This window comes from Nocardia sp. NPDC051756 (assembly GCF_040681495.1).
In the GTDB taxonomy this organism is placed as follows: Bacteria; Actinomycetota; Actinomycetes; order Mycobacteriales; family Mycobacteriaceae; genus Nocardia.
Genome location: NZ_JBFAYV010000001.1, coordinates 111,864 through 224,876 on the forward strand (window position 1 = coordinate 111,864; position 113,013 = coordinate 224,876).

The following is a 113,013-nucleotide window of genomic DNA, read 5'->3' on the forward strand; positions in this document are numbered from 1 at the left end:
CACTCGTGGGGTGTGCGGTACGACGTCGGGGTGCCGCTCGGCGATGTGGAGTCGATGGATCTGCCGCCGGAGGTGTCGTTCCGGATGATCTGGGCGCCGATCCTGATGACCCGCCCGGACGGGTCGCGGTACGGACTGCACCTGCATTACCAAATCGTCCAGCTGGACGGGTTTTTCAGCAAAACGGTGATGGGTGGGATCGAGCACGCGGACGGCCGGTTCGAGAAGTGGAAGGATCTGGTGCCCGAGCTGTCCTTCGATCCGGACAATCGGCGGCTGCGCGGCGGTGAGATCCACGCGACGTCCGAGGACGGTACCGAGCGAGTGCTGACCTTGGAAGCGGTGTCGGACACCGGATTCCACCTCGGGGCCGGTCTCTACTTCGGCTTCGAAGGGCGGCACCACGGTTCCTGGCTCGGTCCCGGACTGCACGTAGACGGCGAGCGGATCGAGGACTGCTCCACCTATGAATCCGCCCGCCGCTTACATCAGATCCGCGACACCGTGGTCCGGGTAACCGATTCCACCGGCGCGGTCGGTGTCGGCAACTGTCAGCCGATCATCACCGGGGGTGACGAGTCCCTTGAGTTGACCAAGGAGTCGTCGTTCATGTGAATCGTCGACCGCGACCCAGTCGTCGGTGTCCTACTCGGCGACGAACTTCAGGTTGCTTTGCTTCGCATTGAACTCGATGTCATCGGTGAATGACACGGTGACGTTGCCCATTGCGCCCTTCGTCCATTTCATCTCGTCATCGGGCTCGACGGTGACGGTCAATCGCTGCGGCTCGCCGTCGCACCCCGGCTTCTCCACGTTCTCCTTCTTTTCATCGTCGTAGTCGGTAACGACGAGCTTTGCGGTACCCACGTTTTTGGCGACGACCTTGCCGTCCTTGTCGAGTTCTTCGACCAAGACAGCGAGCATCTTGTGCTTCGCGCCGGCGGGGCAGGTGTAGAGGACGTCGACCTTCAGGTTGTCACCATCGAGAGCGGCGGCGGCGATGCCGAGGGACTCGCCGTCTGCGGCCGATGCGATACCGCCCATGCCGATCTGCATCGCCGCGGCAATCGCCATCGCGCTGCCGACCAGGACCTTTGATGTGCGCATAGAAACGCTACCTCCCATTGCTGTTTCGGCGACGCCGGTGGCCGAGCCAAGAGCTCCCGCGCGTCATGGATTCTCGGCAGAAGCTGCCGGCTGAAACATTTGAAGCAGGCTCTGGGCAATGCTCGTGCGAAATGTGGAACGGCGTCCATCGCATTGTCCGGGGCCCGATTGCCGGGCGTTATCGCGGCGGCAAGGGCAGGCGATGCGCGGCGGCCGCATGCCTGAACGTCGGAACTCGATGGATCGCGCAAAGGTTAGCGCACGCTGTATGGCTCGGCAAAATGCCAGGTCAGGGGTTGTTTATGGGGGTAAGCGCAATGATCGGAAATGACCGGAAATTACACCCATCCAGAACTGTCGCGGCAACGAATACGTTAGTGAAGTTCGAATTGCTCGTTGACTGAATCGAACCTCGCCGCTATGGCGTCCGCGGTGGTTCGGCCAGCGCTGCGCGGACCTCGGCGATACTCGGATTGACGAGCTCGTGTCCGTTCGCGATCACGGTCGGCGTCACCTCGTCCCCGCCGGTGATCGCCCGCACCTCCGCCGCGGCCTTCGGGTCGCGGATATCCACCCGGCGGAACGGAATCCGCGCCAGCCGCAGCCGCGCGCCGAGCCGCAGGCAGAACGGGCACCCCCAACGCCAGTAGACGGTGATCGGCGCGGACGGGGCGGAACTGGTCATCCATCGAGCGTATACCCGCTTTTCGCTCGTGTCGGCCTGCGCCCGCGCGAAATTCGATCGATCTGGGCTGACGATGGATCTACCTTCGGGGCGTGATCGATCGAGCTCCGGACCATCGGCAAGCCACCGCAATGCTCGGCTCGGTCTGGCCGGATGTGGTGGTGACCGATGTCCGTATTCGCACAGGCGGGCAATTGAGTTCGGTCTACGAAGTGCGGTGCGCGGAGCCCGCGGAGCCGGTGATCGTGAAGGTGTATGCCGATCAGTGGCGGTGGAAGCAGGCCAAGGAGGTCTTTGTCTACCGTTTGTTGCGCGCACACGGGATCGGTCCGGTGCCGGAGATTCTGCGGGTTGAGCAGGACATCGACGCGTTCGGTGGTGCGTTCACCGTGATGACGGTGCTGCCTGGTCGGCCGCTTTCCGAAGTCAGTGCAGATCTCGATGAGGTGCAGATCGCCCGCGTCTATCGTGAGATGGGCGAGACGTTGGCGGCGATCCATCGGATAGTGCAGCCGGCCTACGGCTATCTGACCACTCGAATACTCGATCCGGAACCGGACAACACCGCCTATATGACGCGTCAGTTCGCGAAGAAGCTTGCCGAATTCGAGGAACTTGGCGGTGATCCGGCACTGTATGCCGGTATTCACGCCTATGTCGCGAACCGGATCGAATTGTTCGGTCGCTGCGAAGGTCCGGTGTTGTGCCACAACGATTTCCACGAAGGAAACGTGCTCGTCGAACGCAATGCGGACAACTGGACGATGACCGGTTTCATCGATGTGGAGAACGCGCTGGCCGGCGACCCACTCCTGGATCTGGCGAAGGCCGATTACTACTCCGTGCACGGCGACCCGGTAAAGCGAGCGGCCCTTGCGGAAGGTTATGGTCGCCTCCCGGCGGACTGGTCCGCGCGATCGACGCTCTATCGCCTCTATCACGCGCTCGAACTCTGGGACTGGTTCGCCTCGATCGGTGACAAAGCGCCACTGCCCGGTATCGCCGAGGACATCCGGCGAATGATCTGAAACATTCGGCGGTTTGTGTCACGCCGATCGGTTCGGCGAGTGAGGATGCAAGGTATCTCGCCGGTGCGTGGTGCTCCGGTGCCCAGGACTGAGGACCAAATTCATGACGGATAGAACCATCTGGATGCGAGTCGGGGTTGTTGCGGGAATGGTGGGGGCCGCGGCGGTATGTGCCATGCCGGGGGCGGGTGCGACGGTGACGCAGGTCGGTATGTCGCCGGGGATCAATTTCGGGTCCGCGACCAATTACGGGACCGGCTGCACGTATCAGGCGAAAGCGAAGCTGACCGATGTGGTGCAGCCGGTTGTGTTCTACGACAACGGAATTCCGTTCGCCCTGGTGAAACCGTCCGGCGGTGTCGCGCTGGTGGATTGGGTGCCCGCGACGCAGGGCCTGCACACGATCAGCGCGGTGCAGGCGCCCGACGACACCGTGATCGCGAGTGTGGACCTGCGGGTCGGCAACGGCGTGCACCTGGGCTACGGCTGCAATGTCTTCGGCGGCTGAGCCTGGCTCAGTCCCGGTCGACCAGATGTCGCAGGTAGCGGTCCGGTTCGGCGAGGAAGTCCCTGGTCAGCCGGACCGGTAGCGCCTGATCGAAGGCGACCTCGGCGATGTCACCGTCCTCAGCGATCTCATAGATGGTCGCGCCGGGCAGCGCGAGCAGGATCGGGGAGTGGGTCGCCACCACGAACTGGCAGCCTCGGGCGGTCAGGTCGGCCAGCAGCGCCAGCACGGTCATGCAACCGCGAGGTGACAGCGCTTGCGGGTACCCCACTTGACCACCAAATGGTCGCCGAGGACGGACTCGGTCGATCGAGTGCTGAAGCGGTAGTGCTGGCTGCCGCCTTCCGGATTCATCCCGACGGCCACCGCCAGCGCCTCGACGAGAGTGGACTTGCCGCTGCCGTTCTCGCCGACCAGGAAGGTGACGCCCGGCGACAGGGCGAGGCCGCCGGCCCGCGCGAGCTGGGTTACGGCAGGCAGGCAAAACGGATATTCGTCCATGTCGACGGCGTTCGGCGCGAGCCGCAGTTCGCGGAGGAATCCGGGTCGGTCGACGTGGTTGCGCACACCCCATCGTAGGAGCGAACAGGACAGTCGGAATTGCCTGGTCAGAATTTGTTTCGCCGAGTGGTGAGCGCGGCGGAGCGGGGCTACCATCACCCCATTCAGAAGGGGACCGTCATGATCAAGGTCGAGCTCGATATCCATGCCGACCAGCCCAATCCGAAGTGGCTACTGGCGCCGGGGGACGAGGCGCAGCTACACGGGTTGATCGCCGCGGCGCCGCGGGCGAGCGCGGGTGACGGCGAAAACGACGGTGCCTACAAGGGTTTCGTCGCGCAGCTGTCGGACGAGGAGACCGTGCGGGTGCAGCGCGGGGTCATCGAGATCGCGCGCGGTGCGGAACGCACGTATCGCACCGATGGCGATCGCGCGGTCGAGCGGTGGTTGCTGGCCACCGGACGGTCGACGCTCGCGCCGTGCGACTACCAGACCGTCGTTGCGGCGCTGTGGGATTGACGCGCGCGTAGCCGCTCACTAGTTCATATCTTCGACATCAGGTCGGCTATCGCACTCTTGACGCATTGAACAAGTTGACGCAATATGTTCAATATGAGCAGTGTGGCGCCGGAGGCACCCCGGGGTGAGGCCTCGATCGAACTGGTCCTCGGCGCGGCGGAATGCGTTCGGCGCCACGGGGTCAACGGATTTCGGCTGACCGAGGTGGCCAAGATCGCGGGGGTGTCCCGCGGGACGGTCTACAACGGCTTCGGCGACAAGGAAACCGCGATCAACGCCGGGCTCGCCTACCTGTGCAACGCCTTCATCGAGGGATTGGCGGCGGGCGTCCGGCCGCTGCCGACGCTGCGCGAGCAGATCGGCGAGGCGGCGGCGATGATCTACGACCACGTCAAGACGCCGCAAACCTTCTCACCCGCGCTGCGCACCGAGAGCATCATCGCCACGCTGCTCGAACACTACGGCGACCACCTGTGCCACAGCTGGGCCGCGTTCTGGGCGACGCTGGTGATCGAGGCGCAGGAGCGCGGCGAGATCGCCCGCGGGCTGGAGCCGTTGCACGCGGGCGACTGGATCGTCCGGGTGCTGCTCAGCCTGGAGATCCTGCCGTTCGTGGTGGCCGATTTCGCCGGCCCGGACGACGTGCGGGCGCGCACCGGTGACTTCCTGCTCAACGGTCTCGCGCCCCGCAATACCTAGAGAGTGCAAACAACATGGCAAGTGACGACTTCGAGGTCGCAATCATCGGCGCCGGTCCCGGCGGAATCACCGCGGCCTATCACCTATTACGTTCCGGGATAACGAATTTCGTCATCCTGGAGCGCGCGGGCGAGTTCGGCGGCAGCTGGCGCGACAATGTGTATCCCGGTCTCGCCGTAGATATTCCGACGCTGTTCTATCAATTCCCGTTCGCCCGCAAGGCGGATTGGTCGCGGCTGTTCCCCGAAGGCGCCGAGATCCAGCGGTACAACCAGCAGGTCGCCGAGGATCTGCACCTGTACAAGTACTTTCGCGGCAACTGCGCGGTGGAACGCGAGGTGTGGGACGAGCAAGACCAGGTCTGGGCGCTCGCCATCGCCGGCGACGAGCCGGTCCGGGCGCGGTTCGTCATCAACGCGGTCGGCGGATACATCAACGCGAAGTCGACCGACGCCATCCCGGGCGCCGACGAATTCGGCGGGACGATCCTGCGCCCGAATGCCTGGGATGCCGAATACTCGTGCTGCGGTAAACGAGTCGCCGTGATCGGGACCGGATCCAGTTCGGTGCAGATCGTCGCGGCGGTCCTCGACGAAGCCGAGCAGGTGGATGTCTATCAGCGCACACCCTCGTGGATCCTGCCCAAGCCGGACTTCGCCTTTTCGCCCCGCGCACAACGGATTCTGGCAATGCCAGGAGTGGCCGCGGCGATCAACGGAGCGGTACTGGCGGCCATGGAGCTACCGCTGCAACTGATCTGCAACGTCCTTCCGCTCCTGCCACGCCGGCTACTGGCCGCCGTGCTCCCGCAGTACGACAAGATCTGGCGCGGACTGTACCGAGTCCTGTTGCGGCGCAAGATCAGCGACGACGCCGACCGGGCGGCACTGGTCCCGCGCTACGGCATCCTCGCCAAGCGTCCGGTGTTGTCCAGCAGCTTCTTCGCCGCCCTCGAGTCGGACTCCGCGTCGCTGGTCGCGAACCCGATCGAACGAATCACCGCCGACGGCATTCGCACGGCCGACGGCACGGACCGCCCGTACGACCTCATCGTCCTGGCCACCGGCTACGAGCTGTTCACTGATCCGGAGACCTATCAGCCCGGAACAACTTTGGGCCCCAACGGTTTCGACCTTGCCCACGAGTATCGCGGCAACGGCCTACGCAGCTATGGCGGGTCCTCGCACCCCGGCCTGCCCAACCGCTGGGCCCTCGTCGCACCCCAGGGCTTCGTCGGCGCGGCCTGGCACACCTTCGTCGATCTCACCGCGCGCCACGCGGTCCGGGTGATCACCGAGGCCAAGCGTCGGGAAGCGGCTGTCGCACAGGTCCGTACCGAGGCGTTCGCCCGCTGGGTCCGCAAGATGAACCGGCACGGCAAGGTGATCAGCACCTACACCGCCGACTGCAATCCCGGCCTGCGCACCTATTTCGTCAACTCGCAGGGCGAGGCGCTCTATTACCGGCCGCAAACCATCAGTGGCGCAATGTGGTTCAGCCGGTTCTCGTCGATCGACGACTACTCCTTCACCTCCCACAACTGAATCCATCGAGAATCGAGGGAACACTATGACCGCACTCGCCGGAAAAGTAGCGCTGGTGACCGGAGCCGCTCGCGGACAAGGACGTTCGCACGCGGTCCGGCTGGCCCGCGCCGGCGCCGACATCGTCGCCATCGACGTCTGCGCGCAGAGCGCGAAGTTCAGCGGCTATCCGATGGCCGAGCCGGAGGATCTCGCCGAGACCGCCCGCCTGGTCGAGGCCGAGGGGCGCAAGATTCTGACCAAGCAGGTCGACGTGCGCGACCTGACCGGACAGCAGGACGTCGTGGCCGAGATCATCGCCACCTTCGGCCGCCTCGACATCGTGGTCGCCAATGCCGGCGTGTGCAGTTGGGGCCGGCTCTGGGAGATCTCCGCCGAGCAGTTCCAGGAGGCCATCGACGTGAACCTGGTCGGGGTGTGGAACACGGTCAAGGCGACGGTGCCCGCGATGATCGAGGCGGGCAACGGCGGCTCGATCATCACCGTGAGTTCCTCGGCCGGGGTCAAGGCGCCGCCCGGCTGCGGGCATTACACCGCAAGCAAATTCGGCGTCGTCGGCCTGACCAAGTCGCTGGCCGTCGAGCTCGGCGAGTACGGCATCCGGGCGAACACGGTGCTGCCGTACGGCACCAACACCCCGCTCGGCAACGACACGTCGATGTACTCGATGTTCGAGCAGCACCCGACCTTCGTCTACAGCTTCCCGCCGAACCTGCTCAGGACCGACGGGCTGGTCGAACCGGAGGAGATCTCCGAGGTCGTGGTGTGGCTCGCGGGGGACTCCTCCGGCGTCATCACCGGCGCTCAGATCCCTGTCGACAAGGGTTTCCTGGCCAGATAGCCCGGCATGACATGTGTCATGCCGTAGTCGTGATGGTTGACAGATCTGCGCGCCGGCCGGTCTCCGTAGCGTCAATTCTCGTAGCGCACCGCTGAATACGCCGACGAGGAGCATCCGATGACCATCACCGCATCCGACACCAGCAAGATCGACCAGCCGGTCGAGTCGCCGGTCAAGCAGTACGCCTGGGTGGCGTCGATCGCCCGCGACATCGCCGTCCCGGTCGGCGCGTACTTCGTCCTGCACGCACTCGGCTACAGCGATTTCGCCGGGCTGCTCGCCGGCACCGTGGTCTCGGCGCTGATGGTGATCGGGCAGGCGATCCGGTCCCGGCGCTTGGAGCTGATGTCGGCGATCATCCTGGGCGGCTTCGTTTTCGGGCTCGTCGCGTCGCTGATCAGTGGTGACCCGCGGATGATGATCGTCAAGGATTCCGCGGCGACGGTGCTGATCGGTCTCGCGTTCCTGATCAGCGCCATGATCGGCAAGCCGCTGACCTACCTGGTGGCGCGCAAGGCGGTCAGCGCGGGCGGTCCGGCGAAGGTCGCCGAGCTGGAGACGGCCTACCGCACCGATCCGGCGAAGCGCCGCGCCTTCACCGTGCTGACCGTGCTGTGGGGCGCGGGCCTGATGTTCGAGGCCGCGATCCGGATCGTGCTGGCCTACCAGCTGCCGATCCACACCATGGCGTGGCTGTCGCCGGTGCTGATGATCGCGGTGGTCGGGCCGCTGATCGCGCTCAGCATCGTGGCCCGCAATCGGGGCCGCCGCGCCTGAGGTCACGGCGGTGCAGGCCCGGTCCGACGCGGACCGGGCCTTCCGCTTATGACCTCGGCCACTCGGGTCACGCAGGTAGTGTCGGTTTCGTGGAGTTTGCTACCTAACGGAATGGAGAAAGCTGTGCAGATCCAGATCAATACCGGAAGCGGCATCCACGGCGGCGAAGACCTGATGCGGTGGGCGGAAGCCGAGATCGCTTCGGTGCTCGACCGTTTCAGCGAACAGCTGACGCGGGTCGAGGCCCACCTGACCGACCAGAACGGCGACAAGGGCGGGCCGGAAGACAAACAGTGTGTGCTCGAGGCCAGGCCCGCCGGACAGCATCCGGTCGCGGCCACGCATCGTGGCGAAACGCTGGAAGAGGCGGTTCGCGGTGCGGCCGACAGCATGGCGCACCTGCTCGACAGCAAGTTCGGCCGGCTGCACCACGCCAAGGGCGGCGAGACGATCCGGCACATGGCCGCCCCGGAGTGATCAGGCCCCGGTAGTCGAGCCCGGCCGGACGATCATCAGCACGGTGACGACGACCCACAGCAGGTTGAAAATGCCTGTGTCCATGCCGAGTCGGCGGATCAGCGTCGGCGTCGCGCCGGGCAGATCGGCGAGAATTTTGTGCTGGCCCGGCAGGATCAGCAACGCGAGCACGCCGGCGGCGGCCGCGGTGAGGCCGATCGCGATGACGAGCCAGGTGTCGGTGAGCACGCCGAGGCTGAGTGCGGTGAGCGCGCCGAAGACGGGGACCAGAATCCCGAGGTAGGCGTAGACGCGGCAGATGCGGTGCAGCGTGCTCAGCACGGCGGGTTCGCTGCCGGGTTCGGCCAGGGCTCGGCGCGTGGTCGGCGGGAACATGCTTGCCGCGACCGTCACCGGTCCCACGGCGAGGATCACGGCCAGCACGTGGACCGACAGCAGAAACTTCGTCACAGCGGCGAGGCTAGCGGCGAATCGACCGGCGAGGAATGGGCGAAACTGCCACACACCGGTCGATTCTCGCCAAATGCTCTGGCCTGGTGATCTGCTTCATATGTGCAGTTCAGAGGTATTGGCTCGAATCCGGCGGCCACCTATCCTGGCGTCATGCATGTCGTGGCTGTGCTCGCGCTGGACCAGGTCATCCCGTCAGACCTGACCACCCCCATCGATGTGTTCGGCGCGGCCCGGCTGCCCGGCGGGCGACCGGCCTACCGGGTGCGGGTCTGCGGTGTCACGCCGACGGTGGATGCCGGGGCGTTCACGTTGCAGCCGCCGTTCGACCTGACCGGATTGGCCGACGCGGACACGATCCTCGTGCCGGGCCGCGCCGACCTCACGCTGCCGGTGCCGGACGAGGTCCTGGCCGCGCTGCGGCAGGCGGCCGCCCGGGGCACCCGCATCGCCTCGATCTGCGTCGGCGCGTTCATCCTCGCCGACACCGGCCTGCTGGACGGACAGCGCGCGACCACGCACTGGGCCGCGGCCACCGAGTTCGCCGCCCGCTATCCGGCCATCGAGGTCGACCCCGACGTGCTCTACGTGGACAACGGTCAACTGCTCACCTCGGCGGGCGCCGCCGCGGGAATCGACCTGTGCCTGCACCTGATTCGGCGCGATCACGGGTCGGCCATCGCCGCCGACGCCGCCCGGTTGTCCGTCGTGCCGCTGGAACGCGAAGGGGGACAGGCGCAGTTCATCGTGCACGACCAGCCGCCGACTCCGCGCGGCTCGGTGCTGGAACCCGTAACCCGTTGGCTGCAAGACAATTTCGCCAAGGATCTGACCCTCGACGATATCGCCGCGCAGGCCGGGATGAGCACCCGCACGCTCAATCGCCGCTTCCGTGAGCAGACCGGAACCACCCCGTTGCAGTGGTTGCTGCGCGCCCGGATTCGCCAGGCGCAGTACCTGCTCGAATCCACCGCGCACCCGGTGGACCGGATCGCCGGACAGGTCGGTTTCGGTTCGCCCACTGCCTTCCGGGATCGGTTCAAGCGGGTCGTCGGCACCAGCCCGCACAGCTACCGCGCGGCCTTCCACGGGTCCACCGTCGGCGGCTGAATCGCGGCGAAAGCATGTCACGTCAAACCGGAGACACTTACTCCGTTTCTGGTTAGACTTCATCCGTCGAATTCCCGATCCACCATCAAGGCGAGGGACAGGTTAGTGATGACTGACAATGACGGAACACCCGCGATCGACCCGTCGAGCATCGATTTCGAGCAGGCCTATCAGGGCGGCACCATCGTGGAGGGCCTGGTCATGGACCGGCTGCCGTGGGAGATCGGCCGACCGCAGCCGCTGCTCGTCGAGTTCGAGCAGGCGGGGCGGATCACCGGCGACGTGCTCGACATCGGTTGTGGCCCCGGCGATACCACGATCTATCTGGCCGGCCTCGGCTACCAGGTGACCGGCTTGGACTTCGCGCCGACGGCGATCGAGAAGGCTCGGGCCAAGGCGACCGAAAGCGGTGTCGCGGCGTCGTTCGCCGTCGCGGACGCGACCGTGCTGACCGGCTACGACGACCGGTTCGACACGGTGGTCAGCAGTGCGCTGGCGCATTGCCTCGATCCGGAACAGCGCATCCAGCACGTGGCGGCGCTGCGCCGGGTGATGCGACCCGGCGCGCGATTGATCCAATTCTGTTTCTCCAAAGCCGATTTCAGCGAGACCTACGCCCCGTACTCGATCGGCGAGGACGAGCTGCGCGCCACCTTCAGCGCGCCGGACTGGAACCTCACCGAGCTGCGGAACGACAAGCTGACCGCGATCAAGCCGTCGCCGGAGTTCCGGGCGGTGATGGACCGCAGCGGGGCGAACCTCCAGTTCGATGCGGAGGGTTCGATGCTGCTGCCGATCTGGGTAGTGGAGGCTGAACGGGTCTGACCCGCGGCACCGATGATTTTCCGATCACCGCTCCGTCAGATCAGGCAACACCGGCACTACTGATCCAGGAGATGGACAATGAGGAAAATCACCGCAGGCATGTTCGTGGCCCTCGACGGCGTGGTCGCGGACCCGCAGGACTGGCACTTCCCGTACTTCAACGAGGAGATGGGTGCGGCGGTCTCCGCGCAGCTGGGGACCGCCGACACGCTGCTGCTCGGACGGGTGACCTACGAGGGCTTCGCGGCGGCCTGGCCGGACCGCGAGAACGCCGGCGGCGAGGACGCGGGCATGGCCAAGTCGATGGGCGATGCCCGCAAGATCGTGGTCACGCATCAGGACCTGGACCTGCCCTGGCGCAACTCCGAGGTGCTGAAGGGCGATCTGGTCGAGGCGGTGACCGCGCTGAAGAACGAGCCCGGCGGCGATATCGGCATGAGCGGGTCGGTGTCCGTGGTTCGCCAGCTGCTGCGGGCGGGACTGCTGGACGAGCTGCATCTGCTGGTGCACCCGATCACGGTCGGCAAGGGCCTGCGGTTGTTCGACGAGAGCGATTCGACGCTGCCGCTGCGGCTGCTCTCCTCGGAGACGTTCAGCACCGGTGTGCTGCACCTCGTCTACACCAAGGACGACGCCGCGCCGACCGGCGGTTACGAGGAAGCGAAAGCCGCTCTGCCCAAGGATCAGTAGTCCCACCGCGGCGGGCTGTCCTGGACGGCCCGCAGCGCGGGGGCGAGCAGGTGCGCGAGCTGCTTGACGTACTCGGTGGCGAGCACCGCCTGCCCGGCGGTGGCGAAGTGAATACCGTCGGCGCTCAACAGGTTCGGGCGATCGTTGAGCGGGTGGTGCCACATGTCGATCACCGTGGCGTCGAATTCCGCGGCGAGCTTGCGGGTCAGGTCGTTGACCCGGCAGACGCGGTCGCGCCAGTCCGGAAAGACCGGTACGACATAGGCTTTGCCGAGGGTGAAGGCGGTCAGCCGGGCGCCCGTGTTCGCCGCCATCCGGTACATGTCGCGCAGAATCTGTTCGATCTCACCGAAATCCGGTGTGCGGCGGACGATGTCGTTCGCGCCGGACGGTAGGTGCAGGAGGTCGGGGGCGAACTCCAGCATTCGATCCGCTTGGTGCCGAAGGGTTTCCGGGGTAGTCGCGCCGATCTCCGCGGTGTTGAGATACGCGAGATCGGGGTGCACCCGGCGCAGGACGTCGGCCACGCGGTCGCTCCAGCCGAGGGTGGCGTAGCCCGGGCTGGGGTCGCCGGTGCCGGCGGACAGGCTGTCGCCGATGACGGCGAATCGTTGCCAGGGGGCGTCGTAGATCAGTGCCGCGGCCGCCAGGGGTGGCAGGCAGAACGGATCGGTTTCTTCGGTGGTGGGGATGGCCACGGTCATGAAACAAACAATACGTGCGTACGTATGTCTATTTCAAGAGGTCAGTCCTCGGTCATGGCGTGGAGTAGATCGCGCAGGGCCTTCTGCTGCGCGGCGGTGAGCGAGGTGAGTGGGGACTCGGCGCCGAGCAGCTCGACCGCGTCGGCGCGACGCTGCCGGCCGGCCGGGGTGAGCACGATCTGTTTGGCCCGCCGGTCGGTTGGATGAGGTTCGCGGCGGATCAATTCCTGCTGCTCGAGTCGATCGAGGACGAAGGTCGCGTTGGACGGCTCGCAGGACATCCGGGTGGCGAGCTCGCGCGCGGTGATCGGTTCCGACAGTTCGCGCAGCGCGATGACCTGGGACGGGGTGAGTTCCAGCTGTTCGGCGACGCGCCGGACGTGCACGTCGAGCCGGTGGGTGAACTGGTGCACCAGCTTGCAGACGTCCCGGTCGAGCTCGGTGTCCACGGCCGGCGGGGGCTGGCGGGTCATTGCTCCGAGTCTAGCGCTCATGGTTCGAACTGTGATAGTTCTAGTTCATATCATTTGAGTTAGAACTATATTAGGGATGCTGTGATGCGACCGGCTGTGTTTTCGTTGATGTTGGTGGTGTTCAGTCTCACGACCGGGGAGTTCGTGATCGCCGGGATTCTGCCGGAAGTGGCTGCGGGGCTGAATGTTTCGGTGTCATCGGCGGGGATGCTGGTGACCGCGTATGCGATCGGGATGATCGTCGGCGGGCCGATGGTCACCGTGTCGACGGCGCGGGTGGGGCGCAAGCGGCTGGTCGTCGGGCTGGTGCTGTTCGCGGTGCTCGCGAATCTCGGTTCGGCGATCGCGCCGAATTACGCTGTGCTGCTGGTGATGCGGGGCGCGGCGGGGTTGGTGGTGGCCACGTTCTTCGCGGTGGCGATCGCTACCGCGGTGTCGACCGCGGTGCCCGGTAGGGAGGCCGCGGCGGTGGCGCGGGTGGCGCTCGGGATGAATCTGGGGATCGTGCTCGGGACGCCGATCGGGGCGGTTATCGGCCAAAGTCTGGGTTGGCGGGCGACTTTCGTCGCGGTGGCGTTGTGCGCGGCGGTGGCGTTGCCGTTGGTGATCCGGTTCATGCCGGATCTGCCCGTGGCGGACGGATCGGTGTTCGGCGAGTTGCGCGTCTTCGGCGACCGCGGGGTGTGGTGGGCGATCGGGCTCACGGCGCTCGGAAACATCGGCGTGGTCACCGTATTCACGTTCATCACGCCTTTGCTCACCGAGGTCGGCGGGTTTGCCGCGAGTGCGGTTCCGGTGCTGCTGTTGGTGTACGGCGTGGGTGCGGTTGTCGGCAATCAGGCAGGCGGGTGGTTGGCCGACCGGGCACTGTTCCCCTCGGTGACGGGACTGCTGGCCGCTTTGGCCGGTGCGCTGTTTCTGTTCTGGCTCGTCGGTGGGAACCAAATATGCGCGGCGATAACGACTTTCGTGATCGGCGCGCTGGCGTTCGCGATCATTCCCGGGATGCAGACTCGGGTTGTCGCGGCGGCGGTCGCGGCGCCGACACTGGCTGTTGCGGTCAACGCCTCCGGGTTTCAGCTCGCGGCGGCATTCGCCGGACGGGTGGGTGGCGGAGTCATCGGTGATGGATCGGGCTTGCGATTGATTCCGTTGGTCGGCGCGGTGCTCACCGTGGCGGGTTCGGCGCTGGCGGCCTACCTGTGGTGGCGTGAGCGCAGCACCGCATCCGAACGGACGCGGGCTGTCGCCGAGAACCGTTAGGTCGCCAGTGCTTTGGCGACGATGCCGCCGGTGATCGCCTTGGTCAGATAGTTCGTCGAGTCGTGCGGGCTCGCGCCGTTGTCCAGCGGTTCCTCGGTGATCGGGGCGACGTCGGCGCCGGGGAACGGCGGGAAGTACGGGACGAGGTCGAGGTGGGCGGCGACGAGATCGTCGCGGTCGACCAGGTTGTGCCAGCTGGCAACGGATTTCGGCACGGTGGACGGTTGTGGGCGGAGCCGGTCGTAGATGACCGTGCGCAGGCCGAGCGGCGAACCCATGGTCAGCAGCGCCACCTCTTGGTCGACCCGATGCAGCGCCTCGTAGGCCACGACCGAGCCGAGTGAGTGGGCGATGACGAGCTTCGTCTCCGGGCCGATGTGGGCGAGCACCTGCTGCTGCGCGTACTCGCGCACGGCCGGATCGGTGAAGTAGCGGGTGACCTGGGAAAGCGCACGCACCACGAACTTCTCCGCGAGCCCGACGCCGAACGGCGCGAACCAGCGCAGCCGGACCAGCGCGTTGAGGGCCGGGCGCAGTGCGGCTTTCGCCCCCTGCGCCTTGGCCTCCGGCGGCGGCACGGCGCTCAGCCGCTGGGCGGTCACCCGGTCGCGTTGGTCGCCGGCGAATTCGGCGGCCGTCGCCAACCACTCCTCGGCCAACTGCTCCATGAGCTCGAGCTGCTCGTCGCTGAGGTCGCCGACCGCGGTGCCCTGCGCGCCCTCGGCCAGGAACTGGTTGCCGTAGAACGCCATCCTGGTCGAGATCTCACCGGGTAAACCGTTGCGCCACAGGCGATCGGCCAGTTCGTTGTCGCCGTGGTTGCGCACCCCGCCCGCCAGTCCCGGCAGCCACTGGGCTTCGAGAGTGTCGGCCGCGGCCTGCTCCTGGGCGATCCCGTGCACGAGGACGATGGTTGCCAACGCCCCACCCCTTTCGTTGGACGGTCAAGTCCGGCCGACGGCATACATTCTCGCCGAGTCGGCGCCGATTGTCGCGTGCTGATTCAGTCCGTGCGCCATTTGATCGAGCAGCCCATGCTCGGCCGGTGCGGTTCGGGCACCGGCTTGCCGTCCAGGACCGCTTCGATCGCGGCGCGCAATTCGTTGCCGGTCAACGGTTTTCCGTTGCCCGGGGTGGATTCGTCGAAGGCGCCGCGGTAGGCGAGGGCGAGGGTCGCGTCGTAGAGGAAGAAGTCCGGGGTGCACGCGGCCTGGAAGGCGTGGCCTACTTCCTGTGACTCGTCCACCAGGTAGGGGAAGGTCCAGCCGGCGCGAATGGCCTGGTCGCGCAGCCGGATCGGGGAGTCGTCGGGATAGCTGACGATGTCGTTGGTGCAGATCGCCACCGTCGGGATGGGGAGCGAGTCGACGAGTTCACCCAGCGCCGCCTCGAGATGCTTGACGTACGGGCAGTGGTTGGACGCGAAGACGACGAGCAGGGCGGGCCCGTCCGCGAACTCCGCGCGCGAATGCGTCCGATGATCTAGATCGGGCAGCGTGAAGTCCGGTGCCGGTGTGCCGAGGGGAACCATGCGGGATGCGAGCGCCATGGAAGTGCTTCCGTCGGGATCGAAGACGGCTACGAGCGTAACTCGGCCCGAGGGCGTTCGCTGGGGATCAGGTGGCCAGATCGGCCGGATCGGTATTCGCGCCGCACACCACGACGCACACCTTCTCGCCGGGTTCCGGCCGGAAGGCCGGCGAGGTGACACCGCCGCGCAATGCGGCAAGCGCTGTGGCGGCGCCGTATTCGACGGCGAGGCGACGGTCTTCCCAGAGGGCCCGGCGGGCCGCGACGATGTCGGCGTCGTCGACCAGCACCGAGGTGACGTCGTAGTGCTGTGCGGCGAACAGGGCCAATTCGGTGGCCCGGCGGGCGCCGAGCGAGTCCGCGGCGATCGAGTCGATGTCCTCGTCGACCAGCTCACCCGCCTCGATCGAGGCGTTGAGGGCGCGGCAATGCGCGGGCTCCACCGCGATCGTCCGGACGCCGTAATGCTGTGCGGCGGTGGCTATTCCGGCGAACAGGCCGCCGCCGCCCACGGCGACCACCACGGTGTCCAGGTCGGGGAGCTGCTGATGGATCTCCTCCATCAGCGTGCCCGCGCCCGCGGCGATCAGCGGGTTGTCGTAGGCGTGCGAGAGCAGAGCGCCTGTCGTGGCGGCGAATTCGCGACTGGCCGCGAGCGCGTCGGCGTACTGCGTGCCGATCAGCGTGACCTCGGCGCCGTAGGAGTGCAGCCGGTCCACCTTCACCTTCGGCGCGGTGGCCGGCAGGAACACCGTGGCCCGCACGCCTTGACTGCGCGCGGCCCAAGCACAGGCCAGCCCGGCGTTGCCGCCGGAGGCGATGGTCACGCCCGCGTCCGGCAGCGTGCCGTTCTCCCGGTGGGTGAGCAGGAAGTTCAGCGCGCCTCGGGCTTTGAAGCTGCCGGTGTGCTGGAGGAACTCCAGCGCGAACCACAACTGCCCGTCGTCGGCGGGGGCGATGGCGATCGGCCGGACCTGGCCTGCCACCCGTTCGACGGCGGCCTTGATCTCGCTGTGGGTCAGTTCCATCGGCTTCCTCAGTGTTCGCGGCGGTGCGGGGCGAACTCCAGGGTAAGCAGGGCGGCGGCGGCGATGACCACCTCGCGCCAGCGGATCAGCACGTATCGCTGATCGGTGAGCGCGTGGAACTTGCGCAGGAACCGATACAGCGATTCCAGCCGGATCAGCGGATCACCCAGGTGCACAGCCACATAGATAAGCTTCGCCGTGCGCGACTTCTCCTTGTCGGCGAACAGCTCGGGGAAAGGCGCGAAGGCCAGCGAGATCCGGTGAACGTCGTGCTCGCGGGCGTAATCGATCAGGTCGATGATCATCCGCTCGTCCAGGCCGTTCGGCGCGTCCTTGCGCCGCCACGGCACGTCGAGGCTGAGCTCGCGGCCGCGGTTGGAGACGCCGTAGCGCTGGAAGCCGGCCAGCGTTCCGTTCTCGTCCTTGGCCATGACCACCAGCATGTTCGGGTTCCGCCCGTCGAGCAGGTGGTCCAGGATCATGGAGAAGCCGCGGGTCTGCCTGCCGTGGCCCCACGAGTCGACGATGGCGAGCAGCTCGTCGCGCTGCGCGTCGGTGAGTGCGGACTCGTCCACGATCTCGGTGGTGACGCCGAAGTTGCGGGTGCGGCTGACCGCCTGCCGCAGGTTGCGGAAGTGCCGGCCGACCATCTTGAACTCGTCCACGTCGATCACCACGTCCCGGCCGATCGGGACGGCGTGCAGCCCGCGATGGTCGAGCGCGCGCCGCCGCCACATCTCGGCGAGCTCCGGGCTGGCGCCGAGCACCGCGACCCGCCAGCCCTGGTTGATCGCGAATTCGGAGAACTCCGTGAGCAATTCGGGGAAGGCCGCGCGGTCGCCGATCGGATCGCCGGCCACCACGGCGATGCCGAAGCGGGTGCGGTAGCCGATGCCCGCGGTCGAATTGCCGTTGAAGAAGTAGGTTTTCGAGGAGTGCAGGGCGAACGGGGCCAGCGGATCCAGCTCGGTCCGGCCGACCAGTTCGGCCACCCGGTACAGCTGTTCGGGCTGCGGCCGGCTCGACTGCGGCAGCACCATGATGAATCCGCTGGCGGCGAGCAGCACGAAACCGACGCCGGAATGCTCGGCGCGGTAGGCGAGGCTGGCGATCGCGAGGACCAGGACGGCGACCGCGAAGTGCGCCAAGGTAATCGGCCGGCGCAGGTGCAGCCCGCGGGCCACGAACACGCCCGCCACCGCGATGCCGAGGAACCACGCGTGATCGGCGCCGTCCTTCGCCGCGGGGTGGGCCGCGTACACCAGCAGCACGCTGACGACCAGCGCGACGCCGATGAAGACCGGTCGGGTAGACGAGGTGGTCGTCAGCGCGGCCTGGCGGTACCCGGTGAAGGTCGAGTAGCGCTGCGCGGCCGCCGCCGTTCCCCGGTCGTCACTCACGCCGAAACTCCGCCCCGTTGTCGCGTTCCTCCATCCACAACAGCATCGCCATGTGGTCCTCCCGTGATCGCCTACTCACAACACTATGCGGAACCGGCGGTTCCAGCGGCAACGACCCCCTGGAAACCGTCCGGTTGGTCGCGTGACGGGCACAAGGCGATCCGGCGGCTGGAGTCGATGCCGACTCCAGCCGAAACATCGGATGATATGGCCTTTATTCCGCCTGGAAGGAACGATGTAGCAGCGAAAGCAGATCGTCCAGGTGGCGCTGGTACGCGTCCTGGCGATACGCAGGCGTGTCCCGCATGGTGAAACCGTGCGCGGCGTCCGGGTAGACGACCGAGGTGTGGCGCACGCCGGCCTTGTCCAGGGCTTGCTCGAGGCGGGTGATGTCCTCGGGCGGCATGGACCCGTCGTGGTCGGCGTGCGCGACGAACAGTTCGGCGGTGATGTCGGCCGCGGTGTGGTGCGGGCTGTCCGGTCGGTCATCGGCCGCGAGGTAGCCGCCGTGGAAGCTGGCCGCGGCGACGATCTGGTCACCGAAGGTGGCTGCGGTGCGCAACGCGAGCCGGCCGCCCATGCAGTAGCCGGTTGTCGCCAGCGCGCCGGGCGACACCAGTTCGTTGGCGGACAGCCACGCGAGGTAGCCGTGCGCGTCCTGCATCGCCTTGTCGGGGGTGAGCGCGTCGCGTGCCGGAGCCAGGGCGGTGAAGAAGGCGCCCATCGCTTCCGGTTCGCTGAAATCGGGGAGCGGCACCACCGGGGCGCGACCCGAGCGGTAGAAGAAATTGGGCGCGAGTACGGCGAATCCGTGCGCGGCAATGGTTTCCACCATCTCGCGCAACCACGGTCGCAGGCCGAGCGCGTCCGGATAGAACAGCAGGCCCGGATGCGCGGCATGGTCGGCGGGGTGGGCGAAGTAGGCGTCGGCGGTGCCGTCGGGCAGTGGAATTTCGACCGCGTTGAACGCGACGGGTGAAGTCATCAGACGAGTCTCCGTGGAGTAATGGTGACAACGAACGAGCCAACATTACTCCGGCAAATTACTGAATAAATCGGCGATTTCGGGCGCGTGTACTCTCCATTCGACTCCGAAGTTGTCATGCTCTGTCTGTTGGCGGCGTGCACGTGGTCACGAGACGCACCCCGCAGTTCGATCGCTGATCGGTACCAATCGCCTGGTAAGTGGGGCGCGACGAGAGGGTTTGATCTGTGAAATTGATTTGGCTGGTGGGTCCGGCGCTGGTCGCGGTGGTCGTGTCCGGATGTTCCGACGACAAGTCCGCGAGCAAGGAATCGTCCTCGTCGAATAATCCGGGGACGTCCAGCTCGGAAGAGACCACGCCCGCCGCGGGCGACGACAGCGAAACCGGTGGCGGCGTGCGGATCGCGCTCGGCGAGACCAAAAAAGTCGCGGTGCCCGCCGACGCGGTGATGGATATCCGGGTGCCCGCGGAGTGGGGCGCGGCGGCGAATGACCTGCGCTGCACGGTGGTCGACAGTTCCGGCCGGAACGAAGATCTACGGTCCTCGGATGTGAAAAAGACCGAATCGGTGAATGGCAAGGACTGGATGACGGTGTGGACGTTTTCCGCCGCCCCGGTCGGTGATGTCACGGTCGGTTGCAAAGACCCCGACTCGAAAATCGCCGCCGCGCATCCGGACGCGTTCGTTCGCGTCGTCCCGCGCGGGGTAATGCCGATGCCCGCCCAGCGCTGAGCTTCATCGCTGGGCGGCGGGGCGTTCGGTCACGCGGCCTCGGCCGGGGTCGGGCGATAGACTCGGGCGGCCATGGACTGCAAGACCGACAGGCGGGTCAGCTGGTTGCGCAGCCAGATGTGGCTGCGCGCCGCGGGAATCAGCATCGCGCTGCTCGCGCGGACCGAGCGCTGCCGCTCGAGCACGGTCGGGCGCAGCTTGTCCTGGTAGCGGGTGAACGCGACCCGATGGTCACCGTTCGCTGCCGCCAGCTCGCCGGCGAGCAGGTGCGCACCCTCCAGCGCGAGGGCGGCGCCCGCGCCGGACAGCAGCGTCGCGCAATAGCCGGCGTCGCCGACCAGCGCGACCCGGCCGTTCGACCAGGTCGGCATCCGGACCTGGCTCACCGCGTCGAGATAGAAGCCCGCGTCGGCGCTCGCCTGGTCCAGCAGGGTGGGCACCTGCCAGCCCAGATCGTCGAAGTAGCGGTGCAGCAACGACTTCTGCGCGTCCTGGTCGCGATGGTCGAAGTCGAGCACGCGGGGCTCGCGGAAGGCGAAGAACGCGGTCGCCAGGTCGTGGTTGCCCGAGCGGTAGACGCCGGCGACCTTGCCGGGCGTGTTGTACAGGACCACCGAGCGCGGGCGGCCGAGGTCGGCGGCGACGCGGGCGGTGGCGAAGTAGATGCCGAGATGGTGCAGCGCGTCGGCTTCCGGTAGGACCGCGAGATTGCGGACCCGCGAATGCAATCCGTCGGCGCCGATCACCAGGTCGAACTCGGCTTGCTTGCCGCTGTCGAAGGTGACGTCCACGCCGTCGGGGCGCTGGGCGAGGGTGGCGATCGAATCGCCGAACGTGTAGTCGACGTCGTCGGCGGTGGCGTCGTAGAGCACCCGGGCCAGGTCGCCGCGCATGATCTCGAGGTCGCCCTCGGTGTTGAAGGTGCTGGTCGGCATGCCCGCGACGCGGCGGTCGGCGGCGTCGACGAAGGTCAATTCGCGGATGTCGGTGGCCCGTTCGCGCAGGGCGGGCAGGATGCCCATCTGCGTGGCGATGCGCACCGAGTCGCCGCGGAGGTCGACGCCGTTGCCGCCGTCGCGCAGGGTGGGGGTCCGCTCGACCACCGTGGGCCGGAAGCCGTTGCGCGCCAGCCAGAAGGCGAGGGCGGGGCCGGCGATGCTGGCGCCGGAGATGAGAACGCGGGGGTTGTTCGGCACGGTGGCCTCCTCGATATCGATACTGACCGTTGGTCAGTCCTGAAGGTAGATCACTGACCGACGGTCAGTCAAGCGGTAGGATCGAGCCGTGAGTGAAGAAACGACGCCGAATACCCAGGCGCGAATCCTCGAGGTGGCGATGGCCTTGTTCGCGGCGCATGGCTATCACCGCACCTCGGTGCGTGCGATCGCCGAGCAGCTGGGCCTCAGCAAGGCCGGCGTGTTGTACCACTATCCGAGCAAGTACGACATCCTGGCCGGGCTGGCGGAACCGCTGCTCACGGCCATGGAGTCGACCGTCGCCGAGGCGCGGCATCCCGATCCGTGCGAGGCGCGGCGGCGGGTGATCCACGGGTTGCTGGAGACGTTCATCGACTATCGCTACCTGCTCCGGCTGAACGTCAACGATCTCGCCTTGGCTGCTCCCGGAAGCATTTTCGATCGTTTCCGGGACACCATGATGCAGGCGAATCTGCTGGTCGCCGGGCCGAACGCGACCTTCGCCGAACGGGTGCGGGCGAGTCAGGCGATCGCCGGACTGAGCGATCCGGTCGTGCTGTACGCGGAAGCGCCGGTCGAGGAGTTACGGACCGAGGTGCTCGAAGGTGTGCGGCTGCTGTTGTCCGTCGATCCCACGCCGGCGACCGGGCAGCGGGGGCGTCCTGCTGCGATGACTCCCGACCTGGTCGCGCAGGCTCGTCACCTGCACGAGGTGGAGAAGCGCAGCGTTCCGGACGTCGCGCGGGTGCTCGGGGTCTCGCGCGCGACGGTCTATCGCTATCTCAAATAGAATATATTTTTGAGACGATATTTTTGAGACAGTGCAGCGGCTTCGCGGCGCCGCTGGAGGGTGTCGGTGGGCGGCGGTAGCGTCGGGATATGGACGAGACCTCGGGCGGTGACGGGTACCGGGAGTGGCCGTCGCGGTTCGGGCAGGCGGTCGTGTGGACGCGGACGGTGCGCGCGCAGGACGCCGGGATGCCGGTGTTGCCGGACGGCTGTATCGATCTGTTGTGGGTCGGCGGACAACTCGTCATCGCCGGGCCGGATACCCGGGCCTTCCGGCCGCGGGCCGCGGTGGGGACGCGGTACGTCGGGATCCGGTTCTTTCCCGGGACGGCGCCGGCGCTGCTCGGGGTGCCCGCGGACGAATTGCGGGATCGGCGGATCGAATTGGCCGACGTGTGGTCGTCGGGGACGGTGCGGCGGCTGAGCGAGGAACTCGGCGAGGCCGGCGATCCGGCGTCGGCCCTGGAGCGGATCGCCCTGCGGCGAGCCGCGGAGGTGTCGCCACCCGATCCGGTGCTGCGTCGAGTGGTGACGGCGTTGGACGCGGGTTGGTCGGTGGGTGCGACCGCCGATGCGGCCGGGCTCAGTGCGCGGCTGTTGCATCGGCGTTCGCTGGCAGCGTTCGGTTACGGACCCAAGACCTTGGCGCGGGTATTGCGCATGCAACGCGCGCTGGCGGCGGCGCGGCGCGGGGTGTCGTTCGCCGACACCGCGGCCGCCACCGGCTTCGCGGATCAGGCCCATCTGGCCCGGGAGGTGCGTGACCTCACCGGAATGCCGTTGGGGCAGGTGCTGACTCGGTCGGGTGCCGCGGCGTCGGAACGCAGCGGCTCGCTGTCGACGGTGATCTGACGGGCCGGAGCACCCGCCGACGATGTGACCGATCGGTCAGCGAATGCCGCCCGGCTTGCGCGGTTCAGTCGGCGGTGGGGAGCGTCGCGTAGAGGTCGACGCCGTTTCCGTCCGGATCTTGAATGACGGCGTAGCGCTGGCCCCAGAACGCATCCCACGGCTTCATCTCCCCGTGGTATCCGGCCTCGACGAGTTCCGCGTAGACCGAGTCGACCTCGGCGGGATCGGCGCAGCGGAAAGCCAATCCGATGCGGCCCGCACTGCTCGGGGGCTGCCAATCGGTGTGGAAGGACTTGATCGTGGCCTCGGTGTCGAGGGCCAGCCGGAAACCACCCGGCAGCACCGCTTCGGCGTGCGGCGCCGTCGCCGAACCTTCGGGAAAGTCGAGCCCGAGGCGGCGATAGAACGCGACCGAGGCCCCCATATCGGAGACAACGATGCCGACGACGTCGAGTTGTGGAGTCATACCCGAACCGTAACCACTCCGCCCCCGCCGGTCTTGAACGAATCGGACAGCACCCGGGTTGCTTCGCACACGCGGTTCGCGCGGCACACACGCACCGGCATGCGGCGGGTGTGTGCCGAACGAAGCGGATGTGCGAAGCCGCTCAGCGGGCGAGCGCGGGGACCAGTTCGGCGATGAGGTTTTCGACGAGGATTTGGATGCGGTCGCGGATGGTGCGGATTACGTCGATGGTTTGGCCGGAGGGGTCGGGTAGGACCCAGTCGCGGTAGCTGATGCCGGGGAAGAAGGGGCAGGCGTCGCCACAGCCCATGGTGACTACCACGTCGGAAATGCCGACTGCGTCCATGGTCAGGGGCTTGGGGGTGCGGGCGGAGATGTCGATGCCGACCTCGGCCATGGCCGCGACGACTACCGGGTTGAGCGCGTCGGCCGGCGCGCTGCCTGCCGAGCGGACGTCGATCCGGTCGCCGGCGAGCGTGCTGAGAAACCCGGCGGCCATCTGCGATCTGCCCGCGTTGTGCACGCAGATGAACAGCACGCTGGGCTTGTGCGGCATAGAAGCGCCTTTCGTGAGCTGACCTGAAGCAAGGATTGTCTGTGCTGCCAGATAAGGGTTATCCGGCGTGTTGGGGCCGAAACGCTGTCGAAGCGTACGGGATACGTATACCAGCGCGACGAAGATCGTTACTGCGGACAGGTCCTCGTCCGCATTGACGCCCCTTGACGGGCCGGGTCTTCGCACCCGATTCGCCTCGAAAGCTGTTGTTGCACAGCCCTTTATAGGATAGGTGCGGATCGCGCCGGTGTCGCGTTCGCGGAGCGCGATCGGACAGAGTTACCGGACTGGTCGGTTTGTGGGAGCCCCGAAAGCCATTGCCACACAAACAAAAACGGCGCTGCGGCCGGTAGTGGCCGCAGCGCCGTCGAGGGGAGCCTCAGATCGGACGGAAGTCGATCATCTTGCGCAGCCGCGCCCGATCCCGCTCCAGGCGACGGGCCTCGTAGGCAATCGGGAAGTATCGCACGCGTTCCGGCAGCAGCGGAACGGCCCGCGCGATCACCCAGCCGAGCGCCCGCAGCTTGCGCTCGTCGGACTCGCTCCAGGTCAGTCCGAGCTTCGCCCTGGCGACCTCGGGGGTGGTGCCGACCGTGACGAAGTACTGCATCCGGCCGACCGGCGCGACCGCCCGCCGCCAGATCGGCGCGAAGACGCGCGGCAACTGCTTCGGCGGCGCGACGGACCGGATCACCCGCAGATAGTCGCGCGCGGTCCCGGTGGCCTCCAGTTGATTCGCCACCATGTCGTTGAAGAAGGTCTCGAACTCGGCGTAGCCGGCCGGAATCTCCTTGGGCGCCACCGAGAAGTTGCGCATCAGCTGCACCATCTCCTGGTAGACCGCCTCCTTCTCGGCCGCGGAGAGCGGGTTGCGGGCGAAGTACTTCGCGTTCTCGGCGAAGGCGAACGTTCCGGTGTGCAGCACCCAGGCCCACGGCCCGGAGGCGAGCGCCTTGTGCCGGACGCCGTGCGCGTCGGTGGTGTTGAGCGAGGCGTGCATGGTGCGCAGCCGATCCGCCTCGGCGAGCGCCTCCTCGCCGCCGTAGATCCACATCATCACCGACGCGATGCTGCGCAGGGCGCGGCCCATGGGGTCGGTGCGGAAGGTGGAGTGCTCGTCGACCACCGCGGAGATGCTCGGTTCCATGGTCTGCAACAGGAAGGCCGAGCCGGCGGTCAGTGAGAAGGTGATCAGGCCGGTTTCGTCCCAGAGCCGGGTGCCCGGTGCGAACGGGCGGCGCGGCGCGGGCGTGTGCGCGCTGGTGGATTCGAGGGCGGACACGGTCATCGTGATCTCCTTTGATCAACACCTAAAGCGATGAGAGGATTAGCGTAACATTCTCTCATCGTCTTTCGTAAGGTCAATCGAGCCCGGGTGACCCGGTGACGCCCCCTAGGCTCGGTGTCATGACGAGCGAGTGGCGCAGCCGCGACGGCCGCATCGGGGTGCTCACCGGGGCGGGCATCTCCACCGACTCCGGTATTCCCGACTTCCGCGGCCCGCGCGGCGTGTGGACGAAAGACCCGATCGCCGAACTGCTTTCGACCTACGACAGCTACCTGGCCGACCCGGAACTGCGGCAACGCGCGTGGCTGGCCCGGCGCGACAACCCGGCCTGGCAGGCGCGGCCCAACGCCGCGCACGTCGCGCTGGCAGAGCTGGCGCAGGCGGGGCGCGCGGTCACGATCATCACCCAGAACATCGACCGGTTGCATCAGCAGGCCGGATCGCCGGCCGACCGGGTAATCGAGATCCACGGCAACATGTTCGAGGTGGTTTGCGTCGAATGTGATTACCAGACCACGATGGCCGCGACCCTCGACCGGGTCGCCGCGGGCGAGGCGGACCCGCCGTGCCCGCAGTGTGGCGGCGTACTGAAATCGGCGACCGTCATGTTCGGTCAGCAGATGGACCGGCGCACCATGCTGAAGGCCGCGCTCGCCGCGCAGACCAGCGCCATCTTCCTGGCCATCGGCAGCTCACTCCAGGTCGAGCCGGCGGCCTCGATGTGTGCCGTCGCCGTCGAGAACGGCGCGGACCTGGTCATCGTCAACAACGAAGCGACGCCGTACGACTCGATGGCCACCGAGCTGGTCCGCGAACCCATCGGCGCCGCGGTCCCGCGCCTGGTCGCCGAGATCCTCGCCGCGCGTGGCTGATTCCGTCAGTCGATCGGGCCGAGCACCCGGTTCAGGTAGGCGTTGCTGAACCGGCCCTTCGGGTCGAACCGGCGGCGCACCTCGGCGAAGCGGTCCCAGTCGGGGTAGCGCTCGCGCAACGTGTCCGCGGTCTGGAAGTGCCGCTTGCCCCAGTGCGGGCGTCCGTCGTACTTGTCGAACACCGCCTCGCAGGCCCGGAAGTACGGCTCGTAGGCCATGCCGCGGTACTGGTGTACCGCGATGTAGCAGGTGTCGCGCCCGGTGGCGGGGGAGAGGAACGCGTCGTCGGGCGCGACCCAGCGGATCTCGATCGGCATCGCGGTGTGGAAGTTCGTGGCGACGTTCTTGATGTCGCGGATCGCGGCGGCGGCGTGCTCGCGCGGGATCGCGTATTCCATCTCGGTGAAGCGGAGCAGGCGCGGGGACGCGAAGACCCGGTAGGAGCGGTCGACCTGACGACGGTAGCTGCCCGCGTAGGCGGCTCCGCGCTGGATCATCGGCACCAGTCGAGGCTGCCAGCGAGCGAGCTTGCACAGCGCGTCGAAGGTGTAGTTGGACACCAGGATGTCGGTGAACCAGTCGGCGGCCTTGCTGCGCGGCTGCTCGACCAGTTCGACCGGGTTGTTGCGCTTGGTCATGGCCAGCGGGCTGTGGCCGAACATGTAGAACTCGAAGTGCTCGTTGTCGTCGACGTAGGAATCCAGGTCGGCCAGCAGGTCCTCGACGGGGACTGGGCGCTCGATGCCCTCGAGCACGAACGACGGCACCAGTTGCAGCGTCACCGCGGTGATCACGCCGAGCGCGCCGACGCTGACCCTGGCCGCGCGCCAGCCGTCCGGGTCGGTCTCGGCGTTCAGCTCGACCCGGCTGCCGTCGGCGAGCATCAGCTCGATGGAATGCATTGCGGCCGAGAGGTTTTGCAGGGTGGACCCGGTGCCGTGGGTGGCGGTGGCGGTCGCGCCGGCCACGGTCTGTACGTCGATGTCGCCCAGGTTGGGGAAGGCGAGGCCGTGCTCGTGCAGCTGGTTGCTCGCGGCGTTGAGGGTGATGCCCGCTTCGACCCGGACGCGTCCGGTGGCGGTGTCCACGTCCAAGACGCGGTTGAGCGCGGCGAGGTTCAGCAGCACGCCGTCGGTCAGGACGGTGTCGGTGAACGAGTGTCCGGCGCCCGCGACGCGCACGATCTGGCCGGCGTCACCGGCCCGGCCGAGGATCTCGGCGACTTCATCAGCAGTGCGCGGGGCGGCGATGGTCGCCGGTGCGCACTGTTGATCGCCAGCCCAGTTCACCCACGAGTTGGTCATGTGTCCAACTGTAGGGGATCATTGTGTGATCTGGCCTACCTATAACGCAGTTGTTACCTTTTGCGTCCCTGGCACGCGCCCTTCGCCTGTTCCACCTCGGTGTCGTTCAGCGGCGGTACCAGCAGTTGCTGCGGCGGGGTGCGATCGGAGCGCACGCCGTTGAGCACGATGGCCATATAACGCTGCCAGACGTCCGGGTTGACCGGCCGGGCGAACTCGGCGATGCCGTCGACCATGTGGATCAGCGCGAAGAAGTCGGAGGGCTCGATGCCGGGCGCGAGCACGCCGGCCTCGCGGGCCCGGTCGACGATGCCGGTGACGGTCGGCTTGATCCGGTCGCGCACGACGACGAACCGGTCGACGTCGTCCTCCAGTTCGAGCATCACCTCGCTGAAGCCACGGTTCTTCGCCATATGGCGGCAGGCGTATTCGAAGAACTCGACGAGGCCGAACCAGGGATCGGCGTGCCGGAGGGCGGATTCGGCCGCCTCGGCGAACTCGGTGATGCTCTGTTCGAAGACCTCGGTGATCAGTTCCTTTTTGTTGGCAAACCGCCGGTAGACGGTGCCGACGCCGACGCCGGCGCGTTCGGCGACGTCGTCGAGGGTGATCTCCAGTCCGTGGTCGGCGAACAGTTCGCGCGCCGCGGCGATGATCCGCTGTTGGTTCCGGGCGGCATCGGCACGCAGGCGCCGGGGTGGAGAGAGGGCCGTGGCGTGATTCACACCCACATCCTATCAAGTATCGGGATTAAGCGGAGGCGTTCTCTCCGTTATGGTGGTAGCTTCTAACAGTAACCGGAGGCGTCAACTCCGCATCAATACTTGAGACAAAGGGGACACATGACTACCACGTTCGACCGTGGGGCACCCGCCCCCGCGAAACCGGATCAGGGCCGTCGCGGCTCGCACGCCCTGCGTTGGTGGGTGCTCGCCGTCCTCGGCGTGGCGCAGCTCATGGTCGTGCTGGACGCGACCGTCGTGAACATCGCCCTGCCCGCCGCGCAGCGCGACCTCGGCTTCAGTGACGGCGACCGCCAGTGGGTGGTCACCGGTTACGCGCTCGCGTTCGGCAGCCTGCTGCTGCTCGGCGGGCGGCTCAGTGACCTCTTCGGTCGCCGCAACACCTTCATCATCGGCCTGATCGGCTTCGCCGGCGCCTCCGCGGTCGGTGGCGCGGCCACCAGCTTCGAGATGCTGGTCGCGGCCCGCGTCGGCCAGGGTGTGTTCGGCGCGCTGCTGGCTCCGGCCGCGCTCTCCCTACTTACTGTCACGTTCACCGAACCGAGTGAACGAGCCAAGGCGTTCGGCATCTTCGGTGCGGTCGCCGGCGCCGGTGGCGCGATCGGCCTGCTGCTCGGCGGCATGCTCACCGAGTGGGCCAACTGGCGCTGGGTGATGTTCGTCAACCTGGCCTTCGCGGCCGTCGCCCTGGTCGGCGCGGTGCTGCTGCTGGCCAAGCACGTGACCACGAACCGGCCCAAGCTCGACATCCCCGGCACCGTCGTGGTGACCGCGGCCCTGTTCGGCATCGTGTACGGCTTCTCCCACGCCGAGTCGACCAGCTGGACCAACCCGGTCACGCTCATGTTCCTCATCGGCGGCGCGGTGCTCATCGCGGTGTTCGCCTTCCTGGAGACGAAGGTCAAGCACCCGCTGCTGCCGTTGCGGATCGTGCTGGACCGCACCCGCGGTGGATCGTTCCTGACCGTGTTCGTCATGGGCATCGGTATGTTCGCGATCTTCCTGTTCCTTACCTACTACATGCAGCTGAGCATGGGCTACTCGCCGATCAAGACCGGCCTGGCGTTCCTGCCGATGGTCGCGGCCATGGTCGTCTCGTCCACCACGGTGCCCTCGTTCGTGCTGCCGAAGCTCGGCCCGAAGGTCGTCATGTCCGGCGGCTTCCTGATCGCCGCCGGCGGTATGGCCTGGCTGACCCAGATCGGGCTGGAGACCGGGTACTCCTCGCACATCCTGCCCGCGCTGATCCTGCTCGGCCTCGGCCTCGGTGGTGCGATGTCCACCGCGTTCCAGGGTGCGACCTCCGGGGTGCACCACGAGGACGCCGGTGTGGCCTCGGCGATGATCAACACCAGCCAGCAGGTCGGTGGCTCGATCGGCACGGCGCTGCTCAGCACCATCGCCGCCTCGGCCGCCACCGACTACCTGTCGACCCGCACGCCGGATCCGCTGACCGTCGCGCAGTCCGCGGTCGAGAGCTACACCACCAGCTTCTGGTGGGCGACCGCGATCTTCGTGGCCGGCGCGCTGATCACCGCGGTGCTGATGCCGAACACGGCGCCGGTCCCGTCGGAGGGTGAGCCGGTGCTCGCGCACTGACGTTCCGCTCGAACGACACAGCGCCCGCATTCGAATCCGAATGCGGGCGCTGTGCTGTGTACGGACTCAGCAGTTACTGGGTGCGGGCAGGCCCGCGAACCGATCGCCGAGGTAGTTGAACGCGTTGATCGCGCCCGGTGCGATCGCGGTGCCGTGGTCGGCGCCGGGGATCAGGTCGAGCTGGACGCGCACGCCCTGGCTGCAATACCGGCCGAGGACGTCGCGCACGAGCTGCGGGGACACCTGGTCGTTGGCGCCGTGCCACTCGTAGATCGGGGTGCGCGGGACGCCGGGGTAGATCTCGATGCTGTTCTCGTGCAGGATCCGGACCACCGTCGGGTCGGCATCCATCGCGCCGTAGAAGACATCGCTGAAGCTCTTGTTCGCGCCCGCGTCGATGATCTGGCTGGTGCAGGCGTTGGCGATCTGGTCGCGCAGGGCGTAGCCGGCCGGGTTCAGGATCCGGTCCATCTGCAGCTCGGCCGGGTACTCCCGCTCGAGCCCGATGGCGGCGGCGAAGCCGAGACCGAACAGCGGGCTGCGCTGCAACCCGACGTCCTGGGCCAGCTTGCCGATGTTCATCGGGACACCGCCCTGGGCCGCGCCGACGATCGGCAATTCCGGCGCGTACTCCGGCGCGAGCGCCGCGGCGAATCCGGTCGCCATGCCGCCACCCGAGTAGCCCGCCATGCCGACCGGGCTACCGCCGAGATCGGCTGGGCCGAAACGCTTTACCGCGCGAATGCCGTCCAGGGTCAGCCGGCCGCCGAGCTTCGCGGCGCCGTAGGCGCTGGTCGGTCCGAGATGATCGGGCACGGCGACCGCCCAGCCCCGGGCCAGCAGCATGTTCAGCGCGGGCCCTTCCTGCATGGTGCCGTTGAAGATGCTGTGCGAGGGCGCGCACTGCATGCCGAGCGAGTTGACGAACGGCTGATACGACACGACCGGCCGGTTCATCCCGCCGCCCGGCGGCAGCAGCAGCGTGGTCATCGCGCCGATCGGCGCGTCGGCCGAATTGGTCGACCGGTAGAGCAGTTGCCAGGCCGTCGCGCCGGGGAAGCCCGCCGCGGGCACCTGCCTGCTGCGCATCACGTCGCCCGGCTGGAAGTTCGCGACATCCGGTGGCGCGGAATAGAAGCCGTCGCCGTCGGGCACCGGATAGATCGGGGCGGCCACCGCGGGAGCCAGGTGTCCGAGCCCGGCGGCCGCCGTCGCGAGGGCCACGATCGAGAGTCGACGCAAAGTGCGGCCGACGGCTAGTTGCCGTCTGCCTGATATTTGCTGAAGACCCGGTCGGCAGGGTTCCGCCGTTTCCGGGTGCGCATTCGGTTGTGCCCGCTGTGCCACCATCGTTGCTCCGACCTTGTGAGTGAGGGGTGGAGGCAACTTCGGCCAAACCTTCAGGCCATTCGTACGCGGAACTCGCCCCAATGTCAATGAACAACGCTGTTCGTAGGGCTGTGACCCGCAGGGTCCGGCTGAACGGACCGTCCGGTACACCCGATAACATGACTCGGGTGGCGTTCGCGCGGAGGGTCCCCTGGTCGACGCTCGGGGTAAATGTCATGGGATGCTTTGCTATCGGGATTCTGATGGTTCTGCGCATCGGGGTGTGGGTAGCCCACAGACTGCTGCGTCCCGTTCTCGGTATCGGAGTGCTCGGCGGCTTCACCACCTTTTCCACCCACCGGCTCGAGGTTCGTAGACTGCTCGAATCGGGCGCCGCGGTCCAGGCGCCCGGCTCCCGCGGGGGAGCGGTGGTGGCGTCGTCGGGGTGGACAACTGGATTCACTCGGCAGGCAACGGCACGACGGAAGGGGGCCAGGCAGTGGGAGAAGCAGGACAGTGGCAACCCGCGGCGCGACTGACGGTGCTGCTCGACGAGGACGACAAATGGCGGCACACGCCGCTGTACGCGGAGATCGTCCGGCGCGCCCGCGACACCGGCCTGGCCGGCGCGAGCGTGTGGCGCGGCATCGAGGGGTACGGCGCGTCCTCGCGGATCCACACCACGCGCGTACTGGACCTGGCCGACCATCTGCCGCTGGTGCTGATGCTGGTCGACGAACCGCTCCGGCTGCGCGCGTTCGTCGAACAGAACGCGGAGCTGTTCACCACCCTGAATGTCGCGCTCTCGCCACTGGAACTGTGGCAGGGAGCCGCCCGATGACCCTGCCGCTCGTCGGGCCGGGCGCGGTTGCGCACCGCGTAGACCGTGTCGTACCAGCACGTTTCGCTTCTCTGCTGCCACTGGGCGCGCTGACCGTTAGCATTGTCGGTTCGGCGCTGCTCGGTGGATTGATCGGCGCGGGTGCGGGCAACCGGCTGCTGGGAACCAGTGTCGCGGCCGGCCTGATCGCGGTCTTCGTCGCCGCGTCGACGACACAGTGGTTGTGCCCATGATTCTGATGACGAGCAGGGCACAGCCGATACGGAAGGGAGACCCGAGCATGGCCCATGATCGAGCAGGGCGACTCGCGCGTCCCACCGACCTGGAAGACATCGCACATCTGGTCACGGCGTACTACAGCCGGATTCCGGATCCGGAGGTTCCGGCGCAGCAGGTGGTTTTCGGTACGTCGGGACATCGCGGCTCCAGCTTGGACACCGCGTTCAACGAGGCACACATCCTCGCGATCACCCAGTCGATCGTGGAATACCGTGCCACGCGCGGGATTACCGGTCCGGTGTATCTGGCCAGGGACACGCACGCGCTGTCCGAGCCGGCCATGGTCACCGCGCTCGAGGTACTCGCCGCCAACGACGTGACCGCGATGATCGACGCCCGCGACCGGTACACGCCGACGCCGGCGCTGAGTCATGCTGTGCTGCGCCACAATCGGGGCGGCACCCGGAACCAGGCCGACGGCATCGTGATCACCCCGTCGCACAATCCGCCGCGCGACGGTGGCTTCAAATACAACCCGCCGCACGGTGGTCCGGCCGACAACACCGCCACCGACGCGATCGCCGCGCGCGCCAACGAGCTGTTGCGCGACCGCATGTCCGAGATCAAGCGGACCACGCTGCAACACGCGCTGGAAACCAACGTCCAGCGCTACGACTACCTCGACCACTACATCGCCGACCTGCCGAATGTGTTGAACCTGGACGCGATTCGCGGCGCGGGCATCCGGCTCGGCGCCGACCCGATGGGCGGCGCGAGCGTCGACTACTGGGAAGAGATCGGCCAGCGCTACGACCTCGAGCTGGAGGTGGTCAACCCGTTCGTCGACCCGACCTGGCGATTCATGACGCTGGACAGCGACGGCAAGATCCGGATGGACCCGTCCTCGCGCTACGCGATGGCCTCGCTGATCGCGATCAAGGACGACTACGACCTGTCCACCGGCAACGACGCCGACGCGGACCGGCACGGCATCGTCACCCCCGACGGCGGGCTGATGAACCCGAACCACTTCCTCGCGGTGGCGATCGAGTATCTGGTCGCGAACCGGATGGGCTGGGACGCGCTCACCAAGATCGGCAAGACGGTGGTCACCTCGTCGATGATCGATCGGGTGGTCAGCGTGCTCGGCCGCGACGTGCACGAGGTGCCGGTCGGCTTCAAGTTCTTCGTGCCCGGATTGTTCAGCGGCAGCCTCGCTTTCGGCGGTGAGGAGAGCGCGGGCGCGTCCTTCCTGCGGATGGATGGCACCGTCTGGACCACCGACAAGGACGGCATCCTGCTCGCGCTGCTGGCCGCCGAGATCGCCGCGGTCACCGGCCAGAGCCCGTCCGCGCGCTACGTCGAACTCGAACGCCGCTACGGCAGTCCGGCCTACGCGCGGATCGACGCCGCCGCGACGGCGGAACAGAAAGCCCTCCTGGCGAAGTTGACTCCGGACATGATCACCACCAAGGAGATCGCCGGTGAGCCCATCACGTCCGTGCTCACCCGAGCGAAGGGCAACGGCGCGCCGCTGGGCGGCCTCAAGGTGACCACGGAGAACGCGTGGTTCGCCGCCCGGCCGTCCGGCACCGAGGACAAATACAAGATCTACGCGGAGTCGTTCCACGGACCCGAGCACCTCGCGCAGGTGCAGGCGGCCGCGGAGGAAGTGGTGGGACAGGCGCTAGGCGGTGAGTAGATCGTCGGCAGTCGGCACGGCCCGGTCCCACGGCCGGGCGGAGCCACTGCCCATCGAGATCTGGGTGCTGGTCGGCGGCGCGTTCGTCATCGCCATCGGGTTCGGGCTGGTCGCGCCGGTGCTGCCGCAGTTCGCCCGCAGCTTCGGCGTCGGGGTCGCGGCGGCCTCGGCGATCGTGAGCGCGTTCGCGTTGATGCGGTTGTTGTTCGCGCCGGTCAGCGGGCGGTTGGTGCAGCGGCTGGGGGAGCGGTCGGTATATCTCGGCGGTCTGTTGATCGTCGCGGTGTCGACCGGTGCCAGCGCGTTTGCCCAAAGTTACTGGCAGCTGATGGTTTTGCGGTCGCTCGGCGGAATCGGGTCGACCATGTTCACCGTGTCGTCGCTGGCGCTGGTGATCCGGATGTCGCCGCCCGCCGCGCGCGGCCGGGTGTCCGGGCTGTGGTCGACCGGCTTCCTGATCGGGTCGGTCAGCGGGCCGCTGGTCGGCGGGGCGTTGTCCGGGTTCGGCCTGCGGATGCCGTTCCTGATCTATGCGGCCGCGTTGCTCGTGGTGACCGTCGCGGTGTATCTGGCGCTGCGCAATTCGCAGCTGGCCGCGCCGGAACCCGTTGGCGGACTGCGGATGATGTCGTTCCGGGAAGCGTGGGCGCGGTCGGAATATCGGGCGGTGCTGTGGTCCAACTTCGCCAACGGGGCCGCGATATTCGGTGTGCGCATGGCGTTGGTGCCGTTGCTCGTCGTCGAGGTGCTGCATCAGACGCCCGGCATGGCCGGGGTCGCGCTGACCGTGTTCGCGGCGGGCAATATCGCGGTGCTCTTCCTGGCCGGGCGGTACTCCGATCGCTGGGGGCGCAAGCCCTTCCTGATCGCCGGCTCGCTGATCTGTGCGCTCGGCACCGCCGGACTCGGTGTGGCGGACACGCTCTCGTGGTTGCTCGCCACCTCGTTCGTGGCCGGTCTCGGGGCGGGCATGTTCACGCCGACCCAGCAGGCCGCGGTCGCCGACATCATCGGCCCGAACGCCCGGGGTGGGCCGGTGCTGGCCGGCTTCCAGATGGCGGCGGATCTCGGGACGGTGCTCGGTCCGGTCGCGGTCGGTGCGCTGGCGCAGCAGGCGTCGTATGGTTTGGCGCTCGCGGTCACCGGTGCGCTGCTCGCCGTCGCCGCGGTGGCGTGGGCGGTGGTGCCGGAGCCGTTGCGTAAGCGGGAAGAGCCGGTGCGTAAGGCGGAAGAGTGCGACCACATCTGTGGTGCGGACGGGGCAGATCATCAGTTGGCCGGGCAGGATGCCGAGGTCGAGCACGCGGTGAACGACGTGGCCGGCGCGCCCATCGCCGACAGCCCGGTGCCGCCGATCGCCGAGCCGGTAAGCGCTGACCGCGCAGAGACGGGCAGCGGCCCAGCTCGACGCGATGCCGACGTGGACACCGAACCCACTGCGCGCGATTCGGTCGCACGGTAATTTCTGCGCGTCGCGGCAACTGAAGGCGGCTTCCGCTCCGTCGACGCGAGACCATGCGCAGGCTCAGCCAGATGTGCGGAATTTCGCAGCTGGTGGGGGTTGGCGACGGGGTTCCGCCTCGGTTGCGGCAGAGTGTTGGGGTGAGCGAATCGCGTTCGAACTACACCCCGCGGCCCATGTCCAGCAAGACCACCTACGCGTTGGGCGCCGTCGCCCTGGCGCTGATCGTGGTGATCGTCATCTTGGCGATCCGTGGTGGGCACGACGAGGCGAGCGTGCGTAACGACGGGTACGGGTCCGCGCATGATCCCGGCGTGCGCGTGCTGCTGGAACCGGACGGTTCGATTCTGCTCGGCCAGCCCACCGCTGTGAAGACGATCGATATCTTCGAGGATCCGATCTGCCCCGGTTGCGGGAACATGGAGCGCATCTACGGCCAGGAGATCGCGCAGAAGATCGACGAGGGCAAGCTCGCGGTGCGCTACCGGCTGGTCAACTTCCTCGATCCCCGCTCGCGCAGCAAGGATTACTCGACGCGGGCGGTGGCCGCGAATCAGTGTGTCGCAGAGGGTGGTTCGGGTCCGGTGTATTCGAAATTCCACACGGAACTGTTCACCAGCAAGCGCCCGAGTGAAGGCGGTGCGGACCTCAGCAACGACGAACTCGCCGCGGTCGCCCGCGTCGCCGGCGCCCCGGAATCGGTGTTGCAGTGCATCTCCACCGGCGCCAAAGTCGATGGCGCCCGCACCAGCGCGAACGCCACGACCGATGCCCTCGGCGCGGCGCTGAATGGCTCCGCGGCTACCCCCGCCGTATTCGACGGGAAGACGAAAATCGATGTGAACAACGAGGACTGGCTGCAGGTTCTCGCTCCGTGATGTCGCTTTGACACAGATCGGTCAAATGCGCCGCGCGGTATCCACTTGCGTGGCTACGCTTTTTGCAAAGCGGTCAAGTGTCCGGTATCGCGCGTAAGCGTAAAGGGATGAACGATGACGAATTCCGAGTCGGCCCCAGTCGAGTTCGACGTGTCCAAGCCGAGTATCTCGCGGGTCTACGACGCGCTGCTCGGCGGCAAGGACTACTACCCGTCTGACGAACACGTCCTAGACCATTTGCGCGCGACCATGCCCGAGGTCGATGAACTGGCCAAACTGAACCGGGCCGTCCTCGGTCGCGGGGTCAAGTACCTGGCCGGCGAGGGTGGGCTGAAGCAGTATCTCGACCTCGGCGCGGGGCTGCCCACCATGGAGAACACCCACCAGGTCGCGCAGGCGTTGCAGCCGGAGGCCAAGGTCGTCTATGTCGACAAGGACCCGATCGTGCTCGCGCACGGGCGCGCGCTGCTGGGCGAGAACGGTCAGACGCGAGTCATCACCGCCGACCTACGCGACCCCGCCGCCGTGCTGGCCCATTCCGACGTGCAGAGCATGATCGATTTCTCTCAGCCGGTGGCGATCATGCTGGTCGGCATGCTGCATCACCTGCACGACGACGAGGATCCAGAGGGTGTCGTCGACGGATACCTCGACGCCGTCCCCGTGGGCAGTCATCTGTTCATCACCCACTTCCTCGACACCGGCGACGAATCGCGGGCGCTGGAGAAGTCGTTCCTCGACTTCCTCGGCACCGGGCGCTTCCGCACCCGCGAGGAGATCCTGCGGTTGTTCCGCGGCTGCGAACTGGTCGAGCCCGGCCTGGTGCCGTTGTCGCATTGGCGACCGGACGGCATCGTGCGGGACAAGTTGACGCTGGTCGAAGAGATCATCGTCGGCGGGATCGCCATCAAGTCCTGAGCTCGGGGGCCGGACCGGACACACCACCTGGTCACGGCCCGGCCCGCTCGACGCGGGCGATCCGACTCCAGGAGTTCCCCGGGACCGCGGACGCCGAGCATTCGGTTGGTCCGGGGGCCGAGCCGGCGACCGTGTCGCAGACTCGGCCCGCTCGGCGCGGTATCCGGCTTCCCCAGTCAGCCGGACAGCCGCGCGCCGAGCATTCGGTGGGTCGGAGGGCCGGGCCGTCGCATCCACCACCGACGACCCGGCCCGTTCGACGGGCGCGATCGGATGTTCCCCCTGCATCGCGCGCGTCGTTTCGTGGGGCCGAGCCGCCGACTCCACCAGCCGGCGGCTCGGCCCGTTCGACGGCGCGGTCCTGCTTCCCCAGTCGGCCGGGACCGCCGCGCGTCGAGTCTTCAGTTGGTCTGTGGGGGAGGGTATTTCGCATCTGTCCGGACCCTCCCTGTTGTCTACGCCGGGTTGATCGCGGGAGTTGTTGCGTCGTCGGGGATTTCGTCCTCCGGGGTGATTCGGCAGAGTTGGCGGTGGACCAGGACGTGGCCTCGGAATGGGTAGGCGACATCGTCGGGTCGGTCGATCGAAGGTGTTGGTGCGCTGACCTTCTGGGTGACCGGCAGGTCTATATCGTTGTGCGGGAACAGGTATCGTGCACCTTCACGGGACGTGGTGTATATGTCGCCGGTGGGTGCGGTCCACTGCAACCGATCCGGGTCGGCCAGCCAGGTACCCCACGGCACTTTCTTGTTGTCTGCCAACGTTTTCAAGCGTTTATGACGGGCGCACAGCACCGTTGCGTCGGTGGTCGCGTCATCCAGTTCGGATTCGGCGGCGGGCATCGTGCACCCCGGGAACCGGCACATCCCGTCCAGCGCACGCACTTCCCGATCCAACGGCGGTGTCTCCGGATCGTCGGAACCCGGTCGCTCCGAAATCACTTGGAACCGAGCATGTTCCGCGATTGTCCGGGCCAACGCGGCATCGATCGGCCCGTATCCCGCTAGAAACGCGGGCGCGTCCCGCATATCCAGCAATGCGTCCGCCGCAATCCCGATCTGGATCAACGGCCGCCGCGGGGCCGCACCCGTCACCTCCTTCTGCGGACATCGCGCGCCACGCCCGCACGCGCACCGCAACTGTCCCGACCCGTCCGCCAACGCCACCAGCGCGTCCGCCCGCCGCTGCGGCATCGTCCGCGGATCGGCCGCACACACCTGCAGACTCATCTCCCGCAGCCGCATCGCCACCGTCTGCGCGCCGGCCGCGGGCAACAACCCGTCGAACACCGCCATACAGTCCTGCACCGCCCGAATCCGGACGTCCCGATCATCCTGCCGCCGCTCCCGCCGCCGTTGCGCCCCAGCGGGATCCAGCCGCCCCGCCCACCGCCGCGCCGCCTGCCGCAACCGCACCGGCGTCGTCCGCTCCGCCGTCGCCAGCAACCTCGGCTCCAACTCGCCGAGCACCTCCCTGGCCACCGCACGCGTGTTGTCGATGATCACCCGCACCTTCGCCAGGTCGATCCGCCCCGCCGCGAACTCCGCCCGCGTGCGCGGCAGCCAATCCTCCAGCGCCAGCCCGACATCGATCATCGCGGCCGTCGACCCCTCGTCGACCCGCAACGCCACCGCCGCCTCCGTCGCCGCGAACTCACCCGCCCGCACCCCACCGGGCCCAGGCTCCGCACTCACCGCCCGATGCCGCCGATACAGCTCCCGTACCGCGAACACCTCCGCCGCCTGCGCCGCCGCCGACGCCCCATGCGCAGTCCGAAGAGCATCGATCAGCCCCTCATCGCTCATGGCCTGAAAGTCCAGCACCGAGAGATCGCTTCCTTCGAACATGTGTTCGAGTCTACGACGCTCAGCCCCTCGCCGCTACCCCCGATTCAACGCGATTTGGCCGCCACCGCACCCGTGGTGTAACTTCGTTCAGGCAGTCAGGGAAACCTGAAAGCAACCCACTCGGGGCTATGGCGCAGCTGGTAGCGCACCACACTGGCAGTGTGGGGGTCAGGGGTTCGAGTCCCCTTAGCTCCACTTAAATCCCAGCTTAGGCTGGGATTTTTGCTTTCCGGCCGGAGTGCGTGACGGCCGAACTTCCAACTAATTCACAACTAAGCCGCTCGACGTGCTCGCGGTCACTCGTTGCTGACCGCCCGGCCCAACGGCAAGCAATTCGGCTTGCTGATAGCGATCGTGACACCTATGGCCGGGGTGTGCTTTCGGCACCCGGATCGCAGCATCGGTCACGTCGAGCGCCCGGGCCGCCGGCGCCCGACACCTCTCAGGGTGCAGGCGTCGAACTGCTCGAAGGTAGACGACGCGAAACCGGCGTGGAGTCGACCTCGTCTGTAGCGACGATCAAGACCTCCGCGACCTGGCCGTCCACCTAGACATGGGCACTAGGCATCCTCGGTCTGGCAGCCCGAATCCCCCCACAGCCGCAGAACGATCGCGTTGTGTCTGTCTGGTCTGCCAAGATTGATTCCGTAGGTGCAAACTGATCTACGGTGACCCATCCGCGAGCCACCGAGAGCATTGGAGTAAAGCCGATGGCGCGCGTTCGCAGAATTGATCCGAGCAAGCAGAACGTGAGACCCCATCGCATGGATGACGGTATCGACGCCGAGTACCGCGTGATCCGGGACGCCGACGGCTCCAACCTGGTGCACCTGACGGCTTTTGGCTCAAGCAGCCGGGGGAGCACACGCAAGAGCAGCCAGTCGCTACAGTTCGACAGGACCACTGCCGCGGAGCTACTCCGGATCTTCCTAGAGGCCGACCTTGTCTCCGACCTGGCCGCAGCCAGCTCTGCTGTGGCCGATCAACCCGAACCCGAGCAGTCCGTTCCCGACCTCGCCTACGTATCCGAAGGCAGCGAAGAGTCCGACTCTCCTAATGTCGGCGTCACCGAAGGGCTTGTGTGGGGGAAGCTGGACGACAGCGGATTCGAACGACTGCTCTTCGACCTTTTCAGGAGATTTCCCCGCTACCAGAATGTCGAGTGGCTGACGCATACCCGAGCGCCGGATCGTGGTCGAGACCTATCGGCTGAGCGGGTCATCGTCGATGACGGCGGAACGACGCGTACCGAGAGGGTGCTGATCCAAGCCAAACACTGGAAAACGAAGTCCGTAGGGCCAGTAGATATCTGTACGACGCTCGCGCCCATGCCGCTGTGGGAGCCTCCAGTGATTCGTGGATTGATTATCGCAACCAGCGGCCGCTTTACTGCCGACGCTGTGGCTCTTGCCGAGAAACACAATAATGACGGCAAACTGCCCTACCTCGAGCTGTGGCCCGACAGTCGCCTGGAAGCTCTGTTGGCAAACCATCCCGACCTGGTTTCGCGTCACGGACTTCGGAGGCAATGATCCGGCACAAACCCAGCCAAGGGCGACCGGCCCGGGATTCTGCCGATCGTTTCGTTCCTATCTGGTCCCCTTGAAACCGGCTTAGGCTGGGACTTCTTGTTCTCGGACCACCTTGGTGGCGGCCGAACATCCAACTGATTCACGACTAAGCCGGTCGGCTTGCTTGGCGGTCACTCGTTGCCGACCGCCCGGTCCAACGCGGCTGCTGCGGCAATGTGAACCCGTCCACGGGCCATGTAGTGACGCTGTGTCATGGCCGGGTCCGCGTGGCCGAGCATGTCCGCCGTCACTCGCGCCGAGAGCCCGGCGTCGTCGAGAATTGTTGCCACCGCACCCCCGGAAGCTGTGCGCCGTCACGTCATCGGGAATGGCGAGTGCATCGCGGACTCGCTGCCATTCATGGCCGACATTCTGCGGGTCGCGCAATGTCCATGCCGCAGAAGGAAACACCAGATCCAGGTTCTCTGTCTCCTTGGGCGGCGATGCCAGCTTTCGTGCTGCCAGATGCTTACGGCGACGCTTCAACATCTCCACTGCGAACTCAGGCAGCGCGATGGCACCCCGCCGGATCTTCGGGTCGTCTTCGCTCTCCACCCGCACCAGGCCCTTGCCCTTGATGCGCACAACTTTCCCGCTGGCTTGCAATGTGCGGCCATCCAGGTCGATGTCAGACCACAGCAGGCCCAGCGCTTGGCTGCGTCGCAGGCCGGTACCAGCGAGCAGCGTCACCCAGTCGGCCAGGTCAGCACTATCGCAATACTCCGACACCGAGGGCGGCGTGTACGACTTGACCGGTGTCTTCCGATCGCGTTCAGCGCGGGACAGTTTCCGTGGACACGGAACGTGTGATGTGCGCACCGCTGCCAGGATGAACGCAGCTCATCGACTGTGATGTCGCGCGAACCGCCGGTCCGGCCCTTAGCTTCGATGTTCTGTGCCAGCTCGGATTCGCGAACGGGGTTGACGCTCAACGCATCCCTGCGGACCGCGTAGCGGAACATCCCCGAGAGGACATTGCGACCCGTCCGCATCGAGGAAGGTCCCTTGGCGTGGCCGATCTCTTTGAGGAACGCCTCAACCGATGATGTCGTGACTTCCAGTAGGCGACGGCCGCCGAATGCTGTGTTGAACAGCTCCGCTGCCACGTCATACTGATCGATCGTTGTTTGGGATCTGCCCTGTTCGATCAGGTACGTCCGGTACTTGTCCCACAGTTGCCGAACTGTGGTGGAGTCCGACAGGTCTCCGCCCGCATCGACCCGGATACTGCGTACCGCAGCGAGCACGGCGTCCACCGCACGAGTGCCGTTGCGGTCTGGAATGTTTCGTCCTCGCGCGTCGAGCTTGGTAGGGGAGACGCGGACCAAGTCCCGCCGTTCGCCGGACGAGTCCCGCACCAGCACCCGGGCCTTCCACCGGCCGGGGGCAAGCTCGGTCAGCATCAGCTTTCCTGGCACGCCGATCGGGCGCGGTGGCCTTCCGCGCCTCATTTCGTCAGTCCGTGTCGACGTCCCGAGCGTCCAAGGCTGCGTCGAGTGCGTCTATGTCCCACCGGAAGTCCTTTCCGACCCGGCACTGACATACTGCCGCACCCCTTCGGGGCTTGCCATCTAGGGACCACGCAGACTCTATTGTTTTTCGGCAAGCGTGACCGAAATAAGACGCCGAGTCCTCTTGCCGAAGCTTGTTCTATGCCAAAATTTGAGGCGAATTCGGAAGGATAGAGAAACTATCACCAGCAGTGAAATGGACACGACCAGTACGTAGATATTTAGAACTGCATCGTTGCGACCTCCGAATATGTCGTCGATGCGAGCAGTTAGGGCTGCCCCCCAACCGCCTTTTTGATTGAACTCTTCGAGAGTATCGGATATTCGAGGCAAAAGAGCGAATAGGACTACCAGGAATCCGGCCGCCGATATCGCTACGGATCGCCGATTTTGCATCCGCGAGTATCTAGCAGAAACTAAGCTCTCGGAAGATTTCACCCGATCAAGCAGCCTGGAGTAAAGGACATGTGAGTCAAGTTTATTCAGTATCGCATCTACAATCGCAGGGCCGTCGACTCCTGTTAGGAAGTTTCTTCTATATTCTTGCAAACCTACCGCCAACATTTTCTGGGTCTTGAATAATTGACGATCTTTAATGACTGAGTTCGAGGTGATGCTGTCTATCTGTTCTAGCTGCTTGTTCTGTGAAAGTGCGGATTCTATCGGAATAAGCACGTACATATCATCTTCATAGTCCGGCTCTCGTCCGGTCCAGTCAATGTAGATAGCATTCCCGACGGATACCCAGAGTTCCTTGCTTGCAATCTTTAGATGATTTTCCAGCAGGCTCTCTATCGAGGATTCTTGGATTTCGACGTCACGCCTTAGTCGAAGCATCAGTGCCCCGAAGTCTTTCCGGTGCACTGCTTTTGCCTCGTTCCCTGCGCAGCATGCAGGCGCTCCTAGGGATAGTGTCGTATAGCAGGTCCAATCAACAGCTGCGCTGCGATTAGCCAGCTCCTCTACCGCACCTAGATAGTATTGGAAAATCGAACGTATAGTCAGCGGTCCGCGTTGGGACTCCGTTTCTCCTTCCCCTGGAAGTCTAATCCAGCGCTGGTTCTCAAACTGCTCGAGACCCAGGCCTTCTATGGATTTCTTGCTAGGTTTAACTCCATTCTTCCTCAAGTATTTGTCCATGACGGCAAAGGAAATTTTGGCAAAGTTTAGATGACGCATGCTGCTGTACATCGCTGCGCGAGCTTGGTTTACATTGAGCTGTTCCGCGAGTCCCGAACTGAGCGTCAACGAGCAAATTCCAGACCGGTGAATCATTAGTGATATTTCGATTGCATCTTCCTCCATATGATCCTCGCCGAAGAAAACTCTATTCAAAGCGAGTCGGAGGTACGGCTCACTCTCAAAATAGCGCGGAAAGTGTGATTCTTGTTCGATGCGTACGCGAAAAGCGCCGTCTATATGCTGGTTCACTAGACCAGATCGAACTAAATTGGACGAATCCTTGGCGGTTCGTAGGATATCTGAATACTTGGCATCCGCTTCCGCCTCACTCATTCTATTTTCATGACGCGATACAAGAAAACGCCACAGTAAACTGATCAAGGATATCGGCGAAATGCGCGCCAGTCGCCAGAAGCTCGGAGTGCCTCCCTCAATCTCTGCGACGAATGCCTCAAATTTCTCGGCCTTGTCGAGAAGTCGTTCCGATTCGGCAATTCTAGCGCTAACCTTCAGGTCGTCAGCGGCGGGACTCGCTGCAATCGAGGCGATGTTATTTTTCAAAAGGCGATCGGCTAGCTTGTAGATATTCAGCTCTGGTCCGAGATCGAACAGATACGAGTAGTGCGCGGCTCGGCCGGATAGGACTAGCGAATGACTCTGTACTATTTCGGCCTCTCGACGACTAGCGAGCGATTTTATCGGATTAGGTATCTTCATCGTTGTGAAGACCGCCGCGTCTTGCTAGCAGCCTGCGTGCAATTGCTGGTCAAGATGTTGGCCCTCCCTCTCGGCGTATTCGATGCGCATGACCGCGAGTATGACAGGTCGCACCGACATCACCGCGGGTCTCCATATGAATAAGCGTCCTGTGACGTTTACAGTACTTCGCGGTAGCTCGTCACCTTAGCCGAGCCAAGTGCCGAGTCGACCAGCGCGGAGAACCCGAGGTAGAGGTGAGCTAGCGAGATCATCGAGTTCAGGACGCAGTACTTGTAGAAGAGATCGTGGTCCTTCTGCGAGGTCAGATCAGCCAGCTCGTCACGGTGCTTGCCCCAGTGGATCGTGTCGCCATAGTTGTACTTGAGGATCAGGTCATCCGGTTCGACACCCTGGAACGACAGCACGGGCAGCGCCTTCTTGCGCGGGGTCTCGCGCCACTCCTTGTCTACGCGTTCGCATATCGCGGTCGCCATCGTCTTCTTCATGATCACCTTGCGGGCGGCGCCCCACTGGTTCAGCTGAGACTTGACCCGTGCTTTCTGGTCGGTGTCCAGCCCGCTACTGTCGAGTGCTCGCTGTAGAGCGGACATCGCCTTCGAGAACGACGCTTCATCACCGGTGTTGTGAACCTGGCGGAAGGTCGTAGACATGCCGCTGAACCTTTCATGGCTTGGTAGGGTCGCCGTCACCTTCGGCCCATCGAGGGTAAGCGACACGTTGAGCTTGCCACCCGAGGTGTTCATGACCGAGTAGCCGGCGAGTTGGCGACATGTATCGATGAACCGCTGGAGCACCGGAAGATCCGCTGGCCGCATGAAGCCGCGCAGTGTGGGGAAGTCGGCGGGTTCAGGTAGATCGAACAGGTAGATCAGCTTCTCCCAATAACGCGTGAAGCCAGATCGGTTCTGTGCGCATTCCAGTAGCGGGTGGTGGTGCTTGACCGTTACAGGATGAATCGTTTCTTCTACCAGCGACACTGTGTACTTGGACTCGAGCCGAGTCGGGAACCTCTGTACGTCAAGGACTTTCAGGACGAGATGAACCGGCCCCGTGTTAACCTGCACGATATCGCCGACCTCGGGCCGCTTCTCGGCTTTCTTCTGCTTGCGCTTCTGACGAGTCTGGTCCCTGAGCTGCCGCTGTTCACGGCGAAGACTCTTTTCGGCACGTTTGTTTCCCATTGCTGCTCTCTGCGTGTAGGGAGGCTGTCCGCAACCGATCAGTTTATCGGCGCAGCAGGAGCATGTAGCCCAGATGCAACCCGAGCAAGTGCGGCGATATCTGCCCTGCGCAGTCCGGGGGTGCCACCACCCTCATGTCAGCGTCGGTGCATCGCACTGGATCGGGATCGACGCGCTCATTGCTGTTCAATAGCTGCGCCCGATTGAAAGCTGGCGTGTCGTGCCTTCGACACGCAGAAGGAGTGGCAGGGCTGGTCCCAACTAAGTCCCAACTATGTTTCTCGACGCCATCCTGAGTCGAACGTCTATTCGGTTGTCACGGGTAGTCGATAGTTGCCATATCGCCAGTTCAGGCGTTATTTTCTTCTCGCTCTTGTAGTTCAGGATTGCTGGTGGTAGTCCTCACTTCTGGCAGTGTGGGGGTCAGGGGTTCGAGTCCCCCTTAGCTCCACTCCACTCGTAGACGGCCCATGCGCATGGAGAGCATGAGCCGTTCTCGTTTCGTCATGTTTGTGGGGGCGAAGCCCCTACGCCTCGCCCGGCGGGCTTTACCCCCGGGACCCCGTCCCGGTCCGCCAGTCCCGAAGCCGTGCCTGGTCGGTGATGTCGGCATCGGGTATCGCGAACAGTATAGGCGGCGTGCAGTTTCCGGTCGTCAACGCGACTGGCGGCCGCGTCCTGGTGCTCATGGTCGACGAGCCGGCGGTGTCTTGCCCCGGCCCTGCGGGTTCAGCGTTGATGAACTTCGAGGGCGGTGCGCACGGCGCTTTCCAGCGCGCCCTCGATCCAGGCCGGTTTGAGGCTGGTGTGGTCGCCGGCCAAATGGATTCTGCCCTCGATGGTTCGGGTGGCGGCGTGGTGTTCGTGTAGCTGGCCCGGGGTGGGGATGACGGCCTCGCCGAGGGCGTAGCGGGCGCGTTGCCAGGACTGGGAGACGCCTACGCCGGTGAATTCGGTGTCGACGCGGGGTCCGAACATGCGGCGCATTCCGGCGAGCGCGAAGTGCACGCGTTCGCTGTCGGTGAGCGAGTCCCAGCGCATGGCGTCGTCGGACCAGGTGTAGCTGGCCAGCACGACGCCGCCCTCGGCCTCGGGTACGTGGGAGGGGAAGTAGGTGAAGCGGTTGGGGCAGTCCGACACACAGCCGCCGCCGCGGAAACCAGTCGGGCCCTGCTCCCAGAACCTGGTCTTGAACTCGAGCAGCACTTTGGTGGCGGCGTCGTGATGCAGTTCGGTGATGGCCCGCCGCGTCGGGTACGACAGTGGGGGATCGAAGGTGCAGAAGCGGGTGGCGGTCAACGGAATCGCGAGAATGACGTAGTCACCCTCGAAGGTTTCGATCGGGTCGATCGGTGCGCCGTCGGTGTGTTCGTTGCCGGTTTCGGCTGTCGTCCATACCTTCACACCGCGGTCGTTCTGCTCGATGTGGGTCATGCGCTTGCCTTGATGCACCGCGGGACCGAGGTGTCGGGTCAGCGCGTCGGTCAGCGTCGCGGTGCCGCCTTCGAGTTCCCAGTAGCTGGCATCGGGTCGGATGAGGGCGTGGTCGACCATCGCGGAGATGACGCCGTAATGCAGCCGGGAGGTCAGATTCTCCAGGGTGCCCACCGCGGCCAGATGCGACAGACTCCAGCCGTGCTCCATCAGGTAGCGGTGGGTGGAGTAGTCCTCGTAGGTGTTGAAAACCTTTGCCCAGCCTTCGATCCGGCGTTCGATCGGCCAGTCGTCGGGCACGCCGACCTTGTGCAGCGCGCGGTCGAGCGCGGCCCGGGCGGGGGTGGTGAGGTCGATGCCGAAGCCGCTGTGCACCGCGCCGGGATCGCTCGCGTAGGCGGCGCGGCTGACGAGCTTGCCGTTCGTGTCGATCAGGGTGCGTCCGGCCGCGGGCGGCGGCCGGAACTCGGCGGCGGGACCGTTGGTCCACTGCTCGCCGGTGAACGATCGATAGGCGACCGGGGTGACCGGCGCGGAGCGGGCTTCGGTCGCCACGTCGGCGTTGTGGAATTGCCGCCGCCGCAGACCCAGCTTGTCGGCCAGGGCGAGCACCATCGGATGTGCGCTCGGCAGGCGCATCGCCCCGGCCTCGGCGTAGAGGGCCGGATCGGTGAACACGCCGCGGAAGGTCTTGACCCGGCCACCGGTTCGGCTGCCGTTGGCTTCGATCACCGTGACCTGATGCCCGGCGTCGGCGAGCAGCGTGGCGGCGGTCAACCCCGCAGGTCCGGCGCCGATCACCAGAACCCGTTTAGGTGTCGCGGCTTTCGGCAGGCCGGTGTCGATGAGTGTCCGCAGATACGCCAGCTTCAGGTCCTTGCCGTCCGCGTCGACCTGCAACATCTCTCTGGCCAGTTCGACACTGCGGTCCATCGACCGTATGGAATCGGTTCGGGCCGAAGGAGTTCCGCAGGCCACGGTCGATGCGCCCGCGGCCAACGCTCCCGCGGCGACCGCGGTACCGAACAGTGCACGCCGCCCGATCACAGTCTCTGCCATGCCCCGACCGATCCTCTCCACGGACCTCGACCCGGCTACTGGTTGCGAAGCGATCCGGACGCTACCGGACCGCCGGGCAGGTCAGCGGGAATGACGTTCGGCGCGTCGAGGCGACTGACGAGTGCATCGCTGCGCCGCAACATTCACCGATAGCCGCCCGCGGCATGGACGTGCGCCCCGACCATTGAGGGGGCAGGACCGGGTGCGCGGGCAGAACGGATGAGCCGATTCAGCCGAGTACTCGGGCCCGTAGTTGTGTCGTCCATTGCACGTATTCGACCTGCGTTCCGTCGGGGTGACGGAGGTAGGCGAATCGGCCGGTTTCGCCGTCGAAGGGGCCGCTGATGATGGTGGCCGCGGCCGCGGTGAGTTCGGTGATCACCTGGTCGATGTCGTCGACGATCACCGGGCCGATCGTCGCGCGGTATCGGTCGGTGTGCTCGGGCGGGCCGGCGATGAGCAGGAAATCGCCGATCGCAGCGATTTCGGCCTGCTCGAAGTCGAACCGGAGATCCGCAGGAGTGCCGACGAGCTTTTCGTAGGTCGGCAGTGCTGTGTCGAGATCGGCGACGAACAGCCGGGCGTAGGTCTTCAGTATCTGCACGTTGGCGAAGCTACTGTGGAGTCGCCGGGGAGCGGCAGTACGCACTTGAAGGTGAGCGGTAATTCTCGATGGGTGATGAGCAACTCGGGCACGACGTGGCGTGGCGGGTGTTCGTCGCGGTGTCGACGAAATGGGGCCTGCGGGTCCTCGAGGAACTAGCAGCGGGCCGGTCCCGCTTCCGCGAACTGTACCGTGCCGTCGAGGGCATCAGTTTCAAGATGCTCACCCAGACCCTGCGTGAACTCGAAAACCACGGCCTCGTGGCCCGATACGACCACCGCAGCGCCAACCCGCGGGTCGACTACACCCTCACCGCGGCAGGCGCCGGGCTCGTCGAGACGATCCACGCGTTGTGTGGATGGTCGCGCGACCACTTGGATCAGCTGCTCACCGCCCCCGCGTACCGGTCGGACTCGTCGATATCCGGCTGACGAACGCGAGCGAGCCGTCGCATGGTCGGCACCGGAGGCCTTGCCTGCCAACCGATCTGGTGACGTCACCGGGTGGTTGTTCGGTACCCGACCCACCGAGACCGGCCCCCGTGGCCGCTCAGCTCGTGGGCGGGTTTTCGGGTGTGCGGTCGTCGAGGGCGTGCTGGAGGTCGGTGTTGATACGTCGGGCTTCGGTGAGTTGGTCTTCGAGGATCACGATGCGGCAGGCGGCCTCGAGCGGGTTACCGGCGTCGACGAGTTCGCGCACGCGTGCGGCGATGCGGAGTTGGTAGCGCGAGTAGCGGCGGTGCCCGCCCGGGGATCGTTGCGGGGTCAGCAGTGCGGCGGCGTCGAGGCCGCGCAGGAAGGCCTGGGTGACGCCGAGTATTTCCGCGGCGCGCCCCATGCTGTAGGCGGGGTAGGTGTCGTCGTCGAGTTTGTCGGCGGCGCTGGGGCCGTCTTCGGGGTCGGTGTTCGGTTGCGGCACAGCACCTCTCGGTTTCAACGTCGGTAGGCCCCGGCGCGTGTGCGCCGGGGCCTTGATCTGGGAAGAGGGGGTTGACTTCAATTCTGTGCACCGGCCCTGTGGGCCGATGTCGTGCATCGCATCCGGCGTATGCCGGGACACGGAACCGATAGATGACTACTCAGTGACCACCTCCTGCATTGCCGGTCTAACCCACGCGACCGTTGTCGGCCTCGTTTGTTCGTCCCCCTCCGGCGGTCCGGCCGAGTGCGCCGGGCTTCTCTTCTCCGCCGGAGGGGACGGGGTGGAACTTCACGTTCCAGGCAGTTCACCTGCCCGGCCTCTTGACCTTCTCTTCGAACGACACCGACTGTATACCGCCTCACAGAGAATGTCTACACTCGCCACAATAGATTTTTTCGGTCCGCGGGATTGGGTTATCTGGACCGCACTGCCATCGAGGAGACTGCTTCCGTGAAGCTGCTCGTTACCGGCGGCGCCGGATACATCGGCTCCGTCGTCGCCCACCAGCTCGTCGACGCCGGCCACGAGGTCGAGATCCTCGACAACCTCTCCACCGGGTTCGCCACCAACCTGCCCACGGGCGCACGATTCCACGAGATGTCGGTCCACCGGGTCGCCGACGTCCTGACCCCGGCTGCCGGGTTCGACGGGGTGCTGCATTTCGCTGCCAGCATCGAGGTCGCCGAGTCGGTGATCGATCCAGACAAGTACTGGCACAACAACATCGAAGGTTCCCTCGCCCTGCTCCGCGCGATCAGGGCAGCCGGCACCCCGCGGTTGATCTTCTCGAGCACCGGTTCGATGTACACCGGAGACGGCACCACCGCGTTCGACGAGACCGCCGAGGTCCGCCCCAAAAACCCCTACGCCGCAACCAAAGCCACGGTCGATCAACTCATCACCGGAGCATGCGGGGCCTCCACCACCTTCGGCGCGGTGACCCTGCGCTACTTCAACGCAGCCGGCGCCGTCCGCACTGCGGACGGTCACCACCTCGGCGAACGCCACGACCCCGAATCGCACCTCATTCCGATCCTGCTCCAGGCCGCCGGTGGACAGCGAGACGTGTTCACCCTCTTCGGCACCGACTACCCGACGCCGGACGGCACCTGCATCCGCGACTACATCCACGTTTCCGATCTCGCCGCCGCGCACCTGCTGGCCCTCGACGCCATCGCGCCGGGACGCCACGACATCTTCAATCTCGGTAACGGACAAGGGCATTCGAACCAGCAAGTCCTCGACACCGTCCGCACTGTCACCGGAGTCGACTTCCCCGTCCGCATCGAAGGCCACCGCCCCGGCGACCCAGCAATATGCATAGCCTCCAGCGAGAAAGCCCACCGCGAACTCGGATGGCAGCCCCAACGACCCGACCTGGCCGACATCGTCGCCGACGCATGGGAATTCCACCAGGCGATAACCGGTCAAGCGATGGCACCGCCTCGAGCAAGATCCTGATGCCGAGGCAAACGGGGGAATGGCCCGGACAGCGGTCGTGGTGAGGTGGACGGACACGAATTCAGTTGTCGTGACCAGGCGTTCGAGGTGGCGCGGTAATAGTTGGATGCTCTGTCTCGATCGGATCGGGCGGTTCGTCCTCCCGAAAACCGCGAATTACTATCAAGAACTGGACTGCGGCACACAGGAATTTTATCAATAGCGTCCAGTCGATCTTGTCGCACTCTTCCGCGGTCGAAACGACGATTTCAAGTATTGGCGAGAGTGCGGCATAGAACGCTTTTTTCGTCGGTCGGCACATCTTGATCTCCGATAACAGAGGGCTGTAGTAGTTGTCGTGCCATCAATGTTGTCGGCGTTCCGGCGGACCTGGCGAGGAGCTAGTATGGACATCAACCGGACATCATGGGGACCGCGTGCGGACAATGCTCCTCATGCGTGGTGCGATCTTTGTACTGTTTGGGGTGACGGTCGAAAAGAGTTGTAATGGCTGGACGAAGCTCCCACGTTCCGCGGACTGTGCTCGAAAAGCTGCTCCGCGAACGGGATCGAACCTACGACGAGGTCGTACAGGATTTCGAAGCGCTGGCCCGCAAGCTGGACGAGCACGGGGTGAGCATCACCGCGCGGCATCTCCGGCGGCTGGCCTCGGGCGAGCGGGCGGGTACGACGCCGGCCACGCGCCGAGTCCTGCAGGCGCTGTTCCAACTGCCCATCGACGATTTGCTGAAGCCATGGTCTCCGCAATCGGGCAACTCCATCTCGACCGTCGACCAATCAGTCGGACAATCTGGTTTGGAGCTGTTGACGATGGCTGCGGAGCAATCACGCAAGTTCTCCCTTCAACAACGAGTGGTGACGAACGCCGAAGAAATAGATCTGCTGACCGACGAAATCCGGGAACTGGCCTCGATGTACCAGCGTGAGCCGCTGCCGCTGATACTGGGGAATCTCCTGAATGCACAGGAGGCTGTTTTCTGTTCGCTCGAGCAGCGGCAAAAACCCGCGAATGCGCGACAGTTGTATTTTCTCGCCGCGATAATCGGCGGCATGTTCGCCTACGCCTGCGAAGATGTCGGGCGATTCCAACTCGCGCTCACTCACTCGCGGACCGCTTATATGTGGGCGGAATATGCCGATCACAACGGATTGCGCGCCTGGGTTCGAGGTATCCAGTCCTATATCTGCTACTGGGATAACAAACCGTGGGATGCGGTTCGCTACGCCAATTCGGTCGCCGATCTGGCCGCCGGTACGCGCGGTACCTCGATTCCATGGCTCTACTCGAATGCGGCCCGGGCATGGGCGGCACTCGGCAATATCGAGAAGACCGCCGAAATGAACGATCTCGCCGACGCGACGTATGAGCGTTCGGAGCACGATGAACTGGACCGCTTCGGCGGCATCTGCACATTCGGACACTCCAGGCGCCTGTACTACGCGGCCCGAGGATTGGCAGCCCTGGCCGCCCCACCTCCGATGACGGAGGCATACTGCGTTCGCGCAGTGGACGCCTATCGGGATCCGAATCAACCCGGCTGGGACTTCGATTGTGCAGCGGAGTCACGAATCAGCCTGGCGCTCACCCGGTTGGCCGGAGGCGACCTCGAGGGCGCTCAGGAACCTCTGGACCCGGTATTCGGCCTGGCACCCGAACGACGAACAAACGACCTCGTCAAAACGCTCGGTTTGCTCCATCGGTCGCTGAACGATTTCCAGGTCTACCAGGCACACGAGCTTCAGGAGCAGATCGAGGCATTCACCCACACATCATTGCGTGAGTTTCCGATCTGACCGCGATCTCAACATGCCCTACCTGGTCGACCTTCCGGGATACGTTGTGGCAGCGCCGATCCGATGGATCGGCGGTATTCACCGACGAGGAGTTGCAGTAGCTTCCGGACGCCGGCGGTACGCCGCCGTGGTGTCAGCCGAAGTCGGAGTCGATCCACAGTGTCGGTTCCGGGGGAGTCGGGTCGCTGCGGTCGGTTGAGCGGAGGAGCAAGAGGATCGCTATGGCTGCGATGAGGATGCAGATGCCTGTCGCGACTACCCATTTGCGTGCCATGGTGTCGAATACTCCTGTGCTGCTGGTGTTTCAGTCGAATACCTTGCTGGGTTCATCGGTGATCTGGACCTGGATCAGGTGTGGGCCGGGGGTGGTGAAGGCTTGGTTCAGGGCGTCGGCGAGGTCGTTGGTGGCGCCGACGGTGCGGGCGGGGACGCCGTAGCCGGTGGCGATGTCGGTGAAGTCGATGCCTGGCAGGTTCAGGCCGGGGAGTTTGTCGGCGTGGAGCCAGGTGCCGTAGTCCTTGAGGACTTGGTAGGCGCCGTTGTGCACGATTAGGTAGGTGATGTCGAGGTTGTGCTGGGCGGCGTTCCATAGGCCGGTGATGCTGTAGTTGGCCGAGCCGTCGCCGATTAGTGCTATCACGGGTCGGTTCGGTTGGGCCAGAGCGATTCCGGCGGCCGCGGGTAGCCCGTAGCCGAGGGCGCTGGCGGCGCCGCAGAAGAAGCTGTTGGGTTCGGTGATCGGCAGTTGGTCCCACCACGCGCCGAGTGAGGGTGCTTCGTATACCCACGCGGCGTTCTCGGGATGGTGCTCGGCGAGGACCTGGAGGAACTGAGCTTCGCTGATCGAATCTGTGTGCTGCTCCGAGATATCCACCGGTGCAGGTTGTTTCATCGGTGCGGGCAGTGGCCGGGTGGTGGTGACCAGGTCGGCGAGTCGGGCGAGCGCTTCGGCGGGGTCGCCGATGAGGGCGTTGCCGAGTGGTGCGCGCGCGGCTTGGTCGGGATCGGGTGTGACGAGGGCCAGTTCGGTGCCCTCGCGCAGGTATCGTCCGGGTTCCCAAGCATGGTAGGGCAGGACCGCGCCGCCTATCCAGGCGATGAAGTCGTAGGGGGCGAGTTGATCTCGGACCTGGTCGATCCTCGCTCCGAGCGTGCCCTGGTAGCAGGGGTGCCCGGTCGGGAAGGAGATCCTCGGGTACTCGTATGTCCCGAATTTGACTGGTAGTCCCGCCTTTTCGGCGAGGCGCACGGCGGCATCCCAACCGCCGTAGGCATCCACGTCGGGTCCGAGGACCAGAACGGGATTCTTGGCAGCGTCCAGTCGCCGGGCGAGTTCACGCAGCGCCACTCGCTCGGCGATCGGCCTGCCTGCCACTCGTCGTCCCAAAAGGTAGGGCAGGTTGTCCGTGTCGGCGGGTTCGTTCCAATCCGACAGCGGCACAGAGAGATACACCGGACCGATGGGTGCGGTCATCGCGCAGGCGACGGCCCGGGCCAGCGCGGCCGGGACCGCTTGCGGAGAAGGCGCTTCGAAGCTCCATTTGACCAGCGGTCGCGGCAGCGTCGTCGCGTCGTGGTTGGTGAGCATGCCCTGCAAGGTGATCAGTGGTCGGTACTGCTGGCCGCTGATGAGCACCAGTGGTGTTCCCGCTTGCCACGAGTTCACAAGGTTGCCCATCGCCTGGCCCACGCCCGCCGCCGAGTGCAGGCTGACCAGCACAGGTCCGCCGGTGGATTGCGCATAGCCGTCGGCCATCGCGAGACCGGCGCCTTCCTGGAGGGCGAGGATGTAGCGGAAATCGTCCGGAAATTCTTGCAGGAACGGCAATTCGTTCGATCCCGGGTTGCCGAAGAAGGTGGTGACTCCCAGCGATCGGAGGACCTCGTAGGAAGCTTCTCGTACCGTCGTCACGTGCACTCCTTTCTCGAGCCTCGCAGGTCAGTCGAGCGGAATAGTGAGCTTGTGGTGGAACAGGTTGTCGGGGTCGTACTTGCGCTTGATGGCTTTCAGCTGCGGTAGGTGCTCGCCGTAGTAGCTGTCGAACATGTCACGGCCGCGGTCGCCCTCGGCGTAGTCGTCGTCGCCGATGTAGCCGCCGGTGGTGAACGGATAGAAGATCTCGTAGGCCTGGTCGAGCCACTGTTCGTAGTTCTTGCCGGTCGCGGCCATCGTGGCGATGTCACCGGCGTCGCTGAGTGGCACCCAGCACGACATCCCCATCAGCCAGGGGCAGTCGCGGTTCTTGATAGCGGTAGCTTCCGCCGCAAGTCCGGAGTTCGGATCCAGGCCCAGTATCTGGATCCGAAGTCCTTCTGTGGGTTGGGTGATGGCGAATTCGCCGAGGGTTTCGATGAATTCGTCGGTGAACGGTTCGGGGACGAATCCGGCCTTGATCTTCATGTAGCGCAGGTGCTCTCGGCGTTCGCGCCGGACATCGCTGAGGTCGGGGTAGTACGGCGCGGAGGTGTCCTGGAGGCCTTGGATCCGCATGGTTTCCACGTAGTCGGCCGGCTGGATGTCGAATTGGTCGGTGGGCGGGAGCTTTTCGCGCATGTCCGCGACCAGCGCGTCGCGTTCGGCCGCGGTTTCGGTGGCCAGGGAGCCGAGGATTTCCAGATGCCCGCGCCAGATGACGATCATCGGATTGAACGCGGGCGGCGCATCGAGCGAGTACTCCTGCATCGCCTTGAACGTCGACACGAACGACGCGGCGTCGGTCAGCGGGTACTTGATGAAGAAGTTCGCGGGTGCGGCCGGAGCTTCGTTCAATTGAACAGTGAGACTGGTGATTACGCCGAACGAGCCGGTGCCGCTGCCGCGGATCGCCCAGAACAGATCCGCGTTGGTGTGCTCGTCGACGACGACCGCCGACCCGTCGGCCAGCACCATCTCCGCCCGGAGCAGACGATCGGTGAGAATGCCGTAGGTGCGGGAGTAGTGACCGTAACCGCCGCACTGGATTTGACCGCCCATGCCGACGGCGATGCATTCGCCGGTGGGCAGCATGAGTCCGCCCTGTTCGAAGGCCGCCACCATCAGGTTGCCGGTGAGGGTGCCGCCGCCGACGGTCGCGGTCCGGGCGTTGCGGTCGATGGTGATGTCGTTCATCTCGACCATGTCGATCACGACCGCGCGACCGTCTCGGCCGCCGAGGCTGGCGCCTTCGAAGGAATGCCCGCCCGAGCGGATGGCCAATTGCGTCACTCCCGCCTCGCGGGCGCAGCGGATGATTTCTTGCACCTCCGCGGTCGAACGCGGGGCGACCACGCCGACCGGCTGTGCGTCTGCCAGATAGTTCCAGGTCGCGGTGGCCTCGTCGAAGGTGGCGTCCTGCGGGAAGGACGCCGGGGTCGAGGGAAGTCGATCGTGCAGCAAATCCTGGAAGCTCCGCGACGTGGCGGGCTGGTGTCGGGGGTGCAGCTCGGCGATGTCGGTCATAGCTACCTCCTGTTGATTTACATCAAATTTAATGTAATCTCTACAGTAGCTGAACTGTTGCAGAAAGGGGATGTGATCATGGTCGCGCGCGGCGAGTCGGCAGACTCCGAACATATGAGCAGGTGGGAAGCTGACGAGATGAAGGCATGGTGGTCGCTGGTGTTCACCGGTCGATTACTGCTCGATCGTCTTGATACCGACCTTAAGCGTGGGCACGGACTGACACTGGACGAATACGGCATTTTGGTCGCGTTGGAGGCGGCACCGGATTCCCGCGTGCGGATGAACGATCTGGCCGAAGCGGCCTTGCTTTCCCAGAGCCGACTGTCCCAGCAGATCAAGCGCATGCAAGCACGTGACTTGGTCGACCGGCAGCAGGCCGCGACCGACAAACGTGGCGTCGAGGTCGTGCTCACCGAGACCGGCCGCGAACTTCTGCTCGCCGTCACCCCCGCGCACATCGACCGGGTACGCCGCTACTTCCTGCAACACCTGACTGCCGACGACCGCGCCGCCCTGGCCACGAGCCTGCGCCCGGCGCTCGATTCTCTGGCCACCTCGCCGGCCTTGATTCGCATGCTCAAACCCGTCCTGCACGGCTAGCTCACCCATGCTCCGCCTCGACGATCGGGAAGGAACGACATGACGAACTTCGCGGATTACACCGAACTGGAGGACAAGGCGCGCACCACGATGGCGGCCAACATCTGGTCCTACGTTTCACACGGCGCGGGTGACGAATTCACCCAGTCCAACAACGTGGCCGCCTTCCGGAAACTCGCCGTGCTTCCCCGGATGCTCCGCGCGAGCGAACACCGCGATCTGTCCGTGGAGCTGTGCGGCATCTCCCTGCCGACTCCGTTGTTCATGGCCCCGGTCGGAGTGATCGGCCTGTGTGATCCGCACGGGCACGGTGAGATCGCGACCGCGCAGGCCGCGGCCCGCACCGGAATACCCATGATGGCCTCGACCATGGCCGTCGACCCGCTGGAAACCGTTGCCGCACATATGGGCGACACGCCGGGCATCTTCCAGCTGTACACCCCGACCGATCGGGACTTGGCGCAAAGCCTGGTGCACCGCGCCGAGGCCGCCGGCTTCCGCGCACTGGTGGTAACCCTGGACTGCTGGCACACCGGCTGGCGACCCCGCGACCCGTCGTTGACCAACTCGCCCCGGTTGCGCAGCGAGTGCCTGGCGAACTATCTCACCGATCCGGTGTTCCAGAAGCTGCTGCCGACCACCCCCGAGGACGATCCCGCGGCCGCGCTGGACACCTGGAACTCGATCTTCGGCAATCGACTCACCTGGGACGACCTGCCCTGGCTCCGTTCGTTGACGCGTCTTCCGTTGATACTCAAGGGAATCTGTCACCCCGACGATGTCCGGCGCGCCAAAGACGCGGGCGTGGATGCCGTCTACTGCTCGAATCATGGTGGCAGGCAAGCCAATGGCGGCCTGGCCGCGATCGATGCACTGCCCGGCGTCGTGGCGGCCGCCGACGGAATGCCGGTGCTGTTCGACTCCGGCATCCGATCCGGCGCCGACGTCGTCAAGGCGCTCGCGCTCGGCGCGACCGCCGTCGGCATCGGCCGTCCCTATATCTACGGCCTTTCCCTGGCCGGCGCCGACGGCATCGTCAGCGTCCTCGACGCGCTCCTGCAAGAAACAGACCTGCTCATGGGCCTCGACGGCTACCCGGCCATCGCCGACCTGACTCCCGAGGCACTCCTGCCCACCGGCCGATGACCGGATACCGGCTCCACCATGCGGAATCGACCTGCGCACCAAGTTCGACACAGACCGGAAGGTGTGTCTTCACTTGCGAATGGTGCTCGGGGCGTTGGCGTTTCGACAGTTAGCCGGGACCGGTTCGCGATACCGGCTAATGTGACGTGTTGACGGACAACAGGCCTCAGTGATCCAGCTCGGTTGGTCACCTGGGACTGAGGCAGGTCTGTCGAGAGTTGTGAGGAGATCGTTGCCCGACACGCTGATCCAGGAGTTGGCTATGACTGACCTAGCCGGAAGAACCGCATCTCCTCGACCGGGCCGTCGCCCGGTGCCGTGCCGTAGACGGTCCGAAGTCTCTGGGTTCGAACCTGCCGAGCGAAAGGCGACTTGCAGTGGATCTTCGTGACGTCCCGTGCGGACCCGGACGTTTGCCGGTGGTCGGACACGGTTGGCGAATGTCGCGTGATCCAGTCCAGTTCATGGTGGATCTGGTCGACGTCGGGAAAATAGCCCGGGTCGATATCGGCAGTCTCGTTGTCTATGTCATCACCGATTTCGAGTTGCTGCACAAGGTGTTGGTCGAGAATTCCGATGGCTATGAACGAGGGCTCCTCTTCGAGCGCATCCGGCTCATATTCGAGGAATCGTTGATCGTCGCGGATGGTCAGCAACACCGGGATCTTCGTCGTATGTTGCAGCCGGCGTTCCATCGGACGGAGCTGGACACCTACGCACAGATCATGAAGCGCAACGCGGATGCGATGGCGAGTTCGTTGCGGCCGGGTCAGATTATCGAGGCCCGTTCCGCATTGTTGGAGGTGGTGATCGCCGACCTCGTCGGGTCCCTGTTCTCGCACGAACCCGATTCCGCGGAGATAGCGCACATCTCGGGTCTGATCGAGGCCATCGGCGCAGGCGCGATAGTGGGCAGTGTGCTGCCCAAGCGGCTGGCGAGCCTGCCATTACCGGTGAACCGCAAATTCCTGTCGGCGGGAAAGCAATTACTGAACTACTGCCGGGAACTGCTCGTCGCGCGGCGGGTCAGCGGTGAGCGCCACAACGACCTGATCGACATCCTGCTGCATTCGCCGGCTGCGGCAGGCCGTAGTGACAAGTACCTGGCAGAGCAGGCCGTGACTGTTCTCTTCGGCGGGATCGACGCCTCGACCGCCACGCTGACCTGGGCGCTGCACGAGCTGTCCACGCGTCCGAAGGTTGCTTCGATACTGAAGAACGAGATCTCCGAGGCAGGCGAAGTCGGCCCCCGAAACCTCGATGAGCTCGACTACCTGAACCGTTTCCTGAACGAGGTCACGCGCACCCATTCGCCACTGTTGCAGACCAGACGCAGCGTCACCCCGGTCGAACTCGACGGCTTCACCTTTCCCGCCGGGACCGATATCGGCTACAGCATCGCGGCTATTCACCGCAACCCGAAGTTTTTCACCGATCCGGACACTTTCGACCCCGACCGGTGGTTGCCGTCGAACTCCGGGGCGAAATGCCGGAGCTTCGTTCCGTTCAGCATGGGCAATCAGATGTGTATCGGCAACAATTTGGCGTGGGTGACCTTCCAGACGACTCTGCACAGCCTGCTGTCGAAGTGGGAGTTCCATCCGGTCGCGGCCAAGAAGATCCCGCGAGCCATGGGTCCGATCCCCGGGCCGAGAAGGCTTTCGCTCGAGGTTCGTCCGGTCTCCGGGTAATTCGCCAGCGCTCAGGTCGTGCTTGATTTGGCGAGCGCCGTCCTGCGATACCCGGACATCCGGCGAACGAGGATGGGCAGGACGGCGGTGACGATGAAAAAGCCGACGGCGACGAGGATGAAGTAGATCAGCGATCCGTTGCGGCCGAAGCGGGGCAGGAAGGCGACTTCCTGGCCGGTCGCGGCGACGGCGTTGAGGAACGGCGCGTAGGCCTGTATCGCGGACCCGTGGGGCAGCAGATTGACGGAAATCTCCGCCACATAGACCCAGAACAGAAGAACGGCGACGGCGGCGGACGGCGTCCGAATCAGGGTCCCGACCGCGACGCCTATCCCGCACGCGGCGAACGCGTAGCACGGGACGGTCCAGAGGAACCGGATGCCGGCGGAGTCGGTGATGTCCACGTTTCCATAGATTTGCGGGAACTGGAGCGGCAGCGTCACCATGACGACGACGAGCAGCACAACTGTCGCGATCGCCGTGATGACGCCGTAGTAGATCCACCGCGCCACCGCGACCGTCCAGGACCGGGGAAACAGGAAGGCGTTGAGATCGCTTGTCTGGCCGCGCCATTGGGTGGCATGGGCGTAGGCGGCGGCGACCATCATGACCGCCACCGACAACGTGATCACCCAGTACACGGAGTTGGTGGTGGAGACCGTGGCAACGTAACTCTGTCCAGGGAGATCGGCGAGTCGTTCCGCGACGGCGGCGATGGCGAGGGTGACGATCAGCGGCAGCGCGAAGGTGAGCGGGACCGCGACGGTCCACAGGAAGCTGCGTCCGGTGGTGCGGGTCCATTCGGCGGCGATGCCGCGGCGAATCAGGGTGGCCGGACCGGGGTTGGTCATGGGGCCACGCCGAGCGCGACGTCGGCAGGCAGGCCGGCGATTCGCAGGTAGGCGTCTTCGAGGCTGGTCTCGCCCGGACCCAGGGTGCTCATGAGGTGGGCGAACGGCTCGTCGGCCAGAATGCGCTGGTTTCCGAGGACGACGATGTGGTCGGCGTTGCGTTCGACCTCATCCAGCAGATGCGTGGCCACCAAGACGCAGGTTCCGGCATCGGCGAGCCGGCGCAGCAGTTCGCGGATCCAGCGGATGCCCGCGATGTCGAGGCCGTTGAGCGGTTCGTCGAGCAGGAGGGTTCGTGGCTCGGAGAGCAATGCGGCGGCGATGCCGACCCGTTGGAGCATGCCGAGCGAATAGTGCCCCAGCCGGCGATCGGCGAACCGGACGAGGTCGACGAGTTCGAGCACATCGCCGACCCGGCTGAGGGGTAGCCCACGGGCGCGGGCGATCCAGCGCAGGTGTCGGCGTGCGGTGTGGCGAGGGTCGAAAGCTCGGTAGTTCAAGTGCATTCCGAGCGTCGCCGGTGTGGTGTGGTGGGCCCGAATGTCGATGCCGTCGACCCGGACGGTGCCGGCTGCAGGCGCGATAACACCACAGACACACCGCAGCAGCGTGGTTTTGCCGGTGCCGTTGAGACCGATCAGATAGGTGAGTGCCCCGTCTGCCACGGTCAATTCGGGGACCTCGAGGACGGTGACGCCCGGATAGCTCAGGACGAGGTCACGGATGTCGATCACGGGCGTCGGCAGCCGGTCAGAAGTCGCAACCCATTGCCAGCCCGACGGCCTTGACACCCTCGCACACGGAGCTGTTGGACAGCTTCCAGACACCATCGATCCGCTTCCACACCACGCGCGCAACGAGATCCGGCTGTCCCGCCGACTTGCTGCGCAACATAGCGGTGTGCACGTTGCCCTCGTGGGTTTCCGGACCGGTGATGTCGTTCGACCCGCGCGGGGCTCGGTACCAGCCGATGTTGTAGAGGGTGCGCGCGACCACGACCGCCCGCATGCCGCCTTCCATATTGGCGGCCTTGGCCTCGTCGGAGGCTGGGGTTTCGATCAGGAACGCGACCTGTTCGTCGAGGTCCTCCAGGGTGGGCACTTCTTTGGTGATGAGGAATTCGCCCGGAGCGGCGGAAGCGGCGGGGGCATTGACAACCGAGGCGCCGGTCGTGACCACGGCGACCGAAACGATCGTCGACACGACTCCAGCGACAGTTTTGAGGGTCTTCATTGTTTCAACCTCTGAATCGACTGGGACAGCACCTGACGCACGCTCGAATGTGCAGGCGGCCAATAACAAATAGGCGGGTTAGAGATTACTCCTGTTGCGTCGGATCCTCACGGTTTGCGGCCGATCGCACCGTCCATGACCATTCGAGTTTCCGGCAGGTCGGGGCGGAGCCATTGCTGCACCGGCACCACACCGGGTTCGAGCACCTCGAGGCCGTCGAAGAATGCCGCCGTCTGGGTTCTGGACCGGAAGGACACTTGCGCAGACGTGCCTTTGGTGCCTTCGAGTACCTGGAGCACCTCCGGGGAGGAGTCGAGGGAGCCATGCGCGATCGCCAGGTAACTACCCGGTGCCATCTGGTCGCGGAAGGTGGCGACGACGTTGCCGGGGTCTTCCTCGTCCATCACGTAATGCAGTACACCGATCAACGTGATGGCCACCGGTTCGTTGAAATCGATCAGGGAGTTGCTCTTCAGCTGATCGAGGATGTCGCCGGGATTACGAATGTCGCCCAGCAGGGCCGAGACACCGCGCGGCTTGGCCAGCAGCGCGTCGCAATGCGCGTGCACGACCGGGTCGTAGTCGACATACACCACCCGCGCCGTCGGCTCGATCTCCCGAGCGACCTCGTGCACGTTGGGCGAGTTCGGGATACCCGAGCCGAGATCGATGAACTGCCGGACACCGGCCTCCGCGGCCATCTCGACCGCTTTGAGCGCGAAACTCCGAGCGAACCAGGCCAAGGTCTTGATTTCTGGTGCGCGAGAGAGCATTTCATCGCCCATGCCCCGGTCGATCTCGCGACTGTCCTTGCCCCCCAATAGGTAGTCGTACACCCGGGCGGAGTTCAGCTGACCAGGTTCGAACGGCTCCGGCGTTCGGCTGGTTTCCGACGCAGGCCCCTCAGTTCCTTCGACCACAGGTGACACGGTAGCCGATCGCCACCTCCGCCGGGAGTGCATCCGGCGATCTGCCCGCCGAATGTGGTGCATTGTCCGAACGCGGCGCTGCTCCGCCCGCCCGAACCGGCCCTCCGGTTTGAATCATCGGCGAACCCTGTTCCAACACAACATGTTCCAACATCCCACGACTGCTTTGGCGCTTACTTCCGACCGCCGTCGGCGATGGGGTTCGGACGCGCACGGAACCGGTTCCGCGTCACGGACTCGTTTGCGCCAAGGCGACTGCGTGTGCCACCGCGGACCGCGCCGAGTCGACGGTCTTATAGCGGCCGAGACCGCAGGGGGATGCGACGTCCAATTGGTCGCCGTAGGCCGACTCCGCGGCGGCCAGCCCCTGTCGTGCTTGCGCGAGCGGCTGCGCCGAATGCGCAAGCCCGGCGACAACCCGCGTGGTGGCAGGCAATTCGAGGCGGGCCAGGGGCGCATAGTACTGCGGCCGAACCGGCGCCTGTTTGCCGTTGCCGAGGGGGAAGTGGATGAAATCGAGCTGCCTTCCCGCAGGCCAGTAGCGCGCTATCGCGTTGGCCAGCGCGACGACCGGGGCCGCCGATCTCGGTGCCACCACCGGCTTGTCGTCGAGGCTCCCGTAGCACAGGTGTACGCCGAAACGGGAACCATGCGGAGCCCGTGCGACTAGGCGTGCGATCGCTCGACCCGCCGCGGTGGCCGGGCCCTGCCGCAGGACTCCGGGTGTCCCCGTGCAGATGAGCGTCTCCGCCGGCATTTCGAGTTGGAAGACGACGTTGTCCCCCCACGCTTCCTGGATACGGACGATCTCCCGGACCGTGGCGTCGACAATCGGGCGGTAATAGGGGAAGGCTCGGTCACCAGGGCCGACCGAGCCGCGACGCCGCGTGAGCATCCGCGCCTCGAAGGCGATGAAACCGATGACAAAGGGTGTCGGTATGCCTACCTGCAAGCGAAGTCCGGGATCGGTTCGACGCACGTCGGCCAACGCGTCCATCGCCCGTCCGGCCTCCGCCGCATAGCCGAGCGCGGCGTCGACATCGCCTTCGGCCAGTGATCGTCCGGCCCGGAGCTTGAAGGTGTCGCGGGACCGTAGCGTCGACCAGTCACCGTGGCGCGCGGGTGCCAGCGCCGGGATGGTGCCGAGCCGGTCGATGATCGGTCTGACGTACCACTGGGCGCGATACGGATCCGCTTCACCGCCCGGAACCAAGCCGTCGAGGAACTCACCCGCGGTGTCGACGGCGAACGCCATTGCCTTCTCTGGAGTGTCCAACTGCGGGGGCAAGCTGCCCACGAAGTGAACCTTGCGCTGAGGCTGCACAGCGTCAGTGTTCCACACCGGCCGTCCAGACACCGCCCATCCACGATTCGTCAACGGAGCGTGGATGTTTGACCGACCGGGACCGGATGAGGGGCACCGGTTACGGGACTTGGTCCCGTCAGAGGTGTATGGTGATGGTACCAAGTCTCATCACCATGTTGTGGAGGTCTCATGAGTCGAGCGGTCATCTACGAAAAGTTCGGCGGTCCCGAGGTTTTGGCGGTGCGGGAGGTTCCGGAACCGCACGCCGGGCCGGGCGCGGTCCGTGTTCGAGTCACCGCCGCCGGTCTGAATCCCATGGACTGGGGTATCGCATCGCGGCCTGAGCTGGCGGCACAGTTCGGCATCACCCTGCCCGCCGGCTTCGGCTACGACTTCGCCGGGATCGTCGACGAGGTCGGCACCGGCGCAACGGGTTTCGCGGTGGGCGATCGGGTCCACGGCGGCGCGATGGGTAGGGCTGTCGCCGATTACCTGCTGGTCGAAACGCCCCCGTCGGCGGCCGAAATGCTGTGGCACACACCAGAAGGCATCACCGACGAGGTGGCGGCCACGCTTCCGGTGGCCGGGATGACCGCCGCGGCCGCGCTGGCGGCGATCGAGCTGCGGTCCGGCGACACCGTGCTGATCGGCGGCGCCGCGGGCGGAGTGGGTGTCTTCGCCGTCCAGCTCGCGAAACTGGCCGGCGCCAACGTGATCGGAACGGCTTCGGAAAGCACCTTCGAGTTCTTGCGCGGGTTCGGCGCGCAGGCCGTGGCCTACGGCCCGGGATTGGCGGACCGGGTGCGGACACTGGTTCCGGCGGGCGTGACCGCGGCCACCGATCTGTTCGGCACCGAGACTGCCGAGACCGCGCTCGCGCTCGGTATCCCGCCCGAGCGGATCTCCACCGTCGCCGCGGGGCCCAACCCACCCGGCGGTGTGCGCGGGACCGGTGGCTTCGACGCCAGTCCGGATGCCATGGCGCACCTCTGCGACGCGATCGTGGCCGGCACGCTCACCGTGCCGATCGCGGCGACCTTCCCGATCGAGCAGATCCGCGATGCCGTGACCCAGCAGGCCGGCCGCCACGTCCACGGCAAGATCGTGATCACGATCTGACCTTGCCGCCGTTCGGGTTTCAGCCCCGCAGGGTGGCGATGGCCTTCTCGATGCGCCGTTGGCGGGTCTCGGGCTTCTTCGCGCTCTCGATGGCGTGCACGTGTTCGCGCTTGCGGCTGTAGGCGAGGTTGTCGTAGGCGGCGCGGGCGACCGGATCGTCGTCCAGGGCCTGGACGAAGTCGGCGGGCTCGACGATGACGCGCGGCTGGGTGTCGAGCTCCACCTCGACCTCGATCTCGTCGCCGATCGCGACCCCCGCGGCCTGCCGGTTGGCGTTGCTGAGGCCGAGCAGGTGGCGGCCGCGCATGAGGGCGACCCGGCTCTTCCAGGTGTGCCCGTTGATCGTGATCGTCACCGGCGGCCGCGCGCCCTCGCCGAGCGCCGTCACCACCTCCGGCGGAACCTCCAGGCCCCGCATGGGTTCGGGCGGCTCGACGTGGGTGCGGAACTTCATCAACTTCTCCTGTTCTGTGTGCGGCCGGCCGGCGGGGATCAGTTCGCGGCCCGCGCGACCAGTGCGCCGATCATCTGCTCGTCGGCGGGCGTGAGACCGGTGAGGGCGAAGGAGGTGGGCCAGACGGTGCCCTCGTCGAGGGTGGCCTTGTCTTCGAAACCGAGGGTGGCGTAGCGGGATTTGAACTTCTCGGCGGATTTGAAGAAGCAGACGATCTTGCCGTCCTTGGCGTAGGCGGGCATGCCGTACCAGGTCTTGGGGGTCAGGTGCGGGGCGTGTTCGGTGACGATGGCGTGGATGCGTTCGGCGAGGGCGCGATCGGAGTCGTTCATCTCGGCGATCTTGGCCAGGACGTCCGCGGTGCCGTCGGCCTTGGTGGCGCGGGCGCCGCGGCGGGCGGCGGTGCCGAGTTCCTGGGCGTGGTCCTTCATGGCGGCGCGTTCCTCGGCGGAGAAGCCGACGGTGGGCTGGTTCTTGGTGGTGGTGCGAGTGGTCATTGTGGTTTCCTTCGTGGGTTTTTGCAGGTCGGTTTCGGTGCGGGCGTTCAGCGATCCTGGAGCAGACCGACGACGTTGCCGTCGGGGTCGAGGACCTCGGCGACCCGGCGGCCCTCGCCGACATCGCGCAGGGCCTGCTTCACCGTGGCGCCGGCGGCGATCAGTTCGGCCAGCTTGGCCTCGATATCGGGCACCTCCCAGTAGATGACCGGGGTGGTGATGGCCTGCGGGCCACCGTCGGGGACGAGGCCGATGTGGTGGCCGTCGATGTCGAAACCTACGTAGTAGGTGCCCTCGATCTGCGGCGGCACGCCGAGCAGGGCGGTGTACACCGCCGTGGCCGTGGCCAGGTCGGATACGGGGTGCAGCACGGTCTTGATGCCCTTGGCTGCGGTGGTGGTCATGGCGGCTCCTGGAGTCTTTGTGATCGTGCTGTTCGGTATGTGGAAAACGATATTTCCGGCGAGCCGCCGGGACATCCGTGCTGACCACGGAGAGCACCACGGAGATGCTCCCGTGCGGGTGAAACGGTCGTACGTGACAATGTGGGCGTGTCGAAGTCGAAGCCCGCCGCCGGGATCTCGGATCGTGAAGCCGAGGTGCTCGCCCTGGTCGGGCAACACCGCAGCAATGCGGAGATCGCCGCGCAGCTGTTCATTTCCGTGCGCACCGTGGAGACCCACGTGTCCGCACTGCTGCGCAAGGTCGGGGTCGCCGACCGGCGGGCGCTGGCCGGACGGGCGGCGGAGTTCGAGCAGACCGAAGACAGCGGCGCGGCGGCTGCCGTCCTGCCCACGCCGCTGACCTCGTTCGTCGGCCGCGAGCGGGAGCGCTCCGCGCTGCGCGAGGCCGTGCGCGCGCATCGGCAGGTGACCGCGCTGGGGCCCGGCGGAGTCGGCAAAACGCGGCTGGCCCTGGCGGTAGCCGCGGACCTCTCCGGTGAATTCACCGGCGGCGCATGGTTCGTGGACCTGGTGCCGGTGACCGATCCGGCGATGGTCGGGGCCGCGGTGGCGCGGGCGCTGCGGCTCGGCGAGCAGCAGGGGCGCAGTCTCGACGAGTCGGTGTCGGCCGCGCTGGGGGAGCGCCGGGTGCTGCTGGTGCTCGACAACTGCGAGCATCTGCGCGACGGGGTGGCGCCGTTCATCGAGCACCTGCTCGCGAGCTGTCCGAACGTGACCGTGCTGGCCACCAGCCGCGCGCGGCTCATGGTGCCGTTCGAGCAGGTCTACCCGGTGCCGCCGCTGTCGCTCGGCGATGATGCCGAAGACGCTGTGGCGTTGTTTCTGGATCGGGCCGCGGCGCTGGGCTGGCCGGTGGACGCCGAGCAGTCGGCGCTGGTGCACGAGATCTGCGGTCGGCTCGACGGGCTGGCGCTGGCCATCGAACTCGCGGCCGCCCGGCTGCCCACCCTCGGACTCGACGGGCTCAGCGCGAGCCTCGCGGATCCGTTGCGACTGCTCGTCGGTGGCCGCCGGGCCGACGAACGGCATCGGTCCGTGCGGGCCATGCTGGATTGGAGCCAGGCGCTGCTGACCGCCGAGGACCGGTGCGTGCTGCGGCGGGTCGCGGTGTTCGCCGCGCCGTTCACCGCCGCCGACGCCATGGCGGTGGCGGGCTCGGCGGAACTGGATCCGATCGCGGTCGCCGACGGGCTGGCCCGGCTCACCGAGCAAAGCTTGCTCACCGTGGCGCCGTCCCCGCGCGGCACCCGATACCGGGCGTTGGAGACCATCCGCCAATACGAACGCGAAGAACTGGCGACCGCGGGTGAACTCGACGAAGTCCTTGCGTGCCATATGAATTGGTGCATTACGACGGCTGGCCAGCTGCTCACCGATCCCACGTCGGCGACCCGCGATTGGGGGCGCGCGTTCGATGTCGCCGCCGACGATATGCGCGCGGCACTGGCCTGGGCGGCTGGGCTGCCCGACCGTCGGGCAGACGCGTATTCGCTGGCGATTTCCTTGGCGGAGTTGGCTTTTGCCCGAAACCTGATCAGTGAATCCCAGCGTCGCTATGAACAGGCGGCGGCGCTCACCGATGACCCGGTGGCGGCCACTGCGGCGTTACGGCGTGCCGCTGAGGTAGCCGGGTGCCGGATGCGTGGCGGGGACATGTACCGCCTGTACCGCGCTGCCGCCGAAATTGCTTTCAATGCAAGCGATTCCGCGTCTTCGGCCCGGGATCTGGCGACCGCGGCGATCACCGCCTACCGCATGTCCGACACCTTCGCGCAGCCGGTTGCTGCGGGCGAGGCCGCGGCATTGCTGGCGGAGGCGCGCGAATTGGCCGGCGCGGACCCGGCCGCGCTCGCCGCGGTGGCTCTGGCCGAATGTGGCGTGCTTGCCGATCCCACCGTCGAGGGCGAGTCGAACGCCGCCGCGCCCGTGGCGATCACGTCCGCCGATACCGTGCGCACCGACCTGCCCGAGTCGGAAACGACTGTCTCGGTGGCTATTTCACGCGCACAACGGGCGGTTGACCTGGCCGATCGCACCGGCGACCCGTTCGCCCGCAGTGCGGCCCTCGACGCCCTCACCGCGGCGCAATTGTGGGCCGGGGACATCTTCGCCGCCGCCGAGACCACCCAGCGACGGGTCGCCTTGCTGGGCGCCATGCCGCGCACGCCCGCCAGCGCCCTTGAACACGTCAACGCGTTGTCCGAGGCGGCCGAGATCGGTATCGGCGTCGGCGATCTCATCGGTGCCCGTCGCTGGGCCGAGCAATTGCGCGACCTGCCGTTGCTGGCCGAGCGTGGTGATTTCGCCACCTCCGCGCTGCTGGTCGCGGCTGCCCTGGCCGGTCACCTCGATGAAGTGCTCACCGCCAGTGGACGATTCATCGATGCCTGGGAACTCTCCGGCCGGCCCTACGCTCCCGGTCTCGCACCGGCCGCGGCGGCCGTCGCGATGACCCACGGCCTGCGCGGTGACGACGTCGCGCGGGCCGAATGGCTGACCATCGTGGACACGCTGGCCGGCCCGCCCGGCCATCCGTCCGCTTATCGCGCCGTCTTCGCCGCTCTCGTGCTGCTCGACCGTGACCGACCCGAACAGGCGCTGGCCGAACTTGCCACCGAGCCCGACGATTTGGCCGAGCGCGATATCTGGATCTGGCGACACTGGTACGTCGCCCTGCGCGCCGAAGCCGCGGTCCTGGCCGGCCATCGGGATGCTCGCGGCTTCGTTGCTGCGGCGCGGACTACGGTGTCCGGCAACCCGATAGCCGGTTCGATCGTCGAGCGGGCCGCCGCCCGGCTCGACGCCGACGGCGGAGCCTGACACCCGGCTCAGGCCGTCGCCTCCCACAGGTACCCGTCCGGGTCGGTGAACGATCCGATGCTGCCGTCCAGGACGATGCGGTGGGATCCGCTGCCTTCCAAGGCGACTCCCGCTTCCTTGGCGGCCGCCTTGCGTGGGTACAACGCCAGGGTGACCGGTGAGCCCTGGTTCTCGAACTCGGCGTACTTGCCGCCGAAGCTCTTCGACACCGTCAGTCCGCGATCGGCATACACCTGCTTGCTGGCCTTCACGTCGGTCACGCCCATCAGCAACACCAGGTCGTCGATCTCGCGGGTGAACGGGCCGACATCCTTCTTCTTCGAGGTGGCGATCTTCCAGATCGTCCCCTCCGGCGCCTGGATCACCGCGCTGTAACCCCACAGGCTCTTCTTCGCCGGCTTGAGGACGGTGAACCCGGCGTCGACCGCGGTGCCGACGAGGCTGTCGACAGTGGAGGGCTGCGACACCACCAGGGACAAGATGAATCCACGGAAGCCGGTGGTCGGCTCCTGTGCCGCCCGGAACCCCAGCCGGTCACCCAGGCCGAACGCGGCGTCGTAGATCGCGGCCGCGGCCTGGGGATCGGCCACCTCGAGCTGAATATTGATGTCGGTGCTGATGTTTGCGTTGATTTCCATGCTCATAAAGCTAGATCCGGGCCGGCACGGTCACATCCGTGCCGACCACGGAACACACCACTGAGCGTCGTTCGGTGGTGTGTCGATGCTATTTCCGCGCGGCCAGGATCTGGGTGAGGTAGTCCGGGGTGCCGTCGATGCGTTGCAGATGCGGGTAACGGAGGCCGTCGTGATAGTTCAGTTCAACGGTCCGGGTCTGATCGAAGTCTTTCACCTGCAAGCGAATCGGTGCGGGGTTCGCCTTGGCTCCCTCGATCGCGGCTTCCATCGTCGCTTGGGAGTAGGGGGCGTCGTTGACTGACACCACCGTCATCCCGGTGCCGACTTTTGCCTTGAATGCGGGTCCGTCCCAGCGCACGTCGGTGACCTTGCCGGCACCGGACACGTTGAGGCCGATGGAGTAGGTGTAGTTGACCGCGCCCTCGGCCTGTTTCATCTGCGCCGTGAGCAAGGCGCCCGGGTTGTTGTCGAAGACCAACTTCCACCCCGTCTTCTCGACACTTGCGGCGAACGGTTCTTTTCCGTCGAGGCGATCGCGCAGATACTTCGCCCAATCGTCGGCGACCACGCCGTTCAGTGTCGAGACGACGTCGTCGAAGTCGTAGGTGTTCTGGGACATCCACTTGCTGTCGTCGACACCGAAGAACGCGCGAGCGAAATCATCGAGTGACTTCGTGTTTCCCGACAGTTCGCGGATACGTGCGTCCACGCCCAGCCACACCAGTTGCCCGCCCTGGTAGTAATCCTCGCTGAGCTGCCACGACCGATACGGCTTCGTACGCCGCTGCGCGATGATGGGGTCGTTGGTGGTGTCCTGCAGATTGCGCCAGTCGAGTCCGGGCCGGTTTTCGGTGTATGCGGCGACTACCGAAGCCAGCGCATCGCGAGAGACCTCCGCGGGTCGCAAGCCGGACCGGCCGGTGAGCACGTTGCCCCAATACTGCGTCTGTCCCTCGTAGACCCACAGCAGGCTGTCCTGCATCGGGACGTTGTAGTTGGGTGTCCACAGGTCAGCCGGGCGTCGGAACTTGCCGTTCCAGGAATGGGTGTACTCGTGCCCGAGCAGATCGGCGCTGCCGACCTCGGGGTTCCACCCGGTGAAATAGTCCGTGGGTTGGCCGTTCTCGCTGGATCGCTGGTGTTCCAGTCCGTTGGAGCTGAGCTGATCCGACAACGACAGCAGGAAGTCGTAGTGGTCATAGTGCTGTGAGCCGTACAGTCCTACCGCCTGTTGCACTAGCGCCTTGTGCAGCTCGATGTGCTCGGGCTTGGCTGCGAGCTGCTCCGGTGCGTCGGCGAATACTTGCAGTCGCACCGGGGTTTTCGCGCCGGGAGCCAGGTCGAACTCCTTGTGATAGCGCCCTGCATACACGGGCGAGTCGACGAGGATGTCCAACGGAACAGTCTTGTAATTCACGGTGTCGACGTCTTTGCCGGCGACCTCCAGCGCGGTTCCGGCCTCGAATCCCGGCGGGTAGGTGACGCTCGCGGTGAACGGAATCTTGCTGGCGGGAACACCAGCCGGATAGAGGACCACGGCATTCCACTGCAAATTCAGCATATTCGGCGTCATCACCACGCGCCCTTGAGTGGAATCGGTGGGGGTGAGGTATTGGTAGCGCGCGTCGATTGATTCCACGCCGTCGGGCACCGTAACCTTGAACGCATACACGTTCAGCGGATCACGCTTCCACTCCAGCTTGTTCCCGGCGTTGGTGAAGGTGATGCCCCCGATCTTGTCGATCGGACCGGACGGAGAGTGGCTGCCGGGCAGCCATTGCGGAAAAAGTAAGTCGATCTCGCCCGACTGCACGGGGATCGTCTGTTTCACCTGGATAATGCGTTGCGGCAGATTGGTCAGGTCGACCGCCACCGAGATCGCTTTCTGATCCGCCGGAGCGTCATCAGAATTGTTGCGCAAGCCGAAGTATAGCGAGCCTGCCAGGACAACGAGAACGACGACGCCGATAACGCCGATAATACGAATCTTAGACAACGACACTCCCCGAGTCACAGACGATCTTGTCGACACTACGAAGTAGACGCAATGCCCGCCCCCGGCGGTTGGTGCTCATCGGCCAAGGATAGGACCTACCGATTGCCGTCATAAACTTTGCAGCGCATAGCGGCAATAAGCGCGCGTACGGTGCGGTCGCCACGACCGCCTGTCCTATCCCCTCCTCCGGCGTCAATGCTTCGAATAGTTTGTTCGGGTCGGCGAGCGCCCCTTAGTTACTGAACTAACTGTCGATCCTACGAGGGTTGGTATCGCAGTGTGCGAGGAGTGAGTGTGGCCTGCGTCATACCCGTGGCCCGTCCGCTGCTGCTCGGCCCATCGGCCCGCACACACCGCGGCGCGGTCGATGTTCTGTCCGAGCCCGTTCGTCCAGTTGGCCTGCGGCCGAATGAGTTTCATAGCATCCCTGACGGTGCCGTCGTCCGCTCCGAGTAGAAGGACGCCGTAGTCCACTTTTACGAAGCGCTGGCCAACCGCTGACGAGCGTCCGAAGGGCGGTCGGACCGGCCTCGGTACACTGAATCCGGATGACCGACAACGGGTTCGAGATCACCGCAAACCTGGTTCGCGACCTGCTACAGGAGCAGCATCCAGATCTTGCCGGGCTGACCATCCGCGAGGTGGCGGGCGGCTGGGGCAATCAAATGTGGCGTCTGGGAGACGAGTTGGCCGTGCGCATGCAGCGCATGGACCCGACTCCGCACCTCCAGATCAAGGAGCGGCGATGGCTTCCCGTGCTGGCCCCGCGCCTGCCGCTCCCGGTGCCGACCCCGGTGCGGTTCGGCGAACCGTCCGAGCGCTTCCCCAAGCACTGGACGGTGATGACGTGGGTTCCCGGTGAGCCACTGGACCACGGCACGATCAGCCGCGGCACCCATGCGGCCGACACTTTGGCGGGCTTCCTCCGGGCGCTGCACGTGGAAGCGCCCGCCGAGGCGCCGATCGCTACCGACCGCGGAGCCCATCCCCGGGATTGCACGGGCGGTTTCGAGAACTTCCTCCAGGCCGTCGCTCCCGACGACATCGCGGCCGACGTCCGGGCCGTTTGGAGTGACGCCGTTGCGGCCCAGGCGTGGGCGGGCCCGCCGATGTGGGTGCACGGCGATCTCCACCCGGCGAACGTCGTCGTCTCGGACGGAACACTCGCGGGCATAGTCGATTTCGGCGACATGTTCGCCGGCGATCCGGCCTGGGATCTCGCCGCCGCATGGGTGCTACTACCCGCAGGCACGGCCGCACGATTCTTCGACATGTACGCCCAAGCGGACGACGCGACCATCCGCCGCGCCCGCGGACTGGCCGCGATGAAAAGCCTCTTCCTGATGCTCATGGGACAGAACGGAGATCGCGGCCTCCCCGGCGGCAAGCCACACTGGGGACCCGCAGGCCGTGCGGCACTCGACCGTGTCCTGCACGGCATTTGACGCACACCGAGAGTTGGCTGGCACGTTGGTCCACTCGTAGAAAGCGATAGCCCGGCTGCGGAATGGATGTTGGGGCAGAGGGGCTTTCGCGGTCAGTGCTGGCCTACGAGGTCGCTGTTGCGGCGCGAGACCGCGTCGTTGACGCCGATGATGTAGCCGTCGGGATCGGCGATGTAGAACTCGCGGGTGCCGGTGTGATCGGCCGACGGTCCGCGAATGATGTCAGTGACCGCGGCACAGGTGTCGAGCATGGCCTGGAAGTTCTCGACCTCGAGGTAGAACATGCCGGTGAACCCGATCGCCTTGCCCTGCAACGGCGGCAGCCAGTTCTCCAGTTGCGCGTGCCGGTAGAGCATCCCGCAGAACTGGCCGTCGAACAGGACCATGTGGATGTCGTCGGTTTCGGTCGCGGTCCGGCTGTCCACGGTGAAGCCGAGCTGCTCGTAGAACGCCTTGCTGACCGCCGTGTCCTTGACTCCGAGACAGGGTGCGAACGGCATCTGCCTACTCCCTCTGTTCAATGACGCCACCTGGGCGGCGGGTCGGATAGGTACATTTGTACCTTACGAGCGCGGTGAATTTCCCTCGATGTGTCACACGTCGCATTAGGTACATCTGTACCCTGCAAGGTGCGTGACTAGCTCGAACACCTGCGATGGAGGCAAGAATGGCCGAGGTGGCCCTGGGTTCGGATGCCGCTGAGCCCGTGCGGCGGCGCCGATTCGATCCGAACCGGCGGCAGCGCATCGCGCGAGCCGCGATCCAGGTCATCGGCGAGCGCGGCGTGGAGGGCCTGACCCACCGCGCGGTCGCCGAGGCCGCCGATGTCCCGATCGCCGGCACCACCTACCACTACAAGGACAAGGAAGATCTGCTCGTCGCCGCACTCGAAATCTGCGTCGACGACTACGCCGCCATCATGGCCGCCATCCCCGGCGAGCGGCCTGCGCTGACGATCGCCGACCTCATCGATCAGACCGCGGCCGCCCTGATCGGCTGCTTCACCGCCGAACGCACCATCACCACCGTGCAGCTCGAGTTGTATGTCGCCGCGATCCGCCGTCCCGCCCTACGCCCGATCGCGGACCGCTTCACCGAAGCCACCCGCACGATGTATACCCACTACACCGACCCAGCGACCGCGACCCTGCTCACCGACGCCGCGCAGGGAATCACCTTGCGCGGGATGGCGGCGACCACGCCGCCCACCGCGGAACAGATCCGCGGCCTGCTCACCCGCTGCCTACCTTGAGCATGTCGAAAGATGTTGAATCGCGCGGTGATTCGACCTGTCTCGCCCTATGAGACCTCGATCTGCTCCGGCTCCGGCAATGTCAGTGGTCGCGCGTCTGTGTACCAGGCGTATTCGATACCGGCGAGCCTGCCGTGCTCGACCCACAGAATGACCTCGCCGATCGGTGTCCCGTCACGGTCGGTGACCCCTCCGCTGGCGAAGATCCTGTCCGGTGAACCGGATGCTGTCGCCAAGTCGGCGGGTACCACCGCATCCACGCTGGGCGAACCGACACCCCCCGGTGGCGTTGACCAGCGCAACCGGAATCTGCGCCAAATAGTCGCCGGCTCCGGCCTTTCCGGTGGACAGCAGTTTGGTCACTACACCGATTTCGAGCTCGGTCAAGGCGCGCGGCTCGATCGGTGTAGTTCCCATTGCGTCTCCTGTGCTGTGCGCTTCAGCCCGGCGGTAGGTGCGTAATGAGGGTGCGCGCCCAGGGGATCGTTGGTGAAAACGGCCCGGTAGTAGCGGGGGGGGGGCGAGCACGGCATCTGTGGTGCGTTCCGGGGTCGGGGGCTCGTTTCCCCGGGCCTGTTCGCGCCCGACGGGCCGAACGGCCTGGCCTGACCGGTACCAACGCGCTCTCTGGGCCCACGGAACCGGCGGGCCGAAATTGAGTCTTGCTTAGTTAATATTAACCATGCAAGACTGAACGCATGAACCCGATCTCGTACCTCGTCCAGACCTCCGTCCCCCTGATTTGGCCGCTGATCGCGGTCGTCGGCGCATTCGTTGCCACGCGGCACAGCCCCTCCCGTCAAGCGGCGCTGGAGACCTGGCAGCGGTGGTGGGCCGTCGTCGCACTCGGCTTCGGCAGCCTGTGGATGACGATCACGTTCCTCGCGGTGCCGCAGGTCATGGCCGACGCCATCGGCTTCGAGTCGACCCCGTTCCAGTTCGAGATCGCGTTCGCCAACCTCGGCCTCGCCGTCATGGGCTTCCGCGCCGTCTCGGCTACTGCCCGCGAGCGCATCACCATCGGCCTCGGTGCCGGAATGTTCCTCTGGGGCGCGCTGATCGGCCACGTCTACCAGTGGTTCGCCAATGGCGACCACGAGCCCGGCAACACCGGGGGAGTCCTGGTCTGCGACCTGCTCCTCCCCGCGGTCGTGATCATCCTCGCCCGCCGCGCGCAACGACTGTCCGCCACCGAGCAGTCCCCGGCCTTGTTGTCGGCAGCGTGATCGACTCGGCGCGTGCGGCCGGGAATCGGACCGCATGAACACCGCACTAGTGACCAATGGCGGATTGGGCGCGGCGCTCGGCCTCGAGAGCGCCGCGCTTCCGCCGACGAGTCTTAACCGGACAAGACTCGGTTATGCTCGAACTGTGGACGATGGACTCGGAGATTTGCTGCATCGCGTGGTGTACCTGCTCGGCGAAGCAACCCGCCGGCGGGTAGACAACACTTCCGGCCTGAGCTACAGCCAAATACGCCTGCTGGGAACGCTGGAAGAGATCGAACCGGTCACCCAGCACCAACTGGCCCAAGCCCTGGCAGTCTCCGATCCAGCCGTCAGCCGCGCCCTCCGCCCCCTGGAAGAAGCCGGCCTGGTCCAGATCAAAACCGACCCCGACCACAAACGCCGCCGGCTGGTCGCCATCACCGAAGCCGGCCGAAATGCCTTCCACACCACCGGCAAACCCCTCTCCGACGAACTACGCACCGCCCTACTCGCCGCCGACTTCCCCTACGACCGCTACCTGAACGACACCATCGCACTGGCCAAACTCCTCGAGCCGTCCTGAAAGAACACGACTCGAGCAGCCGCTGCTCAGGCGAAGTCGAAAATTGGTGGTAGTACGACGATTACGGCGGCGGCCCATGCGCCGTAGACCGGCAGGTAGCGGGTTTGCCAGCGTTCGACATCGGCGAATCCGCGTCGGCCGCGGACGAATCCGAAGCCGAGCCAGACCGACCAGGCCAGGTTCACCAGCAGTACCAGGTTCATGCCGAGCGCCACGGTCTTGTTCGCGGTGAAGCCGAATTCCGCGATGCGCGAGAGCATTGCGGCCAGCATCACCACGTCGACGGCGAGGGCGCTGACGACCAGGATCAGTTGCAGCCGGTCGAAGGTGTCGGGTGCGCTCCGCGGGTCGCGCGCGGAGATCGCGTACAGCAGCAATCCGAGCACCACCACGAGAATCAGGTCCATCAGGATCAGCAGATTGCGGTCGATGTCGATGACGCTGCGGTTGGCCGCGAACGCCACCAGCAGCGCGAGCAGCATCACGACGGTGAGCGGGGTGAACACGCGAGTGAGCACCGGCGCGATATTCTCCACCACGTTCTGCTTGGCCTCGACCAGCCATGCCGCGACGATCACCGCACCCGCGATGCCGAACGGCACCACCCAGTCCTCGATGACCCATTCGATGCTCATGCCGAGCGTGTCGAACGCGTTGACGGTCAGTCCCATCAGCACGCCGCCGCCGAACGCGAGCAGGGTGAGATAGACGATCCACTCACCGGTGAATCGGATGAAATCCATTCGGCGCCGGTCGGATTGCCATTCCCCGCCGACGTAGGCGAGGCCGACGACGAACCACAACGCGATCGGCGCGTGGATCGCCGCAATGACCTCCGTCGATCCCTCCGGGTCGAACGGAAAAACGTTCAGCATGATCGCCGCCAGCGCGAACGGCACCAGCAACGCGGCGGCGACGCGCGGCCGCACCTGCCGCTTCCACGCGAAATACCCAGCGAGGAAGGGCAATACGAACAGGCTGAGATTCCGCGCGGCCGCGGCCCCGTCGAGTACCGCAAGCCCGGTCTTCAACGTCAGCGCCGCGACAACGGCCAGCGCGAGCACGACCACCAACTCCCGCTTGGGCCGCGCGCCGCCGCCCTCGGGTTCCGCGGGCAGCAGTACCAGCTGTTTCCACAGCCGATCGGAATGCTCCCGGGCGAACTCGCGCGAGATCGAATCCACGCTGCCCATCCGTTTGACCGCGACCAGGAACGCCTCGTCCGACGCCAGCCCAGCCCCGGTCAGATCCGAAACCTGCTCGCGCAGATGGTCTTCCATCTCCTCGACGTCGGCGGCCGATATCGCCTGATGGCGCTGGACGTAGCCACGCCACTGCCCGATCTGCGACTCCAGTTCGGCATCGGTACTCATCACGCCCATCCCTTCGCCACGTTCGGCGGCTGCTCGACGCTGCGCCAGACCTGCCCGAGTGCCTCGGCCACGACCGCCCACTGGGTGCGGCGTTCCGCGAGCGCGGCCCGACCCGAATCGGTGATCGCATAGTGTTTGCGCCGCCGCCCGCTGTCGCCGGACTGCCAGCTCGATGTCACATGACCCAGCCGTTCCAACCGGTGCAGCAGCGGATAGAGCATCCCGTCGGTCCATTGCATGCGCCCGCCGGACAGCTCGTTGACCCGCTTGAGAATCGCGTACCCGTAGGACTCGCCGTCGGCGAGTATCCCGAGCACCAACGGCGTCGCCGACGCCGCCACCAAGTCTTTGTCGATATGCACCGGACTCCGATACCTAGATCTGCTAGGTATCGACGTTAGCAGAGACCTCGGCTGGTATCGATGAACCGGCCCGAGACCGATGATTTTCGTGGCTGTCCCGGGTCTACACAGCAGAGCTGATCCATCCGAGCCCGGGAGGAACCTTGACCGAGAAGACCACCACCACCGCCCTGCCCCCTGTCGTGGACAAGCAGACCTGGCAAGCCGCGCTCGACGAGCTGCGGATCCGCGAGAAGGCCGCCACCCGCGAACTCGACGCCATCGCCGCCCAGCGCCGCAAGCTGCCAATGGTCGAACTCCCCGACTACACGCTGATCGGCGCGGACGGTCCGGTCCGGCTGGTCGACGTGTTCGACGGCCGTTCGCAACTCATCGTCTACAACCACATGTGGTCCGACGGCGCGGAGTGGCAGTGCGGCGGCTGCACCGGGCTCACCTCGCAGTACGTCCGCTTGGACCTGCTGGCCAACTACGACGCCCGCTTCGTCATCGTCACCAACGGACCCATCGAGGAAGCGCTGGCCTACAAGGCCAAGGTCGGCAACAAGATGGACTGGTACTCGTCCGCGGAAAGCTCGTTCGGCGCGGACGTGGATGCCCCGCCCGGCGCAGGCTTCGGGGTGAACGTCTTCCTCCGCGACGGCGACAAGGTCTACCGCACCTGGCACACCAACGGCCGCGGCACCGAACAGCTCAGCTACACCTTCGCATTGATCGACACCCTGCCGTGGGGCCGCCAGGAAGAATGGCAGGATTCCCCCGACGGCTGGCCCAAGTCGCCCACCTACTCCAAGTGGCTCGACTCGCCCGATGTAGCCCGACTCTACGGACCGAACGGCGAAACGGCATAGGGGGCAGCGAGATTCACTGCCCCCGTAGGACATAGCGCCCGGAAAGGATTGCTCAAGAGACGAAGCGTGGGGTGCCGGCTCGTGCGCCTGACACGATCTGCACGATGGACAGCGCCACCAACAGGACCAAGACCGAGGTCCAGGCGTGGGTCAGGTCGTGCAGCGCACCAGCCAGCACCGGACCGATCGCGCATAGGGCGAACCCGGCGATTTGGCTCATCGCGGTCAGTTTCGCTGTTGTCTGTGCGTCGTGCGTTCGGAGAATGGGTAGCGAGTAGCCGATCGCGGTGCCCGCGCCCAGTCCGGCGCCGAGCAGGATCATCCACACGATCGCCCCGCCGGTCGGCGAAATCAGCAGTCCCACAAAGGCAATGGCCAGCACGGCACCGGTCGAGGTCGCGGCCCGGACTTGCCGTTCGTTGCGGTTCACCACAATGGACATGGCGAGAGCGGAGGGGACCGCGACCAGATTGGCCACCGAGAGCATGCCGCCCGCCAACGAGGCATTCATCCCGGCATCTACGAGAATCGTTGGCAGCCAAGCGGAAACGGTATAGAACAGCAGTGCGGGCATGGCGAAGAAGATGGTCACCGCCCAGGCCAGCGGCTGCAACCACAGGCTGCGCGGCGTGGCCTCCGACGCGGGGCCGGTGCCCGCCGCACTGTGTACACGCAACTGCGGCAACCAAACCAACCACGCGATGACCACGGGGACTGCCCACAGACCCAGCGTCGCACGCCAGCCGAACCCGGTGGCATCTTGCAGCGGCAGCGTGATTCCGGAGGCCGCGGCCGCGCCGGTGTACAGCGACATCGTGTAGAGCCCGGTCAGCAGCCCGACGTGCGCCGGGTGATCGCGTTTGATCGCAGCAGGCACCAGGACGTTGCCGACGGTGATGGCCAGACCGATGATCGCGGTCCCGGCGAACAGCGCGGGTACACCGGGCAGCAGTCGAATGCCGAAGCCGGCCAACAACACCAGCAGCGCGAACCCGATGGTGCGGTTGAGCCCGAGTTTGCCGCCGATCCGCGGCGTCAGCCCGGAGAACCCCACCCAGCAGGCGATCGGCACCGCCACCAGCAGGCTGGCGACGGTGCTGTTGAACCCCTCCTGCTCCTGCACCTGCGGCATCAGCGTCGAAATCGCCGTGATCGGCGGCCGCAGGTTCAGCGCGACCAGCGAAACGCCGACGGCAACCAGCCAGATCGGCACCGCCACCGCAGATTTCGGCGTGACCGCCGTGGTGTCAGCTGTCGAGTCGGCCCTCACGGGCCCTCGATCGTCACCGTTGACCAATCGAACGTGAGCTCCTCGAGTATGTCCAGCTCGCTGCAGAACTTGTGCAGCCCACTGAAATTGGACAGCAACCGCTTCGCCGACGGGTCGTGCTCGACCTCCCGCAGCATCTCGTGTCCGCCGTCGAACCCGACCAGATCGACGATCCGGTGCCAGGTCGGAAAGTTGTTCGCGGCGAACGCTTCCAGCCCGTCGACCATAGCCTCCCGGAACAGGGCGCGTTCAGCCGGACCGAGCCGGTGATACACCGCCTTGGCGATCTCGTCGGCGATCGAGGAGTGGCAGTACTCGTCGCGGTTGTGCATGGTCGCGGTGACCTTGTTGATCGGCTGGATCTCGTCGTCCTCGGCGATCAGATCGAGGTAGGAGTTGATCGAGATCTCGGCGACCGTGGTGAAGGCGAGCGCACTGAGCTCGCGTTGCCAGGGGTGTTCGCTCCTGGCCATGCGCTGCCGGAGCCGGGAGGCCTTGTGCCCGAGCGGGAGTGCGGTCTCCGGCATCCGCCAGCCGCGCCGGCGCCGCATCACCGAACTGGCGTTGAGGTGCATGAGGGTGTGGTACTGCTCGTCGAGCATCGCCTGGGTCATGCTGGTGGTCAGCGTCTCCATCTCCAGGCCGGTGTCGAACGTTTCCTCGATGACCAGCGCGAAGGTCGGATTCACCACGTGCTGTTCGGTGTCCATGATGTGCTTGTTGAAGGCCACCCAGCCCCAGCCGAGCAACCGCGCCCGGAGGTCGGGGTCCATGGCCTGGTAGGTCGGGTGCTCCCGGAACGGGATCAGGCCTTCCGGATAGTCGGGCCGGTCGGGTTCGAACAGTTCGTCCAGGTCGGGCTCGGGGCGCTTCACCATCGCGCGCCGATGCCAGTTCGCGGTGAGCCTGCTGATCACCGCGTTCTCGATCGGGTCGTCGGGGTCGTGCTCCGGTAGCGACGGCACTGCGGGGCCGCCTCCGGGATATTGCGGCAAAGTCACGGCTATCCCTCCATTTCTTTCCGGCCACCCGGGTCGGGGTGGCTAGCGGTGATCGCCTCGGCGAGGTCTTCGACGCTCGCCGCGAGCACCGCGCTCGACGAAATCTCGGCTCCCCAGCGCTGTTCGAGCCGGGCCCGGATCTCGACCGCGGCCAGCGAGTCACAACCGATGTCGCGCAACGGACGCCGGCGCGGAATCCGTTGCGCGGGAAGGCCGAGCACCGCGCCGAGCTCGGCGGTCAGCGTGTCTAGCAGCCCACCATCGGCCGGGACCGGCGGCGGGGCAGCTTTCTCCGCGATCGGTGTGTCGACCGCCGCCGATTCGACCGGCGTGAACCAGGTGCGCCGACGCTGCCACGGGTAGGTCGGCATCTCCTCCGGAACGGTGAGCGTCGGGTACAGCGCGGTCCAATCCGGATCGATACCGGCGGTGTAGAGGCGGGCGAGGATCTCCGCGAGCCGCGCGGCCTCGGACTCGTCCCGGCGCAACCCGGCAACCGCCGTACCGCTGTCACTGTCGGCGAGGCATTGCTCGATGGCCTGCGCGAGTACCGAATGCGGGCTGATCTCGAGGAAAACCGTTGGACCCAGCGCATTTTCGGCCTCGATCGCGTCGGTGAATCGAACGGCGGACCTCAGGTTGCCGGCCCAGTACCGGGCGTCGAGATCCGGACCGGACATGCGCTCGCCGGTGACCGTGGACCGGAACGGCACGGCGACAGCCTCGGCCCGCATTCCGGTGAGCGCGGAGATCAGCTGCGGTTGCAGCGGATCCATGAACCGGCTGTGCGACGCGAAGTTGATCCGCACCCGCCCGGCGCGCGCGCCACTCTCGCGCAGTTCGGCGAGCAATTCGTCCAGTGCGTCGCTTTCGCCGGACAACACGGTCAGGCGAGGGCTGTTGCGCGCGGCGACCACGATCCGATCGCCGTAGCGTCCGGCGGCCGCCTCCGCCTCGGCGACCGGCATCGCCACCGCGACCATCCCGCCCAGCCCGTCCGCCTGCGCGGTGAGTTCACCACGGCGACAGATGAGTTCGGCGGCGGTGGCGAGATCGATCGCTCCCGCGACCGTGGCGGCGGCGATCTCGCCGAAACTGTGCCCGATGACCACATCGGGCCGAATTCCCCAGGAGCGCAGATGCTGTGCCAACGCCACCTGCATGGCCCACACCGCCGGCTGGATCACTGCGGTCTTCGCCAGCTCCGTCCCGTCGTCGTCGGCGAGCAGCTTCAGCAGCGACCAGCCGGCCGCGGATCGAATTGCCGCGTCACAGTTTTCGATCGCGTCCCGGAATACGGCCGAGGTGTTCAGCAGCTCGCGACCCATGCCGACCCACTGGCTGCCGTGTCCGGGAAAGACGAAGGCAACGCGGCTTCCGCCGTTGGGTTGCTGGGTGACCTCGTCGAGCAGCCGGTCGCGCAACGCGGCGGCCAGTCCGTCACCGTCGGATGCGGCTACCGCCGAACGCCATTCGTGATGCGCCCGACCACGCGCCGCGACGGCGCACACCCGCCGCGCGGTGACCGGATCCGCGCCGTCCAGCCGGTCGGCATAGGCCGACATAAGTGCCTGTGCAGCAACGGGATCGCGGGCAGAGATCGGCAGCACCAGCGGCTGTGGCGCATCGTCGTCGTCCGTTTCCGCGGACGCGGGAGCGGCGGTCAGCACGACGTGCACGTTGGTCCCGGACAAACCGAAGGACGTCACCCCGGCGACCGGCGACGAATCCTCAGGCCATGCAACAGGTTCGGTCGGCACCCGCAGCGGAGTGTCTCGCTCCAGCAGGACCGGATGCGGCTCGGTCAGCAGTGGATTCCCCGGAATCAACCGATTATGCACGCTCAGCACGGTTTTGATGAAGCCCGAGATACCGGCCGCCCCCTCGGGATGGCCGATATTGGTCTTCACCGAGCCGACCAAACACGGCCGCCCCTCGGGGCGCGTTCCACCGAACACCTGGGACAGTGCCCGCAGCTCGATCGCATCACCCGTATTCGTCCCGGTGCCATGGGCTTCCACGTAATCCACCGCGGCAGGGTCGACCCCCGCCCGGTCCAGCGCGTCGCGCAGCAACCGCTCCTGCGCGTCCTGCGCCGGTGCGACCAGCGAACCGCCGCCGCTGCCGTCGTTATTGCTCGCGCTACCCGCGATCACCGCGTACACGCGATTGCCGTCGGCACGCGCCTGCGCCAGCGGTTTGAGCACCACCACCCCGACGCCTTCGGACCGGACGAACCCGTCGCCGGTCGCGTCGCCGAAGCGGCAGCGCCCCCGCCGCGACATCAACCCGACCTGCTCGTAGATGGTGGCGAGTTCGGGCAGCAGCACCAGATTCGCCCCGGCGGCCAGCGCCACGTCCGAATCGCCGAGTTGCAGGCTCTGCCAGGCCAAGTGCACCGCGGTCAGGGACGACGAGCACGCCGTATCGACCGAAACGCTCGGCCCACGCAGATCCAGCGCGAACGAGATCCGCCCGGACAGGAACGAGGACAGCCCGCCGCCGGTCAGCGCGTGCAGGTCGAGCGAACTCTGCCGGGCCTGCAATTCCCAATAGTCCCGGCCCATCTGCCCGACGAAAACACCGGTGCGCGTGCCTGCCAGCGCGGCCGGCGGAATCCCCGCGTCTTCCAATGCCTCCCAGGCCACCTCCAGCAGCAACCGCTGCTGCGGATCCATCCGATCGGCCTCGCGGGGCGAGATGCCGAAGAACGCCGCGTCGAAACCCTCGACGTCGTCCAGGAATCCGCCGAAGCGGCGAAACCCGGACGGCACCGCGGGCAGCCGACCGAACACGGCCGGATGCTCGGTGCGCTCCGCGGGCACCTCGGTCACCGCATCCACGCCGTCGACCAGCAGCCGCCAAAGTGCCTGCGGCCCATCGGCGCCCGGCAATCGGCAGCCGATGCCGACCACCGCCACCGGTTCGATGCGCCCGCGACGGACGGGTTCCGGAGCCGGTGTCCGGGGCAGGTCGCTCGGTGGCAGGCGACGGCGCAACTCCGCGGTGATCATCCGGGTCAGCTCGCGGCGATGGGTGCGGACGAAGAAATGACCGCCGGGCAATTCGCGTGTTCGCACGCCCCCGTCGGTGAGTGCGTCCCACTCGGCGGCATCGTCCGGTGCGGCAAGAGCGTCGTCCCGGCCGCTGAAGACCACGATCGGGCACGCCACCGGCGGGGCAGGCCGATGCCGGTAGGTGCAGAACATCGTCACGTCCGCGCGCAGCGCGGGCAACGCGGAGCGCAGCAGATCCCGCTCGTCGCGCAATTCGGCCGGGGTGCCGCCCATTTCGAAGATCCGATCGAGCAGATCGTCGTCGGACAGCTCGTGCATCGGCTCCGGCGCAAGCCGGTGCGGCGCGGCCAAGCCTGCGATCAGTAGTGCCAGCGGCGCCCGATGCAGCCGCAGCGCCACCTGGTACGCCAGCAGGCCACCGAGGCTGTGCCCGAACAACGCGAAGGGCGTGTCCAGATGCGGACGGATCGCGTCGGCGACCGCATCGGCCAATGCGTCCAGATCGGCCACCGGCGGCTCGCCCGCACGTTCCTCCCGGCCGGGGAGCAGCACCGGCACCACGTCCACCCAGCCCGGTAACTCCTGCGGCCAGCCACGGAAAACCGAAGCGCCGCCGCCGGAATGCGGGAGGCAGAACAGCCGCACCCGGGCCGAGCGCCGAGGCGGCCGAGCCAGGAAGGCACTCATTTCGCCCGCCCCCGGCCGCCGAGCGAGCCCGCGATGATCATCTTCTGCACCTCGGAGCTGCCCTCATAGATCCGCAGCGACCGGATCTGCCGGTACAGGCGCTCCGCCACGCTGTCCGCGACCAACCCCGCCGCGCCGAAGACCTGCACGCAGGCGTCCACGATGTGCTGCGCGTGCTCGGTGGCATACAGCTTGGCGATGCTGGAGTGTTTCGCCGCGGCCGGATCCCCGCGATCGGCCTCCCACGCGGCGCGGGCCACCAGCAACGCCGCGGCGTTCAGCTCGACCTCGATCTCCGCGAACGTGGCCTTCACCAGCTGCAAATCGAATTGCTTGCCGCCGTACATCTTCCGGCTCTTCGCGTGGGTCAACGCGGCGTCGGTGGCCCGGCGGGCGAATCCGATCGCCGCCGCGCCCACGGTCATCCGGAACCGTTCGAGCACCTCCATCGCGATCACGAAACCGGCGCCCGGCCGGCCGAGCACGCTGTCCGGCGGCAGGTGGCAGTCCGTGAACTCGAGATCGGCGAAGGAGCGGGGCGCGATCAGCGGAACCCGTTGGCTTACCGTCAATCCCGGCGTGCTCGCGGGCACCAGGAACGCCGTCAGCCCGAGCGCGCCCGGTCCCTCGCCGGTCCGCGCGATGACGCAGAACAGATCCGCGATACCGCCGTTCGCGATCCACGCCTTCGCGCCGTTCAGCACATAACCGTCGGCGCTCCGATCGGCCCGCAGACCGATCGCCGCGACATCCGAACCCGCCTCCGGCTCGGAGATGGCGAAAGCGCCGGACAGCGTGCCCTTCGCCATCGGCGCGAGATACCGTCGGTGCTGTTCTTCTGTGCCGTGGCGCACGATCGGCGTCGCAGCCAGCGCCTGGATCGAGAACGCGAAATCGGCGAGATCGTCGGCGTAGGCCAGCCCCTCGCGCAGCAGGCACAGGGAGCGGCAGTCGCCGGCCGCCAAGCCTTCCGGCCCGGCGGCTGGATCCAGCGCGGCCAGCCAGCCGTCCTCGCCGAGCGCCCGCAGAATCCGTAGCCCGGTCGCATCCGGGTCGGTGCCCGAGTCATCCCACAGCTCGGCGTGTTCCGCGCACCAACTCTCGACCTGCTTGGCGCGCTGCACATGTCGCGGCTCGTAGAACGGAAGGGCGAGGATGCCCGCATCGAAGCTCATCGTTGCTCCTAGGACAGCGTGAAGGTTTCGGTGGGGTGCACCGCGGGATCGCCTGGCCGCAGGTGCAATTGGCCGCGACCGGGACACAGGACGACCGCCGCCACCGTCCGTTCGCGGCGAATGTCCCCGTTGTCCGTGACGTTGATCGGCGGCGCGGACAGCACGGCGAACTGGTCCTCCGGTTCGGTGCCCACGGTGGCGAGTCGGGTCCGGCACACCTCGAGCCTGCGGACCGAAGAGTTGCGGGCGAACACGTTGATCTCGTCCCGGGCCGCGAAGTCCGGATGCAGGAAATGGTTGGTGTGCAACACATTCGGCCCGTACTCGACTCTGAATTCCGTACCCAGCGCTTCTACATAGGCGGCGCCGTTGCGGTCACACAGCACGATATTGCGCGAACTCGCCAGCGGCAGCTCCCGCAACAGGCCCACCGCTTCCTCGACCGAGCCCGCGTGATCGAGCAGGTGCCGGATAGCCAGGTAGGGCGGCACACCCGGCCGCCACTCCCCGCCGAGCACGAGATTCAATCCCACGGCGAGACCGTCGCTGTTCAGACCGAGATAGCCGAGCAACCCACCGAAACTGAGCACCAGCGCGCGCCGTGAGGTCCCGCTCCGCACGATCTCCAGCACACTGATCTGATCGTCGAGATTGCCGTTGAGATCCACGGTCTGCGCCAGCACCGGATCGGCCCCGGCCACCGCGAACGTAGTGCAGTCCCCGGCGGTCGGAATCTTCTGGTAGCCAAGGATTTCGCGGCGTACTTGCAGTAAGACGGCCTCCCGCAGTGAAATATCCGCCCCTGCGGCGAGCCCGCGGATCTCCTCGGCCAATTCCGGTATCGCAGCGGTGATCTCGGCCAGATAGGCGTCGATCGTCGGCTCCAGCTCGGTCAGCGAGACCGGGTCGGGCAGCAGCCGGTTCAACCGGCACAGCCCGTCATCCAGGAAGGCCCGCAGGTCGGCGGCCCTGGCCTGGCCATGCTGATGGCCGAGGGCGAAGCAATCACCCTCGGCCCGGATGAACGGAGTCCGCAGGACCGCGCTCATTCGACGGCGCCCGCCAACTGCACCTTCGGATAGGCCGCCAATTTGCTTTTGACACCGGCCCATTCGCCGCGCAGCACGCTGTAGAAGATGGCGTCGCGGCGCCGGCCACCCGGCATCGGATTGAAACTACGCAGCACCCCCTCCTCGGTCGCCCCGATATTGCGCAGACCATGACGCGCCTGCTCGTTGAGCACGTCGGTCTTGAACTCCACCCGTTCCGCGCCGAGCCGTTCGAAGGCGTGTTCCAGCAGTAGGTATTTCGCCCACCGGTTGAGCCCGCGGCCGCGGAAGTCGCGCCCGAGCCAAGACCAGCCGATCTCCAGCCTGCCGTCCCGCTCGGCCAGGTTCCCGTAGCTCATGCTGCCCGCGGCCCGGCCGCTGGCCTTGTCCACGATGTAGAAGACCACCCGGCGCCCGGCCTGCTGATCCGCCAGTGCCGCATCGAAGAACTCGTCGAAGTCGGCCTCGGTCTCCACCAGCGAGACGAAATACCGCCAAATATCAGGATCCAGCGCGATCTCGCACAGTGCCGCCCGGTCCGCCGGCTCGATCGGCCGGAGCAGGACGTGCTCGTTCTCCAGCCGTGCCGGCGCAAGCTCAGCCCATCCCATCTCAGACCGCACTTTCCGCATGCCGGGACAGCTCGGCGGTCACGTCGCGCAGGGTGCGCATGGCGGCCACGTTCTCCTCGGTGAAGTTCGCCAGCGAGATTCCCGTGTCATCGCAGACCGCAGTGAGGAACAGGACCTTGTTCAGTGAGGTGAGCCCGTAGTCGTCGACCATGTCGAGATCCGGATCGAGCTCGCCCTGCGCGTTGTTCGCCGCGATCACCTTCCGGAAGTTGTCGTGCACAGCCTTTTCCACCTCAGGCATGGGTTCTTCCTTTCTCACCGATTTCCCGTCGATACTGTTCGAGGATCTGCCGCCGCTTCGGTTTGTACTGCGCGCTGAGCAGCCCGTTGTCGATGCTGAACCGCGGCCGGGCGATCACCATCCGGCCGATGCGCTCGTCGCGCTCCAGTTCCGCGTTGGTGCGCGCGAGGTGCGCTTCGATGGCCGCCTCGTCGGCGGGTTCGGTTGCGGGGGAGACGACGGCGACGAGTTGAGTCTGGGCCGGGCAGAACACCACGCAGTGCTCGATCGCCGGGCTCGCCGCCATGCGCTCCTCGATCGGCCGGACGATGATCTTCTTCCCGTTCGCCAGCACGATCACGTCGTCGGCGCGGCCACGGATGTAGAGGAAGCCGTCGTCGTCGAGGTAGCCGATATCGCCGGTCCGGACCGTGCCATCCGCGGCGAACACCCCCATCGAAGGCCCGGTCGCACCGTATTCGTACCGCCGCGCCACCGGATAGTCGCTGCGGACGCTGATGACGCCGTCGGCGTCGAACAGCACCTCCTTGCCGGGCACGACGCGCCCGACGCTGCCCTCCTTGCTGGCACCCGGATGGTTCTTGGCGACGATGCACGTCTCGTTCATCCCGTAGCCCTCGTAGATGGGCACGTCGAGGCGGGTGAAGAAGCGCAGCATCTCCGCGCCGGCCGGCGCGGAACCGGTCCACAGGTAGCGAATTCGGTCGCCGAACAGTTCCTTGGCTGCGACCTGCGGATCGGCCTGGGACTCCAGATGCCGCTTCACCGTTTCGTAGAAGCCAGGTACCCCCATCACCACGGTGGGCCGCACCTGCCGCATCGCGGTGAACGCCGCCTCGTAGGTGCTGACCGTCACGTCGTGGCCGAAGCACAGCGCCGAATAGATCCAATACCGCTGCTGCAACAGCGCCAGCGGCAGGAAGACGAACAGGTGATCGCCGGGGCCGTGCCCGAACATTTCCTGGACGGCGCGCAGCGAGCTGTCGATGCTGCCCACGCTGGCCGCGAGCCCCTTCGGCACACCGGTGCTGCCCGAGGTGAACTTGAGTGTCGTCGCCTCGTCGCTGTCGTACCGGACCACGTGCAGCGGGGCAGCGGGTTGTCCGGCGAGGGCGCGCACCTCGCTGATCGGCCGGACACCGGCGGCAGTGGACGGCTGATCGGTGAACAGCACCTTCAAGTCGTAGCGCGCGAGCAGCGCCTCGTCCGGCTCGAACTTGCCGGGTTCCAGCCCGGCCGTCACCGCCTTGCACCGCAGCGCGGCGAGATCCAGCAGCACCCACTCCAGGCAGTTCGCGGCGAGGATCCCGATGCGATCCCCGGGCGCCACGCCCAATTCGCGCAGCCGAACCGCCAAACATTCGGCCCGCGCGGACAATTCACGCAGCTCGATGGTTTCCGTCGTGCCCAGCCGCGCGAAGGTCGCGTGATAGCCGGCCGGCGGCGGCGTCGTGACGATCTGGTTGATCACCGAATCCATCAGGCGCTCCCCACTCCGACCGGCTCGGCCGCCACGACCGATGGCTCGGCGAAGAACTCCCGCACCAGGTCGATTCGGGTTCCGGCGGGCACCAGGTGCACGATGTTCGGCCATTCGACCGGGCGCGGCCCGCCGAGCGCCGCGCCGAGCCGCCCGGCAAACCGGGGCAGCACGGGTGTGACGCAGTGGGCGAGCAACCGCGCCGCGGCCAGTTCCAGCGCGACCGCGGTGCGGGCCTCGTCGTGCCAGCCCTCGACCGTCGCCACCGCGCTTTCCCGTTCGGCGAATCCGACTGTTTCGGTGACGATTCCGTGCATTTCGGCGGTCGCGAGCTCGATCGAGAACGCATCCGGACCGAGCGCGGCGGTCACGGCGGACAGCCGGGCGCCGAGGCGGCCGAAAAATGCCGTGTGCTCCGGCGTCCAGACGCCGGCGTCCGGCGCCTGGCCGCCGTATCGAGTCTGGACGCGATGGCCCAGATCGTTGAGCCATTGCTGCCAGGTGCCGATCAATTCCTCGCGCACGGTGGCCGCATAGTCCTCCCGGGTGAAGTTGGTACACCGCGACTCCGGCCGCGTGCGGGACAGGAAGTACCGCACGCCGTCCACGCTGTCCGGCGTGAGGATTTCCTTGCCCCAGACGGCATTTCGCCGACTGGTGGAGAACTTGCCGCCGTTCAGCAGATAGAACTCGTTGACGTGGTAGTCGATGTCCGGGTGCCAGCCGGGGAAGGCCAGCCGGTAGAGCACCGGATACAGGATCGAGTGGTAGAAGCTGTTGTCGTAGCCGAAGAAATGCACAATCTTCCAGTCCTGTTCGGGCTGATCCGTGCGCCAGTCCCGGCCGAGGCGACGCCCCAGCGCCGAAATGCCGTGCAGGAAACCGTAAGACATCTCCGGCCAGACCCAGATCACCTGCCCGTCCGCATCGGTTTCGGTGGGCGGCACACCCCACGTCGCCGGATGGGTGATCGCCACGTCGAGCCGAGGGCGGGCGAACACGCGCGCGGCCAGCTCGCGCAGCCGGGCCGGAACGCGGCCAAGGCGGTGGTGCGCGGCCAGTTCGGTCGCGAACTCGTGCAACGGCAGGGTGAATCGGGTGATCGAATCGATCCGCGGGGCCGCCGCCGACCGCTTCGATCGCGGATCGGTCAGGTCGACACAGGAATTGGGCTCGCCGCAGCCCTCGCAGATATTGCCGCCGGTCGTCGCGCCGCACCCGGGGCAACCGCCCGACACGTCTACCTCGTACAGGTAATCGCCGGTTTTGCCGTCGAACAGCGCCGGACCCGATTGGGGCGCAACGGATCCCGACCCGACGAGGCGGGAGAAGTACTCCTGTAAGCCTGCGCGGTAGGCAGGATCGGCGTCGGTCACCGTGTACTGATCGGGCTCGATGTCCATCAGCCGCAACGTTTCGGCGATCTCGGCGCTGTAGTGCGCCGCCGTCGCCGCAGGTTCCCGGCCCTCGCGCCGCGCCCGGTCGACCACGTAACTCTGGTAGTCGTCGCTGCCGGTGAGGTGCCAGGCCTGGGCGCCGTTCATCCGCTGGAACCGGACGAACACATCGGCACCCAGATACGGGCCGGACAGGTGCCCGAGATGCAGGTCGCCGTTCGGCGTCGGCGGCGTGGAGAACACGAAGATCGGCCGCTCGCCGAACCGCCGCCGGTCGCTGCGTCCGGTGGCCGCCCGGGCCGCCCGGCTCGGATCGCGCCAGTACAGGTCGAAGAACACCAGCTCGGTCGACCCGGTGTTCTCCACGACATGGGTCTCGAACGGATCGAACAGCACGGCCATGCCGGGGGAGACCGGATGCCGCGCGCCGTCCACGACGACGTCGCCGTGGCCGCTGACGACCAGGAACAGCTCGGTCTCGTCGTGCTGGTGTGGATCGGATTGTCTGCCCGGCGCCACCCGCGCCCAGCCGGCGCCGAAACCGAATCCGTCGATCGAGCTCATGTCGATGCCGAACGCGGCGTGCAGTTCGGCAGTATCGAAACGATTGATGATCACGCGGGACTCATCTCCTTCGGTGGCTGACTAGGCTGCCCGTCCAGGTGCAGCAGGCCGACGGCCTCGGCCGCGATCGCCGGGGCCAGCCGGTAACCCGAACCGTTCGCGGCGCCCGCGAAGATCACCCGCCCGGCCGGGTCGAGCGTCCGCACCTGCGGCTGCCGATCGACGCTGTAGGCGTCGCAGAACACCCGCCCGCCCACGGCGTGCGCGGCCAGCGCGGGTGAATACTGTTGCAGCAGCGGCAATGCCGCCGCGAAGACGCTGTCGTCGAGCCCATCGGACACGGTGTCGGGGTCGACGTCCCACTCGTCGTGGGTGTAGCTGAACAGCCAGTGCCCGCGGTGCCGCACCGGCAGCAGGAAGGCGTCCTCGTCCTGGAACACGATGACGCCGTCGTCGGGGCCCGGCTCCTGTTCGATGTGGAGCGCGACCACCTTCTTGACCCGCGAATTCAGCGGGGCGACCAGGTCGCGCCAGGCGCGGTCGGCCAGCCACGGTCCAGGAGCGAGGATCACGCGTGCGGCCGGGACCGTCTCGCCGTTGCCGAGCCGGAGCAGCACCTCGGACTCCGCGGCTTCGATGGCGTTGACGCGCAGGCCTTCCCGGAAGGTGACGCGCCGGCGCAGGTCGTGGGCGATCGCCTGCGCCACCGCGGCCACGTCGGCGTAGTGACAGCCCTGGCCGCGCCAGATGCCTGCCTCGCGCGGCACCCGGACCAGACCGCCGGGCACCGCGGTCGTCGGGGTCAGCGCCGCCCGGTCGAGATAGACCTCGCCGAGACTCGCCGCGGAGTGCGTCGCCACCACGGTCATTTCGAGTGGATGAATAGGCAGCGCAGGATGTTTCGCCACGAGGTCCAGGTAGTAGTCGTGGCTGTACGCGGTCATCCGCCGTACCCGGTCGGAGGCTCCGCGCGGAAAGTGCAGTCCCGCGGAACGTCTGCTCGCCCCGGTGCCGATGCCCTCCCGGTCGAACACCACGACGGGGGTATCGGGAGAGCGCGAAACCACCTCGCGCGCAATCAGACAGCCGATGATTCCGCCGCCGACCACGGCGACGGTCCGGCTCGTCATCGCTCTACGCTCCGGTCGTCGGGCGCCTTGGCCGACCATTCGAGGAAGGAATCGTGCGGATCGTCGGAGCGGATGCCGCGCAGGCGATCGGCTATCCGTTTGCTACGCCAGGCGAGCAGGCTCAGATTGGTATCGGCCAAGCCACGCTGCCGACGAGCGCCGTTCTGTAAGAAGATGTTTCGATCGGCCGGGCCGTCCCAGCAGACGGCGAAATCCGAGTCGATTTTGTATTCGTCGTGATCGCGCTCCAGGCGGTCCGCGACCGGGGACAGGAACTCCATGTCGTCGGCGCGGAAGCCGGTCGCCCAGACGATCACATCCGCCTCGGCGTGCTCGTCCACGCCGGGCTGGTCGTTGTGCGTGAAGGTGATGTCCCAGCCCGAGCCGGGATCGCCGGTCACCCGCAGCACCTCGCGGTTCGGATACAGGGCGACCAGATCGGTTGCGCCGTCGACGAAGTGGTGCAGATAGATGCGCTGATAGATCTCGCGCAGGGTGGCCTCGGAGATGCCGTCGCTGGTCAGCACGTGGGCGAAATTGAGCGCTTCCCGCGCGGCGCCGGGTAGGCCGGAGAAGTACTCCGAGTAGCCCGGCATGTAGTAGTCGTTCGTGAACGGCGAGTCGTCCAACGGAAAGTAGTTGCGCCGCCGGGATATCCAGCCGACCCGGCGCGGCAGCTCACTGCGCGGACGGGAGATCAGCTCGAGAAAGGCCTCCGCTCCGGACTGGCCGCCACCGATCACCCAGACCCGTTTCCCGGCGAGTCCGCCTGCCTTGTCTGCGAATTCGCTGATGTGGAATTGCGTGGGCCCGAGCAGGTTTTCCGCGACCGGCGGAACATAAGCCTTCCGGCCGACGCCGATCACGACGTTGTCCGCCGTCACGGTGTGGTTGCCGGTGCGTAACCGGAATACTCCGTCGAATTCGATCGAACGCACCTGTTCACCGAAAACGAGGTTCTCGTTCATGGAACTGACCCATTCGAGATAGTTCCGGAACTCGCTGCGCGGCACCGCGTCGAACTGTGCGTTCAGGTAGTGGTAGATCCGGCCCTTGGCATGCAGATAGGACAGGAAGGTGAAGCGGTTCGTCGGGTCGGACAGGCTGACCAGGTCTTTGAGCATCGAGACCTGGAGCGAGGTGTTGGGCAGGAGCTGGCCGTCGTGCCAACGAAAGTCGCGCCGCTTTTCGAAGAACCGGTTCGAGACGTCCGGCTGCTCATACAGCAGCGACGCCAGGCTCAGATTTGCTGGTCCGATACCGATGCCCACGCATCGGTAATGTTCAGAATTGTCGGTGAGCGATCCCTGGCTCATTACGCCTCCTGCCCCTCGCGGCCGCCGCCCTCGGGGTGAATACCGAAATAATCATCGGTTGCTGATCCGCAATACTCGCCCGCCCGGGCAGATGTGACTGCAATGAATAGAACCCCCGTCGATCGGCCGGAGCCCTGTTTACCACTTCGGAACCCGCGGTAATATCCTCGAAATCAACGGTAGCGGGTGGGGGAGGTGCGCACAAGAACGGTGAAAGTTTTTGTCGAGGTGTTGTGCGGCGCTGACGATCTCGGACATATCCCGTGGGAAGCGGTTGGCGCGGTAGGTCTTTGGGATGCGACACCGAAGGCGTAACCTTGTAGACGAGCGGCGAGTGGCAGCCGGTCGCTTCTCCGGCCATGGCGTCGGTACTGTCGCCACGCTGTGTTCGCGCAGCGAAAGCTATTGCACTGCAGTGTAGTCAGCAGTGAGTGTGATTCGCCCTGACGGGCCACGAGGGCGCTTACGCGGAGAAGGCTCCGCGGGTAGGCGGATCGAGCAGCTGTGCCAACCGGTGCAGATCCTGCGAACGTCGTCGAGCGAGTTCGGCTATACGCGGGGCGCAGTGACTCGGGACATTGCCGATGACGTCGTCCCACTCCACGTCGGCATCGAATGGAAACTCCAACCATCGCAGCAGTTTTCGACCGGTCTCGGAGAAGCGCAGCGACGGATCCTTGCGCAGTTGATGCAACATCTCCGCGGTGATCATCCGCTGCGCGAGCAGGATCGGCGTCGCATCGGGCCGATCGGCGGTCTCCGGCGGAGAAGTCGGACGACGCGCGGAGCGGCGCAGCGGCACCGGATTCTTGCCGCTGAGTAGTCGTTTGCGCACATCCTTCGCCGTAGTGACCGAAATACCCGCTGCCACAGCAACTTTCCGGGTAGACGCGGTGGGATCGGCGGTGAACAGCTCGGCGGCGCGTTGCCGGCCCTGCGGTCCGAACCGATGCCGCACACCGTTGCGCGCGATCCGACCGGTCGCCTGTGGAACTTCCACAGGCGACCGCCTGCGGATCGCCGAGACCGTCTTGGGCGAGACCCCGGCGATGGCGGCGATCGCGCGATCCGACCAGTCCGGATACGACAGCAGAATGCGCAGCGCGGCGGCCTTGCGCTCGGCCAGCGACAGCGGCAGGCCGTGCGCGGTATTCAGTTTCACCGCCAGCACGAACGCTTCCTCGGGCCCACCGTCGAAAAACACTGCCGCGATGGTCTTTTCGCCGCGCAGCCGAGCCGCGCACAGTCGATGCCAGCCGTCGACCACCTGCATGGTCGCGCGGCGGACCACGATCGGCGCGGGTGCGGTCGCCGATTCGGCGAGCAGCCGCGTGTGCGCCGTGTTCTCGGCGGCCGCGCGGGGCGGCGAATCCGCCGGTCGCAGCTCGCTGATCGGCAGTTCGACGATCTCTGAGCAGTGTGTCTGTGCGCCAGCGAAATTCGGCACGGATAGGGTCCCGGCCCGGGACGAACCGGTATTACCCCCACTGGTCATGGATTCCCCTCCCGGGTCCGTATGCTTCGATACGCCGCGCAGCCAAGTGCACTGGCGGCAACGGCGCAGGCAATCCGGGATCGCGTCCCACCTCAGCGTAACCAGCGACACCGCCGGCCCGGCTCCCCCCGATCGGGGGGTATCGCGCCGTGACGCGGATGGTTGGCGGCCCCTTCGATGGCGGCGTATCAGCACGTCTGCCTCGATTTTGAAAAGCTACCGCATGGAATCACTTGCGCGGTATGGAGTGGCGCATCTGCGACGGGTTTCCGCGACGGTATACCGCCTTCGCCGATCGAGTCCGTTCGCATGGCTCACGGCTTGACGGCTCGACGGTCGTATCTCTGGTCCGGGCCTTGACCTGCGTGGCGGGTACCCCATACCGCGCGCGGGTGAAAAGCGGGTCGGCAGTGGACATGCGGTGTCGTATTTGTAGAGATCTCGTGTGGGTCATTGAAGGGTGAACTCGGCCTGTGCAACAGTTCGCTGCGTTCCGTTATCTCAGGGGAATCTGTTGCTAGAAAAGGGAATTCATCGTGCGTAGTTCGAACAGGATCGCCGCCACCGTGGCCACGCTCAGTGCGATCGCCACGGCGATCGCACTCGCCGCACCCCAGGCGGGGGCAACCGTGACCAGCATCCGCATCGAGCGCGGCCAGGGTTTCGGCAGCTCGGAGTCCGCCCGCGGCACCGGCTGCGCGTATCGGGTCATCGTGCAAACGGATCCGGGCAAGGAGGTGGTGTTCCTCGACGAGGTCGACAACGACCTGTCGCACACCCCGTTCGGGCCGGCGTTCGTGGTCGCCGATGCGTCCGGGGCGGCGCGCACCACCTGGACTCCGGCAAAGAAGGGGCAGCACCGCGTCGTGGTAGTCGAGCGAGTATCGGACGAAAAGGGCGAAGGCTATTCCATCGACGCACCGCTGACGATCGGCACCGGCATCAACGTCGGCCCTGCCTGCGTCGTACTGCCTTAACCAGCCTTTGCGCCGACCAGCTGTTGATAGTCCGCGTTCCGCGCGACCAGCTCCTCGTGCGGACCACTGTCGACGATCCGCCCGTCCTTCAGGAATATGACGGTCTCCGCTTCGCGGATCGTCGACAGGCGGTGGGCGATGACCAGCAGGGCGCATTCTTTGCGCACGGTCTGGATGGTCACGTGCAACGCCTGCTCGGTTTCGGCGTCCAGCATGGCCGTCGGCTCGTCGAGCATCATCAGCACCGGACGACGGATCAAGGCCCGCGCCAAGGCAACTCGTTGGCGTTCGCCGCCCGAGAGCAGGATGCCCTGCTCGCCGACCGGGGTGTCGAGGCCGCGCGGCAGTCGGGTGACCAGGTCGGCCAGACCGGCCAGCTCGATCGCGCGCTGTAGGTCGTCGTCGCCCAGCTCCGGTTGCCGGTAGGTGAGGTTGTCTCGAAGGTTGCCGAACAGCAGTGGCGCGTTCTGTTCCAGCAGGCTAATTTCCGAGCGCCACGCCCGGCGAGTGCGATCGGCGTAGGACTGGCCGCGCAACCGAATGTCGCCGCCATCCGGGTTGTAGAACCTGCTGACCAGGGAGAAGATCGTGGATTTTCCGGCGCCCGACTGTCCGACCAGCGCGATGTGCCCGTTCTGTGGAACGGAGAAGTTCACGCCGTTGAGAATTGTTCGCTCGTCATAGGAGAAGTGCACGTCTCGGAACTCGAGCGCAGCGTGTCCGTTTTCCGTGGTGTGGTCGATTGTCGCCGACCTGGTGGCTTTGCGGTCGTCGACGTCCTCGGTAGGCAGCGCGAGGGTCGACTGTATCCGGCTGAGCGCGCCCAGGGCTTGCTGTAATCCGACCGAACCGTTGAACAGATCGCCGACCGGCATCAGCAGATTCATCGCGAGCAGCATCATCGTCACCAGACTGCTCAGATCCATCTGATGGTGTGCCACCCGGACACCGCCGACCAGCAGGGAGACCACGAACGAGCCGGTCACCGCCAGGTGCAGAGCCGGGTTTCCCATGGCCTTCAACCTGGCCGCGTGCACACCGGCCGAGAATGCCGCGCCGGCCAACTCGGTCAAGTGCTCGTGCTCACGATCCTCGGCATTGTTCACCTTGACCGTGCGCACCGCGGTGAGCGCGCGTTCGATGTCCGCCGACAGCGCACCGACGCTGTCCTGCAATCGAGTCGAGGCCTGCTCGATTCGCATCATCACCAGCAACATCGCCCCCGCCGCGGCCGCGACGGTGAGAAAGACGATCGAGAACAACACCCAATCCAGATAGATCATCACCGCGACGGTGCCCACAAGGGTGATCGTCCCGGTCAAAATCTGCACCAAACTGGACCCGACCGCATTACGAACCACCGTCGAATCAAGCGTCACCCGCGAAATCAGATCCCCAACCCTGAGCGCCTCGAGCGTAGGAATTCGCAACCGCAACAGATGCCCCGCCAACCGATTCCGCACCGCCAACAGCACGGACTCACTGGACCGCTCGAGGATATAGAGCCCCCCGGTATCGGTAACCGCGTGCAGCAGATAAGCCCCCACCAACGCCGCAACCGGCCACGCAATAGTCACCCCCGCCCCCGCATCCCGAACAACCCGCCCAGCCACAAGCGGCTGCACCAACGACAATCCAGTACCCACAAGCAACAGCGCGGTCGCCCCCACCAGCGAATACCGCTGCGGCGCAACCAATGTAAGCAATGCGCCAACCCTGTGCCCCCACGAATCCCCCTGCTGAGCGCTGACGTCGTCAGTCGACATATCCACCCCGTTCGTCGCTGTGCGACCACGATAACGCCGGCTCCGCGAGCAGTCGCCTCGGTTTTGGTGAGGCACGTACCGGCCGGCGGCATCGGCAGGGGCTGAGTTCGGCCGCGGTACCGACTGCGCGTTCTGGCGTAACGGAGTCTCAGTGATCGAACCCGGTAGTTGTGTGGAAGAGCCGGTGCGTTAGCTGTCGTTGCGCGCTGACCAAATGGCGAACTCTCCGCCAGGTAGGCAGATGACTCGGTAGCCGTCTAGACCAACGATTCCCCAGGATTCATATTTGTTGTGGACGGGGACGTGAATCGTGAGGCCCGAGTCGAATTCGAGGCTCAACCCGTCGGCTTCGCTGGCGTCTGCCCTGGTCACTGTCGAACCGATGATCGCTTCGAGTTCGAGGGCCAGGTCGGAGTAGCTGCCAGAGGCGGCGTGGAAGAGGTTCCCGGCGGGTGTGCTCAACGTGAGATCGCCTTCGATCTGTAGTTCGAACTCTGTCGGCGAACCCGATCGTATTGTTGCGGTGAATCCCGCATCCACCTCCGATATCCGCTGGCCGATCAGAGGTAATTGCAGTTCCATGCTCACCTGCCTGGAGGTATTGGGTGCCTTCCATCGAGATCGTGAGTAGTCGGCACTCCTGCGGAGTCGAGCAAATGCACACGGAGGAAGGATAGTTCGGCTTCGATGGCTTGCTCGTGTGCGTCTAGGAATGGGGCGTAGTGGCCGCCTGGCACCCGAACCACTTTGCCTTGGAGCGCTCGTTGCGCGGCTTGTACCGACGGGCCAGGTGGGGCCGTCTGATCCTGGTTGCCGACTAGGACGAGCAGGGGGCTGGTGATGTGGGTGGTGTGGCGGCCGGGGCGGTATAGGGCGATTCGTAGGCCGGTGCGGGCGGCGACTTCTTGCTGCCATTGCGGATAGGTGTTGGCCGGGTTGAGGGCTCGGTCGCCGTCGCGGCTGTCCGGTGTGGCGAGCATGGCTACGGTGCCGGGTGGGCCGGCGAGGGGGACCAGGAGTGGTTGTCGGTTGATCAGGCTGCCGAGACCATCGATGAGGCCGCGGAGCGCGAAACGTAGTGTGGCGAGCGGTCGTTGGTGGCGCCCGGCGAGCGCGGCCGCGACCAGTCCGTCGGTGAGTGGCGTTTGTGCGATGACCGCGCCGAGGCGGGGATTGCGGGCGGCGGCCCGTAGTACGTGTCCGCCGGACAGGGAGAAGCCCCAGAGGGCGATTCGGTGCGGGTCCACGTGGGGGAGTGTGGCGGCGAACGTGATCGCGGCTTCCAGGTCGGCGAGCTGCTCGTTCATCCGGACGATCTGGCGCGGGGTTCCGCCGCTCTCCCCGAGATGGCGGTAGTCGAAGGCGAGCACGGTGAACCCGGCTGCCTGGAAGCGGTGGGCGAATCGGTCTGTGCCGGGCTCTTTCGTCACTGCTCCGCCGGCCGACATGACCACGCAGGCGCCGTTGTCGCCGGGATAGTGCCACGCCACGCAGTCGGTGCCGCCGCTGGCGAACCGTACCTTCGTCCGTCTCGAATCCTGTTGCATGCCAATCTCCGACCAGATCAAATATCGTACGGTTCTGATATTATATGAGAATCGTAGTTTTCGATACGACATCTTCTGAGAAGGGTTGCGGGCCATGAACGCAGACAGCCACCGCCGGATGACGAACACGATCAACAAGGTCATCGTCGGATTGCAGCGCAGAGGTATCGCTTTCGGGCCGATGCAACTGCTCACCGTGAAGGGGCGGCGGACCGGGCAGTTGCGCACGTTCCCGATCGCGGTGAACAAGCTGGGCAACGGCCGCTACATCTTCCAGGCGTTTCCGAAGGCCGCGTGGGTGGCGAACGCGCGGGACGCGGATACCGTGACGCTGACCCGGGGCCGCAAGTCCTCGACCGCCCGGCTGGTCGAGGTGTCGGTGGAGGAACGTCGCCCGCTGCTGCGCGAATTGGTGACGACGAGCCCGGCAAGCGTCGGCAACCGATTCGTCACCACCGGATTGGCCGCCACCGCCACGCCGGACGGGATCGCCGAGGCGGCGCATCGGATCGCGGTATTCCGCGTCGAACCGGCCTGATCGAACGAGCACGCGCCGACCCGGTCTGCGGTGGCGTCGAACGTTCCGGCGCCGCGATACAGTATGGAATCCATACAACCTGACGTGAGAGTAGTGCCGGGGTGAGTCCAGGAGCAGATCGGGCGGTGGCGCGGCAGCGCAGGCAGCTCACGGTTGCCGTCAAGGAAGCCGTGCGCGACCTGAACATTCAGCTGTCGCTGCTCAACCGCAGGTTCGGCGGCCGGGTCGAGCTCAGGGACATCGACTGGACCTGCCTCGACCTGGTCAATCGGTATGGCCCGATGACCCCTACCGCCTTGGCGCGCCAGGCCGGTCTGCACCCGGCCACCCTGACCGGCATCCTCGACCGCCTCCAGAAAGGCGGCTGGGTCGTCCGCGAGCGTGACCCGGAATCGACGGATCGCCGCGCGGTCACCTTACGCGCTGTCCGCGAACGGAATTCGACGCTCTTCGAGCTGTTCGCCGGGATGAACGGCCGCATGGACGACGTCTGCGAGCACTACTCCGAGTCCGAACTCGAGGTGATCGCCGACTTCCTCCGCCGCACCAGCACAGCGGGACAAGCCTCAGCCGAGGAGTTGGCCGAGGGCTGAGGTCTTCCGCACCCAAACCTGTCCGCTAAACGAAATTGGTTGTCTTCATTTCGCCTTCCGTCGCAGGATTCCCTCGTTACCGTTGAAGACGCACCCGTCCGGATGCGCAATTCGATCGAAATCGTTTGCAGGACAGTGCCTTTCCTGCACGCACCGAGGTGAGGGATTCGATGTCGACCTCTACTGTCATGCCGCCCGGCCCGGCCCGGGTCGACGCGGACGGCGCCCGTCGCGGCGCCGGTCTGGCGCTGTTCATGGTGTGCGCGGCGATCTTCATGCTGATGCTCGACGCCACCGTCGTCTCGGCCACGCTCGCCGACATCTGCACCGACTTCAACAAGTCGATCGATGGTCTCCAGTGGGTCATCGACGCCTACGCGATTCCGCTGGCCGGCGTGCTGCTGACCTTCGCCACGGTCGGCGATCGCTACGGCCGCAAGCGGATGTTCGTGATCGGCATGGCGGTGTTCACCGCGTCATCGCTGGCACTGACGCTGTCGAACACCATCTTGTAGCTCAATATCCTGCGCGCGGTGCAGGGCGTCGGCGCGGGAAAGGCGGTAGGCGAATCTATCGAAGGCTCAACCGAAGTTTTCGCCACCGTGCAGGGAAAGCGCTACCAGTCCTCCGCTAGCACAATCGGCTGACTGGGCCTTGAATCGGATCGGCATATCCGGCTACCTGGACACTGGTAGTAGGGCTCGATTGGCCCAGGGAGTTTTGGACCACCTGCCAGCCACTCAGTGGCAGGCAGCGGCGTACCTTGTGCGAGAAGATGTTTCGTTGGTCCGGAGGCGTACCCCTTGTTATCGTTCATTCCTGGATTCGTCGCCTGGCCGGTGACCGTCGGTATCGCGTTGTTTGCAGTAGGCCGTTTTCTGTTCTTCCGGGACACGGTTGTCGATCGGCTCATCAACCAGGTGTACGTGTGGACTGTGGCGGCTTTGATTCTTTTCCGGCTCGCGGCCATGCCGGGGTCTTCTTTTCCGGTATACGAGCTGGGGTTTGGCTGCGTCGTGATGATGACTACGTGCCTCTACACCATCGGCTGCGCCCGACGAAACGATATTGATCCGGATACTTTGCGTCGTCGTCAGCGTCGGTCAAGTCTCCTCGCTGTGATATCGACAGTCGCGATGCTGGTCGCTGGCGCAGTCGCACGCAGCGAAGGACGAATGGTCGACATCGGCCCCACGTGGGACGGGTTCGTCCTTACGATCGCGCTCGGCACACCTGTCGCCATCAACACAGGGGTCTTTGTTCGCATGGTCGTCGGCGAGTACCGCACCGACGATCTCACTGTGTCAGAAAAGATCGTCGCTGTGGGTATGGTCCTCAGCCATATGTGTTTTTGGAGTAATCTGTTACTCGCCGGTCTTCAGCTGACCCGTGGGTTGCCGCAACTCGGCCCGCCTCTACCGCGTGTAGAGTTGATATTCACAGTTGGAATCGTGATCAACGCGATCCCCCCTATGTTGCCGTTGTTGATGGCGCTGGCGCATGCGGCCGGTCTGGATCGGGAAAGTCGGGCATGTCGTAGACTGGATCGGCTATGGCGGGACCTCACGGCAGCAGTCCCGGAGATCGTGATGTACCCGGTTACGGACACTAGAACCCCTTTCGATTCGGCCACTCGAGTTTTTCGGATGACCGTCGAAATACGTGACGCACTGATGCATCTCGCCCCCTATATGCGTGTCGAGCAAGCGTCAAGCATCGAAAGAAAAAGCAGCGCGGAGGATTACGCAAAGCAAATCGCACACGCGGTGAGAGCGAGGATGGCCGGCGCCGTTCCCACGTACTCCACCGTTGCTTCGCAGTTGCCCACCGGTGGTAGCGATTTCGAGACTGACCTCGGGCAACTGCTCCATCTAGCGCAGGCGTGGCATAGTGTGCAAGGGCGGGCGATGGCTGGTCATGAAGCACACATCTGACGCACTCGATTCGGAATTTCATTTCCAACCACCAAACCCCGCCGTCACCTTACGGGCTGTGCGCGAATGGAATTTGACGCTTTTTGGGTTGTTCGCCGGCATGAATGGCCGTATGGACGACGTCTGCGAGCGCCTACTCTGAGGCCGAACTCGAGGTGATCGGCGACTATCTCCGCCGCACCAGCACGGCGGGACAGGCCTCGGCCGAGGGCTGAGCCTGCTTGGTGGGAATCTTGCTCACGTGAGGAGCTTGGCGGCGAACTCGCGCACCCGGACATCCGTGGCAGCTTCGTTCATGGCTGCGGTCAGGGCGGCTTGGTAGGTCGGCTCGGCCTTCTCCCGCAGAGCGCGCCCTTCGTCGGTGATCACGGTGTACACGCCGCGGCGGTCCATGGGGCACAGGTCGCGGCGGGAGAGTCCGCTGGTCTCCAGGCGGGCGACCAGGCGGCTGACCGAACTCTGGTTGAGTCCGATGAGCTCGGCCAACTCCTGCATGCGCAGCTCGCCGTCGTCGGCCTGCGCGAGCCGGCACAGGGCCTGGTACTCCGAGAGGCCGATGTTGTGGCGGCGCTGCATCTCCTTGGCCAGCCGGTGGGTCACCATGCCGTGCAGCGTCACCAGCTGGTCCCAGTCGGTCGCGTCCATGGTCGCCGCCTTCCTGTGTTGACATCAGAGTACATGCAGTGACAATATCTGCATGCACCTACATTTATTGCATGTACATGCAATGTTCGAGAGGAACGGCGATGAGCACACAGCGCATCGAGAAGATCGCCACCACGCCCGACTGGTACGAGCCGTACAAGATCTCGCAGGCGATCAAGGCCAACGGCGTGCTCTACGTGTCCGGCCAGGCCGGCATCGACGAGCAGGGGCGAACGGTCTCCGACGACTTCCTGACCCAGGGTCGGCAGGCGTTCGCCAACATCCGGCGAGTTCTGGAGGCGGCCGGGGCGGACCTGGGCGACGTGGTGAAGGTCGGCATCTTCGTCACCGACATGGCGGCCAACCTCGACAAGGTCATTCAGCTCCGCGCGGAGTTCCTGGCCGAGCCCTATCCGGCCGACACCTTGCTCGAGGTGTCCTCGCTCGCGCAGCCGGACTGGCAGATCGAAGTGGAGGTCACCGCGCTCGCCCGCTGACGCCGAATTCGGTTGGCGCAGCTGAACTTCAGAAGCGATTAGGCCCGGCTTAACTAGCCGACACGCGTGCGTTGTTTCGCTACGCTGGCCGGGAAACCCGACCGCCGCCGCGCTATGGCGCGCTATCGCCGGTGGTTATGGGGTCTGGTGGCCGACGCGCGTGGCGCGGCCACGAATATCGTTCTGGGAGAAGGGTTTCAACCGATGAGGGCGCGGCGGATGGGTGCGGGGATGGTGTCAGCGGTGTGCGCTGCGGTGGGCCTGGCGGTGGCAGCGACTCCGGCGCAGGCGGATCCGCTGCCACAGGTGACGACGGTCGGCACCACGCTGGCCGCGTTCGGCGACGCGAAGGTCTGTGCGGGCTTGATCGACGTCGCGCTCGAGGCGGCTCCGCGCCGGCCGGGTCATGTGCTGGCGCACGTGACACCGCGGGGTTATCTGGGCGGCCCGTGCGGTAATCAGGTGAAGCTGGGCTGGGTGGGCTCGGCGGGCCCGCGGACCCAGGATGTCTGGGTCGGCGCCGGTGCAACGCCGGGGGACACCGTGACCGCGGACCTGTGGGTCGGGATGGGTCCGGCCAAGGTGATGGCGGCATCGTGGCCGATCAAGGGCACATTCGCGGAGTGGTACGTGCTGGTGCCGTAGCGTCCTTGACATACCTTTGACTGCAAATTAACTTTGCAATCAAAGGTAAATCGGAGGCGGGAGCGCTGGCAATGGTTCACGAAGAACAACCCACGACAGGTCGCGTCCTGACCATCGGCCTGCACCCGAAATCCCTTGACTACAGCCAATTCCCGGACCTGGACGAGCCGAAACTGCTGGCCCGCATCGAAACCGGCCACGCGGCCATGCGCGCGGCCGGCTTCGATGTCGTGTCCTGTTTGATCGGCACCGATCCCGACGACGCCGAACGCGAAATCCGCGCGCAGCTCGCCGAAGGCCCGGTCGCCGTGGCGATGATCGGGGGAGCGATCCGGATGATCCCGGAGCACACCGTGCTGTTCGAACGCATCATCAACCTGCTCAGCGATGCAGTGCTCTGCTTCAACACCTCACCGGAGACGACCGTCGACGCACTACGCCGCGCAGGCGTCGTCCCGCACGCCTAGCCGCCAATTCAACCTCACCCGAACCCTTTTGGGTGACAGCATCGGCATACAGCAAGCCCACCGCTGATTCCCAGCTGACTTTCAACTTCGCGTGCGAAGTTTGCGGTTCCTGCTGGCTGTCGAAGTTGAGGTTTGATGAGGGTTGTTGAAGGTGCCGGCCGCGGCGCGGCCGGGCTCGGCCTCGCGCTGGCCGCGCTGATGCTCGGCTGCGGGAGCGCGAGCGCCGACACGGTGGTCCCGCTGCCGGACGGGGAGCAGGCGTTGACGACGGCGACGGGCATCCCGGTCGAGCTGACCAGAACCGGCGAAACCGCGGTCATTTCCCCCTCCTTGGCCGCGAACGGCATGTCCCGAACGGCGCAACTGTCGGGCACCACCTACGCCACCGTCCCGGGCGCGACGGCAGGCAGCTTGGAGACCGGGTATCTGGTCGGCTGCCAGGTGGATCTGTCCGGCGGATTGTCCCTCGGCGGCGACGTCTACCTCTCGCCCGACTCGGCATCCCCGGAGTTGAGCCCCAGCATCAAACTGGGCCCTGGCGCGGTAGCGGTGGTCAAGTTCGGCACCAAGCAACTCGATCCGGCCGCGGGCGCCGTCGGAATCGCCTACCGCAACCGCGGGATTCAGCTCAGCGGCTGCGGCGGGTTCGCCCAGGCCCGCGCATACAGCGCACTGACGGTCACCAACGACCAAGGCTCTGCCGAAGTGACCCTGTACGGCGACCCGTTCAGCGTGGGTTGAGCGCGTGAACGAGCGGAACACCGCGATGCGCGGTTCGTTGTGTGCGGCGGTCGCGTGCGCATTCCTGCTGGTCCCGGCCGGTCTGGCCCAGGCGGATACGTCGGTCGCACTCCCGGACGGACACGACCAGTTCACGGCTCACGACGGTGTCGTCGCCGCGGTAGACCGCACCGGCGAACAGGCCACGATCTCCAGTTCGATGGCGGCGAGCCCACTTTCGCGCAACGCGTGGGTATCGGGTGTGACGTCGATCCACCTCACCGTGCCGGCCGGCGTCACGGTCACCGGCGGCCGGATCGAGACCGGCTACCTCGTCGGCTGCCAGGTCGACCTGGGCAGTGCCACGCATGCGGACGGCAGCGGCGACACCCCGGCCGACCCGAAACCCGGCACTCCGGACAAGCCGGGCAAGGACGGCGGTGGCGGCGGTCTCAGCGCGGGCGGTGACGCCGGCGGCACCGTCAACAAATCGGGCGTGTCGCCCTATGCCGATCCCTCGATGAGTATTCAGCTCGAGCCCGGAAAGGTCGCCACCAAGAAGATCGAGGACTACTCCTTCACCGGCACCTCCGGCATCACGCAATACGTGAATCACACACTGTCCGTGGAGGGTTGCGCGGGCGCCGCCGAGGCCCGCGCCTACACGACGGTCACCGTGCACGACAACGTGATGGACGATTCGGAAACCCTGTGGGGCCAACCCTTCAGCCTCGGCTAGTGCCCGGCTTCCCAGGCGAAACCGTCCGGGTCGGCGAACGGGCCGATACCGCTGCCGAGGACGATCCGATGCGACCCGCTGCCCTCGGGATCGACGCCGGCGTCCTTGGCCGCGGCCTTGTGCCCGTACAGCGCCAGCTTCACCGACCCGGCCGGCGCCTCGAACTCGACGTACTTGCTGCCGAAGCTCTTGCCCACAGTCAGGCCGCGGTCGACGTAGAACTGCTTGGTCGCCTTGACGTTGTCGACGCCGAGCAGCACCACGAAATCGTCGATCTCCCGAGTGGCCGGTCCGGTGTCCTTCTTCGCCGACGTCGCGATCTTCCAGATCGCCCCGTCCGGCGCCTGGACCACGCCGCCATAGCCCCAGAAGCTTTTCTTGGCCGGCTTCACCGGCGTCGCGCCCGCCTCGAGCGCGGTGCCGATCAGGCTGTCGACGGTGCTCGGCTGCGATACCACCAGGGACAGGATGTAGCCGCGGAATCCGGCGGTCGCGGCCTCGGCGGCGCGGACGCGCAACTGGTCGCCGAGGCCGAACGCGGTGGCATAGAAAGCGGTGGCGGCCGCGGTGTCGGGCACCTCGAGGGTGACGGCGTCGATAGCGGTCTGATCAGTGTTGATGTTCATGGGAGCAACGCTATGCGCGGACCGTGACCGGTGCTTCTCGATTCCTGATCACCTGTTTCCCGCAGCCGGGCGAGACGGATAGGGATCGTGTACGGGGCGCGTCGCCGGGTATGCCCAGTTGCGGTCGCGCTGGAAAGAGCGCCCGAGCGCCGCTAGCGTGGGGTGGCGCGAACGGAGTCCGATATCTGGGAGTTGAGTTTGTCGAGTTCGACCATCGAGAACATCGAAGCATCCTCCGCCGCGCCGAACGATTCGCCGCGCACCATCGCGCCGGCGGTGTGGTGGACGATCGTCCTAGCCGGGGTCGTCGCGGGCGCGTATTACCTGGTCCAGGTGCTCGAGCATCGGCAGATAATGATGCACCTGATCGACCTGAGCGTTTATCAGATCGCCGGAGACCGCGTGAGCCATCATGTTTCGGTCTACGACAGTCCGCTGCTCGGCAATACCCGAGGCGTCTGGGAGTTCGTCTACACGCCGTTCGCCGCGCTGCTGTTCGTTCCGCTGCGCTGGCTACACGGTGATCTGTACACGTGGGTCGGCGGCCTCGGCAATTTCGTCATGCTCGCCGCGTCGTGCTTTGTCGCGCTGTCGATGCTCGGCTACCGGCGGGACCGGCGGCTGGGCATCGTGGCCGTGGCGATCGCCGGACTGCTGATGTGGTGCGAGCCGATCCGGATGACCATGGCGTTCGGGCAGGTCAATATCTTGCTGCTGCTGATCGTCATCGTGGATATGGGGCTGCCGGATACGTCGCGGTGGAAGGGCGTGCTGACGGGTATCGCCGCGGGGATCAAGCTGACGCCGGCGTTCTTCGTGCTCTACCTGCTGGTCACGCGGCGTTATCGGGCCGCGGCGACCGCGGTGGGTGCGTTCGTCGCGACGATGGTCATCGGATTCGCTGTGCTGCCGAAGGATTCGCTGACGTTCTGGAGCGGTGCGTTCATGGACCCGCAGCGGGTCGGCGTGCCGGGGAACCTGTCCAACGAATCGTTGCGCGGCATGATCGCGCGCCGGGTCGGCGTCGAGGGGGCGCATCAGCTGCTCTGGTTGGTCGGCGCGGCCGCGATGGCGGCACTCTGCCTGTATCTGGCGCGGCGGTTCTCGCAGACCGGACGCGAACTGGCCGCGGTGGTGTGCGTGGGTGTCACCATGACCGCGGTCTCGCCGTTCAGTTGGGTGCACCACTGGGTTTGGCTCGCACCGCTGCTCATCTATATGGGTGACCTGGCGCTGCGCCGCCGTGGTGTGATCGCGCCGCTCGGTTTCCTGCTGACCGCGCTCGTCGTCTCCAGTGGCCTGCTGACCTTCTACGATCCGACGCTGGTCAGCATCTTCGACTACGCGGATCGCGCCCGTCCGAGCATCCTCTATCGCAATGCCTACCTCTGGCTGACCGTGGTGCTGCTCGCGGCCGCCGCAATCGGGCTTCGATCGAGTTCGAAGACGGACGTGGAACCGGCCGAACATCCGGCTGCGGACGAGCGGGTGCGGCAGGTGTGATCCCGCCGCCCGGCCTCGCGTCAGCGGGCGAACTTCTCGATCGCCGCCGCGGTGACGGGGGTGAAGAAGTTCACCAGGTTGCCGTCGGGATCGCGGAACAGCAGTGAGCGGTTGCCCCACGGCATCGTCGTGGGCTCCTGGACGAAGTCCGGCACGAACCCGGTCAGGTTCCGGTGCACGTTGTCCACGTCGTCGACGAGGAATTCGATGATGACGCTGCGGTTTTCGGCCGGGTGCGCCAAGTCGGGCGCGAACAGCGCGAGCGTTCGAGTGCCGGCGATCGCGAGGGTCGCCGAGTCGGTCGCGATCTCGGCGAAGTCCTCGGTGGCCCAGTTTGCCCGCACGCCGGTGACGCGCTCGTAGAAGCCGACGAGGCGGGCGACATCGCCGGTGATGATGCGGATCGAGACGAAGTTCATGGATTCTCTCCTGATCGGTCGGGGCTACTGACCGCACGCTACGGTCGATACCGGACAGAAACCGCCCGGTATTCGCGAGAGACTTTCACCATGCCCCGACCGATCGCCCGCGTGCTCACCCTGCTGGAACTCCTGCAAGCCGGCGGCACCCGAACCGTCGCCGAACTCGCCGGCCGCCTCGACGTCGACGAACGCACCGTGCGTCGATACGTCGATCACCTCCTCGACCTCGACGTCCCCGTCGAATCGGTGCGCGGGCGCTACGGCGGCTACCGGCTCGCCCCGGGTTATCGCATGCCGCCGCTAATGCTGAGCGATGACGAAGCACTGGCGGTGCTGCTCGGCTTGGTCGCGGGTCGGCGAGCCGGTTTGCTGACGACCACGGGCGCGGCCAGTGAGACGGCGGCGGCGAAGATCCGCCGGGTGCTACCGGAGCGGCTCGGCCGCAAACTCGACGCGGTCCTCGGCACGCTCGCCTTCACCGCGCCGCCCGGTGAGTCGGCGGCTCCGGAAACCACGGTCCTGCTCACGATCGCCGACGCCGTGCGCCAGCACTGGCCGATCTCCCTCCGATACACCGCCGCCGACGGACGACGCAGCGAACGCACACTGCACCCGTACGGGCTCGTCGCGCACTCCGGGAAGTGGTACGTGACGGGCACGGACCCGGCCATCGGCGAAGACCGCACATTGCGATTGGACCGCATCACCGACGCCCGGACCCTGCCCGGTTCCTTTGAGCCACCAACCGAATTCGACCCAGCGGAACACGTCCTCACCGGACTCGCCACCGCGCCGTACCGATACAAGGTGACCTTGCGTATCCAGGGGACGGCCGAGCAGATCCATACAAGGCTCCCTGCGAGCATCGCGATCGTCACGGACTCACCGTCCGCGAGCGAAGCACAGCCGTGGTCTCACGTCGAACTACGCGCCGAACGCCTCGACTGGCTCCCCGCCGTACTGGCCTCCCTCGACCTATCCTTCGTCATCGAACAACCAGCCGAACTCCGCACCCTCGTCAGCGAATTCGCCGACCGCCTCCTGAACTCAGCCCGCCAAACCCCCTGACCACTCACGTACGCGCTGCGGGTGTCATAGCGATGTCCCAGAAATCGGCGTAGCGGCCTGCGCGGTGCAGGAGTTCGGTGTGGGTGCCTTGCTCCATGATTCGGCCGGCGTCGAGGAAGACGATGTGGTCGGCGCGGTGGACGGTGCGCAGGCGGTGGGCGACCATGATCACGGTTCGGCCGGCCATCAGGCGTTCGATGCCTTCGTGCACGGCGGCCTCGTTGACCGGGTCCAGGGCGGAGGTCACCTCGTCCAGCAGGACGACGGGGGAGTTCTTCAGCAGTGCTCGCGCGATCGAAACCCGTTGGCGCTCACCGCCGGACAGGAGCGCGCCGCCTTCGCCGACGTTCGTCGACCAGCCGCCGGGCAGGCGTTCGATCACGTCGTCCAGGCGGGCCGCGGTGGCTGCCGCGCGGACCTCGGCGTCGTCGGCGTCGGGACGGCCGAGGCGGATGTTCTCCTCGATGGTGCCGTCGAAGAGATAGACGTCCTGGAAGACGACGGCGATCTGGCGCATCAGCACCTCCGTGCTGATCGCGCGGACGTCGACGCGGCCCACGCGCACCACGCCCGCGTCTACGTCGTAGAACCGTGCGAGCAGTTGCAGCAGCGTGCTCTTACCCGCACCCGACGGGCCGACGATGGCGAGTCGCTGTCCCTCCGGCACGGACAACGACAGGTCGTCGATCAACGTGCGACCGTTCTGCCGGAAGGTGACGGATTCGAACTCCAGATCGCCGTTGACCGGCTGGATCGGTTCGCGCGGTTCCGGCAGCGGCTCGGTGCGCAGTACCGCGTCGAGCCGGGCCAGCTCGGACCGGGCGCCGCGGAGCTGTCCACCGATATCCGACAGCGAAAGCAGCGGATCGGCGCAGCGGGCCGTGAGCACCAGGATGGCCAAAACCTCTGCCGCACCGATTTTTCCGCCAAGCGCTAGGTATGCGCTGAGGGTCAGCAATCCGGTGAACATCGCCTGCACCGTGAGCGTCAGGCCGACCACACCGGGCAGCGCCGACAATGTGGACCGGCGAGCCGCCCGCTGCGCCGCCCGCAACGAGTCGTCGAGCAGCTCGAAACGTTCACCGGTCCGGCCACCTGCCCGCAGCACCGGCTGCGCCTGCAAATATTCGATGACCCGCCCGGACGCCGCACGACTACGTTCGGCGCTCTCCGCATCGGCCGTGGCCATCGACCGGCCGGTCCAAATCTGTACTGTCGCAACGATCGGCGCGGCGACCAGCGCGGCCAACCCCAGCTGCCAATTGAAGGCGAACATCACCACGATGATCGTCAGCGGCGTCACGCACGCCGAGATGAACGGCGCCAGCAGATGCGCCGCCACGCTCATCGCTTGCAGCAGACCGCGACTGGCCATGACGGACACCTCGCCGACCCGGTTGGCGCTGTACCACCCGATCGGCAACCGGGCCAGGTGATCACCGAGCCGGTGATACATCCCGCGCAACATCGTTGCCCCGACCCGGAATCCGGACAGATCACTGCGATACCGCAGCACCGCGTACACCGCGACGGCCACCCCGAACGCGATCAGCCACGGCCGCGCATTCCCGGGATCGCTCCCGAACAGTTCTCGCAGCACGGGAACCAGCAGCGCGTAGGACAAACCCTCGACCACCGCGGTGATCGTCATCAGGGCCATGGTGCGGCGCATCGTCCGGGCATACTCGGGTCCCAGAATCTGCAACAGCATTCGTATCATCGGAGCTCGTCTCCTTGCCGCACGTGGGTGTCGATCTCGTCGCCGATCGCGCTCTGGTGCGATCGCCAGAATTCCGCGAACTTCCCGTTCTGCGTGAGCAATTCGGCGGGTTTGCCTCGTTCCACGATCGCCCCGTCGTCGAGCACCACCACGGTGTCCGCGTCGGCGACCGTCTCCAGGCGGTGCGCGATGACCAGAATGGTCCGATCCCCGGACAGCGTCGAAAGTGCGTCGCGCACAGCGTGTTCGGTCTGCGGGTCGGCGAAGGCGGTCGCCTCGTCCAGCACCAGCACGGGTGCGGCGGCGAGGAGCGCGCGGGCGATCGAAATGCGTTGCGCCTCTCCGCCGGACAGCTCGACGTCCTCGCCGATCACCGAGTCGTAACCACGCGGCAGCTCCAGAATCCGATCATGGATGTTCGCCAGCCGGGCTATCCGCCGCACGTCCTCGATATCGGCGTGCGGCACCGCCAGCGCGATGTTGTCCGCGATCGACGCGCGCAGCAGCCGAACATCCTGGAAGACAAAGGAAACCGTCCGATAGAGTTCCTCGCTGCTGAGTTCGCGCAGATCGACCCCGCCCAGCACGACCGAACCGTGCGTCGGATCGAAGAACCGCGGCAACAACTGCACCAGTGTGGATTTCCCGCTCCCCGATGGCCCGACGAGCGCGGTGACCGTCCCCGGTTCGAGCACCAGATCGATCCCGCGCAGCACTTCGTGATCGTCGTCGTATCCGAACCGGACGCCCCGCAGCTCCACCCGATGTCCGTGCGGCGCAACCGGATGCGCCGGTTCCGGCAACGACGGCACGGCCAGCACGTCCTTGATCCGGCCGACCGCGCGCCCCGCGGCCTGCATATCGTCGAACCCGTGGCCGAGCGCCGCCACCGGAGCGGTCAACCCCAGGCCGAGCAGCAGGAAGGGGAGCAGATCCGCCGGGGCCATCGAACCGTTCGTGATCAGCGTCGCACCGCCGATCAGCAAGACCAGCAACACGAACGGCGGCGACAGTGCCAGCTGCATGCCCGCGGCGATCGCCGATATGCCGCGCACCCAATGCAGGAAGGTGTCGACGAAATCGTCTGCGGCCGTGCGGAATTTACCGTGCGCCCGCCCTGACCCGCCGAACGCCTTGACCACCGAGATGCCCTGCACGAACTCCACTACTGAACTCGCGATCCGCCCCATGGCGGTATCGAACTCCGCCTGCTCGCGCTGTCGGGCCGGCGTCATCATCAGCGGGACCAGCGCTATCGCCAGCACCACCGGTATCAGCGCGATCAACGTGAGCCGCCAGTCGATGGTGAACAGATAGATCAGCGAGATCAACGGCACCACGAACGCGGAAACCAGCTCGCCGGGCGCATGCGCGATGAACGGATGCACGGCACTGACATCCTCGCCGACCACCTTCGCCAGCTCACCAGTCCGGCGCTGCGAGAACCACCCGATCGGTACCCGCCCCAACTGCTGCGCCAGCCGCCGGCGAAACGACAGCTGCACCTGGTTGTCCACAAGGTGCCCGAGGCCCGCGGACGCCGCGGTGAACACCAGCCGCACGAACATGCCCACCGCACCCGCGATCACGACCACCCAGACATGCCCATGATCGATCGGCCCGGGCGACAACAGAATTCGCCCCAGTTCGACCACCGCGAGCAGCGGCGCGAGACCAGCGACGGCGCCGATCACCTGAGTGAGAATCACTGCCGC

114 protein-coding genes and 1 tRNA gene (2 of these 115 running past the window's edge) are annotated in these 113,013 nt (G+C 66.1%); 52 read left to right on the forward strand and 63 right to left on the reverse strand.

Annotated elements, in window-relative coordinates; genetic code table 11:
- Positions 1-615, forward strand: partial view of a hypothetical protein gene (locus tag AB0M22_RS00555; protein ID WP_364719168.1) — the 3' portion only. It extends 534 nt beyond the left edge of the window; the window shows 615 of its 1,149 coding nt (coding positions 535-1,149); its start codon lies off the left edge, out of view; it ends in the stop codon at positions 613-615.
- A gap of 30 nt (positions 616-645) precedes the next feature.
- On the opposite strand, the gene AB0M22_RS00560 is transcribed toward AB0M22_RS00555, so the two are convergent.
- Positions 646-1,074 carry a hypothetical protein gene (locus AB0M22_RS00560; protein WP_364719170.1) on the reverse strand — a complete coding sequence of 143 codons (429 nt, stop codon included), beginning with the start codon at positions 1,072-1,074 and terminating at the stop codon, positions 646-648.
- A gap of 451 nt (positions 1,075-1,525) precedes the next feature.
- Complete coding sequence (locus AB0M22_RS00565) at positions 1,526-1,792, reverse strand: glutaredoxin domain-containing protein (protein ID WP_364719173.1); 267 nt, start codon at positions 1,790-1,792, stop codon at positions 1,526-1,528.
- Positions 1,793-1,884: 92 nt separating this feature from the next.
- Between AB0M22_RS00565 and AB0M22_RS00570 the strand changes: the two genes are divergently transcribed.
- Positions 1,885-2,820: an aminoglycoside phosphotransferase family protein gene (locus tag AB0M22_RS00570; protein ID WP_364719175.1), complete on the forward strand. Its 936-nt coding sequence runs from the start codon at positions 1,885-1,887 to the stop codon at positions 2,818-2,820.
- Between the two features lie 103 nt (positions 2,821-2,923).
- Positions 2,924-3,328, forward strand: a complete 405-nt coding sequence (locus tag AB0M22_RS00575) for a hypothetical protein (protein WP_364719177.1) — start codon at positions 2,924-2,926, stop codon at positions 3,326-3,328.
- A 7-nt stretch (positions 3,329-3,335) separates the two neighbouring features.
- Here AB0M22_RS00575 and AB0M22_RS00580 read toward each other — a convergent pair whose 3' ends face one another.
- Both AB0M22_RS00580 and AB0M22_RS00585 read right to left on the reverse strand, forming a co-directional pair.
- The gene (locus AB0M22_RS00580) at positions 3,336-3,563 is read right to left on the reverse strand and encodes a hypothetical protein (RefSeq protein ID WP_364719179.1); all 228 of its coding nucleotides are present in this window, start codon (positions 3,561-3,563) and stop codon (positions 3,336-3,338) included.
- Positions 3,560-3,895, reverse strand: a complete 336-nt coding sequence (locus AB0M22_RS00585; protein WP_364719181.1) for an AAA family ATPase — start codon at positions 3,893-3,895, stop codon at positions 3,560-3,562. The genes AB0M22_RS00580 and AB0M22_RS00585 overlap by 4 nt, the downstream gene beginning before the upstream one ends.
- A gap of 114 nt (positions 3,896-4,009) precedes the next feature.
- Here AB0M22_RS00585 and AB0M22_RS00590 point away from each other — a divergent pair, with 114 nt between their 5' ends.
- The 6 genes from AB0M22_RS00590 to AB0M22_RS00615 all read left to right on the forward strand — a co-directional run bounded on the left by AB0M22_RS00590 (position 4,010) and on the right by AB0M22_RS00615 (position 8,686).
- Positions 4,010-4,348 (forward strand): hypothetical protein, encoded by a 339-nt coding sequence (locus AB0M22_RS00590; protein WP_364719183.1) that lies wholly within the window; start codon positions 4,010-4,012, stop codon positions 4,346-4,348.
- A gap of 93 nt (positions 4,349-4,441) precedes the next feature.
- Complete coding sequence (locus tag AB0M22_RS00595; RefSeq protein ID WP_364719186.1) at positions 4,442-5,047, forward strand: TetR/AcrR family transcriptional regulator; 606 nt, start codon at positions 4,442-4,444, stop codon at positions 5,045-5,047.
- Between the two features lie 14 nt (positions 5,048-5,061).
- Positions 5,062-6,591, forward strand: a complete 1,530-nt coding sequence (locus AB0M22_RS00600; RefSeq protein ID WP_364719188.1) for an NAD(P)/FAD-dependent oxidoreductase — start codon at positions 5,062-5,064, stop codon at positions 6,589-6,591.
- A 25-nt stretch (positions 6,592-6,616) separates the two neighbouring features.
- Positions 6,617-7,432: a mycofactocin-coupled SDR family oxidoreductase gene (locus tag AB0M22_RS00605; RefSeq protein ID WP_364719190.1), complete on the forward strand. Its 816-nt coding sequence runs from the start codon at positions 6,617-6,619 to the stop codon at positions 7,430-7,432.
- Between the two features lie 117 nt (positions 7,433-7,549).
- Complete coding sequence (locus tag AB0M22_RS00610) at positions 7,550-8,209, forward strand: VC0807 family protein (RefSeq protein WP_364719192.1); 660 nt, start codon at positions 7,550-7,552, stop codon at positions 8,207-8,209.
- Between the two features lie 123 nt (positions 8,210-8,332).
- Positions 8,333-8,686, forward strand: a complete 354-nt coding sequence (locus AB0M22_RS00615; protein WP_150402653.1) for an HPF/RaiA family ribosome-associated protein — start codon at positions 8,333-8,335, stop codon at positions 8,684-8,686.
- Here AB0M22_RS00615 and AB0M22_RS00620 read toward each other — a convergent pair whose 3' ends face one another.
- Positions 8,687-9,136: a hypothetical protein gene (locus AB0M22_RS00620; protein ID WP_364719194.1), complete on the reverse strand. Its 450-nt coding sequence runs from the start codon at positions 9,134-9,136 to the stop codon at positions 8,687-8,689.
- A gap of 153 nt (positions 9,137-9,289) precedes the next feature.
- Here AB0M22_RS00620 and AB0M22_RS00625 point away from each other — a divergent pair, with 153 nt between their 5' ends.
- From AB0M22_RS00625 to AB0M22_RS00635, 3 genes are all read left to right on the forward strand, one after another.
- A complete protein-coding gene (locus AB0M22_RS00625; protein ID WP_364719197.1) occupies positions 9,290-10,246 on the forward strand; it encodes a helix-turn-helix domain-containing protein in 957 nt (318 codons plus the stop codon).
- Positions 10,247-10,354: 108 nt separating this feature from the next.
- On the forward strand, positions 10,355-11,071 hold the full coding sequence (locus tag AB0M22_RS00630) for a class I SAM-dependent methyltransferase (protein ID WP_364719199.1): 717 nt from the start codon (positions 10,355-10,357) through the stop codon (positions 11,069-11,071).
- A gap of 78 nt (positions 11,072-11,149) precedes the next feature.
- Entirely contained in the window at positions 11,150-11,761 is a 612-nt protein-coding gene (locus AB0M22_RS00635; RefSeq protein ID WP_364719201.1) for a dihydrofolate reductase family protein, read from the forward strand.
- Here the strand turns inward: AB0M22_RS00635 and AB0M22_RS00640 are convergent.
- On the reverse strand, positions 11,755-12,465 hold the full coding sequence (locus tag AB0M22_RS00640) for an SGNH/GDSL hydrolase family protein (RefSeq protein ID WP_364719204.1): 711 nt from the start codon (positions 12,463-12,465) through the stop codon (positions 11,755-11,757). The two genes, AB0M22_RS00635 and AB0M22_RS00640, sit on opposite strands and share 7 nt — an antisense overlap.
- A gap of 41 nt (positions 12,466-12,506) precedes the next feature.
- Positions 12,507-12,938, reverse strand: coding sequence for a MarR family transcriptional regulator (locus AB0M22_RS00645; protein WP_364719206.1), 432 nt, complete (start codon positions 12,936-12,938; stop codon positions 12,507-12,509).
- Between the two features lie 84 nt (positions 12,939-13,022).
- Between AB0M22_RS00645 and AB0M22_RS00650 the strand changes: the two genes are divergently transcribed.
- Entirely contained in the window at positions 13,023-14,201 is a 1,179-nt protein-coding gene (locus AB0M22_RS00650; protein ID WP_364719209.1) for an MFS transporter, read from the forward strand.
- On the opposite strand, the gene AB0M22_RS00655 is transcribed toward AB0M22_RS00650, so the two are convergent.
- From AB0M22_RS00655 to AB0M22_RS00675, 5 genes are all read right to left on the reverse strand, one after another.
- Positions 14,198-15,121, reverse strand: coding sequence for a hypothetical protein (locus tag AB0M22_RS00655; protein WP_364719211.1), 924 nt, complete (start codon positions 15,119-15,121; stop codon positions 14,198-14,200). The genes AB0M22_RS00650 and AB0M22_RS00655 overlap by 4 nt on opposite strands.
- Positions 15,122-15,204: 83 nt before the next feature.
- Positions 15,205-15,750, reverse strand: a complete 546-nt coding sequence (locus tag AB0M22_RS00660) for a thioredoxin family protein (RefSeq protein ID WP_364719213.1) — start codon at positions 15,748-15,750, stop codon at positions 15,205-15,207.
- Between the two features lie 67 nt (positions 15,751-15,817).
- Positions 15,818-16,759, reverse strand: a complete 942-nt coding sequence (locus AB0M22_RS00665; RefSeq protein ID WP_364719215.1) for a threonine/serine dehydratase — start codon at positions 16,757-16,759, stop codon at positions 15,818-15,820.
- Positions 16,760-16,767: 8 nt separating this feature from the next.
- Positions 16,768-18,159 carry a phosphatidylglycerol lysyltransferase domain-containing protein gene (locus tag AB0M22_RS00670; RefSeq protein WP_364719217.1) on the reverse strand — a complete coding sequence of 464 codons (1,392 nt, stop codon included), beginning with the start codon at positions 18,157-18,159 and terminating at the stop codon, positions 16,768-16,770.
- 214 nt (positions 18,160-18,373) lie between these two features.
- Positions 18,374-19,144, reverse strand: coding sequence for a dienelactone hydrolase family protein (locus tag AB0M22_RS00675; protein ID WP_364719219.1), 771 nt, complete (start codon positions 19,142-19,144; stop codon positions 18,374-18,376).
- Between the two features lie 227 nt (positions 19,145-19,371).
- Between AB0M22_RS00675 and AB0M22_RS00680 the strand changes: the two genes are divergently transcribed.
- On the forward strand, positions 19,372-19,878 hold the full coding sequence (locus tag AB0M22_RS00680) for a hypothetical protein (RefSeq protein ID WP_364719221.1): 507 nt from the start codon (positions 19,372-19,374) through the stop codon (positions 19,876-19,878).
- Positions 19,879-19,907: 29 nt separating this feature from the next.
- Here AB0M22_RS00680 and AB0M22_RS00685 read toward each other — a convergent pair whose 3' ends face one another.
- A complete protein-coding gene (locus AB0M22_RS00685) occupies positions 19,908-21,074 on the reverse strand; it encodes an FAD-dependent monooxygenase (RefSeq protein ID WP_364719223.1) in 1,167 nt (388 codons plus the stop codon).
- An 88-nt stretch (positions 21,075-21,162) separates the two neighbouring features.
- Between AB0M22_RS00685 and AB0M22_RS00690 the strand changes: the two genes are divergently transcribed.
- Both AB0M22_RS00690 and AB0M22_RS00695 read left to right on the forward strand, forming a co-directional pair.
- Positions 21,163-21,864: a TetR family transcriptional regulator gene (locus AB0M22_RS00690; protein ID WP_364719226.1), complete on the forward strand. Its 702-nt coding sequence runs from the start codon at positions 21,163-21,165 to the stop codon at positions 21,862-21,864.
- Between the two features lie 89 nt (positions 21,865-21,953).
- Positions 21,954-22,715, forward strand: coding sequence for a helix-turn-helix transcriptional regulator (locus AB0M22_RS00695; protein WP_364719228.1), 762 nt, complete (start codon positions 21,954-21,956; stop codon positions 22,713-22,715).
- Between the two features lie 64 nt (positions 22,716-22,779).
- Here the strand turns inward: AB0M22_RS00695 and AB0M22_RS00700 are convergent, their stop codons facing one another.
- The 3 genes from AB0M22_RS00700 to AB0M22_RS00710 form a co-directional block, all read right to left on the reverse strand.
- Positions 22,780-23,181, reverse strand: a complete 402-nt coding sequence (locus tag AB0M22_RS00700) for a VOC family protein (RefSeq protein ID WP_364719232.1) — start codon at positions 23,179-23,181, stop codon at positions 22,780-22,782.
- A 142-nt stretch (positions 23,182-23,323) separates the two neighbouring features.
- Positions 23,324-23,737, reverse strand: coding sequence for an arsenate reductase ArsC (locus AB0M22_RS00705; protein ID WP_364719235.1), 414 nt, complete (start codon positions 23,735-23,737; stop codon positions 23,324-23,326).
- 379 nt (positions 23,738-24,116) lie between these two features.
- Positions 24,117-25,025, reverse strand: a complete 909-nt coding sequence (locus AB0M22_RS00710; RefSeq protein ID WP_364719238.1) for an oxygenase MpaB family protein — start codon at positions 25,023-25,025, stop codon at positions 24,117-24,119.
- Between the two features lie 119 nt (positions 25,026-25,144).
- Here AB0M22_RS00710 and AB0M22_RS00715 point away from each other — a divergent pair, with 119 nt between their 5' ends.
- Entirely contained in the window at positions 25,145-25,897 is a 753-nt protein-coding gene (locus AB0M22_RS00715) for a Sir2 family NAD-dependent protein deacetylase (protein WP_364719240.1), read from the forward strand.
- Positions 25,898-25,902: 5 nt separating this feature from the next.
- On the opposite strand, the gene AB0M22_RS00720 is transcribed toward AB0M22_RS00715, so the two are convergent.
- Both AB0M22_RS00720 and AB0M22_RS00725 read right to left on the reverse strand, forming a co-directional pair.
- On the reverse strand, positions 25,903-27,201 hold the full coding sequence (locus tag AB0M22_RS00720) for a D-arabinono-1,4-lactone oxidase (RefSeq protein WP_364719242.1): 1,299 nt from the start codon (positions 27,199-27,201) through the stop codon (positions 25,903-25,905).
- A 53-nt stretch (positions 27,202-27,254) separates the two neighbouring features.
- Positions 27,255-27,926 carry a TetR/AcrR family transcriptional regulator gene (locus tag AB0M22_RS00725; protein WP_364719244.1) on the reverse strand — a complete coding sequence of 224 codons (672 nt, stop codon included), beginning with the start codon at positions 27,924-27,926 and terminating at the stop codon, positions 27,255-27,257.
- Between the two features lie 117 nt (positions 27,927-28,043).
- On the opposite strand from AB0M22_RS00725, the gene AB0M22_RS00730 reads away from it, so the two are divergent.
- Positions 28,044-29,543, forward strand: a complete 1,500-nt coding sequence (locus AB0M22_RS00730; protein ID WP_364719247.1) for an MFS transporter — start codon at positions 28,044-28,046, stop codon at positions 29,541-29,543.
- A gap of 66 nt (positions 29,544-29,609) precedes the next feature.
- Here the strand turns inward: AB0M22_RS00730 and AB0M22_RS00735 are convergent, their stop codons facing one another.
- A complete protein-coding gene (locus AB0M22_RS00735; RefSeq protein ID WP_364719249.1) occupies positions 29,610-30,767 on the reverse strand; it encodes a lipase family protein in 1,158 nt (385 codons plus the stop codon).
- 284 nt (positions 30,768-31,051) lie between these two features.
- Here AB0M22_RS00735 and AB0M22_RS00740 point away from each other — a divergent pair, with 284 nt between their 5' ends.
- The 7 genes from AB0M22_RS00740 to AB0M22_RS00770 all read left to right on the forward strand — a co-directional run bounded on the left by AB0M22_RS00740 (position 31,052) and on the right by AB0M22_RS00770 (position 36,892).
- Positions 31,052-31,411, forward strand: a complete 360-nt coding sequence (locus tag AB0M22_RS00740) for a CrcB family protein (protein WP_364719251.1) — start codon at positions 31,052-31,054, stop codon at positions 31,409-31,411.
- On the forward strand, positions 31,372-31,713 hold the full coding sequence (locus AB0M22_RS00745) for a DUF190 domain-containing protein (RefSeq protein WP_364719253.1): 342 nt from the start codon (positions 31,372-31,374) through the stop codon (positions 31,711-31,713). The genes AB0M22_RS00740 and AB0M22_RS00745 overlap by 40 nt, the downstream gene beginning before the upstream one ends.
- Positions 31,710-31,946 (forward strand): hypothetical protein, encoded by a 237-nt coding sequence (locus tag AB0M22_RS00750; protein ID WP_364719255.1) that lies wholly within the window; start codon positions 31,710-31,712, stop codon positions 31,944-31,946. The genes AB0M22_RS00745 and AB0M22_RS00750 overlap by 4 nt, the downstream gene beginning before the upstream one ends.
- Positions 31,947-31,993: 47 nt before the next feature.
- Positions 31,994-33,634 (forward strand): phosphoglucomutase (alpha-D-glucose-1,6-bisphosphate-dependent), encoded by a 1,641-nt coding sequence (pgm, locus tag AB0M22_RS00755; protein ID WP_364719257.1) that lies wholly within the window; start codon positions 31,994-31,996, stop codon positions 33,632-33,634.
- Entirely contained in the window at positions 33,627-35,096 is a 1,470-nt protein-coding gene (locus AB0M22_RS00760; RefSeq protein ID WP_364719259.1) for an MFS transporter, read from the forward strand. The genes pgm and AB0M22_RS00760 overlap by 8 nt, the downstream gene beginning before the upstream one ends.
- A 140-nt stretch (positions 35,097-35,236) precedes the next feature.
- The gene (locus AB0M22_RS00765) at positions 35,237-35,974 is read left to right on the forward strand and encodes a thioredoxin domain-containing protein (protein WP_364719261.1); all 738 of its coding nucleotides are present in this window, start codon (positions 35,237-35,239) and stop codon (positions 35,972-35,974) included.
- A 114-nt stretch (positions 35,975-36,088) separates the two neighbouring features.
- Positions 36,089-36,892, forward strand: coding sequence for an SAM-dependent methyltransferase (locus AB0M22_RS00770; protein WP_364719263.1), 804 nt, complete (start codon positions 36,089-36,091; stop codon positions 36,890-36,892).
- A gap of 455 nt (positions 36,893-37,347) precedes the next feature.
- On the opposite strand, the gene AB0M22_RS00775 is transcribed toward AB0M22_RS00770, so the two are convergent.
- Positions 37,348-38,739 carry a DUF222 domain-containing protein gene (locus AB0M22_RS00775; protein WP_364719266.1) on the reverse strand — a complete coding sequence of 464 codons (1,392 nt, stop codon included), beginning with the start codon at positions 38,737-38,739 and terminating at the stop codon, positions 37,348-37,350.
- A 122-nt stretch (positions 38,740-38,861) separates the two neighbouring features.
- Between AB0M22_RS00775 and AB0M22_RS00780 the strand changes: the two genes are divergently transcribed.
- Together AB0M22_RS00780 and AB0M22_RS00785 are read left to right on the forward strand one after the other, a co-directional pair.
- Positions 38,862-38,934: transfer RNA gene (locus tag AB0M22_RS00780), tRNA-Ala, on the forward strand.
- Positions 38,935-39,503: 569 nt separating this feature from the next.
- Positions 39,504-40,271, forward strand: coding sequence for a restriction endonuclease (locus AB0M22_RS00785; protein ID WP_364719269.1), 768 nt, complete (start codon positions 39,504-39,506; stop codon positions 40,269-40,271).
- A gap of 81 nt (positions 40,272-40,352) precedes the next feature.
- Here the strand turns inward: AB0M22_RS00785 and AB0M22_RS00790 are convergent, their stop codons facing one another.
- The 6 genes from AB0M22_RS00790 to AB0M22_RS00815 form a co-directional block, all read right to left on the reverse strand.
- Complete coding sequence (locus tag AB0M22_RS00790) at positions 40,353-41,000, reverse strand: tyrosine-type recombinase/integrase (protein ID WP_364719272.1); 648 nt, start codon at positions 40,998-41,000, stop codon at positions 40,353-40,355.
- Complete coding sequence (locus AB0M22_RS00795; RefSeq protein ID WP_364719274.1) at positions 40,997-41,713, reverse strand: site-specific integrase; 717 nt, start codon at positions 41,711-41,713, stop codon at positions 40,997-40,999. Before AB0M22_RS00795 ends, AB0M22_RS00790 begins: the two co-directional genes overlap by 4 nt.
- 186 nt (positions 41,714-41,899) lie before the next feature.
- Positions 41,900-43,564, reverse strand: a complete 1,665-nt coding sequence (locus AB0M22_RS00800; RefSeq protein WP_364719276.1) for a hypothetical protein — start codon at positions 43,562-43,564, stop codon at positions 41,900-41,902.
- Between the two features lie 314 nt (positions 43,565-43,878).
- Positions 43,879-44,904, reverse strand: coding sequence for a hypothetical protein (locus AB0M22_RS00805; protein WP_364719278.1), 1,026 nt, complete (start codon positions 44,902-44,904; stop codon positions 43,879-43,881).
- Positions 44,905-45,633: 729 nt separating this feature from the next.
- Entirely contained in the window at positions 45,634-47,271 is a 1,638-nt protein-coding gene (locus tag AB0M22_RS00810) for an FAD-dependent oxidoreductase (RefSeq protein WP_364719281.1), read from the reverse strand.
- 355 nt (positions 47,272-47,626) lie between these two features.
- A complete protein-coding gene (locus AB0M22_RS00815) occupies positions 47,627-48,001 on the reverse strand; it encodes a VOC family protein (RefSeq protein ID WP_364719284.1) in 375 nt (124 codons plus the stop codon).
- A gap of 68 nt (positions 48,002-48,069) precedes the next feature.
- Here AB0M22_RS00815 and AB0M22_RS00820 point away from each other — a divergent pair, with 68 nt between their 5' ends.
- Positions 48,070-48,432: a helix-turn-helix domain-containing protein gene (locus AB0M22_RS00820; RefSeq protein WP_364719286.1), complete on the forward strand. Its 363-nt coding sequence runs from the start codon at positions 48,070-48,072 to the stop codon at positions 48,430-48,432.
- 118 nt (positions 48,433-48,550) lie between these two features.
- Here AB0M22_RS00820 and AB0M22_RS00825 read toward each other — a convergent pair whose 3' ends face one another.
- Positions 48,551-48,919 carry a helix-turn-helix domain-containing protein gene (locus tag AB0M22_RS00825; RefSeq protein WP_364719288.1) on the reverse strand — a complete coding sequence of 123 codons (369 nt, stop codon included), beginning with the start codon at positions 48,917-48,919 and terminating at the stop codon, positions 48,551-48,553.
- Positions 48,920-49,372: 453 nt separating this feature from the next.
- Between AB0M22_RS00825 and galE the strand changes: the two genes are divergently transcribed.
- Both galE and AB0M22_RS00835 read left to right on the forward strand, forming a co-directional pair.
- On the forward strand, positions 49,373-50,383 hold the full coding sequence (gene galE / locus AB0M22_RS00830; protein ID WP_364719291.1) for a UDP-glucose 4-epimerase GalE: 1,011 nt from the start codon (positions 49,373-49,375) through the stop codon (positions 50,381-50,383).
- Between the two features lie 519 nt (positions 50,384-50,902).
- A complete protein-coding gene (locus AB0M22_RS00835) occupies positions 50,903-52,177 on the forward strand; it encodes a hypothetical protein (RefSeq protein WP_364719293.1) in 1,275 nt (424 codons plus the stop codon).
- A gap of 304 nt (positions 52,178-52,481) precedes the next feature.
- On the opposite strand, the gene mdlC is transcribed toward AB0M22_RS00835, so the two are convergent.
- Positions 52,482-54,089: a benzoylformate decarboxylase gene (gene mdlC / locus AB0M22_RS00840; RefSeq protein WP_364719296.1), complete on the reverse strand. Its 1,608-nt coding sequence runs from the start codon at positions 54,087-54,089 to the stop codon at positions 52,482-52,484.
- Between the two features lie 27 nt (positions 54,090-54,116).
- A complete protein-coding gene (locus AB0M22_RS00845) occupies positions 54,117-55,616 on the reverse strand; it encodes an FAD-binding oxidoreductase (RefSeq protein WP_364719298.1) in 1,500 nt (499 codons plus the stop codon).
- Between AB0M22_RS00845 and AB0M22_RS00850 the strand changes: the two genes are divergently transcribed.
- From AB0M22_RS00850 to AB0M22_RS00860, 3 genes are all read left to right on the forward strand, one after another.
- Positions 55,593-56,219, forward strand: a complete 627-nt coding sequence (locus AB0M22_RS00850) for a MarR family winged helix-turn-helix transcriptional regulator (protein WP_364719301.1) — start codon at positions 55,593-55,595, stop codon at positions 56,217-56,219. The two genes, AB0M22_RS00845 and AB0M22_RS00850, sit on opposite strands and share 24 nt — an antisense overlap.
- A gap of 39 nt (positions 56,220-56,258) precedes the next feature.
- Complete coding sequence (locus AB0M22_RS00855; RefSeq protein ID WP_364719303.1) at positions 56,259-57,365, forward strand: alpha-hydroxy-acid oxidizing protein; 1,107 nt, start codon at positions 56,259-56,261, stop codon at positions 57,363-57,365.
- 440 nt (positions 57,366-57,805) lie between these two features.
- Complete coding sequence (locus AB0M22_RS00860) at positions 57,806-59,056, forward strand: cytochrome P450 (protein WP_364719307.1); 1,251 nt, start codon at positions 57,806-57,808, stop codon at positions 59,054-59,056.
- An 11-nt stretch (positions 59,057-59,067) separates the two neighbouring features.
- Here AB0M22_RS00860 and AB0M22_RS00865 read toward each other — a convergent pair whose 3' ends face one another.
- The 5 genes from AB0M22_RS00865 to AB0M22_RS00885 form a co-directional block, all read right to left on the reverse strand.
- Positions 59,068-59,907, reverse strand: coding sequence for an ABC transporter permease (locus AB0M22_RS00865; protein ID WP_364719310.1), 840 nt, complete (start codon positions 59,905-59,907; stop codon positions 59,068-59,070).
- Positions 59,904-60,641: an ATP-binding cassette domain-containing protein gene (locus AB0M22_RS00870; RefSeq protein WP_364719313.1), complete on the reverse strand. Its 738-nt coding sequence runs from the start codon at positions 60,639-60,641 to the stop codon at positions 59,904-59,906. The genes AB0M22_RS00865 and AB0M22_RS00870 overlap by 4 nt, the downstream gene beginning before the upstream one ends.
- A gap of 16 nt (positions 60,642-60,657) precedes the next feature.
- Positions 60,658-61,140, reverse strand: coding sequence for a hypothetical protein (locus AB0M22_RS00875; protein ID WP_364719315.1), 483 nt, complete (start codon positions 61,138-61,140; stop codon positions 60,658-60,660).
- A gap of 107 nt (positions 61,141-61,247) precedes the next feature.
- Positions 61,248-62,060: an SAM-dependent methyltransferase gene (locus AB0M22_RS00880; RefSeq protein ID WP_364719318.1), complete on the reverse strand. Its 813-nt coding sequence runs from the start codon at positions 62,058-62,060 to the stop codon at positions 61,248-61,250.
- 238 nt (positions 62,061-62,298) lie between these two features.
- Positions 62,299-63,366 (reverse strand): hypothetical protein, encoded by a 1,068-nt coding sequence (locus tag AB0M22_RS00885; RefSeq protein WP_364719321.1) that lies wholly within the window; start codon positions 63,364-63,366, stop codon positions 62,299-62,301.
- Between the two features lie 198 nt (positions 63,367-63,564).
- Here AB0M22_RS00885 and AB0M22_RS00890 point away from each other — a divergent pair, with 198 nt between their 5' ends.
- The gene (locus AB0M22_RS00890) at positions 63,565-64,494 is read left to right on the forward strand and encodes an NADP-dependent oxidoreductase (RefSeq protein WP_364719323.1); all 930 of its coding nucleotides are present in this window, start codon (positions 63,565-63,567) and stop codon (positions 64,492-64,494) included.
- Between the two features lie 19 nt (positions 64,495-64,513).
- Here the strand turns inward: AB0M22_RS00890 and AB0M22_RS00895 are convergent, their stop codons facing one another.
- Genes AB0M22_RS00895 through AB0M22_RS00905 form a run of 3 tightly spaced genes read right to left on the reverse strand, consistent with a single transcriptional unit; the run spans position 64,514 to position 65,849 of the window.
- The gene (locus AB0M22_RS00895) at positions 64,514-64,948 is read right to left on the reverse strand and encodes a YdeI/OmpD-associated family protein (RefSeq protein ID WP_364719325.1); all 435 of its coding nucleotides are present in this window, start codon (positions 64,946-64,948) and stop codon (positions 64,514-64,516) included.
- 38 nt (positions 64,949-64,986) lie between these two features.
- Positions 64,987-65,445: a DUF1801 domain-containing protein gene (locus AB0M22_RS00900; protein ID WP_364719327.1), complete on the reverse strand. Its 459-nt coding sequence runs from the start codon at positions 65,443-65,445 to the stop codon at positions 64,987-64,989.
- A gap of 47 nt (positions 65,446-65,492) precedes the next feature.
- Positions 65,493-65,849, reverse strand: coding sequence for a VOC family protein (locus tag AB0M22_RS00905; protein ID WP_364719330.1), 357 nt, complete (start codon positions 65,847-65,849; stop codon positions 65,493-65,495).
- Between the two features lie 147 nt (positions 65,850-65,996).
- On the opposite strand from AB0M22_RS00905, the gene AB0M22_RS00910 reads away from it, so the two are divergent.
- The gene (locus tag AB0M22_RS00910) at positions 65,997-68,729 is read left to right on the forward strand and encodes a LuxR C-terminal-related transcriptional regulator (RefSeq protein ID WP_364719332.1); all 2,733 of its coding nucleotides are present in this window, start codon (positions 65,997-65,999) and stop codon (positions 68,727-68,729) included.
- Between the two features lie 8 nt (positions 68,730-68,737).
- On the opposite strand, the gene AB0M22_RS00915 is transcribed toward AB0M22_RS00910, so the two are convergent.
- Together AB0M22_RS00915 and AB0M22_RS00920 are read right to left on the reverse strand one after the other, a co-directional pair.
- On the reverse strand, positions 68,738-69,367 hold the full coding sequence (locus AB0M22_RS00915; RefSeq protein WP_364719334.1) for a glyoxalase: 630 nt from the start codon (positions 69,365-69,367) through the stop codon (positions 68,738-68,740).
- 88 nt (positions 69,368-69,455) lie between these two features.
- Positions 69,456-71,288 carry a peptidase M61 gene (locus AB0M22_RS00920; RefSeq protein WP_364719336.1) on the reverse strand — a complete coding sequence of 611 codons (1,833 nt, stop codon included), beginning with the start codon at positions 71,286-71,288 and terminating at the stop codon, positions 69,456-69,458.
- Between the two features lie 623 nt (positions 71,289-71,911).
- Here AB0M22_RS00920 and AB0M22_RS00925 point away from each other — a divergent pair.
- A complete protein-coding gene (locus AB0M22_RS00925; protein WP_364719339.1) occupies positions 71,912-72,808 on the forward strand; it encodes an aminoglycoside phosphotransferase family protein in 897 nt (298 codons plus the stop codon).
- A 92-nt stretch (positions 72,809-72,900) separates the two neighbouring features.
- Here AB0M22_RS00925 and AB0M22_RS00930 read toward each other — a convergent pair whose 3' ends face one another.
- A complete protein-coding gene (locus AB0M22_RS00930) occupies positions 72,901-73,308 on the reverse strand; it encodes a VOC family protein (RefSeq protein WP_364719341.1) in 408 nt (135 codons plus the stop codon).
- 167 nt (positions 73,309-73,475) lie between these two features.
- Between AB0M22_RS00930 and AB0M22_RS00935 the strand changes: the two genes are divergently transcribed.
- Entirely contained in the window at positions 73,476-74,060 is a 585-nt protein-coding gene (locus AB0M22_RS00935) for a TetR family transcriptional regulator (protein ID WP_364719343.1), read from the forward strand.
- Between the two features lie 47 nt (positions 74,061-74,107).
- Here the strand turns inward: AB0M22_RS00935 and AB0M22_RS00940 are convergent, their stop codons facing one another.
- Positions 74,108-74,320: a hypothetical protein gene (locus AB0M22_RS00940; protein WP_364719346.1), complete on the reverse strand. Its 213-nt coding sequence runs from the start codon at positions 74,318-74,320 to the stop codon at positions 74,108-74,110.
- A gap of 438 nt (positions 74,321-74,758) precedes the next feature.
- Between AB0M22_RS00940 and AB0M22_RS00945 the strand changes: the two genes are divergently transcribed.
- Both AB0M22_RS00945 and AB0M22_RS00950 read left to right on the forward strand, forming a co-directional pair.
- Positions 74,759-75,286 (forward strand): DUF6790 family protein, encoded by a 528-nt coding sequence (locus AB0M22_RS00945; protein WP_364719348.1) that lies wholly within the window; start codon positions 74,759-74,761, stop codon positions 75,284-75,286.
- Between the two features lie 145 nt (positions 75,287-75,431).
- Positions 75,432-75,851 (forward strand): MarR family transcriptional regulator, encoded by a 420-nt coding sequence (locus AB0M22_RS00950; protein ID WP_364719350.1) that lies wholly within the window; start codon positions 75,432-75,434, stop codon positions 75,849-75,851.
- 26 nt (positions 75,852-75,877) lie between these two features.
- Here AB0M22_RS00950 and AB0M22_RS00955 read toward each other — a convergent pair whose 3' ends face one another.
- A complete protein-coding gene (locus AB0M22_RS00955; protein ID WP_364719353.1) occupies positions 75,878-77,224 on the reverse strand; it encodes a permease prefix domain 1-containing protein in 1,347 nt (448 codons plus the stop codon).
- Positions 77,224-77,586 carry a PadR family transcriptional regulator gene (locus AB0M22_RS00960; protein ID WP_364719356.1) on the reverse strand — a complete coding sequence of 121 codons (363 nt, stop codon included), beginning with the start codon at positions 77,584-77,586 and terminating at the stop codon, positions 77,224-77,226. The genes AB0M22_RS00955 and AB0M22_RS00960 overlap by 1 nt, the downstream gene beginning before the upstream one ends.
- Before the next feature lie 143 nt (positions 77,587-77,729).
- On the opposite strand from AB0M22_RS00960, the gene AB0M22_RS00965 reads away from it, so the two are divergent.
- A complete protein-coding gene (locus tag AB0M22_RS00965; protein ID WP_364719359.1) occupies positions 77,730-78,437 on the forward strand; it encodes a DUF899 family protein in 708 nt (235 codons plus the stop codon).
- A 52-nt stretch (positions 78,438-78,489) separates the two neighbouring features.
- Here the strand turns inward: AB0M22_RS00965 and AB0M22_RS00970 are convergent, their stop codons facing one another.
- From AB0M22_RS00970 to AB0M22_RS01025, 12 genes are all read right to left on the reverse strand, one after another.
- Positions 78,490-79,707: an MFS transporter gene (locus tag AB0M22_RS00970; RefSeq protein WP_364719361.1), complete on the reverse strand. Its 1,218-nt coding sequence runs from the start codon at positions 79,705-79,707 to the stop codon at positions 78,490-78,492.
- Positions 79,704-80,708 (reverse strand): diiron oxygenase, encoded by a 1,005-nt coding sequence (locus AB0M22_RS00975; protein WP_364719363.1) that lies wholly within the window; start codon positions 80,706-80,708, stop codon positions 79,704-79,706. Before AB0M22_RS00975 ends, AB0M22_RS00970 begins: the two co-directional genes overlap by 4 nt.
- 2 nt (positions 80,709-80,710) lie before the next feature.
- Positions 80,711-84,412 carry an alpha/beta fold hydrolase gene (locus AB0M22_RS00980; protein ID WP_364719366.1) on the reverse strand — a complete coding sequence of 1,234 codons (3,702 nt, stop codon included), beginning with the start codon at positions 84,410-84,412 and terminating at the stop codon, positions 80,711-80,713.
- Positions 84,409-85,587 (reverse strand): acyl-CoA dehydrogenase family protein, encoded by a 1,179-nt coding sequence (locus AB0M22_RS00985; protein ID WP_364719369.1) that lies wholly within the window; start codon positions 85,585-85,587, stop codon positions 84,409-84,411. Before AB0M22_RS00985 ends, AB0M22_RS00980 begins: the two co-directional genes overlap by 4 nt.
- Before the next feature lie 8 nt (positions 85,588-85,595).
- Complete coding sequence (locus AB0M22_RS00990; protein ID WP_364719371.1) at positions 85,596-86,636, reverse strand: C45 family peptidase; 1,041 nt, start codon at positions 86,634-86,636, stop codon at positions 85,596-85,598.
- On the reverse strand, positions 86,633-87,247 hold the full coding sequence (locus tag AB0M22_RS00995; protein ID WP_364719374.1) for a GNAT family N-acetyltransferase: 615 nt from the start codon (positions 87,245-87,247) through the stop codon (positions 86,633-86,635). The genes AB0M22_RS00990 and AB0M22_RS00995 overlap by 4 nt, the downstream gene beginning before the upstream one ends.
- Position 87,248: 1 nt before the next feature.
- The gene (locus tag AB0M22_RS01000) at positions 87,249-87,509 is read right to left on the reverse strand and encodes a hypothetical protein (protein ID WP_364719376.1); all 261 of its coding nucleotides are present in this window, start codon (positions 87,507-87,509) and stop codon (positions 87,249-87,251) included.
- The gene (locus AB0M22_RS01005; protein ID WP_364719378.1) at positions 87,502-88,989 is read right to left on the reverse strand and encodes an AMP-binding protein; all 1,488 of its coding nucleotides are present in this window, start codon (positions 88,987-88,989) and stop codon (positions 87,502-87,504) included. Before AB0M22_RS01005 ends, AB0M22_RS01000 begins: the two co-directional genes overlap by 8 nt.
- A complete protein-coding gene (locus AB0M22_RS01010) occupies positions 88,989-91,004 on the reverse strand; it encodes a class I tRNA ligase family protein (protein ID WP_364719380.1) in 2,016 nt (671 codons plus the stop codon). The genes AB0M22_RS01005 and AB0M22_RS01010 overlap by 1 nt, the downstream gene beginning before the upstream one ends.
- Entirely contained in the window at positions 91,001-92,080 is a 1,080-nt protein-coding gene (locus AB0M22_RS01015; protein ID WP_364719383.1) for an FAD-binding oxidoreductase, read from the reverse strand. Before AB0M22_RS01015 ends, AB0M22_RS01010 begins: the two co-directional genes overlap by 4 nt.
- Complete coding sequence (locus tag AB0M22_RS01020; RefSeq protein WP_364719385.1) at positions 92,077-93,351, reverse strand: SidA/IucD/PvdA family monooxygenase; 1,275 nt, start codon at positions 93,349-93,351, stop codon at positions 92,077-92,079. Before AB0M22_RS01020 ends, AB0M22_RS01015 begins: the two co-directional genes overlap by 4 nt.
- A gap of 508 nt (positions 93,352-93,859) precedes the next feature.
- Positions 93,860-94,843, reverse strand: coding sequence for a ParB/RepB/Spo0J family partition protein (locus AB0M22_RS01025; RefSeq protein ID WP_364719389.1), 984 nt, complete (start codon positions 94,841-94,843; stop codon positions 93,860-93,862).
- 584 nt (positions 94,844-95,427) lie between these two features.
- Between AB0M22_RS01025 and AB0M22_RS01030 the strand changes: the two genes are divergently transcribed.
- Positions 95,428-95,868 (forward strand): hypothetical protein, encoded by a 441-nt coding sequence (locus AB0M22_RS01030; RefSeq protein ID WP_364719392.1) that lies wholly within the window; start codon positions 95,428-95,430, stop codon positions 95,866-95,868.
- On the opposite strand, the gene AB0M22_RS01035 is transcribed toward AB0M22_RS01030, so the two are convergent.
- From AB0M22_RS01035 to AB0M22_RS01045, 3 genes are all read right to left on the reverse strand, one after another.
- Positions 95,865-97,634, reverse strand: a complete 1,770-nt coding sequence (locus tag AB0M22_RS01035) for an ABC transporter ATP-binding protein (RefSeq protein ID WP_364719394.1) — start codon at positions 97,632-97,634, stop codon at positions 95,865-95,867. The genes AB0M22_RS01030 and AB0M22_RS01035 overlap by 4 nt on opposite strands.
- Before the next feature lie 189 nt (positions 97,635-97,823).
- On the reverse strand, positions 97,824-98,216 hold the full coding sequence (locus tag AB0M22_RS01040; protein WP_364721588.1) for a DUF6188 family protein: 393 nt from the start codon (positions 98,214-98,216) through the stop codon (positions 97,824-97,826).
- 2 nt (positions 98,217-98,218) lie between these two features.
- Positions 98,219-99,181, reverse strand: a complete 963-nt coding sequence (locus tag AB0M22_RS01045; RefSeq protein ID WP_364719396.1) for an alpha/beta fold hydrolase — start codon at positions 99,179-99,181, stop codon at positions 98,219-98,221.
- Positions 99,182-99,275: 94 nt separating this feature from the next.
- Here AB0M22_RS01045 and AB0M22_RS01050 point away from each other — a divergent pair, with 94 nt between their 5' ends.
- The 4 genes from AB0M22_RS01050 to AB0M22_RS01065 all read left to right on the forward strand — a co-directional run bounded on the left by AB0M22_RS01050 (position 99,276) and on the right by AB0M22_RS01065 (position 102,246).
- The gene (locus AB0M22_RS01050) at positions 99,276-99,719 is read left to right on the forward strand and encodes a nitroreductase/quinone reductase family protein (RefSeq protein WP_364719398.1); all 444 of its coding nucleotides are present in this window, start codon (positions 99,276-99,278) and stop codon (positions 99,717-99,719) included.
- 101 nt (positions 99,720-99,820) lie between these two features.
- Positions 99,821-100,312 carry a MarR family transcriptional regulator gene (locus tag AB0M22_RS01055; protein ID WP_364719400.1) on the forward strand — a complete coding sequence of 164 codons (492 nt, stop codon included), beginning with the start codon at positions 99,821-99,823 and terminating at the stop codon, positions 100,310-100,312.
- A gap of 170 nt (positions 100,313-100,482) precedes the next feature.
- Positions 100,483-100,827, forward strand: coding sequence for an MFS transporter (locus AB0M22_RS01060; protein ID WP_364719402.1), 345 nt, complete (start codon positions 100,483-100,485; stop codon positions 100,825-100,827).
- Between the two features lie 288 nt (positions 100,828-101,115).
- Complete coding sequence (locus AB0M22_RS01065) at positions 101,116-102,246, forward strand: MAB_1171c family putative transporter (protein ID WP_364719404.1); 1,131 nt, start codon at positions 101,116-101,118, stop codon at positions 102,244-102,246.
- Between the two features lie 237 nt (positions 102,247-102,483).
- Here the strand turns inward: AB0M22_RS01065 and AB0M22_RS01070 are convergent, their stop codons facing one another.
- A complete protein-coding gene (locus AB0M22_RS01070; protein ID WP_364719406.1) occupies positions 102,484-102,891 on the reverse strand; it encodes a MarR family transcriptional regulator in 408 nt (135 codons plus the stop codon).
- A gap of 101 nt (positions 102,892-102,992) precedes the next feature.
- Here AB0M22_RS01070 and AB0M22_RS01075 point away from each other — a divergent pair, with 101 nt between their 5' ends.
- The 5 genes from AB0M22_RS01075 (at position 102,993) to AB0M22_RS01095 (ending at position 105,959) form a co-directional block, all read left to right on the forward strand.
- On the forward strand, positions 102,993-103,388 hold the full coding sequence (locus AB0M22_RS01075; RefSeq protein WP_364719408.1) for a RidA family protein: 396 nt from the start codon (positions 102,993-102,995) through the stop codon (positions 103,386-103,388).
- Positions 103,389-103,619: 231 nt separating this feature from the next.
- A complete protein-coding gene (locus tag AB0M22_RS01080; protein ID WP_364719410.1) occupies positions 103,620-104,033 on the forward strand; it encodes a hypothetical protein in 414 nt (137 codons plus the stop codon).
- A 71-nt stretch (positions 104,034-104,104) separates the two neighbouring features.
- Entirely contained in the window at positions 104,105-104,500 is a 396-nt protein-coding gene (locus AB0M22_RS01085) for a hypothetical protein (RefSeq protein WP_364719413.1), read from the forward strand.
- Positions 104,501-104,635: 135 nt separating this feature from the next.
- Positions 104,636-105,241, forward strand: a complete 606-nt coding sequence (locus AB0M22_RS01090) for an MspA family porin (protein ID WP_364719415.1) — start codon at positions 104,636-104,638, stop codon at positions 105,239-105,241.
- Positions 105,242-105,245: 4 nt separating this feature from the next.
- Positions 105,246-105,959, forward strand: coding sequence for an MspA family porin (locus tag AB0M22_RS01095; RefSeq protein ID WP_364719418.1), 714 nt, complete (start codon positions 105,246-105,248; stop codon positions 105,957-105,959).
- On the opposite strand, the gene AB0M22_RS01100 is transcribed toward AB0M22_RS01095, so the two are convergent.
- Positions 105,956-106,585, reverse strand: a complete 630-nt coding sequence (locus AB0M22_RS01100) for a glyoxalase (protein ID WP_364719421.1) — start codon at positions 106,583-106,585, stop codon at positions 105,956-105,958. The genes AB0M22_RS01095 and AB0M22_RS01100 overlap by 4 nt on opposite strands.
- A 198-nt stretch (positions 106,586-106,783) precedes the next feature.
- Between AB0M22_RS01100 and AB0M22_RS01105 the strand changes: the two genes are divergently transcribed.
- Positions 106,784-108,088, forward strand: coding sequence for a glycosyltransferase 87 family protein (locus AB0M22_RS01105; protein WP_364719423.1), 1,305 nt, complete (start codon positions 106,784-106,786; stop codon positions 108,086-108,088).
- A 20-nt stretch (positions 108,089-108,108) separates the two neighbouring features.
- On the opposite strand, the gene AB0M22_RS01110 is transcribed toward AB0M22_RS01105, so the two are convergent.
- Positions 108,109-108,507 carry a VOC family protein gene (locus AB0M22_RS01110; protein WP_364719425.1) on the reverse strand — a complete coding sequence of 133 codons (399 nt, stop codon included), beginning with the start codon at positions 108,505-108,507 and terminating at the stop codon, positions 108,109-108,111.
- Between the two features lie 90 nt (positions 108,508-108,597).
- Here AB0M22_RS01110 and AB0M22_RS01115 point away from each other — a divergent pair, with 90 nt between their 5' ends.
- Positions 108,598-109,578, forward strand: coding sequence for a YafY family protein (locus AB0M22_RS01115; RefSeq protein WP_364719427.1), 981 nt, complete (start codon positions 108,598-108,600; stop codon positions 109,576-109,578).
- Positions 109,579-109,582: 4 nt separating this feature from the next.
- On the opposite strand, the gene AB0M22_RS01120 is transcribed toward AB0M22_RS01115, so the two are convergent.
- Complete coding sequence (locus tag AB0M22_RS01120) at positions 109,583-111,289, reverse strand: ABC transporter ATP-binding protein (protein WP_364719429.1); 1,707 nt, start codon at positions 111,287-111,289, stop codon at positions 109,583-109,585.
- Positions 111,290-111,294: 5 nt separating this feature from the next.
- A protein-coding gene (locus tag AB0M22_RS01125; RefSeq protein WP_364719431.1) for an ABC transporter ATP-binding protein crosses the window boundary here: on the reverse strand, positions 111,295-113,013 show its 3' portion. 114 nt of this gene lie beyond the right edge of the window; 1,719 of the gene's 1,833 nt are visible here — the last part of the coding sequence; its start codon lies beyond the right edge, outside the window; its stop codon occupies positions 111,295-111,297.

Coding starts and splice junctions, on each gene's coding strand:
- AB0M22_RS00580 (WP_364719179.1), bottom strand. CDS start 3,563: ATGACCGTGCTGGCGCTGCTGGCCGACCTGACCGCCCGAGGCTGCCAG.
- AB0M22_RS00635 (WP_364719201.1), top strand. CDS start 11,150: ATGAGGAAAATCACCGCAGGCATGTTCGTGGCCCTCGACGGCGTGGTC.
- AB0M22_RS00785 (WP_364719269.1), top strand. CDS start 39,504: ATGGATGACGGTATCGACGCCGAGTACCGCGTGATCCGGGACGCCGAC.
- AB0M22_RS00590 (WP_364719183.1), top strand. CDS start 4,010: ATGATCAAGGTCGAGCTCGATATCCATGCCGACCAGCCCAATCCGAAG.
- AB0M22_RS00630 (WP_364719199.1), top strand. CDS start 10,355: ATGACTGACAATGACGGAACACCCGCGATCGACCCGTCGAGCATCGAT.
- AB0M22_RS01035 (WP_364719394.1), bottom strand. CDS start 97,634: ATGTCGACTGACGACGTCAGCGCTCAGCAGGGGGATTCGTGGGGGCAC.
- AB0M22_RS00795 (WP_364719274.1), bottom strand. CDS start 41,713: ATGCTGACCGAGCTTGCCCCCGGCCGGTGGAAGGCCCGGGTGCTGGTG.
- AB0M22_RS00560 (WP_364719170.1), bottom strand. CDS start 1,074: ATGGCGATTGCCGCGGCGATGCAGATCGGCATGGGCGGTATCGCATCG.
- AB0M22_RS01085 (WP_364719413.1), top strand. CDS start 104,105: ATGGTTCACGAAGAACAACCCACGACAGGTCGCGTCCTGACCATCGGC.
- AB0M22_RS00855 (WP_364719303.1), top strand. CDS start 56,259: ATGACGAACTTCGCGGATTACACCGAACTGGAGGACAAGGCGCGCACC.
- AB0M22_RS01100 (WP_364719421.1), bottom strand. CDS start 106,585: ATGAACATCAACACTGATCAGACCGCTATCGACGCCGTCACCCTCGAG.
- AB0M22_RS01070 (WP_364719406.1), bottom strand. CDS start 102,891: ATGGACGCGACCGACTGGGACCAGCTGGTGACGCTGCACGGCATGGTG.
- AB0M22_RS00645 (WP_364719206.1), bottom strand. CDS start 12,938: ATGACCCGCCAGCCCCCGCCGGCCGTGGACACCGAGCTCGACCGGGAC.
- AB0M22_RS00935 (WP_364719343.1), top strand. CDS start 73,476: ATGGCCGAGGTGGCCCTGGGTTCGGATGCCGCTGAGCCCGTGCGGCGG.
- AB0M22_RS00930 (WP_364719341.1), bottom strand. CDS start 73,308: ATGCCGTTCGCACCCTGTCTCGGAGTCAAGGACACGGCGGTCAGCAAG.
- AB0M22_RS00770 (WP_364719263.1), top strand. CDS start 36,089: ATGACGAATTCCGAGTCGGCCCCAGTCGAGTTCGACGTGTCCAAGCCG.
- AB0M22_RS00985 (WP_364719369.1), bottom strand. CDS start 85,587: ATGAGCTTCGATGCGGGCATCCTCGCCCTTCCGTTCTACGAGCCGCGA.
- AB0M22_RS00715 (WP_364719240.1), top strand. CDS start 25,145: ATGACGAGCGAGTGGCGCAGCCGCGACGGCCGCATCGGGGTGCTCACC.
- AB0M22_RS00925 (WP_364719339.1), top strand. CDS start 71,912: ATGACCGACAACGGGTTCGAGATCACCGCAAACCTGGTTCGCGACCTG.
- AB0M22_RS00700 (WP_364719232.1), bottom strand. CDS start 23,181: ATGACTCCACAACTCGACGTCGTCGGCATCGTTGTCTCCGATATGGGG.
- AB0M22_RS01110 (WP_364719425.1), bottom strand. CDS start 108,507: ATGAACTTCGTCTCGATCCGCATCATCACCGGCGATGTCGCCCGCCTC.
- pgm (WP_364719257.1), top strand. CDS start 31,994: ATGGCCCATGATCGAGCAGGGCGACTCGCGCGTCCCACCGACCTGGAA.
- AB0M22_RS00775 (WP_364719266.1), bottom strand. CDS start 38,739: ATGTTCGAAGGAAGCGATCTCTCGGTGCTGGACTTTCAGGCCATGAGC.
- AB0M22_RS00805 (WP_364719278.1), bottom strand. CDS start 44,904: ATGGGAAACAAACGTGCCGAAAAGAGTCTTCGCCGTGAACAGCGGCAG.
- AB0M22_RS01015 (WP_364719383.1), bottom strand. CDS start 92,080: ATGACGAGCCGGACCGTCGCCGTGGTCGGCGGCGGAATCATCGGCTGT.
- AB0M22_RS01045 (WP_364719396.1), bottom strand. CDS start 99,181: ATGCAACAGGATTCGAGACGGACGAAGGTACGGTTCGCCAGCGGCGGC.
- AB0M22_RS00575 (WP_364719177.1), top strand. CDS start 2,924: ATGACGGATAGAACCATCTGGATGCGAGTCGGGGTTGTTGCGGGAATG.
- AB0M22_RS00705 (WP_364719235.1), bottom strand. CDS start 23,737: ATGCCGCACAAGCCCAGCGTGCTGTTCATCTGCGTGCACAACGCGGGC.
- AB0M22_RS00955 (WP_364719353.1), bottom strand. CDS start 77,224: ATGAGTACCGATGCCGAACTGGAGTCGCAGATCGGGCAGTGGCGTGGC.
- AB0M22_RS00990 (WP_364719371.1), bottom strand. CDS start 86,636: ATGAGCGCGGTCCTGCGGACTCCGTTCATCCGGGCCGAGGGTGATTGC.
- AB0M22_RS00665 (WP_364719215.1), bottom strand. CDS start 16,759: ATGGAACTGACCCACAGCGAGATCAAGGCCGCCGTCGAACGGGTGGCA.
- AB0M22_RS00875 (WP_364719315.1), bottom strand. CDS start 61,140: ATGAAGACCCTCAAAACTGTCGCTGGAGTCGTGTCGACGATCGTTTCG.
- AB0M22_RS01005 (WP_364719378.1), bottom strand. CDS start 88,989: ATGGATTCGGTGATCAACCAGATCGTCACGACGCCGCCGCCGGCCGGC.
- AB0M22_RS00730 (WP_364719247.1), top strand. CDS start 28,044: ATGACTACCACGTTCGACCGTGGGGCACCCGCCCCCGCGAAACCGGAT.
- AB0M22_RS00945 (WP_364719348.1), top strand. CDS start 74,759: ATGAACCCGATCTCGTACCTCGTCCAGACCTCCGTCCCCCTGATTTGG.
- AB0M22_RS00595 (WP_364719186.1), top strand. CDS start 4,442: ATGAGCAGTGTGGCGCCGGAGGCACCCCGGGGTGAGGCCTCGATCGAA.
- AB0M22_RS00810 (WP_364719281.1), bottom strand. CDS start 47,271: ATGGACCGCAGTGTCGAACTGGCCAGAGAGATGTTGCAGGTCGACGCG.
- AB0M22_RS01090 (WP_364719415.1), top strand. CDS start 104,636: ATGAGGGTTGTTGAAGGTGCCGGCCGCGGCGCGGCCGGGCTCGGCCTC.
- AB0M22_RS00820 (WP_364719286.1), top strand. CDS start 48,070: ATGGGTGATGAGCAACTCGGGCACGACGTGGCGTGGCGGGTGTTCGTC.
- AB0M22_RS00650 (WP_364719209.1), top strand. CDS start 13,023: ATGCGACCGGCTGTGTTTTCGTTGATGTTGGTGGTGTTCAGTCTCACG.
- AB0M22_RS01080 (WP_364719410.1), top strand. CDS start 103,620: ATGGTGTCAGCGGTGTGCGCTGCGGTGGGCCTGGCGGTGGCAGCGACT.
- AB0M22_RS01000 (WP_364719376.1), bottom strand. CDS start 87,509: ATGCCTGAGGTGGAAAAGGCTGTGCACGACAACTTCCGGAAGGTGATC.
- AB0M22_RS00915 (WP_364719334.1), bottom strand. CDS start 69,367: ATGGAAATCAACGCAAACATCAGCACCGACATCAATATTCAGCTCGAG.
- AB0M22_RS00600 (WP_364719188.1), top strand. CDS start 5,062: ATGGCAAGTGACGACTTCGAGGTCGCAATCATCGGCGCCGGTCCCGGC.
- AB0M22_RS00695 (WP_364719228.1), top strand. CDS start 21,954: ATGGACGAGACCTCGGGCGGTGACGGGTACCGGGAGTGGCCGTCGCGG.
- AB0M22_RS00900 (WP_364719327.1), bottom strand. CDS start 65,445: ATGACCACTCGCACCACCACCAAGAACCAGCCCACCGTCGGCTTCTCC.
- AB0M22_RS00890 (WP_364719323.1), top strand. CDS start 63,565: ATGAGTCGAGCGGTCATCTACGAAAAGTTCGGCGGTCCCGAGGTTTTG.
- AB0M22_RS00675 (WP_364719219.1), bottom strand. CDS start 19,144: ATGACTTCACCCGTCGCGTTCAACGCGGTCGAAATTCCACTGCCCGAC.
- AB0M22_RS00565 (WP_364719173.1), bottom strand. CDS start 1,792: ATGACCAGTTCCGCCCCGTCCGCGCCGATCACCGTCTACTGGCGTTGG.
- AB0M22_RS00720 (WP_364719242.1), bottom strand. CDS start 27,201: ATGACCAACTCGTGGGTGAACTGGGCTGGCGATCAACAGTGCGCACCG.
- AB0M22_RS00905 (WP_364719330.1), bottom strand. CDS start 65,849: ATGACCACCACCGCAGCCAAGGGCATCAAGACCGTGCTGCACCCCGTA.
- AB0M22_RS01120 (WP_364719429.1), bottom strand. CDS start 111,289: ATGCTGTTGCAGATTCTGGGACCCGAGTATGCCCGGACGATGCGCCGC.
- AB0M22_RS00860 (WP_364719307.1), top strand. CDS start 57,806: ATGTCGCGTGATCCAGTCCAGTTCATGGTGGATCTGGTCGACGTCGGG.
- AB0M22_RS00610 (WP_364719192.1), top strand. CDS start 7,550: ATGACCATCACCGCATCCGACACCAGCAAGATCGACCAGCCGGTCGAG.
- AB0M22_RS01075 (WP_364719408.1), top strand. CDS start 102,993: ATGAGCACACAGCGCATCGAGAAGATCGCCACCACGCCCGACTGGTAC.
- AB0M22_RS01115 (WP_364719427.1), top strand. CDS start 108,598: ATGCCCCGACCGATCGCCCGCGTGCTCACCCTGCTGGAACTCCTGCAA.
- AB0M22_RS00750 (WP_364719255.1), top strand. CDS start 31,710: ATGACCCTGCCGCTCGTCGGGCCGGGCGCGGTTGCGCACCGCGTAGAC.
- AB0M22_RS01040 (WP_364721588.1), bottom strand. CDS start 98,216: ATGGAACTGCAATTACCTCTGATCGGCCAGCGGATATCGGAGGTGGAT.
- AB0M22_RS00640 (WP_364719204.1), bottom strand. CDS start 12,465: ATGACCGTGGCCATCCCCACCACCGAAGAAACCGATCCGTTCTGCCTG.
- AB0M22_RS01050 (WP_364719398.1), top strand. CDS start 99,276: ATGAACGCAGACAGCCACCGCCGGATGACGAACACGATCAACAAGGTC.
- AB0M22_RS01060 (WP_364719402.1), top strand. CDS start 100,483: ATGTCGACCTCTACTGTCATGCCGCCCGGCCCGGCCCGGGTCGACGCG.
- AB0M22_RS00660 (WP_364719213.1), bottom strand. CDS start 15,750: ATGGCGCTCGCATCCCGCATGGTTCCCCTCGGCACACCGGCACCGGAC.
- AB0M22_RS00740 (WP_364719251.1), top strand. CDS start 31,052: ATGACTCGGGTGGCGTTCGCGCGGAGGGTCCCCTGGTCGACGCTCGGG.
- AB0M22_RS00605 (WP_364719190.1), top strand. CDS start 6,617: ATGACCGCACTCGCCGGAAAAGTAGCGCTGGTGACCGGAGCCGCTCGC.
- AB0M22_RS00895 (WP_364719325.1), bottom strand. CDS start 64,948: ATGAAGTTCCGCACCCACGTCGAGCCGCCCGAACCCATGCGGGGCCTG.
- AB0M22_RS00625 (WP_364719197.1), top strand. CDS start 9,290: ATGCATGTCGTGGCTGTGCTCGCGCTGGACCAGGTCATCCCGTCAGAC.
- AB0M22_RS00995 (WP_364719374.1), bottom strand. CDS start 87,247: ATGGGATGGGCTGAGCTTGCGCCGGCACGGCTGGAGAACGAGCACGTC.
- AB0M22_RS00710 (WP_364719238.1), bottom strand. CDS start 25,025: ATGACCGTGTCCGCCCTCGAATCCACCAGCGCGCACACGCCCGCGCCG.
- AB0M22_RS00865 (WP_364719310.1), bottom strand. CDS start 59,907: ATGACCAACCCCGGTCCGGCCACCCTGATTCGCCGCGGCATCGCCGCC.
- AB0M22_RS00845 (WP_364719298.1), bottom strand. CDS start 55,616: ATGACCGACATCGCCGAGCTGCACCCCCGACACCAGCCCGCCACGTCG.
- AB0M22_RS00980 (WP_364719366.1), bottom strand. CDS start 84,412: ATGAGTGCCTTCCTGGCTCGGCCGCCTCGGCGCTCGGCCCGGGTGCGG.